The organism is Oceanobacillus arenosus (genome assembly GCF_003369575.1).
Classification (GTDB): Bacteria; Bacillota; Bacilli; order Bacillales; family Amphibacillaceae; genus Oceanobacillus; species Oceanobacillus arenosus.
Genome location: NZ_PIOC01000017.1, coordinates 345,556 through 460,898, shown reverse-complemented (window position 1 = coordinate 460,898; position 115,343 = coordinate 345,556). Strand labels below are relative to the sequence as shown.

At 36.7% G+C, this 115,343-nt stretch carries 111 protein-coding genes, 2 pseudogenes and 1 riboswitch (2 of these 114 only partly in view); of the genes and pseudogenes, 35 read left to right on the top strand and 78 right to left on the bottom strand.

Annotation, left to right across the window (positions count from 1 at the left end; translation table 11 throughout):
• The 10 genes from mraY to CWR48_RS12935 form a co-directional block, all read right to left on the bottom strand.
• Positions 1-29, bottom strand: partial view of a phospho-N-acetylmuramoyl-pentapeptide-transferase gene (gene mraY, locus CWR48_RS12980; protein ID WP_115773646.1) — the 5' end (the start) only. It extends 958 nt beyond the left edge of the window; only the first 29 of its 987 coding nucleotides appear in the window; the start codon lies at positions 27-29; its stop codon lies beyond the left edge, outside the window.
• Between the two features lie 40 nt (positions 30-69).
• On the bottom strand, positions 70-1,431 hold the full coding sequence (locus tag CWR48_RS12975) for a UDP-N-acetylmuramoyl-tripeptide--D-alanyl-D-alanine ligase (protein ID WP_115773645.1): 1,362 nt from the start codon (positions 1,429-1,431) through the stop codon (positions 70-72).
• A 2-nt stretch (positions 1,432-1,433) separates the two neighbouring features.
• Positions 1,434-2,906 (bottom strand): UDP-N-acetylmuramoyl-L-alanyl-D-glutamate--2,6-diaminopimelate ligase, encoded by a 1,473-nt coding sequence (locus tag CWR48_RS12970; RefSeq protein WP_115773644.1) that lies wholly within the window; start codon positions 2,904-2,906, stop codon positions 1,434-1,436.
• Positions 2,907-2,968: 62 nt separating this feature from the next.
• Positions 2,969-4,912 carry a stage V sporulation protein D gene (locus tag CWR48_RS12965; protein ID WP_115773643.1) on the bottom strand — a complete coding sequence of 648 codons (1,944 nt, stop codon included), beginning with the start codon at positions 4,910-4,912 and terminating at the stop codon, positions 2,969-2,971.
• A 348-nt stretch (positions 4,913-5,260) separates the two neighbouring features.
• Positions 5,261-7,489 (bottom strand): penicillin-binding transpeptidase domain-containing protein, encoded by a 2,229-nt coding sequence (locus CWR48_RS12960; protein WP_115773642.1) that lies wholly within the window; start codon positions 7,487-7,489, stop codon positions 5,261-5,263.
• Positions 7,490-7,504: 15 nt separating this feature from the next.
• Positions 7,505-7,879 carry a cell division protein FtsL gene (gene ftsL / locus CWR48_RS12955; protein WP_115773641.1) on the bottom strand — a complete coding sequence of 125 codons (375 nt, stop codon included), beginning with the start codon at positions 7,877-7,879 and terminating at the stop codon, positions 7,505-7,507.
• Positions 7,879-8,856, bottom strand: coding sequence for a 16S rRNA (cytosine(1402)-N(4))-methyltransferase RsmH (gene rsmH, locus CWR48_RS12950; RefSeq protein WP_115773640.1), 978 nt, complete (start codon positions 8,854-8,856; stop codon positions 7,879-7,881). Before rsmH ends, ftsL begins: the two co-directional genes overlap by 1 nt.
• Positions 8,857-8,988: 132 nt before the next feature.
• Positions 8,989-9,420, bottom strand: coding sequence for a division/cell wall cluster transcriptional repressor MraZ (gene mraZ / locus CWR48_RS12945; protein ID WP_115773639.1), 432 nt, complete (start codon positions 9,418-9,420; stop codon positions 8,989-8,991).
• A gap of 313 nt (positions 9,421-9,733) precedes the next feature.
• Positions 9,734-11,353: a bacillithiol biosynthesis cysteine-adding enzyme BshC gene (bshC, locus tag CWR48_RS12940; protein ID WP_115773638.1), complete on the bottom strand. Its 1,620-nt coding sequence runs from the start codon at positions 11,351-11,353 to the stop codon at positions 9,734-9,736.
• A gap of 105 nt (positions 11,354-11,458) precedes the next feature.
• Positions 11,459-11,836 (bottom strand): DUF3397 family protein, encoded by a 378-nt coding sequence (locus CWR48_RS12935; protein WP_115773637.1) that lies wholly within the window; start codon positions 11,834-11,836, stop codon positions 11,459-11,461.
• A gap of 272 nt (positions 11,837-12,108) precedes the next feature.
• Here CWR48_RS12935 and CWR48_RS20840 point away from each other — a divergent pair, with 272 nt between their 5' ends.
• Positions 12,109-12,324 carry a GNAT family protein gene (locus CWR48_RS20840; RefSeq protein WP_425453893.1) on the top strand — a complete coding sequence of 72 codons (216 nt, stop codon included), beginning with the start codon at positions 12,109-12,111 and terminating at the stop codon, positions 12,322-12,324.
• Here CWR48_RS20840 and CWR48_RS12925 read toward each other — a convergent pair.
• The 3 genes from CWR48_RS12925 to CWR48_RS12915 all read right to left on the bottom strand — a co-directional run bounded on the left by CWR48_RS12925 (position 12,321) and on the right by CWR48_RS12915 (position 14,066).
• Positions 12,321-12,800, bottom strand: a complete 480-nt coding sequence (locus CWR48_RS12925; RefSeq protein ID WP_115773636.1) for an RsfA family transcriptional regulator — start codon at positions 12,798-12,800, stop codon at positions 12,321-12,323. The genes CWR48_RS20840 and CWR48_RS12925 overlap by 4 nt on opposite strands.
• A 516-nt stretch (positions 12,801-13,316) precedes the next feature.
• Positions 13,317-13,490: a 50S ribosomal protein L32 gene (rpmF, locus tag CWR48_RS12920; protein ID WP_114916279.1), complete on the bottom strand. Its 174-nt coding sequence runs from the start codon at positions 13,488-13,490 to the stop codon at positions 13,317-13,319.
• A gap of 45 nt (positions 13,491-13,535) precedes the next feature.
• On the bottom strand, positions 13,536-14,066 hold the full coding sequence (locus CWR48_RS12915) for a YceD family protein (RefSeq protein WP_115773635.1): 531 nt from the start codon (positions 14,064-14,066) through the stop codon (positions 13,536-13,538).
• 178 nt (positions 14,067-14,244) lie between these two features.
• Here CWR48_RS12915 and CWR48_RS12910 point away from each other — a divergent pair, with 178 nt between their 5' ends.
• Positions 14,245-15,456: a nucleotidyltransferase gene (locus CWR48_RS12910; protein ID WP_115773634.1), complete on the top strand. Its 1,212-nt coding sequence runs from the start codon at positions 14,245-14,247 to the stop codon at positions 15,454-15,456.
• Between the two features lie 103 nt (positions 15,457-15,559).
• Here CWR48_RS12910 and CWR48_RS12905 read toward each other — a convergent pair whose 3' ends face one another.
• The gene (locus CWR48_RS12905) at positions 15,560-16,573 is read right to left on the bottom strand and encodes a SepM family pheromone-processing serine protease (protein ID WP_115773633.1); all 1,014 of its coding nucleotides are present in this window, start codon (positions 16,571-16,573) and stop codon (positions 15,560-15,562) included.
• Positions 16,574-16,931: 358 nt separating this feature from the next.
• Between CWR48_RS12905 and ylbJ the strand changes: the two genes are divergently transcribed.
• The gene (gene ylbJ / locus CWR48_RS12900) at positions 16,932-18,140 is read left to right on the top strand and encodes a sporulation integral membrane protein YlbJ (protein WP_211316738.1); all 1,209 of its coding nucleotides are present in this window, start codon (positions 16,932-16,934) and stop codon (positions 18,138-18,140) included.
• Between the two features lie 432 nt (positions 18,141-18,572).
• On the opposite strand, the gene CWR48_RS12895 is transcribed toward ylbJ, so the two are convergent.
• From CWR48_RS12895 to CWR48_RS12855, 9 genes are all read right to left on the bottom strand, one after another.
• Positions 18,573-19,532: a 3-hydroxyacyl-CoA dehydrogenase family protein gene (locus tag CWR48_RS12895; RefSeq protein ID WP_115773632.1), complete on the bottom strand. Its 960-nt coding sequence runs from the start codon at positions 19,530-19,532 to the stop codon at positions 18,573-18,575.
• A 37-nt stretch (positions 19,533-19,569) separates the two neighbouring features.
• Positions 19,570-20,910, bottom strand: a complete 1,341-nt coding sequence (locus tag CWR48_RS12890; RefSeq protein WP_115773631.1) for an MFS transporter — start codon at positions 20,908-20,910, stop codon at positions 19,570-19,572.
• A 550-nt stretch (positions 20,911-21,460) separates the two neighbouring features.
• The gene (gene coaD, locus CWR48_RS12885) at positions 21,461-21,946 is read right to left on the bottom strand and encodes a pantetheine-phosphate adenylyltransferase (RefSeq protein WP_115773630.1); all 486 of its coding nucleotides are present in this window, start codon (positions 21,944-21,946) and stop codon (positions 21,461-21,463) included.
• Positions 21,947-21,961: 15 nt separating this feature from the next.
• Positions 21,962-22,516, bottom strand: coding sequence for a 16S rRNA (guanine(966)-N(2))-methyltransferase RsmD (rsmD, locus tag CWR48_RS12880; protein ID WP_115773629.1), 555 nt, complete (start codon positions 22,514-22,516; stop codon positions 21,962-21,964).
• A gap of 341 nt (positions 22,517-22,857) precedes the next feature.
• Entirely contained in the window at positions 22,858-23,133 is a 276-nt protein-coding gene (locus tag CWR48_RS12875) for a YlbG family protein (RefSeq protein ID WP_115773628.1), read from the bottom strand.
• 276 nt (positions 23,134-23,409) lie between these two features.
• Positions 23,410-23,841, bottom strand: a complete 432-nt coding sequence (locus CWR48_RS12870) for a YlbF/YmcA family competence regulator (protein WP_115773627.1) — start codon at positions 23,839-23,841, stop codon at positions 23,410-23,412.
• Positions 23,842-23,902: 61 nt separating this feature from the next.
• Entirely contained in the window at positions 23,903-24,136 is a 234-nt protein-coding gene (locus tag CWR48_RS12865; RefSeq protein ID WP_115773626.1) for a YlbE-like family protein, read from the bottom strand.
• A gap of 11 nt (positions 24,137-24,147) precedes the next feature.
• The gene (ylbD, locus tag CWR48_RS12860) at positions 24,148-24,537 is read right to left on the bottom strand and encodes a YlbD family protein (protein ID WP_115773625.1); all 390 of its coding nucleotides are present in this window, start codon (positions 24,535-24,537) and stop codon (positions 24,148-24,150) included.
• Between the two features lie 80 nt (positions 24,538-24,617).
• Positions 24,618-25,688 (bottom strand): CAP domain-containing protein, encoded by a 1,071-nt coding sequence (locus CWR48_RS12855; RefSeq protein ID WP_115773624.1) that lies wholly within the window; start codon positions 25,686-25,688, stop codon positions 24,618-24,620.
• Between the two features lie 584 nt (positions 25,689-26,272).
• Between CWR48_RS12855 and CWR48_RS12850 the strand changes: the two genes are divergently transcribed.
• Positions 26,273-26,656, top strand: a complete 384-nt coding sequence (locus CWR48_RS12850) for a YugN family protein (RefSeq protein WP_115773623.1) — start codon at positions 26,273-26,275, stop codon at positions 26,654-26,656.
• Between the two features lie 132 nt (positions 26,657-26,788).
• Here CWR48_RS12850 and CWR48_RS12845 read toward each other — a convergent pair whose 3' ends face one another.
• From CWR48_RS12845 to cyoE, 7 genes are all read right to left on the bottom strand, one after another.
• The gene (locus CWR48_RS12845) at positions 26,789-27,244 is read right to left on the bottom strand and encodes a DUF420 domain-containing protein (RefSeq protein ID WP_115773622.1); all 456 of its coding nucleotides are present in this window, start codon (positions 27,242-27,244) and stop codon (positions 26,789-26,791) included.
• Between the two features lie 120 nt (positions 27,245-27,364).
• The gene (gene ctaG, locus CWR48_RS12840) at positions 27,365-28,258 is read right to left on the bottom strand and encodes a cytochrome c oxidase assembly factor CtaG (RefSeq protein ID WP_115773621.1); all 894 of its coding nucleotides are present in this window, start codon (positions 28,256-28,258) and stop codon (positions 27,365-27,367) included.
• A gap of 142 nt (positions 28,259-28,400) precedes the next feature.
• Positions 28,401-28,724, bottom strand: a complete 324-nt coding sequence (ctaF, locus tag CWR48_RS12835; protein WP_115773620.1) for a cytochrome c oxidase subunit IVB — start codon at positions 28,722-28,724, stop codon at positions 28,401-28,403.
• A 3-nt stretch (positions 28,725-28,727) separates the two neighbouring features.
• Positions 28,728-29,351, bottom strand: a complete 624-nt coding sequence (locus CWR48_RS12830) for a cytochrome (ubi)quinol oxidase subunit III (RefSeq protein WP_115773619.1) — start codon at positions 29,349-29,351, stop codon at positions 28,728-28,730.
• A gap of 1 nt (position 29,352) precedes the next feature.
• Positions 29,353-31,206: a cytochrome c oxidase subunit I gene (ctaD, locus tag CWR48_RS12825; protein WP_115773618.1), complete on the bottom strand. Its 1,854-nt coding sequence runs from the start codon at positions 31,204-31,206 to the stop codon at positions 29,353-29,355.
• A gap of 56 nt (positions 31,207-31,262) precedes the next feature.
• On the bottom strand, positions 31,263-32,321 hold the full coding sequence (gene coxB, locus CWR48_RS12820; protein ID WP_115773617.1) for a cytochrome c oxidase subunit II: 1,059 nt from the start codon (positions 32,319-32,321) through the stop codon (positions 31,263-31,265).
• A gap of 64 nt (positions 32,322-32,385) precedes the next feature.
• Complete coding sequence (cyoE, locus tag CWR48_RS12815) at positions 32,386-33,327, bottom strand: heme o synthase (RefSeq protein WP_115773616.1); 942 nt, start codon at positions 33,325-33,327, stop codon at positions 32,386-32,388.
• 502 nt (positions 33,328-33,829) lie between these two features.
• Here cyoE and CWR48_RS12810 point away from each other — a divergent pair.
• Positions 33,830-34,777 carry a COX15/CtaA family protein gene (locus tag CWR48_RS12810; RefSeq protein ID WP_115773615.1) on the top strand — a complete coding sequence of 316 codons (948 nt, stop codon included), beginning with the start codon at positions 33,830-33,832 and terminating at the stop codon, positions 34,775-34,777.
• A 61-nt stretch (positions 34,778-34,838) separates the two neighbouring features.
• Here CWR48_RS12810 and pyc read toward each other — a convergent pair whose 3' ends face one another.
• From pyc to CWR48_RS12795, 3 genes are all read right to left on the bottom strand, one after another.
• Positions 34,839-38,282 carry a pyruvate carboxylase gene (gene pyc / locus CWR48_RS12805; protein ID WP_115773614.1) on the bottom strand — a complete coding sequence of 1,148 codons (3,444 nt, stop codon included), beginning with the start codon at positions 38,280-38,282 and terminating at the stop codon, positions 34,839-34,841.
• A 46-nt stretch (positions 38,283-38,328) separates the two neighbouring features.
• Complete coding sequence (gene ftsW / locus CWR48_RS12800) at positions 38,329-39,447, bottom strand: putative lipid II flippase FtsW (protein ID WP_115773613.1); 1,119 nt, start codon at positions 39,445-39,447, stop codon at positions 38,329-38,331.
• A gap of 579 nt (positions 39,448-40,026) precedes the next feature.
• Positions 40,027-40,308, bottom strand: a complete 282-nt coding sequence (locus CWR48_RS12795; protein ID WP_115773705.1) for an Fpa/YlaN family protein — start codon at positions 40,306-40,308, stop codon at positions 40,027-40,029.
• A gap of 143 nt (positions 40,309-40,451) precedes the next feature.
• Between CWR48_RS12795 and CWR48_RS12790 the strand changes: the two genes are divergently transcribed.
• Both CWR48_RS12790 and CWR48_RS12785 read left to right on the top strand, forming a co-directional pair.
• Complete coding sequence (locus tag CWR48_RS12790; protein WP_115773612.1) at positions 40,452-40,934, top strand: hypothetical protein; 483 nt, start codon at positions 40,452-40,454, stop codon at positions 40,932-40,934.
• Between the two features lie 197 nt (positions 40,935-41,131).
• A complete protein-coding gene (locus tag CWR48_RS12785) occupies positions 41,132-41,722 on the top strand; it encodes a YhcN/YlaJ family sporulation lipoprotein (RefSeq protein ID WP_115773611.1) in 591 nt (196 codons plus the stop codon).
• Between the two features lie 61 nt (positions 41,723-41,783).
• On the opposite strand, the gene CWR48_RS12780 is transcribed toward CWR48_RS12785, so the two are convergent.
• Entirely contained in the window at positions 41,784-42,083 is a 300-nt protein-coding gene (locus CWR48_RS12780) for a hypothetical protein (protein WP_115773704.1), read from the bottom strand.
• 158 nt (positions 42,084-42,241) lie between these two features.
• Here CWR48_RS12780 and CWR48_RS12775 point away from each other — a divergent pair, with 158 nt between their 5' ends.
• The gene (locus tag CWR48_RS12775) at positions 42,242-42,445 is read left to right on the top strand and encodes a YlaI family protein (protein ID WP_115773610.1); all 204 of its coding nucleotides are present in this window, start codon (positions 42,242-42,244) and stop codon (positions 42,443-42,445) included.
• 187 nt (positions 42,446-42,632) lie between these two features.
• Here CWR48_RS12775 and CWR48_RS12770 read toward each other — a convergent pair whose 3' ends face one another.
• Positions 42,633-42,932 carry a YlaH-like family protein gene (locus tag CWR48_RS12770; RefSeq protein ID WP_115773703.1) on the bottom strand — a complete coding sequence of 100 codons (300 nt, stop codon included), beginning with the start codon at positions 42,930-42,932 and terminating at the stop codon, positions 42,633-42,635.
• A gap of 315 nt (positions 42,933-43,247) precedes the next feature.
• Here CWR48_RS12770 and CWR48_RS20445 point away from each other — a divergent pair, with 315 nt between their 5' ends.
• Positions 43,248-43,418 carry a DUF5325 family protein gene (locus tag CWR48_RS20445; protein WP_170140757.1) on the top strand — a complete coding sequence of 57 codons (171 nt, stop codon included), beginning with the start codon at positions 43,248-43,250 and terminating at the stop codon, positions 43,416-43,418.
• 7 nt (positions 43,419-43,425) lie between these two features.
• Here CWR48_RS20445 and CWR48_RS12765 read toward each other — a convergent pair whose 3' ends face one another.
• Together CWR48_RS12765 and CWR48_RS12760 are read right to left on the bottom strand one after the other, a co-directional pair.
• Positions 43,426-44,232: an inositol monophosphatase family protein gene (locus CWR48_RS12765; RefSeq protein WP_115773609.1), complete on the bottom strand. Its 807-nt coding sequence runs from the start codon at positions 44,230-44,232 to the stop codon at positions 43,426-43,428.
• A gap of 81 nt (positions 44,233-44,313) precedes the next feature.
• Complete coding sequence (locus tag CWR48_RS12760; protein ID WP_115773608.1) at positions 44,314-44,508, bottom strand: hypothetical protein; 195 nt, start codon at positions 44,506-44,508, stop codon at positions 44,314-44,316.
• A 248-nt stretch (positions 44,509-44,756) separates the two neighbouring features.
• On the opposite strand from CWR48_RS12760, the gene CWR48_RS12755 reads away from it, so the two are divergent.
• A complete protein-coding gene (locus CWR48_RS12755) occupies positions 44,757-45,383 on the top strand; it encodes a YktB family protein (protein WP_115773607.1) in 627 nt (208 codons plus the stop codon).
• 53 nt (positions 45,384-45,436) lie between these two features.
• Here the strand turns inward: CWR48_RS12755 and CWR48_RS12750 are convergent, their stop codons facing one another.
• From CWR48_RS12750 to CWR48_RS12715, 8 genes are all read right to left on the bottom strand, one after another.
• On the bottom strand, positions 45,437-46,393 hold the full coding sequence (locus CWR48_RS12750; protein ID WP_115773606.1) for an NAD(P)H-dependent flavin oxidoreductase: 957 nt from the start codon (positions 46,391-46,393) through the stop codon (positions 45,437-45,439).
• 223 nt (positions 46,394-46,616) lie between these two features.
• Positions 46,617-46,718, bottom strand: a complete 102-nt coding sequence (locus CWR48_RS12745; protein ID WP_115773605.1) for a GapA-binding peptide SR1P — start codon at positions 46,716-46,718, stop codon at positions 46,617-46,619.
• Positions 46,719-46,962: 244 nt separating this feature from the next.
• Positions 46,963-47,829, bottom strand: coding sequence for a polysaccharide deacetylase family protein (locus CWR48_RS12740; protein WP_245976798.1), 867 nt, complete (start codon positions 47,827-47,829; stop codon positions 46,963-46,965).
• A gap of 176 nt (positions 47,830-48,005) precedes the next feature.
• Positions 48,006-49,412, bottom strand: a complete 1,407-nt coding sequence (gene lpdA / locus CWR48_RS12735) for a dihydrolipoyl dehydrogenase (RefSeq protein WP_115773604.1) — start codon at positions 49,410-49,412, stop codon at positions 48,006-48,008.
• A 4-nt stretch (positions 49,413-49,416) separates the two neighbouring features.
• Positions 49,417-50,685: a dihydrolipoamide acetyltransferase family protein gene (locus CWR48_RS12730; RefSeq protein WP_115773603.1), complete on the bottom strand. Its 1,269-nt coding sequence runs from the start codon at positions 50,683-50,685 to the stop codon at positions 49,417-49,419.
• 22 nt (positions 50,686-50,707) lie between these two features.
• The gene (locus CWR48_RS12725) at positions 50,708-51,685 is read right to left on the bottom strand and encodes an alpha-ketoacid dehydrogenase subunit beta (RefSeq protein ID WP_115773602.1); all 978 of its coding nucleotides are present in this window, start codon (positions 51,683-51,685) and stop codon (positions 50,708-50,710) included.
• Positions 51,686-51,688: 3 nt separating this feature from the next.
• Positions 51,689-52,771, bottom strand: a complete 1,083-nt coding sequence (gene pdhA / locus CWR48_RS12720; protein WP_115773601.1) for a pyruvate dehydrogenase (acetyl-transferring) E1 component subunit alpha — start codon at positions 52,769-52,771, stop codon at positions 51,689-51,691.
• A 388-nt stretch (positions 52,772-53,159) separates the two neighbouring features.
• Positions 53,160-53,825, bottom strand: a complete 666-nt coding sequence (locus CWR48_RS12715; protein WP_245976797.1) for a YkyA family protein — start codon at positions 53,823-53,825, stop codon at positions 53,160-53,162.
• 189 nt (positions 53,826-54,014) lie between these two features.
• Between CWR48_RS12715 and def the strand changes: the two genes are divergently transcribed.
• The 3 genes from def (at position 54,015) to rnjA (ending at position 57,434) form a co-directional block, all read left to right on the top strand.
• On the top strand, positions 54,015-54,566 hold the full coding sequence (def, locus tag CWR48_RS12710) for a peptide deformylase (RefSeq protein ID WP_115773600.1): 552 nt from the start codon (positions 54,015-54,017) through the stop codon (positions 54,564-54,566).
• Positions 54,567-55,554: 988 nt separating this feature from the next.
• Positions 55,555-55,764 (top strand): DNA-dependent RNA polymerase subunit epsilon, encoded by a 210-nt coding sequence (locus CWR48_RS12705; RefSeq protein WP_115773599.1) that lies wholly within the window; start codon positions 55,555-55,557, stop codon positions 55,762-55,764.
• Positions 55,765-55,766: 2 nt separating this feature from the next.
• Entirely contained in the window at positions 55,767-57,434 is a 1,668-nt protein-coding gene (gene rnjA / locus CWR48_RS12700; RefSeq protein ID WP_115773598.1) for a ribonuclease J1, read from the top strand.
• Between the two features lie 136 nt (positions 57,435-57,570).
• Here rnjA and CWR48_RS12695 read toward each other — a convergent pair whose 3' ends face one another.
• The 6 genes from CWR48_RS12695 to cbpB form a co-directional block, all read right to left on the bottom strand.
• A complete protein-coding gene (locus CWR48_RS12695) occupies positions 57,571-58,236 on the bottom strand; it encodes a potassium channel family protein (protein WP_115773597.1) in 666 nt (221 codons plus the stop codon).
• Positions 58,237-58,484: 248 nt separating this feature from the next.
• Positions 58,485-60,314: an ABC transporter ATP-binding protein gene (locus CWR48_RS12690; RefSeq protein ID WP_115773596.1), complete on the bottom strand. Its 1,830-nt coding sequence runs from the start codon at positions 60,312-60,314 to the stop codon at positions 58,485-58,487.
• 19 nt (positions 60,315-60,333) lie between these two features.
• Positions 60,334-62,082: an ABC transporter ATP-binding protein gene (locus CWR48_RS12685; RefSeq protein WP_115773595.1), complete on the bottom strand. Its 1,749-nt coding sequence runs from the start codon at positions 62,080-62,082 to the stop codon at positions 60,334-60,336.
• Between the two features lie 200 nt (positions 62,083-62,282).
• Positions 62,283-62,723, bottom strand: a complete 441-nt coding sequence (locus CWR48_RS12680; RefSeq protein WP_115773594.1) for a TlpA family protein disulfide reductase — start codon at positions 62,721-62,723, stop codon at positions 62,283-62,285.
• 207 nt (positions 62,724-62,930) lie between these two features.
• Positions 62,931-63,173 (bottom strand): YkuS family protein, encoded by a 243-nt coding sequence (locus CWR48_RS12675; RefSeq protein WP_115773593.1) that lies wholly within the window; start codon positions 63,171-63,173, stop codon positions 62,931-62,933.
• A 97-nt stretch (positions 63,174-63,270) separates the two neighbouring features.
• Positions 63,271-63,723 carry a cyclic-di-AMP-binding protein CbpB gene (gene cbpB, locus CWR48_RS12670; RefSeq protein WP_115773592.1) on the bottom strand — a complete coding sequence of 151 codons (453 nt, stop codon included), beginning with the start codon at positions 63,721-63,723 and terminating at the stop codon, positions 63,271-63,273.
• Positions 63,724-64,040: 317 nt separating this feature from the next.
• Here cbpB and CWR48_RS12665 point away from each other — a divergent pair, with 317 nt between their 5' ends.
• The 5 genes from CWR48_RS12665 (at position 64,041) to CWR48_RS12645 (ending at position 68,103) form a co-directional block, all read left to right on the top strand.
• Positions 64,041-64,343 carry an ArsR/SmtB family transcription factor gene (locus CWR48_RS12665; RefSeq protein ID WP_115773591.1) on the top strand — a complete coding sequence of 101 codons (303 nt, stop codon included), beginning with the start codon at positions 64,041-64,043 and terminating at the stop codon, positions 64,341-64,343.
• 11 nt (positions 64,344-64,354) lie between these two features.
• Positions 64,355-65,272, top strand: coding sequence for a cation diffusion facilitator family transporter (locus CWR48_RS12660; protein ID WP_147294885.1), 918 nt, complete (start codon positions 64,355-64,357; stop codon positions 65,270-65,272).
• Positions 65,273-65,605: 333 nt separating this feature from the next.
• Positions 65,606-66,460: a metallophosphoesterase gene (locus CWR48_RS12655; RefSeq protein WP_115773589.1), complete on the top strand. Its 855-nt coding sequence runs from the start codon at positions 65,606-65,608 to the stop codon at positions 66,458-66,460.
• 368 nt (positions 66,461-66,828) lie between these two features.
• Positions 66,829-67,404 carry an SCO family protein gene (locus CWR48_RS12650; protein WP_115773588.1) on the top strand — a complete coding sequence of 192 codons (576 nt, stop codon included), beginning with the start codon at positions 66,829-66,831 and terminating at the stop codon, positions 67,402-67,404.
• A gap of 228 nt (positions 67,405-67,632) precedes the next feature.
• The gene (locus CWR48_RS12645; protein ID WP_115773587.1) at positions 67,633-68,103 is read left to right on the top strand and encodes a YkyB family protein; all 471 of its coding nucleotides are present in this window, start codon (positions 67,633-67,635) and stop codon (positions 68,101-68,103) included.
• A gap of 167 nt (positions 68,104-68,270) precedes the next feature.
• Here the strand turns inward: CWR48_RS12645 and CWR48_RS12640 are convergent, their stop codons facing one another.
• The 3 genes from CWR48_RS12640 to CWR48_RS12630 form a co-directional block, all read right to left on the bottom strand.
• On the bottom strand, positions 68,271-68,603 hold the full coding sequence (locus tag CWR48_RS12640) for a hypothetical protein (protein WP_115773586.1): 333 nt from the start codon (positions 68,601-68,603) through the stop codon (positions 68,271-68,273).
• Between the two features lie 324 nt (positions 68,604-68,927).
• The gene (locus CWR48_RS12635; RefSeq protein WP_115773585.1) at positions 68,928-69,077 is read right to left on the bottom strand and encodes an FbpB family small basic protein; all 150 of its coding nucleotides are present in this window, start codon (positions 69,075-69,077) and stop codon (positions 68,928-68,930) included.
• Between the two features lie 310 nt (positions 69,078-69,387).
• Entirely contained in the window at positions 69,388-69,564 is a 177-nt protein-coding gene (locus tag CWR48_RS12630) for an aspartyl-phosphate phosphatase Spo0E family protein (RefSeq protein WP_115773584.1), read from the bottom strand.
• Between the two features lie 237 nt (positions 69,565-69,801).
• On the opposite strand from CWR48_RS12630, the gene lepB reads away from it, so the two are divergent.
• Together lepB and CWR48_RS20835 are read left to right on the top strand one after the other, a co-directional pair.
• Entirely contained in the window at positions 69,802-70,326 is a 525-nt protein-coding gene (gene lepB / locus CWR48_RS12625; protein ID WP_115773583.1) for a signal peptidase I, read from the top strand.
• Positions 70,327-70,858: 532 nt separating this feature from the next.
• Positions 70,859-70,939 (top strand): annotated as a pseudogene (locus CWR48_RS20835) (YjcZ family sporulation protein); the annotation flags it as partial.
• 45 nt (positions 70,940-70,984) lie between these two features.
• Here CWR48_RS20835 and CWR48_RS12615 read toward each other — a convergent pair.
• Both CWR48_RS12615 and CWR48_RS12610 read right to left on the bottom strand, forming a co-directional pair.
• Positions 70,985-72,349, bottom strand: a complete 1,365-nt coding sequence (locus CWR48_RS12615) for a TrkH family potassium uptake protein (protein WP_115773581.1) — start codon at positions 72,347-72,349, stop codon at positions 70,985-70,987.
• A gap of 104 nt (positions 72,350-72,453) precedes the next feature.
• Positions 72,454-72,834, bottom strand: a complete 381-nt coding sequence (locus tag CWR48_RS12610) for a YwpF family protein (protein ID WP_115773580.1) — start codon at positions 72,832-72,834, stop codon at positions 72,454-72,456.
• Between the two features lie 204 nt (positions 72,835-73,038).
• Here CWR48_RS12610 and nfsA point away from each other — a divergent pair, with 204 nt between their 5' ends.
• From nfsA to spoVAE, 6 genes are all read left to right on the top strand, one after another.
• Positions 73,039-73,785, top strand: a complete 747-nt coding sequence (gene nfsA, locus CWR48_RS12605; RefSeq protein ID WP_115773579.1) for an oxygen-insensitive NADPH nitroreductase — start codon at positions 73,039-73,041, stop codon at positions 73,783-73,785.
• A gap of 218 nt (positions 73,786-74,003) precedes the next feature.
• Complete coding sequence (locus CWR48_RS12600; RefSeq protein ID WP_115773578.1) at positions 74,004-74,207, top strand: DUF1657 domain-containing protein; 204 nt, start codon at positions 74,004-74,006, stop codon at positions 74,205-74,207.
• Between the two features lie 104 nt (positions 74,208-74,311).
• Entirely contained in the window at positions 74,312-74,761 is a 450-nt protein-coding gene (locus CWR48_RS12595) for a hypothetical protein (protein ID WP_115773577.1), read from the top strand.
• 80 nt (positions 74,762-74,841) lie between these two features.
• Positions 74,842-75,321, top strand: coding sequence for a stage V sporulation protein AC (gene spoVAC / locus CWR48_RS12590; RefSeq protein WP_115773576.1), 480 nt, complete (start codon positions 74,842-74,844; stop codon positions 75,319-75,321).
• On the top strand, positions 75,321-76,337 hold the full coding sequence (spoVAD, locus tag CWR48_RS12585) for a stage V sporulation protein AD (RefSeq protein WP_115773575.1): 1,017 nt from the start codon (positions 75,321-75,323) through the stop codon (positions 76,335-76,337). The genes spoVAC and spoVAD overlap by 1 nt, the downstream gene beginning before the upstream one ends.
• Positions 76,334-76,684 carry a stage V sporulation protein AE gene (gene spoVAE / locus CWR48_RS12580; RefSeq protein ID WP_115773574.1) on the top strand — a complete coding sequence of 117 codons (351 nt, stop codon included), beginning with the start codon at positions 76,334-76,336 and terminating at the stop codon, positions 76,682-76,684. Before spoVAD ends, spoVAE begins: the two co-directional genes overlap by 4 nt.
• A 227-nt stretch (positions 76,685-76,911) precedes the next feature.
• On the opposite strand, the gene CWR48_RS12575 is transcribed toward spoVAE, so the two are convergent.
• On the bottom strand, positions 76,912-77,895 hold the full coding sequence (locus tag CWR48_RS12575) for a zinc-binding dehydrogenase (RefSeq protein WP_115773573.1): 984 nt from the start codon (positions 77,893-77,895) through the stop codon (positions 76,912-76,914).
• Between the two features lie 140 nt (positions 77,896-78,035).
• On the bottom strand, positions 78,036-79,451 hold the full coding sequence (locus CWR48_RS12570; protein WP_115773572.1) for a hypothetical protein: 1,416 nt from the start codon (positions 79,449-79,451) through the stop codon (positions 78,036-78,038).
• A 433-nt stretch (positions 79,452-79,884) separates the two neighbouring features.
• Here CWR48_RS12570 and CWR48_RS12565 point away from each other — a divergent pair, with 433 nt between their 5' ends.
• The gene (locus CWR48_RS12565; RefSeq protein ID WP_115773571.1) at positions 79,885-80,421 is read left to right on the top strand and encodes a YceI family protein; all 537 of its coding nucleotides are present in this window, start codon (positions 79,885-79,887) and stop codon (positions 80,419-80,421) included.
• Positions 80,422-80,482: 61 nt separating this feature from the next.
• Here the strand turns inward: CWR48_RS12565 and CWR48_RS12560 are convergent, their stop codons facing one another.
• From CWR48_RS12560 to CWR48_RS12535, 6 genes are all read right to left on the bottom strand, one after another.
• On the bottom strand, positions 80,483-81,346 hold the full coding sequence (locus CWR48_RS12560) for a VanW family protein (RefSeq protein ID WP_245976796.1): 864 nt from the start codon (positions 81,344-81,346) through the stop codon (positions 80,483-80,485).
• 346 nt (positions 81,347-81,692) lie between these two features.
• Entirely contained in the window at positions 81,693-82,901 is a 1,209-nt protein-coding gene (locus CWR48_RS12555) for an NAD(P)/FAD-dependent oxidoreductase (RefSeq protein ID WP_115773570.1), read from the bottom strand.
• Positions 82,902-83,203: 302 nt separating this feature from the next.
• Positions 83,204-84,625 (bottom strand): vWA domain-containing protein, encoded by a 1,422-nt coding sequence (locus CWR48_RS12550; protein ID WP_115773569.1) that lies wholly within the window; start codon positions 84,623-84,625, stop codon positions 83,204-83,206.
• 142 nt (positions 84,626-84,767) lie between these two features.
• Positions 84,768-85,223 (bottom strand): hypothetical protein, encoded by a 456-nt coding sequence (locus tag CWR48_RS12545; RefSeq protein ID WP_115773568.1) that lies wholly within the window; start codon positions 85,221-85,223, stop codon positions 84,768-84,770.
• Between the two features lie 168 nt (positions 85,224-85,391).
• Positions 85,392-87,548, bottom strand: coding sequence for a type IA DNA topoisomerase (locus CWR48_RS12540; protein ID WP_115773567.1), 2,157 nt, complete (start codon positions 87,546-87,548; stop codon positions 85,392-85,394).
• Positions 87,549-87,811: 263 nt separating this feature from the next.
• On the bottom strand, positions 87,812-89,158 hold the full coding sequence (locus CWR48_RS12535; protein WP_115773566.1) for an MFS transporter: 1,347 nt from the start codon (positions 89,156-89,158) through the stop codon (positions 87,812-87,814).
• Between the two features lie 383 nt (positions 89,159-89,541).
• Positions 89,542-89,649: riboswitch (SAM riboswitch) on the top strand.
• 153 nt (positions 89,650-89,802) lie between these two features.
• On the opposite strand from CWR48_RS12535, the pseudogene CWR48_RS12530 reads away from it, so the two are divergent.
• Positions 89,803-90,927, top strand: a pseudogene (locus CWR48_RS12530) (methionine biosynthesis PLP-dependent protein).
• Positions 90,924-92,132 carry a cystathionine beta-lyase gene (gene metC / locus CWR48_RS12525; RefSeq protein ID WP_115773565.1) on the top strand — a complete coding sequence of 403 codons (1,209 nt, stop codon included), beginning with the start codon at positions 90,924-90,926 and terminating at the stop codon, positions 92,130-92,132. The pseudogene CWR48_RS12530 and the gene metC overlap by 4 nt, the downstream one beginning before the upstream one ends.
• A 165-nt stretch (positions 92,133-92,297) precedes the next feature.
• On the opposite strand, the gene CWR48_RS12520 is transcribed toward metC, so the two are convergent.
• Both CWR48_RS12520 and dacB read right to left on the bottom strand, forming a co-directional pair.
• Complete coding sequence (locus CWR48_RS12520) at positions 92,298-93,113, bottom strand: ZIP family metal transporter (RefSeq protein ID WP_115773564.1); 816 nt, start codon at positions 93,111-93,113, stop codon at positions 92,298-92,300.
• Between the two features lie 289 nt (positions 93,114-93,402).
• Complete coding sequence (dacB, locus tag CWR48_RS12515) at positions 93,403-94,764, bottom strand: D-alanyl-D-alanine carboxypeptidase/D-alanyl-D-alanine endopeptidase (RefSeq protein WP_115773563.1); 1,362 nt, start codon at positions 94,762-94,764, stop codon at positions 93,403-93,405.
• Positions 94,765-94,972: 208 nt separating this feature from the next.
• Here dacB and CWR48_RS12510 point away from each other — a divergent pair, with 208 nt between their 5' ends.
• Positions 94,973-95,074 carry a YjcZ family sporulation protein gene (locus CWR48_RS12510; RefSeq protein WP_115773562.1) on the top strand — a complete coding sequence of 34 codons (102 nt, stop codon included), beginning with the start codon at positions 94,973-94,975 and terminating at the stop codon, positions 95,072-95,074.
• Positions 95,075-95,333: 259 nt separating this feature from the next.
• Here CWR48_RS12510 and CWR48_RS12505 read toward each other — a convergent pair whose 3' ends face one another.
• Together CWR48_RS12505 and CWR48_RS12500 are read right to left on the bottom strand one after the other, a co-directional pair.
• Positions 95,334-96,686 (bottom strand): gluconate:H+ symporter, encoded by a 1,353-nt coding sequence (locus CWR48_RS12505; protein ID WP_115773561.1) that lies wholly within the window; start codon positions 96,684-96,686, stop codon positions 95,334-95,336.
• 272 nt (positions 96,687-96,958) lie between these two features.
• Positions 96,959-97,978, bottom strand: a complete 1,020-nt coding sequence (locus tag CWR48_RS12500) for a zinc-binding alcohol dehydrogenase family protein (protein ID WP_115773560.1) — start codon at positions 97,976-97,978, stop codon at positions 96,959-96,961.
• Positions 97,979-98,340: 362 nt separating this feature from the next.
• Between CWR48_RS12500 and CWR48_RS12495 the strand changes: the two genes are divergently transcribed.
• On the top strand, positions 98,341-99,006 hold the full coding sequence (locus tag CWR48_RS12495) for a GntR family transcriptional regulator (protein WP_115773559.1): 666 nt from the start codon (positions 98,341-98,343) through the stop codon (positions 99,004-99,006).
• Positions 99,007-99,603: 597 nt separating this feature from the next.
• On the opposite strand, the gene CWR48_RS12490 is transcribed toward CWR48_RS12495, so the two are convergent.
• The 7 genes from CWR48_RS12490 to CWR48_RS12460 all read right to left on the bottom strand — a co-directional run bounded on the left by CWR48_RS12490 (position 99,604) and on the right by CWR48_RS12460 (position 108,227).
• Entirely contained in the window at positions 99,604-100,827 is a 1,224-nt protein-coding gene (locus CWR48_RS12490; RefSeq protein ID WP_115773558.1) for a multidrug effflux MFS transporter, read from the bottom strand.
• A gap of 170 nt (positions 100,828-100,997) precedes the next feature.
• Positions 100,998-101,675: a FadR/GntR family transcriptional regulator gene (locus CWR48_RS12485; RefSeq protein WP_425453896.1), complete on the bottom strand. Its 678-nt coding sequence runs from the start codon at positions 101,673-101,675 to the stop codon at positions 100,998-101,000.
• A 123-nt stretch (positions 101,676-101,798) separates the two neighbouring features.
• On the bottom strand, positions 101,799-103,124 hold the full coding sequence (gudD, locus tag CWR48_RS12480) for a glucarate dehydratase (RefSeq protein ID WP_115773699.1): 1,326 nt from the start codon (positions 103,122-103,124) through the stop codon (positions 101,799-101,801).
• Positions 103,125-103,227: 103 nt separating this feature from the next.
• Positions 103,228-104,694, bottom strand: coding sequence for an alpha-ketoglutaric semialdehyde dehydrogenase GucD (gene gucD / locus CWR48_RS12475; protein WP_115773556.1), 1,467 nt, complete (start codon positions 104,692-104,694; stop codon positions 103,228-103,230).
• A 15-nt stretch (positions 104,695-104,709) separates the two neighbouring features.
• Positions 104,710-105,630 (bottom strand): 5-dehydro-4-deoxyglucarate dehydratase, encoded by a 921-nt coding sequence (kdgD, locus tag CWR48_RS12470; RefSeq protein WP_425453895.1) that lies wholly within the window; start codon positions 105,628-105,630, stop codon positions 104,710-104,712.
• A gap of 213 nt (positions 105,631-105,843) precedes the next feature.
• Positions 105,844-106,815: a 2-hydroxyacid dehydrogenase gene (locus CWR48_RS12465; protein WP_115773555.1), complete on the bottom strand. Its 972-nt coding sequence runs from the start codon at positions 106,813-106,815 to the stop codon at positions 105,844-105,846.
• A 95-nt stretch (positions 106,816-106,910) separates the two neighbouring features.
• On the bottom strand, positions 106,911-108,227 hold the full coding sequence (locus tag CWR48_RS12460; RefSeq protein WP_211316737.1) for an Nramp family divalent metal transporter: 1,317 nt from the start codon (positions 108,225-108,227) through the stop codon (positions 106,911-106,913).
• A gap of 460 nt (positions 108,228-108,687) precedes the next feature.
• Between CWR48_RS12460 and CWR48_RS12455 the strand changes: the two genes are divergently transcribed.
• Positions 108,688-109,506 carry a class I SAM-dependent methyltransferase gene (locus tag CWR48_RS12455; protein ID WP_115773553.1) on the top strand — a complete coding sequence of 273 codons (819 nt, stop codon included), beginning with the start codon at positions 108,688-108,690 and terminating at the stop codon, positions 109,504-109,506.
• A gap of 56 nt (positions 109,507-109,562) precedes the next feature.
• Here the strand turns inward: CWR48_RS12455 and CWR48_RS12450 are convergent, their stop codons facing one another.
• Complete coding sequence (locus tag CWR48_RS12450) at positions 109,563-110,165, bottom strand: TetR/AcrR family transcriptional regulator (protein WP_115773552.1); 603 nt, start codon at positions 110,163-110,165, stop codon at positions 109,563-109,565.
• Positions 110,166-110,334: 169 nt separating this feature from the next.
• On the opposite strand from CWR48_RS12450, the gene CWR48_RS12445 reads away from it, so the two are divergent.
• Both CWR48_RS12445 and CWR48_RS12440 read left to right on the top strand, forming a co-directional pair.
• Entirely contained in the window at positions 110,335-111,831 is a 1,497-nt protein-coding gene (locus CWR48_RS12445) for an aldehyde dehydrogenase family protein (protein WP_115773551.1), read from the top strand.
• 246 nt (positions 111,832-112,077) lie between these two features.
• Positions 112,078-112,272 (top strand): hypothetical protein, encoded by a 195-nt coding sequence (locus CWR48_RS12440; RefSeq protein WP_115773550.1) that lies wholly within the window; start codon positions 112,078-112,080, stop codon positions 112,270-112,272.
• A gap of 312 nt (positions 112,273-112,584) precedes the next feature.
• Here CWR48_RS12440 and CWR48_RS12435 read toward each other — a convergent pair whose 3' ends face one another.
• The gene (locus tag CWR48_RS12435) at positions 112,585-113,427 is read right to left on the bottom strand and encodes an aldo/keto reductase (RefSeq protein ID WP_115773549.1); all 843 of its coding nucleotides are present in this window, start codon (positions 113,425-113,427) and stop codon (positions 112,585-112,587) included.
• A gap of 232 nt (positions 113,428-113,659) precedes the next feature.
• On the opposite strand from CWR48_RS12435, the gene CWR48_RS12430 reads away from it, so the two are divergent.
• On the top strand, positions 113,660-114,904 hold the full coding sequence (locus CWR48_RS12430) for an aminopeptidase (RefSeq protein WP_115773548.1): 1,245 nt from the start codon (positions 113,660-113,662) through the stop codon (positions 114,902-114,904).
• Positions 114,905-114,977: 73 nt separating this feature from the next.
• Here the strand turns inward: CWR48_RS12430 and CWR48_RS12425 are convergent, their stop codons facing one another.
• Positions 114,978-115,343, bottom strand: partial view of a glycerophosphodiester phosphodiesterase gene (locus tag CWR48_RS12425; protein ID WP_170140755.1) — the end only. 468 nt of this gene lie beyond the right edge of the window; the window shows 366 of its 834 coding nt (coding positions 469-834); its start codon lies beyond the right edge, outside the window; it ends in the stop codon at positions 114,978-114,980.

Sequence of the window (115,343 nt, the reverse complement as noted above, 5' to 3'; positions counted from 1 at the left end):
ATTGTAATAATTAAAGCAGTTATATTCATTGTTATTCCTCCTCTTACCTTTACCGTCCGTTATAATGAGTTAATTCAGAATTTCCTTTATTAATGTTTCAAAATGTAAGCCCCTGGATGCCTTAAATAAAACAATGGATTCTTTTTCTAAGTATGGTTCAAGCGCCTTAAGTAATGAAGCTTTTTCTGTAAAATGTTTACACCTGATTTCCCCGCCTTTTTCCATTACGGCATTCGAGATAACTTCCGAATGATCACCATATGTAAATACTGCATTGATTGACGAATCAATTACTTCGGCAATCGAACGATGCAATTGTTCTGAATGCTCCCCTAATTCTAGAACATCACCGAGCACCAACACCTTGCTCTTAAATCCTTTCATCTGTTTCACCACTTCAATCGCAGCCTTCATCGAAGTAGGTGAAGCATTGTATGCATCATTGATAATGGATGCACCACCTCTACCCTCCATCAGTTCAAATCGCATGGAGGTCTGCTCTAGGCTAAGCAATGCAGACTTTCTTGTACTTAGATTGATTCCCAAACGTTCCCCTAATATAATAGCATAGGTTGCGTTTTTTGCGTGGTGTTTTCCTAATAATGGAACAACATAATTTGTCTCATCTGATAATTTAAAACTTGTAGCTTGTAATGAAAGATTGACATTGCTAATGATCACATCATTATCATTATTAAAACCACATGATACCGTATTTGAATACGTATTTAATTGGTTTAATAAAGGCTCATCCCCATCGATGATTAGAAGAGCCTTTTCTTTTAGCCCATTAATGATTTCTAATTTCGCTTTAGCAATTCCTTCTCTAGATCCAAGGAATTCAATATGCGATTCACCGATATTCGTAATAATCGCATAATCTGGTTTAGCAATTTTTGATAATAAATCAATTTCACCAAATCCGCTCATTCCCATTTCAAGTACAAGCACTTCTGTGTTTTTTTTCATCGACAAAATCGTCAGTGGTAAACCAATATGATTATTAAAATTACCATTTGTATAATGGGTAATATATGTAGATTTCATCATTGCGGCAACTAAGTCCTTTGTTGTCGTCTTTCCGTTCGAACCAGTGATTCCAATCACGATTGGATTCACATCATCAAGATAATTGGTTGCGAGCTGCTGCAATCCAGTAGTTGTATCCTCTACGAAAAATACCGGAAAATCAGTTGGAATTAATGTTGGTAGGCTTCTTCCTTTCTCCCATAATACTGCAACAGCCCCATTATTAATGGCCTGCTTCACATAATGATGCCCATCAAAATTATCACCGACAATCGGTACAAATAAAGATTTCTTTATTTGTACACGACTGTCTGTATTAACCGCATCAATTTGAATTAAGTTTTTTGCATCACCTTGAAAGTCCGTAAATCGTTCCGATAACCAATTTGTAGTAAATAACATGTTCATTTCTCCTTAGCATTTATTGCGTCCCTTGCTATTTTACGATCATCAAAGTCATATTTTACATGACCAATCTGTTGGTAGGTTTCATGACCTTTCCCCGCAATTAATACAATATCATCTTTTCTAGCATATTGAATAGCTTTATTTATTGCTTTTTTCCGGTCAACAATAACTTCGAATTTTTCTGTATCATTTAGTCCGTTGATCATATCCTCTAGAATCACATTTGGATCCTCTGTTCTCGGATTATCTGATGTAAAAATTGCATAATCTGCATATTTCAATGCGATGGCCGCCATTAGTGGACGCTTAGAGCGATCACGATCTCCACCGCAACCGACGACAACATATACTTTTCGCTTTGCTATTTCCTTGCTCGTTTGCAGGACATTTTCTAACGAGTCTGGTGTATGTGCATAATCGACGATGACACCATATAATTGTCCTAGCGAGACCGATTCAAATCGCCCATCCACACCTTGAATATGCTCTATCGCGATTTTAATGGTGGATAAGGGAATATTTGCAGCAATTCCGGCGGCAGTCGCAGCGAGTATATTATATACATTAAACATACCAATTAACTTACTATTAACAGTAATATTGCCAATGGGTGTTAATAACTGAAATTTGCTCCCCGCAGCGGTTAATATTATATCTGTAGCCATAACATCTGCTTGCTTTTGACGTCCATAAGTGATAATTTGCTGTGCTGTACTTCGCTTTAATATCCTACTTACAGGATCATCCTCATTAATAACCGCAAACTTTTTTGTGTTGTTATGATAGCTATTCCCCAATTGGGCAAATAGCAGACTTTTAGCATGTAAATAATCATCTAAATTTTTATGATAATCCAAATGATCCTGCGACAGGTTTGTAAAGATTGCGATGTCAAATTCACAACCATACACCCTTCCTAAATCAAGTGCATGTGAGGATACTTCCATGATTACTTGTTCCACATCAGCATGAATCATCTCATAAAATGTCCGTTGCAAAATTAAGGCATTTGGGGTTGTATTTTCAACGGGATAGGTTTGATTGCCTATTTTCGTCTGGATTGTTCCGATAACACCTGTTTTGGTATTATTCGCATTAAAGATACTTTCCAGTAAATAGGTGATGGTTGTTTTGCCATTTGTTCCTGTCACACCAATTAGTGGCAGCTGATGTGTTGGATAATGATAGAATTTTGCTGCAAGCATTGCTAAAGCCCGCTGTGTTTCTTTTACATAAATGACTGGAACAGACGAGGTTATCTCCTGTTCAGCAATTATTGCAACAGCTCCATTATCCACTGCTTCTTTAACATATTGATGACCATCCGTTGTAAATCCAGTAATACATATAAACAAGCTTCCTTGCTGCACCTTACGTGAATCAATCGCAATATCCGTTATTTCTACATCCTCAATTAATGAATTTCTGTTATAAAAAGATAGACTCAAGAGCAATTCTTTTAATTTCATAACAAACATCCTTTATTCATTGATGACCAACACTTCTACAGCGCAATTCATGTTAACACAAATTACTCATCTGCTCGACTGTTTTTATCACCTAAATAAATTCTCACCTTAGCGCCTTCCTCCAGTTTAGAGCCTGCAGCAGGTGCTTGATCAATAATGTAATTTCCTGTTCCACTTGTTTCAACAGATAAATTAATCAGCATTTCTGCTAATTCACTCTTTGTAGAGCCGATTAAATCCGGGACTTCCACTTTTGGTTGTTCAGGCCAAAGATATTCTTTTTCCAATCCGTCTGTTCTAGGTTCCACACCCATTGCCCTAAGACTATCACCAATAATTGCACCAACTATCGGTGCTGCTACTGTTCCACCAAATTGAACCGTGTTTTTTGGATTATCGATTGCAACATAAACAACAATTTCTGGATCATCTGCAGGTGCGAAGCCGATAAAGGAAACGATATGATTATTTTGCATATACCTTCCATTTGGTCCTACTTTTTGCGCGGTTCCGGTTTTTCCGCCTACCCGGTACCCTTCAACATATGCTGGTCTACCTGTCCCTTGTGCAACAACACTTTCCAGGGCATAACGAATTTCTTCTGATGTTGCTTCAGAGATCACCTTTTCCTTTAAAACTGGTTGAATCGTTTCTACCGTCTGACCGGTTTTCGCATCAATCCATTCTTTCGCAATATGTGGTTCATATAAATGTCCCCCATTGACTGCTGCTGCTACTGCCATTACTTGCTGGATTGGGGTTACGGATACACCTTGACCGAATGCTGTCGTTGCAAGCTCAACCGGCCCAACATTATCAAGTTTGAACAGGATTCCAGACCCTTCCCCTTGCAAGTCAATCCCTGTTTTTCTACCAAATCCAAATTTATCAATATATGAAAACAGCTTCTCCTTACCAAGCATTAACCCTAAATTTACAAATCCAGGATTACAAGAGTTCTGGACAACTTCAAGATACGTTTGATCCCCATGGCCTCCACGTTTCCAACAATGAAGATGTGCACCTCCAACCGTAATCTCTCCATCATCAAAATAATGGTCATTTTCTAGATCCACAATATCTTCCTCTAACGCTGCAGCTAGCGTAATAATCTTGAAGGTTGAACCCGGTTCATATGAACTCCAAATCGGTAAATTACGGTCAAATACAGCTGCATCTACTTCTTGGTAATTTTCCGGATTGAAATTAGGGCGGCTTGACATGCCAAGTACACCACCTGTTTTGGGATTGACAGCAATCGCAATCGCACCATCTGGATTATATTTCGATTCGGCTAGATCAAGTTCCCTTTCCATAATAGTCTGTACTTTCGAATTAATCGTCGTCTTCAAATTCAATCCATCTTTTGGGGCGCTGTAAATATCTGCAAAATCATCTAATCTTTGTCCTTTTGCATCGGAGTAGAAGGATAGACTACCTTTATCTCCACTTAATTGCTCATCATAATAAAGTTCAAGCCCCATCAGCCCTTGGTTATCGATTCCAGCGAAGCCCAAAACATGAGATAAATAATCCCCATATGGATAATGCCGTTTCGAATCCTTTGCAAGATATACCCCGTCCATATTTAACGTACGGATTGCTAATTCCTGTTCCTCTGATATTTTAATACCTTCTGGGCGAATATTTACACTTGAACTCGCCTTTGTGATTTGTTTATAAATTTTATCAACGGATACATCTAATACGGTTGCCAGTTTTTGTGCAGTGTCTTCGGGATTTTTGATTTGTCTTGGGACAACCACAAGGGATGGTGCCGTTACATTCTCCGCTAATATTTCCCCTTCTTCATCAAGAATATGGCCACGTTCAGGCTCGAATACAATATCCCTTGTCCATAATTCATTCGCTTCTGCCATCAATCGATCACCAATGACAAACTGTACATAGCCTAAACGCACGCAAATAATAGCAAGTACGAGCAATCCAAAAAGAAAAACAGTGACTATCCTTTTTCTAACGACTACAGTAGATACACGTTTCATTTTCCATCCTCATTTCATAGGTAGGCTTGTATCCACTATATGAATGTCAAAAATCGAATAGAACACTGTTTCACGAACAAAAGTGGAAGCGGCCGTTTAGCGACGTACTACCAAGCCTTTAGCAGTAAGAGATAAAGGAAACATGCCCCCGCACTTTTGGAGTATGCCGACGTTGGCAAAGCCTGGTTTTAGTCGGCCTCCCTAAATCACTGGAATCGATGTTAACTTATCGTACGGAGGTGATGGAAATCTCACTACAGCTTTAGCGCTGGAGCTAGACGTGGTTTCAGCTGTCATCGAAAGTAAACAAGGAAATTTTTATACTTTCATATTTATTAAGTGCAAATATTACTCATTTCCAGTATCATCTTCCGGGGTTTCTGCTGTATCAACCGGCTCTTCTTCTATCTTACTAGGAACCTCGAACTCTACACCTAAATAATCTTTTTCCTTTATAGTGGTACCTTCTTTAATATTCTGTGTCACCGCAAAACCATTTCCTAGTATTTCAACCTTTAATTTTAGTAGATCTGCGATTTCCAGCGTATCACGAACAGACCAACCAATAATATTCGGCATTGTTGGCTCATCCGTAACCAACATTATCCGCTCTTGAGGTAGGACAGTGTCTCCCTCATTAACATTTGCCGAAACAATCCTACTGCCGTTACCAATCGTTGTGACGTTTGCACCTTGATCTGTCAGGTTTCTTACAATATCTGCTGAATTCCCTTTTATTATGTTGGGAATTTCGATTAACTTAATGGGATCTCCCCCATCTTTATCTGGGTCGATATTAAGATAATGCAAACCATTTTCCATAACATTTGTAAAAATAAAGGATACTGGCATCGCTCCGGTTTGGGTTTCATCTAACTCTGGTTGTTGAACAGAAACATACATCATCAGTTGTGGATCATCAATTGGCGCCATACCTAGAAATGAAAATACATAATTTTCCTTCCCAGTTAAATAGCCACCATTAGGATTCGGGATTTGTGCAGTACCCGATTTCCCACCAACGGAGTAATCTTGTAATTCGTATCTTCCAGATGTTCCTCCCTCAGCGGTCACAGTAGATTCAAGCAATGTGAGTACTTGCTTTGCTGTCTCTTCTGAAATTGGTTCCCCAACAACATTCGGTGCCTTTTCCTCAATTATGTCCCCTGTTGTTGAATCAACAATTTTTTGAATAACATATGGCTGAAGCATTTTTCCATTATTTGCAATTGCAGTTGCTGCCTTCATTTGTTGAATAGGGGTCAATGTCGAACCTTGCCCAAATGATGTTGTAATCTTTTCAAGTGGCCAGTTATAAAGAATATGTCCTGCCACTTCACCCGGTAGATCAATCCCTGTATTTTTATCCAAATCAAATGCTTGGAGGTATTCCAAGTATTTCTCGGTTCCTAACTTTTCCCAAACTAGTTTTGCTGCCGCAACATTGGATGAACGCTCAAATCCTTCATCAAAAGATATGGTACCCCAGCCTTTTCCATTATTATGATCATGGATGGCTGCAATTTTTTCGTTCACTCGATAGCTCCCAGATTGATAGCCCTCACTACCATTATAAACACCTTCTTCAATTGCCGCTGCCCAGGTAAATATCTTCATCGTTGATCCTGGCTCAAATGGTGTTGAAACCGCATCATTATACCAATTTTCTACGTTTGCAGGATTGTTTGGATTATAACTTGGTCGACTACTCATTGCGAGTACTTCACCTGTCTTCGGATCCATGACAACCGCAGTTATTCGCTTTGGATTATACTCCTTAACAACCTCTGTTAACACATCTTCAACAAGGGTTTGAATCTTTTGATCAATTGTTAAATAAACATCATTTCCGTTCTCTGGTTCCTGAATGATTTCATTTGGATTCAGCAACCGTTTATTATATTTATCCCGTTGATAAGAAATATAACCGTTCTTTCCACCTAGAATATCATTCATCTGATTCTCAATGCCTGCAATACCATTAATTTGATTCTTAATTTCACCGTCTTCTTGTACTTCTGTTTCTCTTGCAAACCCAATAATGTGAGATGCAAACATACCGTTTGGATAATATCTGATGGAGTCTTTGTCAAAATTAATACCTGGTAGTTTTAATTCGAGGATTTCGTCTCGTTGTTGTTGCGAAAGTTCATTCGCTATCTTACCAAATTCAACTTGGAATCGATCATTTTCAATACCGTTCAACAATGGCTGTAAAATTGCATCCGCTTCTACCCCTAACAATGGTGCTATTAGTTCCGCAGTTTTCTCTGGATCTTCTACATGTCTAGGTTTCTCTGAATTCTCCGAGTACTTATCATCAAGAATTGCGTACATTCGAAAAATCGGTCGATCATACGCTAAGGTCATCCCATTATTATCATAAATTTTCCCGCGCTCTGCATGCAACGTGTAAGATGATGTACGCTTTTGCTTCGCCCATTCTTCCAATGAAACACCATCAACAACACCTGTTGCTTGGATATACATGAATCTTCCGGTTAAAACAATGAAGGCTATAGTAAATAATGGGATTAGGATTCCTGCAATAACATGTGTTGTTTTATTTTTCCTCATTATGATTGCCCCTTGTTAATTGTTGAATACTTGTGCCTGTTTCACTTCCGCATCCTGGATTTTCAACCCATTCCTCTTGGCTATCTCAATGATCCGTTCTGGTCTGCTAAGTTCTTTCTTTTCAAACTGGAGTGCTTCATTTTTCAGTTCTAGGCTTTGCGCTGTTTGTTCCAACGTTTGTAATTCCCGATTTAAAGCATCTGTAGATGATGAATAAGAAACAATGAAAATGGATATTGCGATTAAGGCAGCAGAAAAAATGGTATAAATTACTTTTTCACCCTTAGTGACCCATCCCTGTTTTTTTACTTTTACGGATACTTTTTGTTCTTTTTTTGGGGCTTGCTGCGGACTTGATTGTTGCCAGCTTCGAGCATTATTAGTATTCATTATTTTTTCCACCCTTCCTCATAAGCAAATTCATTTTGCCAGTTATTTACTTTTTCAATTATTCGTAACTTTGCAGATCTAGATCTGCGGTTGTATTCTAACTCGTTATCTCCTGCGATAATTGGCTTTTTAGTAATTAATTTAAATGGTGCTTCATGATCTTTTGGCAGAATAGGAAGGTTTCTAGGCGTTTCTTTCGCCGTACTCCACTTTTTAAATGCCTGTTTACAAAGTCTATCTTCTAATGAATGAAAGGTAATAACAACAATTCTCCCCTCCAAGCTGATTACCCTTGCTGCTTGATGTAGTGCATCATTGAAAGCTTCAAGCTCATCATTTACCGCAATTCGTAAAGCCTGGAATATTCGTTTTGCTGGATGTCCACCCGTTCTTCTAGCTGCTGCTGGAATCCCATCTTTAATAATTTCAACTAATTCATGCGTCGTATTAATTGGCGCTATTTCTCGATACGCTTCAATCTTACGCGCCACTTGCTTGGAAAATTTTTCTTCTCCATATTTGAAGAAAATTGAAACCAATTGATTATATGACCATGTGTTAACAATTTCAAATGCTGTCAATTCCTGATCTTGATTCATCCTCATATCAAGCTGTGCATCGTGGTGATAGCTAAAGCCTCTCTCACCTCGATCAAGCTGTGGTGAAGATACACCTAAATCAAATAGGATTCCATCAACATGCGTAATATTATGTTCAGTCAATTGCTGTTCTAATCCACGGAAATTGGAATGGATAAAAAGAATATTTTCTTGATATTTTTTTAATCTTTCCTTTGCTGCTGCTAATGCATCTAAATCTTGGTCAAATGCAATTAATAAGCCATCTCCATTTAATCTTGATGCAATTTCTTCTGAATGACCGCCACCACCGACTGTGCAATCGACATATGTACCATTAGGATTAATAGCAAGTCCGTTAATTGTTTCTTTTTTCAGTACACTATAATGTTCAAACATTTAAATAATCCACCCACTTCTCTTTATCAAGCTTCCGCATTTAACTTTAGAAAACTTGGTTGTCACCAAGCCCTTCCGTGACAGCCTTAGTTGCACTTATTCGTTAAGAAAGTCGTTATACTTTCTTAACTACTAAATATCAAAATCCATTAGATTCTCAGCAATCTCAGCAAATGATTCCTCAGATGTTGAAACATATTCCTGCCAATTATCATTCGACCAAATTTCGATTCGATTTGATACTCCAATTACCGCACATTCCTTTTCAAGAACGGCATAACTTCTAAGTGTCTGCGGAATGTTTATTCTTCCCTGTTTATCGATTTCGCATTCAACTGCTCCAGAAAAGAAAAACCGGGTGAATGCTCTAGCATCTTTTTTTGTTAATGGGAGTTTCTTTAACTTGTCCTCGAGGATTTTCCATTCATCCATCGGATAAGCAAATAAACATTTATCAAGTCCACGGGTCACCACAAAAGATTCACCAAGCTCCTCACGAAACTTGGATGGGACGATAATTCGGCCTTTTAAATCGATGTTATGTTGGTATTCGCCCATGAACATATAGTACGCCCCACTTTCTATTTTTTATATTACCACATCCCCCCACTCTGCACCACCCATTTCTCAAAAAGATTCAGTTTACTTTTGAAAACAATTGAATTCGCCTAAATCGTTTCCATATAAAAAGCTGTCAAACCTTAGTTTGACAGCTTTTTATTAAACTTATATTACAAAGTGGGGACAGGTGGGGGATATTTCCCAAAAACGATACTCTTTACAAAAACCAATTTTGCAACTTTATTTTCCGGTTCCAGACAGCCGAGCTAGTAAACAAACAATACGAAAAGAATTTACCAATCGTTGGCATCATTGATTATAAATAAATGATATAATGGTCCACTTTAAACGAATACGATTGCTTCAATACTTCCTTTACCCACTCTTTCCCATAAACATTTAAAAATGGTAATGGATTCCACATTCTCTCCTGAAGCCCACCATCTGGATGTATCGCTAAATTGATTCGATCTAAATCCATTATCTCTAGTTCATATTTTTCTTCGATGGTTCGAACGATCCGCTTCTCCAGTAACTCCACATCCCGATATATGTGAAGTAAATTATTCTCTGCTAATGCATCAATATCTGCTCGTAGTTCTCTAGCAATATTTCTCAATGGCTCATGTGCTTGATTAATTACTGCCTTCAATTCATTCGCTAATGTATGTACCGGTGGATCTACCTTTGCTACCAGCCAATTATCTTTAAACTCATTTAGCCCTTGATTAATAACAGTTTCGATTTCAAGATTATATTTTGCTAACTTTTTTTCAATTCCTCGCTCTACATAGGTTAATGACAATCTAGGGACAACTGGAGGCATTTTTATTCCAAGCGCATGGAACGCTGGTTTCAATAATGCCCAATAGCTGATTTCTCCCGGTCCACCGATAAATGCAAGTGTAGGAAATAATAGTTCTTGCATTAATGGTCGGGTAACGACATTATTACTTAATAATCCAGGAGTATTTTTGGCAATTCTCATTATTTCCTCGGTAGATAAGCGTACTTCCCCATTCTTCCCAACCCAATCCTGATTCTGATTGCGCATTAATAAAATTCGCTCATTATTTTTATGATAAAAAAGATTTCCATCATCTGGTGTAACATCCAAACCTAGAGGATATTGTTCCTGCTTTAATTGCGCTGCCACTCGTGATACACCAGTGCTTATATCAGGCTGGGATTCAATCATATGCACAAAATGTTCACGCTCTAAATTACGAACCAGCGGATGAGCAGAATCAATCAGCACGACCCCTTCTTCTGAGAATAATTGAAAAATGACACGCGCGAAGAAATCCGTATACGAAGTAGATTTTGTTAGACAGGCATTTATTGCTTCATACAAATCCTTTGTATATTCGGTTTCCTTTAATTGAGTAAATAATTTATCAAGCCAAACCTTTATGTCTGCTTCATCAATTGGAATATGAGAAACAGAGCGTTTCTCGAGATTTTGTTGTCTTAATTTATGTTTTTTTAATCGATTGGTTTCTGGCATGTAGATATGATTCATTTCCTCAAAATCATGATCCTCACCAGCAATCCAAAAAACAGGGATAATCGGAATTCGCAATTCCTCTTCCTGCTGTTTTGCAAACTGCAGGATCGAAATGATCTTATTAATGGTATACAATGGTCCCGTTAATAATCCTGCTTGCTGTCCACCGATAACGACCAAACTATTATCCATCATCATCCTGTCAATGTTAGCCAAAGTTGCAGAAGGCGCTCCCCATTCGGTATTGATTTTTAATAAAACCTCTGTTAACTTACTACGATTAAACGAACGTTCCTTTAAATCCTTTATTCTTTGCTCATATTCTTCAAATGGATGATAATCAAAGAATTTTATTATTGTTTCTTTATTTTCTCGATAATCATTTATTAATCTTGCTTGTTTCGTTAACTTAATCGTGTCAATCCGCATAAATCCCTTTCTCCTTCTGTAACGTAATCTCCAGCATGTATTGTATCGCTTTTTCAATTTGATTTCAGTAATTCAGTTCAATTCTAACCCAAACATCGCGATGTATTATATCATTTCCAAAATAATCCCAGTGATAATAAGACATAAATAAAGGCATAAAAATAGTAAAAAGCATATACGCCAAGCTAGTTTGAATGCCTTTGTAACCTTAATATCTGTATGGAAGCGCCACTGCATATAAGTAAACATTCCTAATAAAAAAAGAAAGAAAACTGAGACATACCCGGTAACCGTTATATCGAATATTATTTTTACTAATAAGCAGACCGCAATCATATAAAAAATCGTCGTCCAATTTACCGCAGTATGGATTGCCTTCCAAACTGGTCGATGGGATTTAATCGAAATGTAATAAATAAATGCGGTAAGAACGACAGGGGCTGTTGTTAAGAATGCAAATATATTGATGATAACATCGACCATTATTTATCTATAACTCCTTTATCCCTTTACTTCTTTTATTAGAAAACTTCCTGTTGGCCCCACTTATGTAGCAAGAAAAGCCCTTCTATATTCTTAATTTCTTTTAATGCTTCTAATAATTCTTATATATTGTACCAAATAGATTTATCTTTAGGGTAAAATATCGAACTAATTTTTACAATAGACTTTAATATTTAGATGATTTTATTATTTTGTCAGAAATAGAGAACACACTTAACTAATACTCACTAGAATAGGATAGGAAATAAATCATGTTGGAGTTAAAGAAACCAATTATAACGAATCCACGAATTCATTCTCATAGATTCTGGGAGAAAACAGGGTTTTACGAAGCACAATATGAGATTGAAGGAGATTTAGATGAGAATCCACATATCTGGTTACCAGTAATACTCATTTCATTATTCCGAATCCTATTAATAAAAGACATGAATCTTGTTGCACATTCATGTCTTTTAACGGTTTAATCAACTTGTTTATGCTTTACCCAGCTCCAAAGCTTCCCCATTTCCTCCCATGCGTGATCATATCTTAATAGCGCTTCCTTCAATTGCTTATTTTCCACTTCTAATGTAACAACCTTTTCTTGCTCCTTTTGTAGTATGTGATGTTCATCGGGGGATTTGTTTTTCATCTTTTCTAGTAATAGAATTGCAGAATCTATCGTATCGAGTTCTGGAGTATCTGGTTTCATAAATTTCCATACATCCTTCCTGCCACCATGTTTCCTTTCTTCTTTCGCTAATTGAATCGCATCCTGATATTGTTTACGGATCGTTGCGTTCCACCTAAACCCACATGCTGCAGAGGTACGCGACAACTGTTCCGCCACTTCTTTAAACGCCTCTAGCTGCGTTTTTCCCTCTCTAATATAGCGCAATACCGTTTCTGCCAGCATAATATCTTCATCCTTCGTCCAAGCATCCTGACGTGTCTCGTTCATTACACCCCTCCTTATCACTTTGGTATCAATGTATGCAAAAAGTAGGCGTACTAGAATACATGTTTACTTTTTTTATGATTAAATATAGGCAGTATCCTAAAAGAATATTGCCATTTATAGGGAAACTGAATCATCACCATTACTTAAAATGACAGCCCAATCTTTCCATATAAAGTGAGACAATAATTTAAGCTAGCCTATCTGGTAATTGACGGAAGGTAGTTCAGAATTGATATAAAGTTCGGACTAGTTTAATGTGCTAAAGACTCTTCGGCCAGTCGCTCCAGAAATACACTACGCTTTCTGCGGGAAAAGCAAAGATGTTGAGACCATAGCATTCTTTGCTAGGGGCTCAGCTCGAGCCCTCCGGATGCGAGACTGTCCGTAGCGAAAATCAACTTTGCGCCTAACTCAGTCCACACTTTATCTAAAAAACAACATGCAAAGTGAATGAGTTAAGAATAAAAAAGACAGACCACAAAAGTGATCTGTCTTTTTTATTCTAAATTTAGAAGATTAGTTAGCAACTACTTCTTTACCATCGTAATGTCCGCAAGATTTGCAAACGTGATGTGATTTTGTTAATTCTCCACAATTTGAACATTCTACCATGCCAGGTACAAGTAGTTTTTTGTGAGTACGGCGTTGATTTTTAACTTTTTTAGACGTTCTTTGTTTAGGTACTGCCACGACAAACACCTCCTTCAAATGAAAGCAAAGTTTGAATATTGATTCTTATTTGTCTTTCTGTTTATTTTCAAGTAATGACGCCAATTTTTGAAAACGTGGATCTATCGTTTTTTCTTTCTTTTCTTCTGCAACAAATTCCCAGTCCATCCCTTTAACCGGGGCAGCGTCCACAGGATTTGCTTCATCAGAAAATACACGAAAAGGAATTTCTAATAAAATATTTTCCTTTATATATGGAGTTAAGTCAAGTACCTCTCCATTTACTGGATGAATTTCATCTTCCTCTTCTTCTGTACTATGATAAGATGACGTTGTGAAAACCTCTGTCGTTTTAATTTTAAACGGATAAGGCACATCCACTAATGTACGTGCACAAGGTAAAATCATTTCTCCCTCGATTTCTAAAGAACATAGAATTTGTTCACCTTGTTCGCTACAATACCCGTGTACTCTTACGGGTTGTATTTTACGTATATCATTATTCATCATTTCCAGTTCAGAAACATCCACATAATCATCAAATTTGAAAGGTTCATTATAAGCACTTTTTTTAATTTGGCTTAATGGAAATTTCATTATTTTCACCTCAAGGCAACAAGAGTAATTTTAAAAGAAAAATGTACTTTTGTCAACATATTTTCTTTACAGATACATTATCACACTTCTATTTTAATAAAAGGCTAATTACTGTGAAAGATGTTATTCGATTATTTTTTTGATACAATGATTTCATTATACTATAGGAGCTGAAAGTATGGAAGCCACTGGCTTAATTGTTGAATATAATCCATTTCATAACGGGCATGTTTATCATATAAAAGAAGCAAAAAAGGCCACGAACGCTAATTGTACCATCGCCGTCATGAGCGGTTCTTTCCTACAACGTGGGGAACCAGCAATTATCGATAAATATCATCGAACGAAAGCAGCTCTTAAGTCAGGAATCGATATTGTACTTGAGCTTCCTTATGCATTTGCCGTACAAAACAGCGATATCTTTGCACATGGTGCGGTCCTAACCCTTCATGAAATTGGTGTATCAAGCATTTGTTTTGGCAGTGAATCGGGAAGAATCTCCCCTTTTCTAAATAGCTACAAGACCTATATAGATAAGAATGATCTTTTTAATACTGCATTGAAAATGGGACTTGCAGAAGGAAAATCATTTCCCGAAGCAAGTAGAGATGCATATCAAAAAATTGAACTAACTTCGGGCGAGATTGACTTATCAAAACCGAACAATATCCTCGGTTTCAGCTATGTGAAAGCTATTTTAAACAATGGACTGCCAATTGAACCAATTACGATTAAACGGACAAATAATAACTTTCACGATCAAACAATTTCAAGCGATATCGCTAGTGCAACAAGTATTCGAAAACGGCTAATCGAGCATGATGTACTAGAGGCGAAGACTGAGCAAACCATGCCAAAGGAAACAGCGGTTCAACTACAAGCATACAAAAATACGGCATCCTTCTGGCATCACTGGGAACTATATTTTCCAATCCTGCATTATCGTGTCATGACAATGTCAACGGAAGAACTGGCCATGATTCATGGTGTTGATGAAGGCTTGGAACATCGCATCAAGAAAACAGCAATAGAGGCAACGTCGTTTAATCAATGGGTAACAATGATCAAAACGAAACGTTACACATGGACAAGGATTCAGCGGTTGTTCGTCCATCTACTAACCAATACGACGAAGGCAGAGATAGCAACTTTTATCAAGCTTCCCTCTGTTCCATATGTTCGTGTACTTGGATTAAATCAAACAGGTCAGCACTACTTGAATAAACGGAAAAAGGAAATGGAAATCCCAATCCTGTCAAATATCAAACGTAATGCACCACCATTATTAAAACTAGAAGAAAGGGCTAGCAATGCTTATTATAGTGTTCTTTCACCAGAAGCAAGAATACAGGCAATCAAGCAAGAATTTAAAGGCCCAGTAATCAATTAAGAATCGCCATAGAAAATCGACCTCTCCAAATTAGAAAAGGTCGATTTTTATTATGCCCTTAGGTCCTTTATATATTGATTAATGCCATTAGAAAACCATGCAATTACAGATTTTCTAAGTATGCAAGAGCTTCTGCAAAGGTATCAACTGGTATTATCTTCATATCTGTTCCGATTTCTTCTGCAGTTTGTTTGGCAATTTGATAATTGGAATTGTCCGCGCCATGTTCATTTGGTGAAAAGAAAATATCGATTCCTTCTTTGTCTGCTGCAACAATTTTCTTATCGATACCACCTATTCTTAGCACATTTCCATCATAATCAATTTCACCCGTCCCAGCGATCTGATAGCCCTTCGTTAAATCTTCCTCTGTTAGTTGATCATATATTTCAAGTGAAAACATCAGCCCCGCACTAGGTCCGCCAATATTACCACTGGAAAATTCAATTTCCGGTTCAACTGCAACACTCCGATCTGTCACTAAACTTATGCCAATTCCAACTTTATTATCGATTGCTTCAAAAGCTTCTAATTTTAGATCCGTTGACAGTGCTTGTTCATCTCTTTTAAAGTCTATTGTAATCGTATCACCCGCTTCTTTACCTTCTACATAACTTATCAATTGTTCAGCCTCTTGTATTTCCATCCCATTAATCCCTGTAATCCGGTCGCCAATTTGTAGTTTTCCCTCTGCCGGCATTCCTTTAACAACAGAAGCAACGTAGACGCCATTATACGAAATTTCAATATCCTGCCCTGCTGCTTGATACGCAACGACGGTTGCAGCTTCTTGGGAGCTCTCCATAACATGAAGTTGTGCCTTCATGTATTCATCTTGTGAAGTACCTTCTGGAAACACCTCTTCAATTGGTAATATGTCATTGTGTGGAGCAAGCTTTGCCCATACATATTGTAACGGTGTTGCTTGTAGTCCACTAACGGTAACTAAATGCATATCCCCTTCACTCTCGTATCCATTCTCTACATGTATGATGGGATTTAAAGCATCTGCCCCTCCTGGCTTTTGGATATAGTATGGTAATTGGTATCCCGCAATAAAATAAGCAACGGCGATAATAAGAATAAAGTAAATAATATTTTTCTTCGATAATTTCATTGATTACTAATGCTCCTTCCAAGTTAAACGAACAAATAGTCGTTCACGCATTCCAAAATATATTTCGACTATTTTTAATATCTATGCATGCCAATTCAGTTACCATCCGTAAAAATGAAGGACATGTATCGATTTTTCTTGCTTGCAAAAAAGTGTATGTCATAAACAAGTGATCTATGTGCGTATATTAGTAGAAGACTTGTACAACACATAATCCATTTTATCACGAAGCTAGCATTATTTTACTATTAAGCGATTTAGATGTACAGAACTTGTGTCTGCAGCAAGATGAAAGAATCGTTTTCAGGTTACATATACCATTACCATCTTTATTTATTCGACGTAGGGGGATTCCCAATTGAAACAAATAATAAAAACATTACTCTTTTCAGGTATGACCATTTTCATTACCATTTCACTAATTCAATTTCCTGACCAGGCATTAGAGGCTAGTATTCGTGGATTAAATTTATGGTGGGAAGTAGTTTTTCCATCATTATTACCGTTTTTTATTACGGCTGAGCTATTATTAGCATTCGGTGTTGTAAACTTCATTGGGGTACTATTTGAGCCAATTATGCGCCCATTATTTAATATCCCTGGGGTTGGCAGCTTTGGCTGGATGATGGGAATGGCAAGCGGATATCCAACAGGTGCGAAGATTGCTGCTCGACTACGTGAAGAAAAACAACTTACACGAATTGAGGCAGAGAGACTTGTGGCCTTTACAAATAATTCAAGTCCTCTATTTATTTTTGGTGCGATTTCTGTTGGTTTTTTTCATGATGCTACATTAGGAGTATTAATTGCTATCTGCCATTATTCAAGTAATGCATTCGTTGGTATCGCAATGCGATTTCATGGGAGAAATGAGAAAAAGAAACTGCAAGAGCGGCGAAAGAAAGTATCCATAACCATGGCATTTAAAGCAATGCACCGGACAAGATTAAAAGATAAACGACCTTTTGGGGAGATTCTTGGTGATGCCGTATTAAATTCAATCAAAACATTAATCATGGTTGGTGGATTTATTACGCTATTCTCTGTTCTAATCAAGCTTCTCTTCCTTGTTGGTGTTACACCGGCAATTGCATCTGTCATTCAGGGTATCTTGTCATTGTTCAGTCTGCCAATCGAATTTGCACTACCTTTTTTATCTGGTTTATTCGAAATAACGATCGGAGCAAATATGATCACCCAAATTACGACCGATTCCTTACTACCGAAAGTAATACTCGTTAGTTTTATTCTTGGCTTCAATGGTTTTTCTGTCCAAGCCCAGGTTGCCAGTATTTTAGCAAAAACAGATATTCGCTTTTTACCATATTTCTTCGCGCGTTTCCTACATGGAACCATCGCAAGTATATTAACAATTATCTTGTTCAAACCACTATATCTTGATAAACAAGCAAGCGAGACGATCGATATACCTGTGTCGCAAACATTGGATGATAATATATGGACCAAAATTGTTGATCTACTAACACAGAACGGGGCATTATTCACCTTCTTCTTTCTTGGGCTTGCATGTATCATCCTTTACAGGAAAACCGTGAAAAAACAGTAGTAGCACATATTAGAAAAACCGGGCAAAGATCGGCCCTGTCCTTTCTGTTTGCCATACCTAGAGAACATCCGATAATCTATATTCACGGCCATGTATTCCTTTATAATACTCTGGATACATTTGCTTATCCGGAATATGACGAATTATACGGGTGAAAAACGCTCCTCCCCGTAAACGTTTCACGCTTCTCTTGCTTATCTTTCTTATCGATATATTGAATGTAACATATTGTCTACCATATGACTCAATACGATTAATTCCAATAAAATATTTTTCTCCATCTATTAAAAGTACCACAGTGAACGATACCGTGGTAGGGGAAAAATTATATCCATATCTTTTAAATAATAGTGGCAGTTCTTTTATTAGTAACACCTTTTCCATGCCATTTTAAGTCTATTCCAGCAAAGTCAAGTGCAGTCGTCACACTCATTATTTTGAAGTTGAAACAGTATCCTTATTCTTTTTGCTATATTGTAACCTAAGGAGATCTAAGAAATGATCGTCTCGTGTATGGATGGCTTGTTCACCATGATCATCATACTTGTAAAAACCTTGATTTGTTCGAATGCCAAGCTGGTCCTTTTCCACCATTTCCGATAAGAACGAAGGAACTTCTCTTGTATTTGATAGATCTTCCATAATGTTGCCAACCATTGCTTTAGTTGTTTGCAGGCCCGCTAAATCCTGACTTTCCATTGGACCACAAAATGCCCATTTAAAGCCCATGCTTCCTTTCATAGCAATATCGATATCTTCTGCAGTAGCTACTCCCGACTCTATTAAGTGGAATGCCTCGCGAAGCATTGCTACTTGAACACGGTTGACGATAAAACCTGTAATCTCCTTTTTTAAAACTACTGGTGATTTTCCTATTTCCTTCATTAAGTCATAAGTGGTGTTTACGATATTCTCATCTGTCTTCTCGAATTTAACTATTTCCACAATTGGTACGAGTTGTGGCGGGTTAAAGAAATGAGTGACGATAAACCTTTCCGGATGCTTTGCTCTCCCCGTCAACTCTTTTATTGTAAAAGTAGAAGTATTAGATGAAATAATCGTTTTTTCAGGGACAACGCTTTCAATAATGTCATAAGTATCCAGTTTTTGTTCAAGAACTTCTGGAATCGATTCAAGAATGAAATCGGCATCCTGAATAGCTTCATACAAATCTGTCGTATATGTGATACGGGCTAATATCTGCTCCATTTCATTTTCAATCAGCATTTCTTTTTCGACCATAATTTTCAAGCTGTTTGTAATGAGGTCTCGGGCTTTTTCCAATGATGTCTCACGCCTTGCTCGAATACGTACATTCTTTCCTGCTTGGGCAAATAATTGAGCAGCACCATGCCCCATGATGCCTGCTCCAAGTATTGTGATATTTTCCATTTTAATACCCCTTTTCGTATGATTGGATTATAAAGCTTCATGTAGCAATTTTTTTAAGTTTCTGGTCAGTAGACATTACTTTTCGACCTTGTTGATTGGCTAAGAATACAGCAAATGCCGCAACGATTCCCGGGATGGCAAATATAAAAAAGTTTAACTGTAACGTTAAATTGGAAGCAAGTAAAATACCGCCGATTGTTGGTCCAAGTATTCCGCCAATCCGTCCAACTGCTAATGCCCAACCTAATGCTGTAGATCTTATTGTGATTGGATAAAATTGGGAGGTATAGGAATGTGTTAGGTTTTGAGTTCCTACTGTTGCTGCTCCTGCAATCGCTACCATTACATACAATAATATCATATTTGTCGCATATCCTAAGCTGGTAATCGAAACAGTTGCAACCAGAAAGAACAAAATGAGCGCTTTTCCGACACCCCAACGGTCCGCTATCCACCCCATTAGAATTGCACCAATTGTTGCCCCCACATTTAATGCTAGAAGGAAGCTTATACTTGAACCAAGTGGGAATCCAGCTTCGGTCATGAATTTAGGCAGCCATGTATTCAGACCATAGATCATCAGTAGTGACATAAAGTATGTTAACCAGATCATCACTGTTAAAAATCCTCTTTTATCAGTAAAAAGATTTTTAACTGGTGATGAAGTTTCTTTTGGCTTGTTTAAAACAAAAGTTTCATTTTCAGTAGGTGTATACGTTGGATTAGCCTTTACAAGAATCTTTTGTATCCCTTTATGATCATTTTTATCAATCAACGATCCAACTGAGTCTGGCAATAATTTTATTAAGAAAGGCAAGAACAATAATGGAATGGCACCAAAGAAAAATACGGACTTCCACCCATAATTAGTGATAAGAATCATACTTAGAAAAGCAGCGATAACACCACCGATGGAATAACCGGCCATAATCGTAGCAATCATACGGCTGCGCATTCCTTTTGGAGAATATTCGCTAATAAGCCCAATAACATTTGGCATCATGCCGCCTAATCCTAAACCAGTAATAAATCGAAACAGTCCAAACACCTCTGGAGTTGGAGAGAGTCCAGCAAGAAGCATAAATACACTGAAGATAGTAACACAAATCAAGATAATCTTTTTTCTGCCCAATTTATCTGCCAATGTTCCAAATATTAATGCACCAAACATCATGCCAAATAGAGCATAACTTCCATACCTCCCTGCCTGAACAGCAGAAATTCCCCATTCATCCATTAGAGTAGGAACCACTGCGCCGTAAATGGTTAAATCAAAACCATCAAATAGCATTAATATCCCGCCCCAAAAAAGTAATATCCAATGAAATTTCGTTAATTTTGTTTTCTCCACTAATTCCTCTGCATTGGTTACTTTCATATAATAATCCTCCTAAATTAATGGTATGGTCTGAAAATTCCATTCAAATTTAAAAATCAATTAATATGCTTACAAAGTATTAAATGACCTTCGACTCTTAAGAAGGACACATTATCCGACATTGTATCACGTACAATTCATTGCTCTACTGCTCTTCTTTCTTGCATCGTAAATACCTCCTCCCATCTTTGAAAGCGTAATCATTAAAAAGTGTTATATTATAATTTCGACAGTAAAGCCATTCTCGGAAATGAAAAAAGTATTGCTTACTAACAGAGATTAACTGGCTGTTAAGCAAATCAGCGAATGACCTTAGGAACTTACCCCTATTATATGAAGAAGATTGACAAGAAAATAGAGCATTGTTCCTCTAGACGGAACGGCAAATAAATAATATAGAATTTTTAAAATATACAAGAAAATAAAAGTGCAAACGCCTGTTTGAGCTGGACTTGGCTGATAATGAGTAATAGCTTATCCACAGTAAATATTTTTATAAGAATCAAAAAAACAACACTTCATAAAAAATACGGAGTGTTGTTTTTCTCTTTTAACGATGTCCAAATTTCACTTTTAATGCATCCAAAACGACATCTGGCACTAATCCTGAAATATCTCCATCATATTTAGCAATTTCTTTCACAATACTTGAGCTTAGGAAAGAATATTGATTGTTCGTCATAATAAAAAACGTTTCAACATCTTGATTAAGCTTCCGATTCATCGATGTTACTTGCATTTCATATTCGAAGTCACTTACTGCCCTCAATCCACGAACAACTGCATCCGCTTGTTTTTCACGAGCATAATCCATCAATAAGTGGTCCGAGGAATCAACGGATACGTTGGGCAAATGTTTTGTTGATTCTCGTAATAAATGAATCCTTTCCTCAACCGTAAACAACGGTGATTTCGACTGATTATTAAATACGGTCACGATAACATTTTCAAAGATTTTTGCTCCCCTTGTAATAATATCTAAATGTCCATTTGTAATTGGATCAAAGCTACCTGGACAAATCGCCAATTTTCCCATGATGACAACTCCTTTTTATTTCCTTCGATAAATTGAAATTCCAATTGTTCCTCCATAGTTTTCATGTCTAATGAGGGTTAACGGGCCATAACTTTCCGCTAATACATCTTCTCCATCATGTTCACAATAAATAATCCCATTTTCTTTGATTAAGTTAGATTCTACAATTTGTGTTAACACCTTATCATATTCAACCTTTTTATATGGCGGATCGAGTAAAATCAAATCAAATTGCAATGCACGCTTCGCTATCGCTTTTAATGCACGAACAGCGTCAATTCGAAATAATTCTATCTTGTCTTCTATTTTCACCATTTTTATATTCTCTGAAATAGTATGTATCGCTTTCGGGCTTTTATCAACAAACACACCCGAATCCATTCCCCTACTAATCGCTTCAATCCCTAACGAGCCGCTTCCTGCAAAGAGGTCAAGTACAACACCACCATCAAAAAACGGTCCCATCATTTGAAATACTGCTTCTTTCACCTTATCTGTTGTCGGTCTTGTTGCTGTACCAGGGACAGCCTTTAATTGTCTTCCTTTAAATTCACCTGCAATAACCCGCATACTATCACCTCATTATCCAACTAATCAAAACTAATTCTATCATAAACGAGAATTGTGTTCAGTGGAAGGACTTCCTAACTTACACTTTACATGGGAAAAGTATCCTATTTAGGTATATTATTTTTCCCTTTGTACATAATAACATAATGATTCAACTAACAGTTAGCTTGGTTGTTTCAATACGGAGAGGGACTTATACTTCCCCATAAGTCTTTCTCCGGTTTCTCCTCTCCCTTTACCTATTTGTTTTTATTCTAAAAACAAAAGGACCTGCAGAGATTATCTCTGCAGGATTTTTCTTTATTTGGAGAACTAATTTATCATTATTCTACAAAATAGTTTCATATCCCCATCTTATAATCATACTGTTTAGCATCATCTGGTTTCGCATTTTCATAATCGGTTTTAATGAATGGTTTATATGATTTATCTACCTTGGATACAAACGGTAATTTTAATAATTTATATTCGACTTTTTCAATCTCAGCTTGATCAACATAAATAACTGCATATTTCAACTTCCTTGACACATAAATCAAGTTTCCAAAACGCTTGAGCTGTTTAATATTTTTCGTATGCTGAAACCATACGATAATCCCTTGTCTTTCAGTTCTCATCCGATGCCCTCCCTATTTATTGTTTTACCAAATAGGATATTTAAGTATGATTTCTATGTATGATTATAAAGTGAAACTTCATTAAGTGGTGGGGTTCTTCATCCCCCACTTAATGTTAGTTGAACAGAATCGGGACTTTGACTTTCTGTTGATCCCCCACTTACTATTCTTGATTTTTCTCGAATTCTTGAAATGGGGGTCTTACAGCCAGTTAATTCGGGATAAAAAGGAATCCAATCAACTACCTTCATTCTATTTTGGTAGTTGATTGAATTGTTAATGTGAACAACCGCATGCGCCACCATGACCACAGCCACTGTCGGTTAGGGCTGCTCCGTCCTTCGGCGCTTTTATTTGATCACTTACACTTAGTGCAACAAAGCTACTGATTTCATCTAGCAAATTTTGCAAATTACGCTCAGCAACCTTAAACATTGCAACTTTATCGTTCATATCCATTTCCCTTTTGGTAGAACGAACTTTCTTCATTATTTCATTATAATCCGGATGATATCTGCCAAATCGCTGAATATCATCATAATGTTGTTTCATATCTGTAAAAGCACGAATAAGTTCTTGTGCTTCATTATCTTCATTTAGTGCAACTTGTCTATTCTTATACTCATCCATTACATCTGAATCCATAATCATTTTACCAAGTTGCTCTGACTGATCAAGAATTTCAACATATTCTAATGTTGCAATCAAGATTAACACCCCCAACTATTATATTATCATTTATAGTTGCGAATGAAAATAACTTGGCTCATTAATCTTTCATTGCATCTGCAAATTGCATCAGCATTCCAACCATTTGGATGTTCGAACTAATTTTTTCTATTCGTTGTGGAAAGGTCTTTCCGTAAAATTTCTTTGCTTCCTTCTCCATTTCCATCAAACGATGCGGGTCCCGAGATAAGTAGCGATACCAGATGGGATTATATCGAATAAAATTGGCTAATTGCGGATTTGCACTTATATATTGATAACTATATGGATCCATCATACCTCTCCTCAATCACGAAACCAATTAAAGGGATCCTTTACTGGTTCACTCGGTTTCTTGGTTTGTTGATACTGACTAATTACCTCTTGAATGGTAGATATTGTGTTACTAAATTGCTGCACTTGTCCTTGCACTTTATTAATATCAAAGTTTTCGGTTAGCTTCATCAATTGACTCATCAATTCAAAATTTTTCTCTTCTCCTTTATCTTCCTTCACTTTCGATGATTCCTCTTTATATTGTGCCCAGTGCGAATCATCTTCACCAAGTAGCACCCATTTTTCATAATACTCCTGCCATGATTTTCCACTTTTCCTTATTTCTTTAAGTAATTTTGGATGTCCATTAATAAATTCCTTAAATGCTGTCACCGTCGGATCTAGATGTTGAACGTCCATTTTATTCACCCCATATCAATCATTCTCTTATACTAAATAATTTATGCGGGCTGAAATCATACGTGCAAGAAAAAAAGAACTTACAGCGGTTTAGCTAGAAAGTTCTGAGTGTAATATAATTTATAGACACCTACACCTAAATGCGTATAGGCCTCATTAAATAATGCCTCACGATGCCCTTCACTATTTAGCCATCCTTCCATCGCTGCTGGCGCATCGGTATACCCTGCAGCAATATTCTCACCTGCTGCAATATAAAATACATCTTCAACTGCTAATCTTTCTTTTAGCCCATTTCCATTTAAGCTATTATGGGAAAAATAGTTATTTTCCTCCATATCCTTACTATGCATAAATGCTACTTCAGCAACAGGATCTTCCCATTGTAAAGCTTGTAAACCCTTTTGATTACGAAATACATTCGTAATATCAAATACTTGCTGCTCCATCCCTGCTTCAACTTGAACCCATTCCTCTGTTGATAGATTTTGTTCTGTGGGTAGATCACCACGATACAGTATTTCATATGGACGATGCTTTAGTAGTGTATCCATCGTTAATACCCGAACAGACGATAATGTATCCGTAAATGTATCAAAATAAAACTGGGCAAACGTATCATCCGCTAACTTCACTAGCGGGCGCATTTTTCGTTCATCTTCTGTTAGTTTGAACGTATACGATGAAAGGCCATCATTAAACACTACTTCATTTTCAAACGAATACTGTTCATTTAGTGCTGCAAAAGTTTGATCAATGGAAACCGATTCTACTTCTAAATTAGTACCAGTCATATAAATTGTTACAATCTTATTATTTAACACGCCGAATTGAATGTATTCTGTTTGCTTATCGGTATATACCCACCATTCATAGCCATACGCACTCGCATCCTTCCGAATTGGTTCACCGTAAGTATCAATAAGCTGCTCCTCCGTTTTGCCAATCCACCCAAATAAATCGTCCTCTACCGGTAGTGTTTCTAGATTTTCCTCTGGAGCAACTTTTGTCTCTAAATTGTTGGTCTTTTCTTTGACAACATTTACGATGTTATCAATTGCTTCATCTGGGGACATATTCTTTTCCTCAAGAATGTAAAAGGCAATAAAGGCAATTATCGTAATAAATATTAAACTTCGAATGAATTTCATGCGTTAATTCTCCTCTGAAATCGACGTGATAATTCGAATAGCAAAACCGAATACTCTTATCATCTATCGTAATTATGAATGGATATAAGTAGTTTTTTTCAATGATGCACAGAACATCAATATACTACTTATTCAACTTTTGATGTAAATTGTGAACTAGTTTAATGTGCTAAGGGCTCTCGGACCACTCGCTCCAGAAAAACACTACACGCATATTAGGGGAGCTGGTGAACCTACTCACGCTTTCGCACTTCATAGTCTCACCTAGGGCTCTTCTTCCCGCAGAAAGCGACTGTCCGCAGCGGAAATCAACTTTGCGCCTAACTTTGTCCGCACTTTATACAATAGTTATAAACATTGCAATTTGAAAAGATTCTACTTTAAGATTTAGCAATACTAGAGTTTATGTTTAACGATGACGTTTATTCTCTCTATTGCCTATAATATTATAGAATAAAATTATTCATTTCAATGTATAGCCAGTAACTATACTTGGAAAAGTCAAAATAGAATGTTTTTCATTGCAACTTAAGCGTTTTCGTACTATGATAAATAGAAGATGATTAACATAAGAGGTGTATAAAATGAGATTAGAAAACACAGGTATTGAAGATATTGTCGTTGATTTAAAACCTTTGGATCACATTATTGGAAAACACGCCTTCATCCGTGCAGGACAGTGGGATTACGAGCGAGTAACTTACGATTATAAGATTGGTTCCAAAGAAAAAAACATTACATATTATATTCGTATCCAAGGCTATGCACTTGAAGGTGATGTTGATCGCCGGAATGCCGTAATCAAATTACTACCACCCCTACTTGGGAAGCATTACTACCCACATGGAATCGAATATGGTGAAGAAGAGAATTTCCCTGAAAGTCTTGTTGAACGTGCACAGACATTAACAACAAAAGTAGCAGAAGATCTTGCAAGCTTTAATAAGGCAGTAATAGAAAGCAACTGATTAATAGAGCAAAGGCGCTCTTCTAGCGACAGTCTTAGTTGCACTTAATCGCTAAGAAAGTCATTAAACTATCTTACTTACTAAAAAAGATGGAAACAGTTAAAAAACTGCTCCCATCTTTTTTATACTTCATTAGAACCCCCAGATTGCCCGGAAGAGATTGGTTGTTTCGCCCACATCCCAGAATACGTATAAAAATAAATATACCATTACCCCAGTTATCGCGACAAAGAACCAGATAATAGCAGTCACCGGACCAACCTTTCGATGTATCCTAATCTTACGTTTAAATGCCAATATCAATGTCACAACCACAAAAACAGCACCACTAGTTGCTAAAATAATATGGAAAATTAAAAAGATTGTATAATAGATTTCTAAATCTGCTGGACCACCGAAGCTTGTATTTCCAATAAAGATTGTTCGTGACATATAAATAATTAAGAAGAGCAATGCACTAATAGCCGATGAAATCATCGTTATTTTATGCGCCTTCACCTTCCCTTTAATTATTAAATTCCAGCCAATTGCCATTAAAACGGCACTTAAAATGATAAAAAGTGTACTAATTGTTGGTAAAAAAGGCATGTTCTACACTATTCCTTTCAAAGATTAATTGTCAAAAAACAAACACATTACAATGGCTTAAGCTAGTTTCATGCCTACTTCATCCTTACAGAAACTAAAGGTAAGGACCCCCGTTTCATTCTAAGAATCAGATGGCAGTGGATCTATCTTCAAGCTTTCCTTTGAAAACCATTTGAAGAAGATATTAGCCAGGATAAAACCATACGTAATTTCCTGGATTACTTTCATTACAATTCCACCCAGTTGCTGATCCTCCATAATATCCATCGAAGTAAATAAGCTTGGACCTGTTAATGTACCAGAAATACCCTGTAGCACGTCGCCAGGCACACATAGGCTTAATGCTGTAATCCATGCCCCGCCTCCTGAATACGAAGCATAGAGTGGCGCTGATGCAAAAATGATGACAACACAAGCAGGAGTCATTAACACCGCGCTAACGAATACATAAGCAATTTTAAGGAGTGGTTTTAGCTTATCTAACTCCTTCACAGGTGCTAGGATTGGTAACCACATGTTAAATGCTGCAATAAGTAAAATCAAATGGATTAACGTATGCGCAATAGGTGTTGACTTGGAAAAATCAAACACAAATGGAACATGATAAAAACTAAATAGACTATAAAATAATAATACAGAAATGATTGGATTTGCAAGCACTTTTAATGTCGGTCTAATAACTGGTGCATAAACAATCTTTTTCCAAATCCATTCTGGAAGCCCTTTAATAATTAAGATTGGGACAATTAATATATAGATTGCCATTTGTGTCATATGTGCGGTTAGTGTAATATGCGACATTAAATCAATTGGAGATCCTTTGACTGCATATGTAAGTACTAGTGCAAGATAAAACATAAATTGTTGTTTTGCACTTGGCTTGTCCTCTCCACCAAAGCGATGACGATATGGACCGGTAATTAATGCATATACAATTGCAATAACTAAAAGAAAAACAAAGAAATATGGACTCCATAAAGCGCGAAAACCAAAAATTTGTAAATTTAGCCACATGTTAGCTCACTCCAATTATTGACTTATCTTTCATTATACCGATTCAATTCGGCTATTACGAATAATATTGTGACAATTTAAGTAAAAAACTGATCGGAGCATGTATCTCCGATCAGTTATCAAATAATATTAAACTTACGAATTACCACCAGATGATAGTTGTCATTGTTAAAATTGTTAACACCGCAACCCAAATACCTCCAAAAATTAATGAAGATGGTACTTCATGTCCTTCATCCTTCATATGCATGAAATAATAGAATTGAAAGCCCACTTGTACAACAGCTAGAATTAATATTAATGGAACAGCATAGATTGCTTCCAAGCCACTTGCAACAACTGCAAAGGCGACAACTGTAAAGGCAATCATGAGAACAAAGGTAATAATTTGCTTCTTCATTTCTTCTTTATTTTGTTGCTTCTGGAACGAATTAATTTTATCAATATTCATATTATCGTTATTCATAAATTAACTCACCATCCCCATTAAATATACAACCGTAAAGATGAATACCCATACGACATCAATAAAATGCCAGTATAGACTAAATGTATTATACTTCGGTGCGTTATATAGGTTAAGTCCACGTTTAGCGTTTCGAACCATTAACGCAATTAACCAACTAAGTCCGAACACAACGTGTCCTCCATGAAAGCCTACTAACGTATAGAACGATGACCCAAATGCAGAGGAACGGAAAGTAAAGCCATATTCTGTAATGTAATGCGCAAACTCATATAACTCACAAGCTAAAAATCCGATTCCAAGCAATGCAGTTATTCCAAACCATAATTGCATCTTTTTAAAATCATTATTCTTCATATGATAGATTGCATACACACTTGTTAATGAACTAGTAAGCAAAAGTATTGTCATAAGAAACACTAATTCTAACCCAAATAATTCTTGAGAAGTTGGACCTCCTGCTGTTGAATTTCTAAGTGCAATAAATGTTCCAAAGAAACATGCAAATAGAACTGTTTCCCCTCCAAGGAAGAACCATAATCCAAAGAACTTATGTTTCCCCTCTGTCGTAGCCTTCGCTGGATCGTGTGGCATTGTTTCTGGATTCAAGGAATGATCTTGACTCATATCAGTCAGCCTCCCTTTCAAGTTCTTCTTTGTGTATGTGGTGACCATGGTCATCCTTCAGTGATCTTGCTAGCATTGTTCCTAGCGCAAGTGCCATTCCAAAGTAAACCGCCAGTAACCATAAATGATTGTCTACTTGGAAGATAAAACCAAGCGAAGCAATGAAGAATCCAATCGTCATAATAAACGGAAAAATGGATCCATTTGGCATATGAATGTCAACTGCCGGTTCTGCTGCCGTCATTTTTCCTTTTCCTTCTGTTTTTTCAATCCACAATGGATCTAAGCCCCGGACTAAAGGAAGCTTTTTAAAATTATATTCTGGTGGTGGTGAAGGTATAGACCATTCCAATGTGCGAGCATCCCATGGATCCGCTGGAGCCTTTTCACCTTTTACAGCAGTATAGATTACATTAATTAACACTACAATTGTACCTAGACCCATTAAGAATGCACCAAGTGTACTTATAAGGTTTCCTGTATCTAAACCTTGCCCTTCTAAGAATACCCAATACCGACGTGGCATTCCCATTAGACCTAAGAAATGCTGTATAAAGAAAGTTAAATGGAAGCCAATAAAGAATAACCAAAAAGCTAATTTACCCATACCTTCATTTAAAATTCGTCCAAATAATTTCGGATACCAATAATGGGTTGCTGCAAAAATACCAAACACTACCCCACCAACAATTACATAATGAAAATGAGCAACTACGAAATACGTATCATGGTATTGATAGTCAGCAGAAGCTGCTCCAAGCATAACACCTGTCATTCCTCCAATTGTAAAGGAAGGTATAAATGCTAATGCCCATAGCATCGCAGAGTTAATCGTTATGCTTCCACCCCACATTGTAGCTAACCAGTTAAATATCTTAATCCCTGTTGGCACTGCAATTGCCATTGTCGCAACCGCAAAGATTGCATTTGCTACCGGTCCAAGACCAACGGTAAACATATGATGTGCCCAAACCATGAATCCTAAGAAGGCAATTAAGAATGTTGCAAATACCATGGAAGTATATCCAAATAAACGCTTCTTAGAAAACGCTGGAATAATTTCACTAAAAATACCAAACGCAGGTAGAATCAAAATATACACTTCCGGATGGCCAAATATCCAGAATAAATGCTGCCAAATTATAGCATTACCACCTAGAGCAACATCAAAGAATGCCGATCCGAACATTCTATCAAACATTAATAAGAATAAACCTACTGTTAGTGCTGGAAAAGCAAATAAAATTAAAATACTTGTAACAAATGTTGTCCATGAGAATAATGGCATACGCATATAGGTCATACCAGGAGCACGCATCGTTACGATGGTCACGATGAAGTTAATACCCCCCATCAGTGTCCCTGCACCAGATAGCTGGAGCCCCATTACATAAAAATCCACACCATGTCCTGGTGATTGGAGCGATAAAGGTGCATAGGATGTCCATCCTGCATCAGGTGCTCCCCCAAAGATCCAACTTAAGTTTAAGAGAATCCCACCAAACAGGAATAACCAAAAGCCTAATGCGTTTAAGAATGGGAACGCGACATCTCGTGCCCCTATTTGCAATGGCATAATTGCATTCATAAACCCAATTAATATAGGCGTGGCCGCAAAGAATATCATTGTAGTTCCATGCATTGTAATCATTTCATTATATAAACCTGCTGTAATAAAATCGTTCTCAGGTTTAATCAATTGAATTCGAATTATAAGAGCTTCCAATCCCCCGATTAGGAAGAAGAAGGCACCAGCGGCAATATACATATTACCGATTTTCTTATGGTCTACTGTTGTTAAATAGTCCCATAAAGTAGCACCAAAGCCCCTATTTTGAGTAGCTGCTATACTCAAATCGTAAACCTCCCTTTTGTGTCTCTCATCCCATTTTAGTTAGCTAATATTGCTTTCTACTTAATTCCTCCTGCACTTTCAGGAGTAATCTCAGACGGCTTCAATTGCATTAAGTATGCTGCAATACTGCTCGCCTCGTCCTTTGTAAGATCTGGATACATCCCAGCCATCTTGTTACCAGGTTTAATCGAATCAGGATCCATGATCCAATCAACTATGTTCTCTTCTGTTGGTTCTAAGTAACCAGCAATCTTCGTACGGTCACCAAAGTTGGTTAAATTTGGGCCAACTGCTGAAGGAGATGATCCAATTGCATGACATCCCATACAGTTATTAGCTTCAAATAAGTCTTTACCTTCTTGTGCAACTGCATCCTGTGGTATTGCTGCTGGATCAACGTTTTGCATATCTCCAATCCACTGTTCAAACTCTTCTGGGCTTACAGCAATTACTTTAAAGTCCATTAGCGAATGGGATGGTCCACATAATTCAGCACATTTCCCCCAGTAAACGCCCTCTTCATATGCTTCAATATACATCGTATTTACGTTTTCAGGGTTAACATCCATTTTACCGGAAATACTCGGAACCCAGAACGAGTGAATAACATCAGAGGATTGCATATTCAGGTAAACCTTTTCACCAGTTGGAATGTATAAATCCTGACTAGTAACTACTTCTTCACCAGCATAATTGAAGTGCCACCAGTATTGATTACCAGTTACTTCAATATTTAGGCTATCACTCGCCTCTGATTCATCTGCTAAATTAAAAACAGTCATGACAGCTGGAATTCCCATAATAAGAACTAATAATATTGGAATTGCTGTCCACACCATTTCAAGGGTGTGATTTCCTTCAACTTGTTTGGGTATGTAATCTTCTTGCCCTTTTTTACGACGGAACCGAATTAATACGATTGAATAAATAATGATTACCACTATAAATACTACAACCATGATTAATGTTGTCAGTATTATCATGTCCATTGATGTATCCGCACCGTACCCCTTCGGATCAAGTGCCGTTAAGTTTTCTTTTCCACAAGCTGCTAACACTATGGATAGAATACCTAACAACAGAACTGTTCTAATTTTCCCCATCCAACCATTCATGAATTATACCTCTCTTTCTCCTTGTTGATTCCTTATATATTAAATAATAAATTAAGGACAATGATCAGTTGAAAATTGGTAATGTGACAATTACCATCATTGCAAACATCACGGTTAAATAGTTTAGAGAAAAAAAGAAAATCATATTTGCCCATTTCAGATTATCTTTTGCAAAAAATCCCCTAAAACCAATGATTAACCAAGCGATATTAAGAATTGTAGCGATTACAACAAATGTTGTTCCTAATGATGTTAAGAGTACAGGTAATGGTAGCAAGCATGCAATGTAAATAACAATTTGCCGCTTTGTAAACTCAAAACCATATACCACCGGAAGCATTGGCACATTTGCTGCATTATAGTCCTCTGTTTTCTTCATTGCCAATGAAAGAAAATGTGGTGTTTGCCAAATAAACATAATTAAAAATAATGCTAATGGAATCATGCTGAATTCCGGACTAATCGCTGTCCAACCAATTAATGGTGGCATTGCCCCAGAAAAGCTTCCCACTATTGTATTTAATGTATACCTTCGTTTAGACCACATCGTATACAATACGACATAAATAAACCATCCAATAAATCCAAATATTACTGCTACTATAGTTGTAAATAATAATAGAATGAATCCGATTGCACTGATGACAAGACCCATGATCAAGACATTTCTAAGAGAAAAGTAACCTGTTACTGTTGGTCTGTACTTTGTTCTTGTCATTTTAGGATCAATATCTACATCATACCAATTATTAAGAATGCAGCCACCAGCGATTACTAACGCGCTTCCAATCATTGTTAAGAAAAAAGTACCCCAATGTAAAAAAATGGAAGAATTAGAAAAATAAATTGCTAACCAAAATCCCGTAAACGTCGTTATTAAATTTGAATTTATGATGCCTATTTTAATAAGTGCCTTTAGCTCTGCAAATAGTACCTTAAGCTTTTGACTAGTTGAAACAGCAGGATCTTGATTCATTTCAGAATAAGCTGTATCCACTTTACTCATCCTTGTCCCCCTTTCCAATAACACCGTAGTGATTAATATCCCATGAAGTAATGGAAATTGCGACATGCCTTTAAATTAGAAATGAATCCGTTTTATAAATCTTCAATGACTCAATTGTACCATGGAACTGTTTTACATTCTAGATAACTATGTCATATTATTTGCAAATGATAGATTTCTTGCTCGTATAATTGTGACAAAAGAATGAATTTACTCTTTATTATCCATTTACAAACTTGTACTCAATGAAACAGAGACTTAACTGTTACTTTCCCAACATATGTAAGTTTAACTGCATTATAATAATCATTCTATATACTATTTCTAGCAAACTATTTTCAATAATGCAAGAAATTTCTATTATGTAGCACATGAGAATTTAAATAATTATGATAGAATAGTAATTAAATCCAAGTTAGTTATCATGTATCTGAATTGTACATTACATTAAATATACTTTGGATTTACGTTTCTATAAAGATAGCAAAGTGAGGACTTAATAATGATTAAAAATTTAAAATGGTTATCAGTAGTCGCCACTATCGGCATGCTGTTTATCCTCTTAGGAGGGGCACTAGTAACAAAAACGGGTTCTGAGGATGGCTGCGGGGATAGTTGGCCACTATGTAAGGCTGAATTCTCCTTTGAAATGGTTGTAGAAGTAAGTCACCGTTTGGTTACCGGTGGCGTCGGAATTGTAGTTCTAGCCCTATCGATTCTTTCATGGAGAAATATTGGACATATACGCGAAGTAAAACTACTTTCATTTCTTTCGGTTTTCTTTATCGTCTTACAATCATTGATTGGTGCAGCAGCTGTCATGTGGGGGCAATCTGATTTTGTTCTTGCATCACATTTTGGTATTTCACTACTTTCATTCGCTTCTGTTTTTCTACTAGCACTGCTCATCTTTGAGATAGATAAAAAGTTTGATGCAGATTCACTCTTTATCGAGAAGCGACATCGAATAGAAATATATGCACTTTCGATTTATACGCTTATCGTTGTATATACCGGCGCATTAGTACGTCACACAAATTCAAATATGATTTGTGGAGATTGGCCATTTTGTAATAATGCCTCTCCACTCGGGTTTACAGATTATAATTTCCAGGAATGGGTACAAATGGGGCATCGTTTGCTAGCAGGTCTCTTATTCACTTGGACCATCACGTTAGCAATAAGAATGATTAGGCATTATCATAACAGTAGAGTAATGAAATGGGGTTGGAGCATTACACTTACACTTATTACATTACAAGTATTCTTTGGAGCAATGATCATCTTTACAATGTTAAATCTTGGTATAGCCTTAATGCATGCACTTATTATTTCTTGTTACTTCGGAATGCTAAGCTACTTTATTCTCTTATCTACAAGAAGCGAGAGACAGGAAAAAATGATGGCCAATTCGAATCAATGGAATGAAAATTACAAACAAATAAACTAAACGCCATAGAACAATAAAACAGGAAGGAGAATCAGCTATTTCTCCTTCCTGTTTTTGATTTCTATTCTAATTCAACTAGTAAGTCTCCAACTTCAATCGCATCTCCACTCGTTACATGGATTGCTTTTATAACACCAGTGAATGGAGCTTGGATCGTTGTCTCCATCTTCATTGCCTCGGTCGTCATAATATGATCACCTTTTGTAACTTGGTCTCCCGGTGCACAATTGACTGCTAAGACAGTACCAGGCATCGTACCACCAATATGCTTATTATTTCCTTTTTCTGCTTTTTGCCTAGTTATTAATTTCGATTCTACACTGTCATCCTTAATAGTAACTTCTCTTGATTGACCATTCAATTCAAAATAAACAACACGTGTGCCATCTGGTTTTGGTTCAGAAATTGAATTTAATTTTACAAATAATGTTTTTCCTTTTTCAATTTCTACTTCGATGACTTCTTCTAAATTCATGCCATAGAAGAATGTAGGCGTATCAAGTACTGACACATCTCCATAAGTCTCCGTGAATTTATTGTAATCCATAAATACTTTTGGATATAGTGCATACGCAATAACATCGAAGCTTGAAACAGGTCGATTTAGCTCTCTAAACAAATAATCTCTTGTCTGTTTAAAGTCTACTGGCTCTAATAATTCACCAGGTCGTACTGTGATGGCTTCTTTTTCCTTTAGGATAACTTTTTGTAATTTCTCTGGGAAGCCTTGATATGGTTGTCCAATATATCCTTGCGCAAATTCGATAACAGAATCTGGGAAATCAATCGTCTCACCACGTTCATAAACCTCTTCCTCCATAAGGTTATTCTGTACCATGAAGAGTGTCATATCACCAATAACTTTTGATGATGGTGTTACTTTAATAATATCACCAAACATTTCATTCACTTGATGATACGTCTTTTTCACTTCTTCCCAGCGATCTTCCAACCCAACAGCTTTGGCTTGTTGTTTTAAATTACTATATTGGCCACCAGGCATTTCATGGAAGTATATTTCGGTATGTGGTGCTTTCATCCCACTTTCAAAATCCTGATAATATTCCCGAACACCTTCCCAGTAATTTGATAATTTTTCATAATTAGCTACATTCACTTTTGGTTGGCGAGTTGTTCCTTCAAGTGCATGGTATAACGATTGTGCACTTGGCTGTGACGTAAGTCCTGACATCGCACCTGCAGCAACATCCACTACATCTACACCAGCATCGATTGCACGAGCGTAAGTGATAATTCCGTTTCCACTTGTATCATGCATGTGCAGATGAATTGGAATATTAAGTGTATCTTTCAAGCTAGAAATTAATTGATATGCAGCTTCAGGCTTGAGTAATCCAGCCATATCTTTAATTCCTAAGATATGAGCTCCTGCCTCTTCAAGCTCCTTCGCTAAATTAAGATAATAATTAAGGTCATATTTCTTACGTCCAACATCTAAAATATTCCCTGTATAACACATTGTTGCTTCAGCAATTTTATTATTTTCTCTTACAGAATCAATTGCAAGTCTCATACCTTCAACCCAGTTTAAACTATCAAAAATACGATAAACATCAATACCAGCACTGGCACTCTTTTCAACAAATTCCTGAATTAAGTTATCTGGATAATTCTTATAGCCAACCGCATTGCTTGAACGAAGTAGCATTTGGAATAGAATATTCGGCATTTTCTCCCGAAGTCTAATTAGTCTTGTCCATGGGTCTTCTTTTAAGAAACGATAGGCAACATCAAAGGTCGCTCCTCCCCACATTTCAACCGAAAATAGATTTGGCAACAAGCGTGCGGTTGGTTCTGCTATCTGTAGAATATCCTTTGTTCTAACTCTAGTTGCTAACAGCGATTGATGTGCATCGCGGAAGGTCGTATCAGTTAAAAGTACTTCCTGTTGCTCCATCAACCACTTTGCTAAAGCTTCTGGACCTTGTTCATCTAAAATTTGCTTTGTGCCACGTGGCATTTCTTCAAACGGATCTACAAATGGGATACTCAATTTTGTAAAATGCGGTTTGTCCTTCTTAATCGTACCTTCTACACCATTTATCGTCGTATTGCCGATATATGTAAGCATTTTCGTCCCGCGGTCTTTACGCGTAGGAAAAATGAATAATTCAGGCGTCTTATCAATAAAAGTTGTATCACATTCTCCAGTTAAAAATTGCTCATGCTGAATCACATTTTCTAAAAATGGAATATTCGTTTTAATACCGCGAATTCGGAACTCTTTTAGATTCCGAATCATTTTGCTTGCAGCCTGTTCGAAACTCTGTGCCCATGTCGATACTTTTACTAATAATGAGTCATAATGAGGAGAAATGATTGCACCTTGGAAGCCATTTCCTGCATCTAAACGGACACCAAAGCCCCCACCAGACCGATATGCAACAATTTTCCCTGTATCAGGCATGAAATTATTTAACGGATCTTCTGTAGTAATCCGTGACTGAATTGCATATCCATCAATTCTAATGTTTTCTTGCTCCGGAATATTAATGGATTTATCATGTAGGCTTCTGCCTTCTGCTACTTTAATTTGGGTTTGGACAATATCGATACCAGTAATCATTTCCGTAATTGTATGCTCTACTTGAACACGTGGATTCACTTCTATAAAGTAAAACGCATTATCTGTTACAAGAAATTCAACGGTTCCAGCATTCAAATACTTCACTTTTGACATCAATTGAACTGCAGCTTCACAAATCTCCTCACGTAGCTTATCTGTTAATGATAAACTAGGAGCAATTTCGATAACTTTCTGATGACGACGTTGAATCGAACAGTCTCGATCATATAAATGAACGATATTTCCATTATTATCACCAATAATTTGTACTTCAATATGCTTTGGATTTTTAATTAATTTTTCTAAGTATACTTCATCATTACCAAATGCTGCTTTTGCTTCCGATTTTGCACGATCATATGCCTCTGATACACTATGTTCATCTTCAACAATTCGCATTCCGCGACCGCCTCCACCTAGGGATGCTTTAATGATAATTGGATAGCCATATTTGCTACCGAACGCTTTTACATCTTCAATTGAATCAATTGGCCCATCACTACCAGGAATGATTGGAATACCTGCATTCGCTGCTTGTTCCCTTGCCTTTACCTTGTCACCAAACATATTTAAATGCTCACTTGTTGGCCCAATAAAGATAATTCCTTCTTCTTCACATCGCTTCGCAAATTGAATATTTTCAGATAAAAATCCATAACCTGGATGAATTGCATCCACATTCAAGCTTTTTGCTAATCGAATGATTCCTTCAATATCTAGATATGCATCAATAGGCTTCAATCCTTGACCAATTAAATAAGCTTCATCCGCTTTAAAACGATGGAATGATGAAGAATCTTCGGCTGAATAAATAGCAACAGTACGAATATTAAGCTCTGTACATGCTCGGAAAACGCGAATAGCAATCTCACCGCGATTTGCGACTAAAACTTTTTTAATCTCTTTCACTTCTGTCATAATGATCCACCCCTATTTTTGTAGTAAAAATTACTTTTAATAAAATTTAACTCTGTTCACGTTCTCTTCTTTTAACATTCATTGCTACATTATTTAAGATCCCCATAGAAATAAGTAAAACAAATAATGATGACCCACCATTACTTATAAATGGTAGTGGAACACCTGTAATCGGGAGCAGACCGCTTATTGCACCTAAATTGATACATGCTTGAATTCCTACCATCGAGGATATCCCTATCGCTAGTAATGCCCCAAAACTTTCGTCGCTTTTCCTAGCAATAAATATACCTCTCAATACGATAATTGCAATTAACCCAATAACGACGATAACGCCGATAAATCCTAATTCTTCAGCAATTGTTGCCATGATGAAATCCGATTCAGCTTGAGTTAAGTATCCAAGTTTCTGTACACCTTGTCCAAGTCCTACGCCGGTAATACCACCAGTGCCTATGGCTAAATAAGATTGTATTAATTGATATCCATCAGAATCAGGCGTTTCAAAAGGCTGGTATGCACCTGTAAACCTTGAGAGCCGTTCATCTGTAACCATATATGGTATTGCTAGAATAACAAGCCCAATACCGACAGCAATCAAGATTGATAAATGCTTAAATCTTATACCCGAACTAAAAATAATCGAGCATGCAATTAAGAAAATTATGGAAGCCGTCCCGATATCAGGTTGTAATACAATGAGACCTAAGACTATCCCCGTCATGATTAGCGGTGGCAATACCCCCTTAGATAAGTTATCAAGATAGGATTGTTTTTTAGAATACACTGAGGCTAGATACATGATTAATGCTAACTTGGCGAATTCTGCTGGTTGGAGACTAAATGGTCCTAACCTAAACCAAGACTTAGCATTATTTACTACTGAACCAAAGATCAAAACACCAAGCAATAACAAAATAATGCCAAATACAATTGGCTTGATTATCTTCTGATAGTGTTTATAGGGAAAAATACTACAAACAATAAATCCAATGAATCCAATAGCAAACCACATTGCTTGCCGTTTAAGATAGTAAGTACTTTCCATCCCTTCGACAACCGCCGATACCATGCTAGCACTGTAAATCATTACAAGTCCGAAAGCAGTTAAAAGTAATGGTGTAATTATTAATGTAAAATCATAATCTCTTAATTTCTGAATCATCTTACTTCTCCCCACTTAATATGTATTTACAAGAGGAAGTTCCAATCTTTCACGTACAGATAGCGATAAATCACTCGTCCAATTGATGTATGTACAATTTAAGATCCGGTATCATAAAAGGCACAGTGCTCTGAACTTCCCTTATACTCAAAATAGTTCGATAAGTTTAAATGAATTAGAAATTTTAATTAGTATAACACATTAATGCAAATAGTGTAAAATTTATAATTTATTAATCTAATTCCATCTTTCGAAAACTTAAGAACACCCTAAACTTTAATGTGTAGGGCTGTTATTATCGCGTTCCAACAGACTGCAAAATCCTCTCTTAATCTACTAAAAAATCTATGCTTTCTCAGAGTACAAAAGCTCAAAGCACGCGTTCGAACTGTGTAGTGGCTGCGCCTTACAGGATATGTGGCGAATTTGACCAAACATTTCTTAGTAGCAGATAAAGAAACATGACCCTTTACTTTAGTTTTCAAACTTTCTTATCTACCAAAAAAACCTTGCCATGTTTCATTATGGGCAAAGTTTTTACTAGTAGTTCTAAAACGCCGAAATGCACGAGTCTAAGCCCTACAAAGATGTTTGTGATGCTTCATGCAATATATTAAGCCTCTTCTCCAAGTTATCAAGAAGAGCTTTACCTTCATTCTCACTAATTAATTGCAAGCGAACTGCAAAATCTATCTCTCTAGAAAGTCCAAACATTTGCGTATCCAACACATCTTCATAAACAGGACATTGCGGCATCGTTAAGTTTTGAATTTGAACTTCTATAAGTCGTAAAATTTTGTCTGCATCAGCCTTAAGAAGAGCGTAGGCATTTTCACGATGATTTATAGTTACCTCCGGCATCAATTTGGATCATCCCCTCCGTTAAAACACTCTCTTTTATATTATATTATCGTTAGATATCAGAAAATGCAAATGAAATAAAGTGTAATATTTAATAAGGTCTGTTATTCTTGAGAAAGATACATACATTAGGGGGAAGTAAAATGATCATACCAATTATTGGAAACGTTATTTTTCCTATCACACTTGATCCAACCGTTTGGATTTTTGATGATCGTAAAATTAAAATTGAAGAGGCTTTCAGCAACTCAACAAAGCTTCCAGATACAAATGATGAGCTTGAAAAAGCCTCGCAAAGATGGGAACGGGCGATTAATCCACCAGTAAACCAAGGAATTTCTAGAGTAGAAGGTGAAGAAATCTTAAAGCACTCTTATGTTATGCCGATAGAGGACTTTATTAGAAATGCCGAAATAAAATTAGATGCCATAAATGCCACACTCGTAATTGGAGAAAATGTTCAGGATAATATTACAATCTCGCTAGAAGATTTAGAGAACTGCTATTTGCAATTCGCAATGAATGGTAAACCACTTAAAGATGATGGACCAGTTTATTTCTATTATCATGACGGATCCAATAAAGATAATCCAATTAAAAACGTGAAGAAAATCATTGTTAATTAATCGTACTTTTTAGCATAGGAAATATAATAATATTGATTGTGGGTAATCTATTACTCATTTTCAGCCACGTCCAGCTCAAACAGACGCTTGCGCTTCTGTTAAAATGTTAGGAGAAATTTCTCTACTTCCATTTTCGTATAATTTTCCCTTTTTCAACCAAAATAACACTATTGAATGTTATTAGGAGGGAAAATGTTGTGAAATTCTACTTAGGTGTTTTTCTTATCATAACCGCATTGCTTGTCAGTGGTTGTGCAAATAAAGATGAAAATTCGCTTGCACCGGAGGCACGTAATGATAATCAACTGATGCGAGTAAAGAATTCGTCTCCTACAGAACACAAGGAACTAACGAACAACGAAATTGCTACCCATCTGGCAAATATTGCTTCTGACGTGCCGGATGTAAATGGAGCTTCAGCGGTCGTCGCCGGACCATATGCTGTAGTGGGAATAGATGTCAATAAGGACCTCGATCGCACACGTGTTGGCACAATAAAATATTCAGTATCTGAAGCACTCTATCATGATCCATATGGGAAAACCGCTGTTGTTATAGCGGACGCAGATGCGATGGAAAGAATTCGTGGCATGGCAGATAGAATGAGGCAAGGATATCCTGTTCAAGGAATTGTAGACGAGCTAGCAGCAATTGTCGGAAGGTTCATGCCGGAGTTTCCAGTTACTGAAAATCAACCGCCCGAACCTGACCAAAATAAACAATCCATTCCACAAGAGGATAAGAGTAAAATAAAAGAAGTAGAAAAAGAACAATCCAACCACCATTAATAAAATAGCAATAATGCTTAGCGGCTAGGAATAAACTATTCCTAGCCGCTAAGCATTTCCATTAATTTATATTGTTCTCATGCTTTTTCTCATTATAATATTGCACACCGAACTGTGATCCTTCTGACACCATTTTAGCATTTTCTAATTGCTCATGATCGAGATTTGGCGCCTCATCTGGAATCCCAGCATTTTCAAAAGTCGAGTTTCGATCTTCTTTTCCCAATAGCTTGCTTTTTAGACCTTGGAGATTTCGCTTTAACTTCTCCCTATTTCCCTTCTCTTTTAGATAATACCCTGCAACTGAAGCGCCAATTGCACTCACAGCACCAATACTTGGAAATAAATAACGTTTTTTCATTAAACTCATCCCTTCTTTAAAAAGAGCCTTTGTATTCATCTTCCCCAATAATTCTTTTTTAAAACTCACTTGTAAGATAGAAAAGAGCATTCCACTAATAGATGCCCTTACTTTATGCTATACTTACTTACATACTTTTCTAGTTAGAGGTGACAGTCATGCAAGTAAAATGTTCGCTTTGTGATCATGTAGAAGTAATTGATGATAATGCCCCTAAGGCTAAACGGTTAAGAAATCGTCGTATTTATATGTATTTATGTGAAACATGTTATGAAAGAATCGAATATAAAACAGTGCAACGACATGAAACAGGTAATTTTCATCTATATCGTGAAAAAAAGAAAAAAGATGATTTCTTTTAATGGCTGATTGTGCGATTTGAACAAAATCTTAAAGCTAGTTTGAGCTGTGTACGGACTGCGCCTCACGGACGTGAGGTGATTCGACGTTGCCACAGGACGTGGCTATTCTCAGTAATTAAGTTATCCACAGCACCAATTATATAGTTTCCTAAGCAATAAAAAAAACTGCCAAGGATGGCAGTTTTTTTTATAGATTATTGTTATTAGCCTTACGTTGAAAATGAAGTCTTGTACGATAGATTGCAAGCACGATAATGATAATAATCAAGCTCTCCGTCATTGGCATTCTTAACACACTGAAAATTGTAATAATATATGTACCAACAAATAGCATAAAGTAAACAAAAATATTTTTTAGTAGTGAAAGCTTCCTAGCAAACCCTAATTTAAAGGCGATTGCAGCAAAGATAAGATTCATAACATAAAATATCCAAAAAATATTTTCTGTGCCATTGTTTTCAATAATGAAATCAAAAAATAGACTCAATCGTTTTTCCTCCATCCCTTTCCAAGTGCCACTTAGACCCATTTTATTCTCTCTTTATGGATCAAAATGATAAGCCGAAAACAAATCATTTGAAGCATTCTTATAACTTGTAACAATTCAAACTCTTTGTATATCATACTAAATCTTCTCTTTTCGCGCCAGCCAAAACCGATGATATAAAGTGAAACTTCATCCTCTACGAAATGTTAACTGAACAGAATTGGGATTTTACTTGCTGATTTTTGAATCCCTTTTCATTTTGCGTTATACTAAAATTATGATAATAAAATGGAATAAATAATGAGGTGTATATTCATGAAAAACATTAATGTTCCAATGTTACTACTTTCTATCCTCGTCATAGCGATGTTTGTCGGAGTTGGACTAGCAATTGCATTACGTAGTATATGGCTTGTGCTATTATTCTTGTTCTTAGGCTCAGTACTTATGTCCTTTGGAATTTCCAGAAAAAAGAAAGTGACATGAACCGCCGTCACTTTCTCCCCTTTTCTATGAATTGAATAATTTCATGCTGTAAGCTGGCGTTGCATGTAAAGACTGAATTTTTCTCCAACATACTGAGCGTTACGCCGGCAATATCTGTTGTCACGCCACCGACTTCATTTACAATTACGATTCCCGCTGCAATATCCCATGGTGCTAGGTTCATTGTTAAATATCCATCAACAATCCCCTCTGCCACGTATGCAAACTCGAGTGCTGCAGATCCATATGTTCTCGTACCTCTGATTTTACGAACGAATTGTTGCATTACCTTCTCATCTACTAAACGATTTTCACATAACCAAAAATGATTCATACCAATAATTGCTTCTTCAAATTTAACATCCTGCTTTAATGGAGCCAATTTTGCTTCGTTTTTATATGCTCCTTCATTTCTTTTTGCATGATACAAGATATCGTTCATAACATCATAGATTAACCCGATTTCACCAATTCCTTCATGGTAAATCCCAACCGAGATTGCAAAGTTCCGTTTTTGATGAACAAAATTCATGGTCCCATCTATCGGATCAATAATCCAAACCGTACCAGCTAATGTTGTAAGCTTATCACCATATCCTTCCTCACCGATAATATGGTGCTCTGGATATTCTTGATTTATCTTCTCAACAAAATACGCTTCAGTTTCTTTGTCCATCGTTGTTACAAGATCATTAGGATTCGATTTTGTATCAATAACTAAGGGATCATCAATTTTTGCTCGAATATTTTTTCCGGCGGTGAATACCCACTCTTTTGCTTGATTATATATTGCATTTCGTTCATCTATATTCATCAATATACCTCCATTTAGCTGATACCTAATATTGTACCAAATAGAATGGGGCACGTCATATTTATTCATCCAGGAGGAAACTTATACTTCATTTTCTATTTCAAGCATTTGAATTCTTAACGCTTCTAATCGATCCTTTGTTTTTATTATTTGTAATTTGTCTTTTTCCTGCATTGCATCATAAAGTGTAACCAATTCATAATCAATTTCCATTCGGATAACTGGCAGCTTTTCTTCCGCTTCTTTACGTTTTAATGCTTCCATTACATATTTCAAATTGTCCACAACCTTTCGCCTAAGTCTATTCCATCTATTTATCTTTCTTATATTTTATGAATTTCATTGTGATTCGTTCATTTAATTTTCAGAAATCAATTATTTATTTTATAACTCTTCCCATTTTAAGCTGATTTTAAACATCGATACGATTTATATTCAGGTTAAACTGTTGGTATCGCTTGACTTTATTCTATCAATACCTAATAATTATTATTACATTTTTAAATAATCGGAAGGTGAATAATTTGGCTTTTACAGGCTTTTCAAAACAGGATTTTGACACATTTCAAATTAATGGACTAGACGAAAGAATGGAAGCAATCCAAACGAGAATTCAGCCGAAGTTCCAAAAAATTGGCAATGAATTAGTAGATTATCTTTCAGCAAAATTAGGAAATGAAGTATATTTACATATTGCTAGACATGCAAGAAGAACCGTTAACCCACCTAATGATACTTGGTTAGCTATAGCGGATAATAAACGCGGCTATAAACAGCACCCCCACTTTCAGGTTGGCTTATTCGATGACCATGTATTTGTCTGGCTCGCACTTATTTATGAATTGCCACATAAGCAGGAAATAGCAAAATCACTAATCAACCATTTCGATGAAATCAAACAACTCCCAAATGACTTTGTCATTTCAATGGATCATATGAAAAGGGATTCTATTAAACTAGAAGAATTACAATTGAAAGAGTTGGAGCGTTTTCGTGATGTGAAGAAGGCAGAATTTCTGATTGGTCTGCAACTCCCTCAAGAAGATGTCCGTATTGCTGATGGAGATACGTTTATAGAAACTGTCAAGGATGTGTATGATAGGTTAATTCCCCTTTATCATATTTCACTACAGTCAAGAATACCAAGGTGAGGCACCAGTTATGGCTGCCTCACTTTTCCTTTGCTATGATTGATTTTTTATTACTATATCCAAGCCTTTCTAATTTCCTCTGCTTCTATTACAATGGATTGAATTAGCTCCTCAACGGATGGTATATCATGGATTCTAATGGAGGATTGACCTGCCCAACCGAATCCGTTCTTCGCATTTCCATCATAAATATAGCGTTTATTCGCTTCACCACTAATATGGTCTTTCAAGGATTCATAGCCTTGTTCTAATTTTTCAATTGCTAAAATTTCCTCTGTCCAAGCATTTCTTAATGCTCTTGCAGGTGCACCAATTGAACGCTTGATCACAACTGTAGAATTCTCATCTGCATCAACAATTGCCTGCTTATATGCAGCATGTGCTGCAACACATTCCTTCGTTGCGATAAACCTTGTACCCAACTCTATTCCTTCTGCACCTAAACTAAGTGCAGCCATTAATCCTCGACCATCAACAATTCCGCCTGAGGCAATAACAGGTATCGATACATGATCCACAACTTCAGGTGTTAATACAAAGGTTCCAGTATCACTTCGACCAAGATGTCCTCCCCCCTCTTGACCAACAACCATTACCGCGTCTGCACCTATTTCCTCCGCCTTTTTTGCTTGTCGTTTTGCGGCTACAAGAACTAAGATTTTAACATTATGACCACGCGTCATATCTATTACGCCTTTAGGATTTCCACCCGTGATAGAGATAACCGGAACTTCACCTTCAATTGCCACTTCAACCATTTCTGCAAATGGCCGCCCATGTTGACCAATGGCAAAATTTACACCAAATGGTTTATTTGTTAAGCTTCTCACACGTTTAATTTCATTTTTTAACTCATCAGGACCCGGCAGGCTCATCGCCGTAATTTGCCCCAGCCCACCAGCATTGGAAACTGCTGCAGCTAAATCTGAATAAGCCAAATAAGCAAGTCCCCCTTGGATAATTGGATACTGAATGTCTAATAATGATGTGATTCTCGTATTAAAGTTCACAAATGATTCCCCTTTATTTTAAATATTTAATTTAATAGTAACATGCCATTAATGCAAAATCTAAAATTACTTTAATACCTACAAGCGAGTATTAAATAGAAAAAACAGCTACATTGATATATGTAACTGTTGGAATTATGATTTATTCTATTTTTATCTTCGTCGATTGCATCATTCAGTTAATGAGATAGACTGAATGTACTATTAAGCTGTGTACGAATGATTATTTTTTACAGTTAGGACATGTACTGTAAAGAGTTGTAACTTTTTCCTCGTCATAATTTTCAATAACCTTTTGACAATCTTGACAAATAATCGTTCCCATTAGCCCAACCCCTTTGCAATCTATTTGATAACGTATTCATATTATAATATAGCATATTTAATAAATCAACCCTAAATAGTATGACATATTAAATTATTTTTTATTATTAATGATGACTATATAAATATATTACATGTCACAATGGAAAATATGCGCCTAAGATGATCTTCTATTGATTTGTATGAGAATTCAATGTAAATTTATCCCGAATTAACTTGCTGTAAGCTCCCCACTTAATGAAGTTTCACTTTATTTGAATTAGGTTAGGATCTACCATTTCATATCCACTTTCACGCAATCCCTTGATAATATCTGCAAGTGCAGCTGAAGTCCATTCCCTATCATGCATCAATAAATTCGCTCCGGGTTTTAGAAGCGAATAAGGCACATCAGCCTCTGGACCTTCACCAGTAATCATTGCGGTTGTTAGCTTACCTTTATTCATATATGGCTCAAAATAATCATAACCATAAGTCCAGTTCATTAACACCATACCTTCATCCTGTACAACCTGTTTTGAATAATCTGTATTAACCCCATTTGGTGCACGGAAAAACTTCGGTCGTTCACCAATTATTTCTTCTATACGATTATTCAACGAAACAATTTCTTCTTTTTGTTCCTCCTCAGAAATCGTCGATAATAATGGATGGTTATATGTATGATTACCAATCAAAAAACCCATATCATGGATTTTTCTCAATTTATCTTCTCCCTCTGGAGTACTAATGAAATGCCCATTCACAAAGAATATTGCATTTGCATCCAAGGATCTCAGCGTTTCAGCAATGTCCAATGAATATCTATCAGGAGCATCATCAAAGGTTAGTAATACAACATTTTCATCAATATCTTCTGCTAGTGGGATAACGGTTGATTTATCAGAAACTTGGTATACCGCACGTACTTCTTCTTCCTGATTATCCTCTTCTTTCCCTAGTTCCTCTCTAACAGCTTCATCTGTTTTATTATTCGGCTCTTCTTCATTGCTGGTTGGCTCTTCCTTCACTTCCTCATTCAATGAAACGGATTGGGATGTAGATTCCGTATTACATGCCGATAAAAATAGCATTAACATAACGATTAACATGGTGATTACGTTTTGTTTCACAGCCAACGTCCTCCTCTTTTTTAAAAATATGTAGCTTCTTTAAAGAGAATCATAGCATACTCGGGAGTGCAATATCTAGATGCGCTAATATTTTACACATACCCTATTCTGGGTTTAAAAAAACAAAAGGGATAGCCGGTAATTCAGCTATCCCTTAAAAATTTATAATGTCGTGCTTACATAATATGGATTGGTTTACCAATAGCTACTTCTGCAGCTTCCATTGTAATTTCACCCAATGTTGGATGTGCATGGACTGTTAATGCAATATCTTCCGCAGTCATGCCTGATTCAACAGCTAAGCTAAGCTCAGAAATCATATCACTTGCATTTGGTCCAGCAATTTGACCACCAAGAACTAATCCGTCCTCTTTACGAGTGATAAGTTTCAAGAAACCATCGCTATTGTTTAATGATAATGCACGGCCATTTGCAGCAAATGGGAATTTGCCAACCTTAACATCATATCCAGCATCTTTTGCTTGTTGCTCTGTTAAACCAACTTGTGCAAGTTCAGGTTCTGTAAAGGCAACAGCAGGCATACCGATATAATCCACTTCAGATTTTTCACCGCTAATTGCTTCAGCTGCAATTTTACCTTCATATGATGCTTTATGTGCGAGTGGAAGTCCTGGTACAATATCACCAATTGCATAGATGTTGCTAATATTCGTACGAGATTGCTTATCTACTTTGATAAGACCTTTCTCATCCATTTCAATTCCAACTTGTTCAAGTCCAAGCTCTGAAGTATTTGGACGACGACCAACTGTTACTAGTACATAATCAGCTTCTACAGTCTCTTCTTTACCTTTAACTTCATAAGTAACTTTAACACCATCAGCAGTTTCTTCTACACCTTTAGCCATTGCTTCTGTTACAATTGTTGCACCTTTAGCTTTAAGGCCTTTTTTAACTAGTGCAGTCATTTGTTTCTCGAATCCACCTAAGATATCTTTAGCACCTTCAAGGAAAGTTACTTCTGTACCAAAGTTAGCGTATGCAGATCCTAATTCACTACCAACATATCCAGCACCAATTACTACCAATTTCTTCGGTACTTCTTTCAAGTTTAGAGCACCAGTTGAATCTAATACTCGATCAGAGAACTTGAAAGTAGGAATTTCAATTGGATGTGAGCCAGTTGCAATAATACAGTTATTAAATTTATATGTTTGAGAAGTATTCTCATCCATTACTTTTACTGTATTTGCATCATGAAAATAAACTTCGCCTCTTACGATATCAACTTTATTCCCTTTTAGTAAGCTTTCAACACCAGAAGTAAGTTTATTAACAACGCTACCTTTCCACTCTTGAACCTTCGCGAAATCAATGGTAACATTTTCAGTTTTAATTCCTAATGCTTCATTTCCAGTAGCACTTTCAAATGAATGTCCTGCTGAAATTAATGCTTTAGAAGGGATACAACCTACATTTAAGCAAACCCCACCAATTGCATTTTTTTCAACGATTGTTACTTTTTGGCCTAACTGTGCTGCACGGATGGCAGCAACATAGCCACCAGGTCCTGCTCCAACAACTAACGTATCTACTTCGATTGGAAAATCTCCTACTACCATTGTCTTACGCCTCCATCATAATTAATTGTGGATCATTTAGTAATCGTTTGATTTGATTCAAAGCGTTTTGTGCCGTTGCACCATCAACGATACGGTGATCGAAGCTAAGTGATAATGCAAGAACTGGAGCGATTACGATTTCGCCATCTTTTACGATTGGCTTCTCAGCAATTCGTCCGATACCAAGGATACATGCTTCTGGGTAGTTAAGTACAGGTGTAAACCATTGACCACCAGCAGAACCAATATTTGAAATGGTATTTGATGCGCCTTTCATCTCGTCTGGTGTAAGTTTACCATCACGAGCTTTAACTGCCAATTCATTTATCTCCGCGGAAATCTCAAAGATAGATTTGCGGTCTGCATTTTTAACAACTGGTACAAGTAATCCACGATCTGTATCAGCAGCAATACCAACGTTATAATAATGTTTTTCAACGATTTCGTCTGTTGCTTCATCAATATAAGAATTTAGAATTGGATATTTCTTAGATGCTGAAACCAATGCTTTTACAACATACGGCAAGAAGGTTAATTTAATGCCTTGGTCAGCTGCAACAGCTTTGAATTTCTTACGATGTGTAACTAGTGCTGATACTTCTACATCATCCATTAATGTAACATGTGGTGCTTTTGATTTCGAGTTAACCATTGCTTTAGCAATAGCTTTACGGATACTTGTCATCTTCTCGCGTGATTCAGGATATTGTCCTTCTGACACAACTGGAGCTTGTTTAGTTTCTGTGCTCTTATCAGTAGATTCTTCTGCTTGTGCAGCTTCTGAAGTTTGACCACCATTTAGATAGTTATCAATATCTTCTTTTAGAATACGACCGTTTTTACCAGTACCTGACACCGCTTGAATGTTCACATCGTTTTCACGAGCATATTTTCTAACAGAAGGCATTGCGATAACGCGTTTGCCATCAGATTCTTCTGCTTGTGCTGACTCTGCTGCTGGTTTTTCTTCTGATTTTGCTTCTGCTTTTGGTGCTTCTTCCTTAGCTTCTTCTGCTGGTTCTTCGGACTCATATCCTTCAGCATCTAAAGTAATAAATACATTACCAACGTTTGCAACTTCACCTTCTGCAACGTGGATCTTCTTAACTGTACCATCTACAGGTGAAGGAATTTCAACGACAGCTTTATCGTTCTGAACCTCACATAGTGTATCGTCTTCTTTTACTTCATCGCCTTCATTAACGAACCACTTTACGATTTCACCCTCTGTGATTCCTTCACCAATATCTGGGAATTTAAATTCAAATGCCATTAATACTACCTCCTATCTCAAATTAAAAGTTTACGACAGCTTTAATCTTCTCTACGATATCTTGATGACTTGGTAACCATACATCTTCCGCTTCAGAGAATGGATAAACAGTATCTGCTGCTGTAACTCGAAGTACTGGAGCTTCTAAATGTAAAATCGCTCTCTCTTGAATCTCAGCTACGATATTTGCCGCAATACCTGCTTGACGTTGTGCTTCTTGAACAACAACTGCATGTCCTGTTTTATTAACAGATTCAATTACTGTGTCATAATCAACAGGTGATACAGTTCGAAGGTCGATAACTTCAACATCAATACCTTCTTTTTCTAGTTCTTCGGCAGCTTTTAATGAAGAATGAACCATTGCGCCATAAGCAACAACTGTAACATCTTTCCCTTCACGTTTAACTGCTGCTTTACCAAGTTCAATTGTATATTCCTCTTCTGGAACTTCTTCACGGAATGAACGATATAGTTTCATATGCTCTAAGAATACTACTGGATCATTATCGCGAATAGATGAAATTAATAAACCTTTTGCTTCATATGGAGTTGAAGGGATTACCACTTTAATTCCAGGTGTTTGTGCAATTAATCCTTCTAATGAGTCAGAATGCATTTCTGGAGTATGAACCCCACCACCAAATGGTGCACGTACTGTAATTGGCGCATTTTTTGTTCCACCAGTACGGAAACGCAGACGATTCATTTGTCCTGCTACAGAATCCATTACTTCAAATACAAAGCCGAAGAATTGAATTTCTGGTACTGGACGGTATCCTTCTAGTGCTAATCCAATTGCAAGACCACCAATTCCAGATTCAGCAAGTGGAGTATCAAATACGCGATCTTCGCCGAATTCTTTTTGTAATCCTTCTGTCGCACGGAACACACCGCCGTTTTGACCAACGTCTTCACCGAAAACTAGCACGTTTTCATCATTTTTTAGTTCATTGCGCATTGCATCAGTTATTGCTTGAATCATTGTCATTTGTGCCATGAGTTATTTCGACTCCTTTGCTTGGTACTCTTCCAATTGTGTTTGCAAGTTCACTGGAAGTTCTTCGTACATGAATCCGATCAAATCGGTTACTTTTTGTTTTGGAGCTTGGTCAGCTTTTTTAATTGCTTCTTTAATATCGCTCTTCGCTTCTTCAATTACTTTTGTTTCTTCTTCTTCAGACCATAACTTCTTACCTTCAAGGAATTTACGGAAACGAATAAGTGGATCTTTCTTTTCCCATTCTGAATTTAGTTCATCAGAGCGATAACGCGTTGGGTCATCACCTGACATTGTATGTGGACCATAACGATATGTTAATGTTTCGATTAATGTTGGGCCTTCGCCATTGATTGCACGAACGCGGGCATGCTTTGTTGCTGCATAAACAGCTAACACGTCCATTCCATCAACTTGAATTCCTTCAATACCTGCTGCAATCGCTTTTTGTGCTAATGTTTTTGCAGATGTTTGTTTTTCTCTTGGCACAGAAATAGCAAAGCCATTATTTTGCGCAATAAAAATTGCTGGAGCTTTAAATGCACCTGCAAAGTTCATACCTTCATAGAAATCACCTTGTGATGTACCACCATCACCAGTCCATGTAACTGCAACAGCTTGTTTACCACGTTTTTTAATTCCTAACGCAACACCAGCTGCTTGTACAAATTGTGCACCAATAATAATTTGTGGGAATAATGCTCTTACATCTTCTGGAAATTGTCCCCCAGCATAATGTCCTCTTGACCATAAGAATGCTTGATGTAATGGAAGTCCTTGCCAAATTAATTGTGGAACATCCCGATAACCTGGTAATAAGAAATCTTCTTTTTCTAATGCAAAATGACTACCAAGTTGTGAAGCTTCTTGTCCTGCTGTTGGTGCATAGAATCCTAAACGTCCTTGGCGGTTAAGTGCGATTGAACGTTGATCTAGTACACGTGTATATACCATACGACGCATTAATTCCTTTAAATCCTCATCTGAAAGATCAGGCATATCTGCTTTATTAACAACTTTCCCATTTTCATCAAGAATCTGGAATGTTTCGAACTGATTTTCAACACTTTCTAATACGTGTTTCAAAATAGTCACCAATCCTTTCTATACCCAAATAATATTTTCTTTGATAGCTTTCCCAACTAACAAAAACTAAAACTCATAAAATCTCTATATTGGTTGTACCCTATTAAACCTTTTTTAACACTTATTCAATTTCCTTAAACTGTTACATTTTAAAGCATTAGTTTTAGTGGTACAATCATGAATACAAATTCATGATAGACTATTTTCCTTATATCGTCAATAATAATCTTGTGTCTACTTTACTACAATGAAAGGTGTTACATAAATTGTTTATACTAGTCATTTTTACAGATGTATTTTGTTATATTACAACACGAAGCCTGTTATAATACATCTGATCCATCCAATAAAAAAAGAGCTGAATTGAGTTTCAGCCCTTCTACTATTACTATTCCACATAAGTTACATTAAGATCCGCTAATGTATAAAATTCTTTCTTCATTGTATTATATTCTGTTGTATACTCATTGAATTTCTTATTCTCATCTAATATCTTTTGATAACTTTCATTTATTAGATTAATTTGTTCTGTTAATTCCTCTTGCTCTAAATCTTCTTTTTGCAGCATTGAATATAGTTCTTTCTCTTGTGCTAATGACTGTACGTATGCCTCATGCAACTTATCATATGATTTATACCGATTTTCCATCATATCATACATTTTATTTGCTTCTTGCTTTACTTCTCCCTCTTCAAGTTCATCAATCAATGAACGGACTTTATTAAATTCTTCTCTCGATGCATCAATACTTTCTTTTTCTAACTCAATTTCCTCTGATCTTTCGTCAATAATGCCAGTAGCCTTCTTCGCAAGTTCTACAATTTGATCAAATTCATCCATGCCTATATCGATAATTTGACTATATATTTCTTGCTCTTGCCTTTCCAAATCAGTAATATTTCCTTGTTGTGCTTCAAAACCTTCCTCTAAATGAACCGCTTCTTCTAAATGATTATGTATTTGTGCCTCTGTTGATTCACCACTACATGCTGTTAAAAATACAATAATTAGCATCATAGCAAACCCCATAAGCTTTGATCCTTTCCATCCCATTCAAGCATCCTCCTACCATCTAGTTGCTTCAATAATATGTTCTACATTATACCATAAAACATTCAAAAACGATTTTCAATTTATTACTTAACATGTTAGCATATTAAATTAATGATTAAACCCTATAACCTATGTTAAAATAATATGATATAAATTGTAACTTTATGTAATGTAAAAGGAGTATGAACAATGATAACTATGAAAGATATCGTACGTGAAGGACATCCTTCACTAGTAAATGTAGCAAAGGATGTAGAGCTTCCTATTCGTGATGATGATAAACAACTTCTACTTGACATGCTCGAGTTTTTGAAAAATAGTCAGGATGAAGAAATTGCAACTAAATATGACTTACGAGCTGGCGTTGGTCTAGCAGCACCACAGCTCGGTATTGAAAAACGGTTAATCGCAGTTTTTTTTGAAGATGCGGATGGAAAAGTATACAATTACGGATTAGTAAATCCAAAGATTGTTAGTCATTCTGTTGAGCAATCTTATATGGCTGCTGGTGAAGGTTGTCTCTCTGTCGATCGTCCTGTTGAGGGATATGTTCCCCGTCACGCACGAGTAACGATTAAAGCAACAGACCTTAATGGCAATCCAGTAAAACTTCGATTAAAAGGCTATCCAGCTATCGTCTTCCAACATGAAATTGACCATTTAAATGGTATCATGTTTTATGATCATATTAATAAAGAATTCCCTTATGCAGTTCCTGACAACTCAACTGTCATCGAATAAGGAATACGTTACTAATACCGGTTTTATATAAACTGCTGATTAGTTTAGTGCTTAAGGTTCCCAGGCTGTTCGCTACAGAAATACAGTACGCTTTCCGCGGGGAGCTGGTGAGCCTCTTCTTCCAGCAGGAGTCTTCGTGTATTCTTACGCTGGGATTGTAAAAAATCATATATAAAAGCGCGGCTTACCTCTTACAAACGACGTTAATTGAAGTAAACCAATGTAACCTTTTGAGCGATTTCAACTTCTCTAAAGATCTGAAACCAAAATTATCACTAGTCCACTGTTTATATCGAATTTTAATTATTTAATATTTGTTAAGTGGCAAAAATACTTACACGCTGTATAAATACAAAAAGTGCCCATCATTGGGCACTTTTTGTATTTTAGGGGTATCATTCCTGAAAATGAATAATTATTATTTCTCTGCAAAACATACTCATATCAACAAATTCCCTAGAAATTAATACGATTTTTAAGATAAATCATGGATTTGTATTTCATATTTCCTCAAATCGTACTATACTGTAGTTAAGAGGGATTGGATCGGTAGATGTTTATGTTGCTTTTCTTAAATATTTGGAAGGAGACGTGCATGATTATGCTGAAGCGCCTAAAAGAAAAGCTAAAGAAACGCTGGAAGGAATTTTTAGGCAAAGAAGGACGTGTACCTACAACTTTTGAAAAAGACTATCATTGATATCACCAATCACAACGAATTAAGTATTGCAAGTTAAACTGGTTATGTTTCGGAAGCATAATAGGCTTATTTTAATACGGCTACGGAAAATAAATAACATCTAATTTATTAAGACACTTTAGTTATCACTTGAATAATAGTCGATAGCTTTATTAAACAATTTAGTAAACTTGGATGTCACCAAGCATTTTGGTGACAGCCTTAGTTGCACTTATGTAGTAAGAATGGATTTATACTTTCTTAACTACCAAAAATAAAAAGAATCAGATTTAGGTCAGGAGAGATAGAATGATTTATAAAGTATTGTATCAAGAATCTTTAAATGAAACACCCGTCCGTGAAAAAACAAAAAGTTTGTACTTGGAAGCAAATTCAGTACGCGAAGTTCGCCAAAAATTAAACGATCGCGACTATAATATCGAGTTAATCCAAGTGCTAGATGCTGCACATCTAGAATATGAACAGAAATCCGGAAATTTTGAATTGGAGAATATTTAATTATGAAATTTGTAAAAAATGATCAGACAGCTGTATTCGCGCTTGGTGGACTAGGTGAAATAGGAAAAAATACGTATGGCGTTCAATTCCAGGATGAAATTATTTTAATTGATGCTGGAGTTAAGTTCCCTGAAGATGAACTTCTTGGAATTGACTACGTAATACCAGATTATACCTATATCGTACAAAACCAAGATAAAATTAAAGGATTATTCATAACTCATGGACATGAGGATCACATTGGCGGTATCCCATTCCTATTACGTGAAGTAAATATTCCAATTTATGCAGGAAAACTTGCAATCGGATTAATTAGAAATAAATTAGATGAACATGGTTTATTAAGAACTGCAAAATTAAACATTATACAAGAAGATGATGTTATTAAATTCCGTAAAACTTCCGTAAGCTTTTTCCGTACTACACACAGTATTCCAGATGCATATGGTGTCGTCGTTAAAACACCACCTGGAAATATTGTTCATACTGGAGATTTCAAATTTGACTTTACTCCAGTTGGCGAACCAGCTAATCTTGCAAAAATGGCTGAGATTGGTAAAGAAGGCGTTCTTTGCTTACTTTCAGACAGTACAAATAGTGAAGTCCCTGGTTATACGATGTCAGAAAGCGTTGTAGGTCAAAGTATTAACGATATTTTCAATCGTGCAGATGGTAGATTGATTTTTGCCACCTTCGCCTCTAATATTTACAGACTGCAACAAGTCATCGAATCTGCTATGAAATATAATCGTAAGGTTGCAGTATTTGGTAGAAGTATGGAATCAGCTATCAACCTTGGTCTTGAGCTAGGATATATTCAAGCACCAAAAGAAACCTTTATTGATGCACATCAGCTTAACCGACTACCTGCGAATGAAGTAACGATCCTTTGTACTGGTTCACAAGGTGAGTCGATGGCAGCATTATCAAGAATTGCAAATGGAACACATCGACAAATCCAATTAATACCTGGTGACACTGTCGTATTCTCATCTTCACCAATCCCTGGTAATACGGTCAGTGTATCAAGAATCATCAATAAATTATACCGTGCTGGTGCTGAAGTAATCCACGGAAAATTGAACAATGTTCATACTTCAGGGCATGGTGCACAAGAAGATCAGAAATTAATGTTACGACTTATCCAACCTAAGTTCTTCCTACCGATTCATGGAGAATACCGGATGTTTAAAGAGCATGAGAAACTCGCAATAGCTTGCGGTGTTGATCCAAGTAATATCTTCATCATGGATAATGGTGATGTATTAGCTCTAGGAAAAGAACAAGGTGAAATTGCTGGTAAAATCCCTTCTGGCTCCATTTATGTTGATGGAAGTGGGATTGGCGACATTGGTAATATTGTTTTACGCGACCGCCGAATCCTATCCGAGGAAGGTTTAGTAATCGTCGTAGTCAGCATTAATATGAAAGAATTCAGAATTGCGGCAGGCCCAGATATTATTTCCCGTGGATTTGTTTATATGAGGGAATCTGAGGACCTAATTAATGAGGCACAGAAACTTGTTTCAAGTCATCTATCTAAGGTAATGGAAAGAAAAACAACCCAATGGTCGGAAATTAAAAATGAAATCACCGATACCATTGCACCATTCCTATATGAAAAAACAAAACGCCGTCCAATGGTATTACCAATTATCATGGAAGTGTAAATATTAGAAAACTATGTAGTAAGAAATATTTTATATTTTCTTAACTACCAAACAAGACCTGAATTTAATAATTCAGGTCTTGTTTTATAACTATTAATTACTTTCCGACAGAATTAAGCCCCTTTCAATTTGCTTCTTAATCATCAATAACTAAATTCTTTTCGAATCTTGATATATCAATATCCGCACCGATTACGATTAATACTTCATCCTCTTTAAGTACTTCATCCGCCATTGGCGAAACATTGATCGACTTTCCTTGTTTGATAGCAACAACATTACATCCATAATTTGCACGGATGTCTAGGTCAATTAATGTTTTCCCTTTCATCTTCCGCCCTACCTTAACCTCGACAATACTGTGCTCATCCGATAATTCGAGATAGTCAAGAATATTACTAGAGATCAGATTATGGGCAATTCGTCTCCCCATGTCACGTTCAGGATGCACAATTTGATGGGCGCCAATTTTATTTAGTATTTTTTCATGATAATCATTTTGCGCCTTAACTGTAATTCGATTTACGCCTAATTCAGATAAAATGACTGTCGTTAAAATGCTTGCCTGTATATTTTCACCAATTGCGACGATAACATGTTCAAAATTACTTATTCCAATTTCTCTTAAAGAATCCTCATCCGTTGAGTCTAATATAACCGCATGGGAGGCAATATTTTTAAATTCATTTACCTTTTCTTCATCTTTATCAATTGCCAGTACTTGCATTCCTTCTAAACTCAATTCCCTACAAATACTTCCGCCAAAGCGGCCTAATCCAATAACTGCAAATTCCTTTTTCATCTTGTACCCCCATGTCTACCTAACTTTATCATTATCATACCATATTTTTTATTAGAAAACTTGGTTGTCACTAAGCCTTTCGGTGACAGCCTTTAGGGCAAGTTCGGTTAAAAATGCGACGTCCTGTCGCAACACCGAACTGACCTAAATCCTGTAGGCCTCACTTATGCGTTCAGATAGTCGTTATACTTTCTTAACTACCTAGAAAAGGTGCATACCCATTTCGATATGCACTCTTCCAACTCATTTTATATCGCATCTAACATTTGAAACTGTGATTGAACCAAATCATAATACTTACCTTGATGGTTCATTAATTGCTCATGATCCCCTTGCTCGATGATATTCCCCTGTTCTAAGACGAAAATCGTATCCGACTCTCGAATCGTTGATAACCGATGTGCAATAATAATAGATGTTCTTCCCTTTAACAAGGTACGCATTGCTTCTTGAATCTTTACCTCTGTTTCCGTATCAATACTTGCAGTAGCCTCATCCAAAATAATAATTCTTGGATTGGCTAACAATGCTCTTGCAAAGGAAAGCAATTGGCGTTCCCCAGCTGATAAAATATTTCCTCTCTCTTCAACCTCTGTATAATATCCATTCGATAGACGCTGAATGAAATCATCCGCTCCAACTACTTCAGCTGCCTTCATTACCTCTTCATCGGTTGCATTTGGCCTGCCAAAGCGAATATTTTCAATAATGGTTCCAGAGAAAATAAATGTATCCTGTAGAACCACACTTATTTGACTTCGCAAGCTATCTAACGTGACATCCTTTAAATCGATACCATCAATTTTTACTGACCCTTTTGTAGGATCATAGAAACGGCTGATTAAGTTAGCGATTGTCGACTTTCCACTACCGGTATGACCAACAAGTGCAACCGTCTCTCCTTCCTTCATATCCAGTGAGATTTCATGCAATGCAATCCTGTCTTCCTCATATGAAAATTCGACATGATCAAACTCAATATGTCCTTTCATATCAGTAAACACATATGCATTTTGTTTCTCTTCTACATTCGATTCTTCATCTAGAAATTCAAATATACGCTCAGAAGACGCCATTGCCATTAGCAGCTGGTTATACATTTGTCCTAATCTTGAAATTGGTCCCCAGAACATACCTAAGAAAAAGGCAAACGATACAAACGTACCTACCTGAATTGTACCATTTAAGATTAAATAAGAACCGAACGCAATTAAGATAATCGTTCCAACTGCATCACATATATCAACTAACGGACGGAACATGGCACTTCGCTTCGAAGCAATTCGAAAGCTATTAAAATACCCTTGATTTACACCATTAAAAAACTCTGCATTTTCATTTTCCTGTGTAAACGATTGGGTAATTCTCATGCCCTGAAGTCCTTCGTTTAAATGAGAATTTAGTCGTGATTGATGCATACGTACATCCTGCCAGGTTCTCCGAATCATCTTCCTTAATCTTGTTGAAATTAGGAACATTAGTGGAATCACAATAATTACTGCGAGTGCAAGTTGTGGGCTTAATGCAAATAGAATCACAACAATTGCAATTAATGTGACGAAATCCATCAATAAATTGATAATCCCATTCGTAAATAGCTCCTGCAACGAGTTTACATCATTTAAGATTCTGACTAAAATAGATCCTGCTGACCTGCTATCAAAGAATCGATGTGACAGGCGCTCAACATGGGAGAATAAATGCTGCCTTAAATCAAAAATGACATTTTGACCCAGTTGATTCACCCATTTAATCCGGAATACGTTCGCAACATAATTCAATAAGTATAGAACCCCTATCCCAATTACAAGATAATTTAACATCGTAATATCTTGATTCATGATTGCAACATCAACTGCCACTTTACCAATAAGTATTGGTACGGTTAAACGAATAATGGTGGAAAGTAACATTGCAATCAAAGCCGCAGGGAGGTATGTCTTCCCATATGGTTTAACATATTGCAGTAAACGTAGCATTTGCTTCCAGTTAAATGGTTTATCGATTGCTTGATCTACGGTATAATAAAATCGTTTTAAATGCCTGTTTTCTTTTTTCCTATCTGTTGCTTCTGCCATTGTACCAGTCACCTCCTAATTAATTTGCTGTATTCATAACCGCTTCTTTGTCTTGATATTGGATATTATAAATCCGTTCATATGGACCGTTATTTTGCAGCAAATAATCATGTGTTCCACGCTCAACAATTTTCCCATCATCCAGCACTAAGATTTCATCTGCATGCTTAAGTGAAGAAATTCGATGAGCGATAATAAAGGATGTTCTCCCCTGCATCACTTCTCGAAGTGCATGCTGGATTTTAAATTCTGTTTCCATATCAACTGCGGATGTTGCATCATCTAGAATTAGGATACTTGGATTAATACAGATAGCCCGTGCAATTGCTATCCGCTGCTTTTGTCCGCCAGAGAGTCCCATTCCACGTTCTCCTAGCATTGTATCGTATCCTTTTGGCATCTCCATGATAAAGTCATGTGCTTGCGCTCTTTTTGCTGCATCAATGATTTGTTCATTCGTTACATTCGGATTACCGTAAGCAATATTTTCTCTTATTGTTGTTGAAAATAAAAACGGTTCTTGCAGGACAAAACCAATATGCTTACGTAGAGTTTTAAGCCTATAATCGGAAACAGGGCGACCATCAACATAGACCTCTCCATCTTCCGGCTCATAAAATCGTGTGATTAATTGCGTTATACTCGTCTTTCCTGATCCAGTGGCCCCTATTAAGCCGATAATTTTCCCTGGCGGTGCATCGAAACTAATGTTTTTCAGTGCGGAATCATCATCTTTAACATAGGTTAAGGTTACATCCTTAAATGTAATATGACCTTTTATCGGTACATCTACTGCATCTTCTTTTTCTACAATATCTTCTTTTGCATCAAGTATTTCGATTAATCGTTCACCAGATGCCTTTGCCTGTGAAAACTGATTAATGATGAACCCTAGATTCATTAATGGATCAAGGATATACCATACTAGACTAAAGAAAGCTACTAATTCTCCTAGTGCAAGCCCACCATCGATTACTAAATAACCACCATAACCGAGTAATGCAATAACACAAATATTGCCGATAAATTCCATAAGCGGGAAGTACTTCGCCCATAGCTTTGATGTATCGATATAGTTATTGCGATATTCGTCATTGCTTGTGGAAAATCTCTCTACCTCGAAATCTTCTCTGGACAAAGATTTAACCGTATTGATTCCACTAATATTTTCTTGGATTCTTGTATTTAATACACCCATTGACTTTCTTATTTTTCGAAACGCTGGATGTACACGCTTATCAAATCGGTAAACGACAACAATTAGAAAAGGCATTGCAGCCATCGTGACAATCGCTAATGGGACTGAATAGTAAAACATAACACCAAGACTAATTACAATTAATAAGATTGTTCGAATTAATTCCGCAATCCCAGCAGATAAGAAGAAACGAAACCCTTCTACATCTGCTGTTAGGCGCGACATAATATCCCCTGTTTTTGCATTATCATAATACCGGAATGATAACGCTTGAAGTTTATCATAAATCGATCCACGTAATTTATAAACAGAGGTCATCCCAAATAAATCACCTAGATATTGAAAAGCAAAGGTAGATAAGCCTTTCATAATCATTAGTATAAAGAATATGCTACAAATATAAGGAATTAAAGAATACCTGTCTTTCGCCACAACTTCGTCAATCGTTATCTGCAATATAATGGGATACACTATCGTAATTGTCGTTACAAATAATAAGAAGAATAAAGACCAAAGTAAATATTTCTTGTATGGCCAGTAAAAACCTTGTAACCGTTTAAACGTTTTCAAATTGTTCCCCCCCCTTAGATGTTAATTCCCGTAATTACTAATATAACGGTTTCCGAAATAAATTTCCATATATTTCGCATAATTTTTCAAATTATCTTTTCGACATGAATATTGAGACTAAGTGACATCCTAGTTTACTTAAAATACCGCACAGGAAAATACCCTTGCAATTAATTGCAAGGGTATTTTTTACCGATTGCTTACTTATCGAGGATCCGATTTATCCGATTTATTATCGTACTCATTTTTCCATCAGTTTGATAATGTCTAAGCTCGCCATTTCGATCAAATACATAATAGGTCGGCACAAAACGTGTTCGAAATTGAGTAGATAAGTATGAGTCATTATCAATAAAAATTGGCTGTGTCATATGATGTGCATGCGCAATTCTTGTAATCTCTTCTATATTCATATCTTGTTTAGACAGTGGCATGTGAACTGCAATTACATTTAAGTGGTCTTGATATGCATCCTTTAGCTCGTTCACATGTGGCATTGCTTTTTTACAGAGATGGCAGCTAATCGACCAGAAATGTACGAGTAAAGGCTTTTCGCCAATTAATTCTTGCCTATTTAATGCATAACTATTAAGCCAAGTTGTAGCCCCAGTCAGTTCAGGTAATGGTTCTCTTAATTTGATAGGAAGCCCCCCTTAATTACAACATCATGTTTCTTGCCCACTCACAATATATGTTCTAATCTTACTCCTGTTACATTAGAAAACTTGGTTGCAATTATGTAGTAAGAAATATTTTATAGTTTCTTAACTTCCAACACAAAAAAGCAAACAGATTTTCGAACAAAGTCTGTTTGCTTTTTAGAAAACATGAACATTTAAAGTAATTCCTTAGCTTAATCGTTGATTTACCATTTCACATACATCTAACGCATTATAGCCATGTGCATTTATTACTGGTCCTTCTATAACTACATTAGATATTCCCATTACATCCTTATCTTGCCCAGAGATAACGCAACAATCACAGCCTGCTACATCTGCTTCAGACCGCAAATCCACAACCTCATGACCAAGTTCGACTAATGCTGCTTTTACATCTGAAAGTGTTTCTTCAACTCCAATACGTGCCATAAGCATTTCCTCCTCTACATTAGAAAACATTCACATGTAGTTTCACCGAACGCACCGAATTTATACGGAAGAATCTAGGAAGAAACCCAATCTGATTTTATTTTAAATATTGTTTAGATGAATATATTTCCTTCTTTAATTGTTTTAAGATTGCTCTTCTTGTTAGAATACCATCGAAATACCCTTCATCATCGACAACACAAATAAAATTATTATCAATAATCGCATTTAGACCATCTAATAAGTTATTCTCCTTCGATAATGTTGTTACATCATGGTCCATGATTTCCTCTACACGCATTTCCGAAAGTTTTTCTATTTCAAAACGTTCTAGACCAAGTATTTGATTTAAGATTACCGTTTTGCCAATTACACCCGCTAATTTATAGGAAGCATCTAATACTGGAACAGCTGAATATCCAGACTTAACTAATACTAATAATGCATGTTCTAACGGATTATTTAACTGTACATGGGCAACTTTCTCGGAGGATATCATTAATTCAGCAACCGCTATATCAACTAGTTGCCTGTCTTGTGTCATACTCATAACTAACGCCCCTTTTTTATTGAATAAGAAAGTACAAAATTTGTCTATTTACAATTCCTGTGTTTAGAAAACAGGGTTACACTCATGAAGATACGTATCACGGCCAGCCCTAATGATAAAGCTGTAGCTAGACGGACGCCAACGCTTTCATTCTCACTTTTCTACTCTCGCTCCATGAGATTATTACTTTATAAGTTTATCATAGATAATTCGAAGTAACATCTTAGATGGACTTCTTTCGTAAACAAATTCTTGCTATTTCCTGTCACATATTTTACAATATGAGCATATGATCATATTGTATTGGAGTGTACACCTTGCCCTATCATTCAATTGAAAATGAGTTAATTGAGCAGTCTTCCCAAGTATTTAAGGCATTGTCAGATCCAACAAGGATTAAGATTTTACATTTGTTATTTTACAAGGAATGCTCGGTAAATGAAATTGCAAATCAACTTGAAATGAATCAGTCAACCATTTCCCATCAATTAAAATATTTAAAACAGTTACGTTTGGTGAAAAACAGAAAAGAAAAGACAACGAATTATTATTCGCTCGATGACGATCATGTTATGAACTTATTAGATCAAACCATTGAACATATTAAACATACGAATTAGGAGGGTTGCAAATGGGAAACCATCACGATGATCATAGCATTGGACACCATCATCACCACACAAGTAATATAAGAGTCCTTTTCTTTAGCTTTATCATTATCTTCTTATTTATGATAATCGAAGCGATTGGCGGTATCGTAACGAATAGCCTAGCATTGATTTCAGATGCTGGCCATATGTTAAGTGATGCCGCTGCAATGGGACTTAGCCTTGTGGCATTTAAAATTGGTGAGAGAAAAGCGACAATGGATAAAACCTATGGATACAGACGATTTGAAATTATCGCCGCCTTTATAAATGGGGCAGCGCTCATTCTAATCGCAATCTTTATATTCTTTGAAGCAATCCAACGATTTGTAGAACCTCCTACCGTAAATGGAAGTATGATGATTATCGCTATCATCGGTCTTATTATTAATATCGTCGTTGCTTGGTTACTAATGCGCGGGAATTCTAAAGAAAACTTAAATCTAAGAAGCGCATTACTGCATGTATTCGGTGATTTATTAGGATCGGTTGGCGCAATTATTGCTGGTAGTCTAATCTTGTTATTTGGTTGGAATATTGCCGATCCAATTGCAAGTGTGGTTGTAGCGATACTTATCATATTCTCAGGTTTTAGAATTACGAAAGATTCGCTGAACATCTTGATGGAGGGAAAACCAGAGAATATTAATGTCACAGCCATTAAAGAATCACTTTCTAAAATGGATGGTATTGAGGATGTACATGACCTGCATGTATGGTCAATTACCTCTGAATTCCCAACATTGAGCTGCCATTTAATCGTAAATGAGTCAATTAATCGTGATGATTTACTCCAGCAAGCGAATGAACTGATTCATCATCATTTCAACATCTCACATTGCACGATCCAAATGGAAGGAATCCATTCAACGATTCATAAAAACTGCGATTCTTGCGATTAAATTACATTTGCACCAAGATCGTCTACTTTATTTATATGTTTGAATCATTGATAAGTCCATGAAAAGCTTGCATATTGTAATACATTTCATTAAACATTTCATCAGGATTAAATTCCTGATGTTTTTCTTTTTATTGCTCACTTTCGCTTCAACATGGATGATTACCGCTATTTTATTTACATTACTTTAATATTAATCTTAGTTTTATGCAAAGTCAACGAATATACCGATAATTTAAATTACTATTTTCTTGATGATAATCACTATTTGCCCCGCTTCCATGCTATAATTTTGTTATGATATTTTTCTTATTAGAAAGGTTTGACATGCAATATGAATCGACGTACCTTTATAAAAAAGGGACTTGGAAGTATAGTTGGACTAGCTAGTCTCAGTAGTGGAACGTATTATTACGCTAGAGATATCGAACCTAGGATGCTGCATATACAAAAAGAGACCATTTATTCAAATAAAATTGCCACAGCGTTTAATAACTTTAGAATCGTTCAGTTTTCAGATACACATGCAGGTTTCCATTATTCAATGGAAGAAATAAATGCACTCATGAAAAAAATCAATACCCTCAAGCCTGATCTTGTCGTTTTTACTGGAGATCTTGTAGATGAACCAAATCAATACGATTGGTACCCAAATTTAATTGAGGCACTATCGACGATTACTGCTAGATACGGCAAATATTGGATTTACGGAAATCACGATCACGGTGGATATGGAACAGACATTATTAATGATGTAATGGAACGGGCTGGTTTTACACTATTGAAAAATAGTCATACAGCAATCAATAAGGATAATGATCGAATCATTATCGCTGGTATTGACGATGTAATGCTCGGAGACCCCAATTTACAACAAGCATTACAATCCGCTAATCCAGAATTATTCACAATTTTATTAGCACATGAACCGGATTATGCTGATACTACCGTTCAGTATCCAGTTGATATCCAATTATCTGGGCATAGTCATGGCGGACAGATCCGCTTCCCATTCATTGGACATCTGTATACACCTGCATACGCTGAGAAATTTGTCCGAGGAAAATATTCATTAAATAATGACAAGCTTACTGTTTATGTAAATAGCGGGATTGGCACAACACGTCTCCCATACCGGTTCTTTTGTAAGCCGGAACTCCATGTGTATACACTTCAGCAAAACGTCTAGAAAACCAAATGTAAGTTCCCTTTGCACATAGCAACTAATATAGACTCTTCCCCTTTCTAGGATATAGGCACAAATAAATGATATTCTAAAAAGGGGATTTATTATGAAATATGCCCACTTCCATATTACCTAAATGAATCGTTTCGAGCAGAGGAGACGTTGAACGACAATTGCCAGTGATTCCATAACTTAACTAGTATACATTCCGATAACATTTCGTACATATAATTAAGGATAGGATGATAATATAGACGCTTTTGTCATAAAGACTTCACATAATGGATTAGAAATATTAAATTAATATGCATTGCAATGATATAATGAATTCAAGCTTGCTTCTAATATACAATCGAGAAAGGAAGGTAAAGTTGAATTATTTGAAATTATTCATCTTATTTGTTTTTCTGTTTCTCGCTGCATGTGGTGGATATGCAATTGATACAAACATGTCCGAGGAAATCGATCATTTTGAATTTACTACACAAGACAATGAAACACTAGGTCTAAATGACCTTGAGGGAAATTGGTGGGTAGCAGATTTTATCTTCACAAACTGTACTAGCGTCTGTTTGCCAATGACCTACAATATGGCTACATTACAAGATAGACTTGCTGAAGAGGAAATTGATGCACAATTAGTATCGTTTAGCATTGATCCAGAAATAGATAGTCCTGAAGTGTTGAAAAATTATGGCCAAGGCTATGATGCTGATTTTTCAAATTGGTCCTTCCTCACGGGCTATGACTTCGAGACCATAAAGGAATTCTCCATTACATCATTCAAAAACATTGTTGCGCCACCACCAACGGGAGAGGACCAAGTAATCCATGGTACCCTGTTTTTCTTGGTTAGCCCTGAAGGGGAAGTTATTAAGAATTATAATGGTACTGATGCAGGATCCGTTGACTTAATTGTAGAGGACTTGAAGAAAGTAGTTCAATAATGCGCAATTGCAACGAACGGGAATCATCTTACCCGTTCGTTTTTTTCAAAGATAGGAGTATCAAAATTTTCCTGCCTTAATTCTCTTGACAATAGAATCCATGTCCAGCTCCAAATATCAGATTTGCACATTTATTAATGAATTGCTTCCGCTTTCTCTTGCGCTAGGACAAGCTTTGCGATACGATAGAGATAGTGATTATATTTAGATTGGAAGGAGGAATTCAGTTTGTCAGAAACGATTCCAATACATGATTTAGCTCAAGCATTGTTTACAATCAATCGTCACGCAAAAACGGCCCCAGAGCCAAAGCATTTATATTTCATTAAGAAAGAAACGATTAATAAATTAATTAAGGAAAAGCGTGCAAATAAGATAGGTCTTCATTTTTCAGATCATCCAAAGTTCAGTAATCAACACTCCACTCTTCTTGTTAAGGTAGCGGATTATTATTTTCATATCCCACCTACTAAACAGGACTTCAAAGAACTTGAACATCTAGGTTCCCTTGATCAAAATTATCGGAATCCACCTACGAAAATGTCGCTATCAAAAGCAAAAAGTATTGTCTATGAATACATTAATTGGAAGCCTGAAAAGAAGCAACGGATAAAGCAACAACGGTATACCTCTTCTTACTATACCCCTTCCTCTTTAGGAAAAATGGAATGGCCACCAACAAAATCCAAGCGATATTAAACTGAATATCATTCAAATATAAAACTTAGGCTAATCCAAATCTTTAGGTGATAGCCTAAGTTTTACTTTACTACAAAGATTAGCAATATTGATTTACATAATGAAATAATACTGTATTCATGATAAACCAATGGCTATATATGATGCGAAAGGCGCCTTTTTATTTACTACGCTTTTTTTATTACCGTCACGATGGTATAAAACAGTGCTAATACAATTCCAAAAGTCGAAATGGCCTGTAATAGCGTTTTGAACATAATTATATCAAATGGCTGTTCTACAAATAAAGACATAATAAATATACTTAGCATCACAACCAAACTACTCATTAAATACGTTAGAAGCTTCGTTGACTTGAATGAAACAATCCAAGTTATCACTGGTTTCATAATCATATAACTAGTTAATATTGCGATCAATACCAAGATGAAATAGAAATGACTTGTTTTTATTTCAAATATTTCAAGAAAACCATTGATCCAGTTAGAAATAGCCAGCACAGTCAACACCCTTCCCTTTTCATTATTCTCTCCTTAACTGCATTCTCAACGTTTCAAATGGAAAATATACACTGAACACTTTTTAATCAAAAAAAGAACAAAAGTGCAAGCGCCCGTTTGAGCTGTGTACGGAGGTTAGGGAAGTCTCGCTACAGCTTTAGCGCTGATGCTGAACGTGGCTGTTCTCGGTAATTAAGTTTTCCACAGCATCCAATTTTATAGTTTCCTAAGCAAACAAAAATTGGAAGCGACAGGGATGACCTGTAGCTTCCGCTTCTTATTGCTTTATCATATTTACAATCGGACGAACTGCTAATTATCCAATTATTTTAATTCCTTGGATCCAGAACTTACCAAATCTCTATGTTTCTTTTCTAAACGTAATTCTATTTGTGTTATTTTTTTTTCATCTTCTAAAAGTTCTTGTTTGTTTTGTTTTACAAGTTGATCAAAATTCAATGCTCTAGGTCTCATTTTGTATTTACACCCCTTATCATGTACTACTCTTAGTATACCCTATTTTCGGCATATTATATCTAAATTATTTGAACATTTTATTAAATTTTTGTCACAATTGATAGAAATATGTTTATTTTATCGAAATTCGGCATATTAGGCGACAAAACCCTACGTTGAGCAAGTAGAATATTCTGGAAATATATTAAGTAACTAAATTTGAAGGAAGTATTACATTAGAAAAGATTACTTTATCATAGTAAGTAAATGCAGGATAATAGCAATGGAAGCTTGGGAGTAAATGATGGAAGGTATACCGAAAAGAGGTTTACATATTATGATTATCATTTTGTCCCTTTACTTTTTCATAGTGATTTAATACATGATCTAATTCCTGACTGATTTTAACCGATTCAATATCCGTTAATCCTTTACTCGCTGCTATCTTTACCATTTTGTAGCGCAAGCATTCAATTCGTTGTTGAAGTTCCTTATTCATATTCATTTTATTTAATAAGACCTCCCGTCACAGTTGTATATACATTAACATAGGCAATTAGTCCTTGACAAGTTATAATAATGAAAATCTGTTATAATGGATAGTGAAAAGCAAAGGTTCATATTCGAATAGTAATGTACATTATGCTACTATATAATTGAAAGTTTTATGGTAGATAATAAAGTATAATGACTTTATTACTACATAAGTGCAACCAAGTTTTCTAAGGAAGGAATGTCCTCATTGACTAAATCGAAAGAAAAAAATGAATGGCTAGAGTGGGGAAAAGCAATTGTAATTGCAATCATTATAGCACTATTATTACGTACCTTTATTTTTGCTACTTCTATTGTTGAAGGTGAAAGTATGGATCCTACACTTGAAGATGGGGAACGAGTAATCTTTAATAAATTTGTCTATTTAATAAATGAACCTGATAGAGGTGACATTATTATCATACAAAGGCCAAATAAAAACTATGTAAAAAGAGTAATTGGATTACCAGGTGAACAGATAGAAATTATTGCCGGAGAACTTCTAATCGATGGGGATCCATATAAACAGACTTTCATCACAAATGATGCGATCATGCAAACTGGAAATTTTGGTCCAATTACGGTTCCAAAGGATAATTACTTTGTTATGGGAGATAATCGTGCGATTAGCATGGATAGCCGAAATGGTCTTGGTTTTATCGAGGAAGAAGAGATTATTGGTAAATCTGAAATTATTATTTATCCGTTTAGTGAATGGGAATTAACAAACTGAAAACGAAGGATTTGATGAAGGGGCAGCATATTGTTGCCCCTTCTCTTTGTAACTTAGGAAATCATAAAATTCCGCTTATTTTCAGCCAGCTCCAGCGCCCTTGCTCCTAGCGAGACTTCATTCGCCTTCGTACGTCGCTTAACGGGTGCTTGCGCTTTTGTTTCTATTCATTATCAAAAACAAAAAATCCGATGTTTAGTGCAAGAATTGCAAAGCAAACGATTCCAAAAGCGATTTCCATGAACAAGCACCCCTTTCATTCTATCAACAATTAACATTACATTTTTATACCACTTTTCCTTTCCATTTTAACATATTCTTAATCTTTTGTAAGTAAATCTCCATTTATGCAATTCCAATTGAATTCACTCCATTTTGTCGTTGCATTTCTTATTAACTAGTGCAAACGTCCATACACCTTGAGTGATTAAACATATAGTATAAAGTAACGTTCAGGAGGTGAAAGAGCATGGGTTTTGGCTATGGTGGATTCGGCTGCGGCGGATATCAAAGTCCCGCATATGAATGTGGTGGCGGATATGGAAACAATTTCGCGTTGATTGTGGTGCTTTTTATTCTTTTAATCATTGTAGGAGCAGCATTTTACTGCTAATGGAATAACCTGTGCTGCTATCTAAGAGCACAGGTTATCATTTTTTTAGCCGATAATGATTTTCTCTTTCGGATAATGGAATTCCCCGCCCTGTTTATTCTTTCTAAACATCAGAATGAAGGTGAAGAGGCCAAGCCTACCAATAAACATCAGTAACATAAGCAGTATTTTACTAGCATTACTTAAATCACTTGTAATGCCTAATGAAAGACCAACCGTACCAAAGGCAGACGTTACTTCAAATATCACCTGCATTAATGAGAACGGCTCTAGGGAAGAGATGAGTAGTACAGATACAAGTACCATTGCCGATGCAACAAGTGTTACCATAACAGCTTTTAACAAATCTTCTTCATATACTTCCCTTTTAAACAGGCGAATACTTCCTCCTCCACGAGCATAAGTAAAGATAAAAATAAGAACTAATGCAAATGTTGTGGTTCGAATTCCTCCCCCTGCACTGCTTGGCGATGCACCAATAAACATTAGGAATGAAATAAACAAATGATTTTCTTCCGATAGCAGGTTTATGTCCATTGTTGACATGCCCCCGCTTCTTGTTGTCACAGATTGGAATAACGCATAGAACAACGCCTCATGCCATGACTTACCAGCAAAGAAATCATTGCTATCAAGTAACCAAATGATACATGCACCTGCAAAAATTAAAATAAAAAAGGTAGTTGTCGTTACTTTGGTAAATAAACTAAAACGGAGTGCCCTCCTTTTTTCATACCTAGCAAATAAGTACTCCTTTACTTCAATCAATACAGGAAATCCAATTGCGCCAAAAATGATCAACAACATAATAATGAATTGGACAAAATAGTCATGGCTATACGGTAATAATGATGCGCCGGTTATATCAAATCCTGCATTTGATAATGCACTAATCGTTCCAAAAAATCCATGAAAATATGCTTCTTTTGCTGTCGGATAGTAGTTTAAAAGATATGTTCCTAAAATAAGAAAGGCAATAACTTCTATAACTAATAATATGAGCACAATCTGTTTCGTTAATCGGACCATTCCTTGAAAACTCGTTTGGTTTTGATCCGTCATAATTAAACGGCGTTCACGTAGTCCAATTTTCTTCCCGATTAATAACCAGATAAATGTACCTGAAGCCATAATTCCAATCGTTCCAAAATGCAAAATAATATCCAAAATAATGATACCAGTCGTACTCAAAGTATCGACAATGGAAATGGTACTAAGACCTGTTACACTAATTGCACTTACAGCAGTAAACAAGATATCAATAAATTCAACTTCAACTCCGTCTTGATATGCAATCGGTAATGAAAGCGCTGCTGTTGAAATAATTATTGATAATAAATAAAATAATAGTAATAATTGTGCTGGTGTTCGTTTATTTAACCATTGATGATGAAAGTGAATATATTTCATTAGTCTTACTCCTACGTATTTCGTTTTACTTTTCTAATTGACTTTCGTATCCAATGCTAACATTATTACAAATTTTTTATTACTATTTTATCAAATTCCTCTAATTAGTCCTTGTCACGATAACCCGCTTCTAATAAATCAGTTAATTCCTTTAATATCGATTCTTTACGTTCAACAATTGTTCCGGTAAATAGTACATTTATATTTTCCCCGATTTCATTTACACTAAGGATTGATGTAATAAATGTTGCTGGCTCATTGCTTTCCTTCGTAATTTTCACTTGTAGCATGATTTCTTTTTTGTCTTCTAGAAGCTGATTAAAATAGGCTTCGTTTGTTTTTTTTATATAGGCTTCGATTAACCAACGATTCGTATCATCTTCCCGATTAATAATGAGACCATTTAACAATGGTATATTATTTTGTACTATATTTCCATTTTCTTGGGTAATAATAGTTAGCATCTTAAGCTTAAATGTCTTCATAAAATCCTCCTATCATTTTTACTTTCCTATTTGCCAATGAAAGTGATGAATATATCTAGAGTGTATCAAAAAGAAATTGGAATTGATACGCATTACAACATTAACTTATTATACTCCTGTATAATTATTATTGTAGCTTTATTTTTTACTAAAATTAAATAGAATGAGGTATTTACATAACTGTTACAAGGAGGATTTATTGTAATGAATCATACCATTGAAACGATATTAAATCATCGTTCCATCCGTAAATTTACAGATGATAAATTAACTGAAGAACAAATACATACACTAATCCAAGCCGCACAACAAGCATCTTCATCTAGTAATGTGATGGCATATACAATTATTGGTGTGACAGATCCCTTTTTGAAGGAAGAACTAAGAAAAGTATCCGGTCAACCATATGTTGAAAATAATGGTCATTTATTCGTATTTTGCGGCGATCTACATCGCATCTCACAACTTGCTACACGCGAAGAGCAAGTTCAAATGCAGGAAACGTTGGAGAGCACGGAACAATTTATTGTTACAACTATCGACGCGGCACTTTCCGCACAAAATTTAGCAATTGCAGCAGAGTCAATGGGGCTCGGAATTTGCTTCCTTGGTAGTCTTAGAAATGATATTTACCATGTAAGTGAGTTATTAAGGCTCCCTAAATATGTCATACCACTTTTTGGGATGGCAGTAGGCACTCCTGCCCATCGACCAGAATTAAAACCACGTCTACCTTTCGAAGCTGTTTATCATGAAAACAAATATCAATCATTTGAATCGCAACAAACTGCAATTTCTGCTTATGATATAGAGCTTCAAAACTATTACCAACATCGCACGAGTAATACGAGAACAGATACATGGACTGAACAAATGATCCGCAAATACCAGAATACCGTTCGGATGGATGTAAGTAGCTATGTAAAGGACCAAAAATTAAATAAAAGATAATGCCCCAAAAAGCACATTCATTGAATGTGCTTTTTTACTACATAAGTACATCTATCCATCCACTCTGAATATACACTTTGCTTTCCACAATGGAGCGTATTATTGTTATTATGGCTTAATATATAACGAAAGGAAGATATAGGAAAAAAATTAACCGCATAACTTAGAGCGAAATATCAAACCTTAATAGTGACGTTAAAATTTAGGGAGGTTTTTTCATGACAGTAGCAACTCAGGTGAAGCAAACGATTGCCGGACTAAAAAGTGTCCAGGCAAGCTTTGAACAATTCGCACTAGAAACGGATAACAAACAAGCGAAACAAATGTATCAAGATGCAGCTCAACAAACAATGTCAGTTTTACAAACCGTTGAACCAAGAATACAGCAAATTGAACAAGAGGAACCACAATATAAACAATAATCATTGGAAGCTGGAACTTCAGCTTCCTACATAATACAAAGCATTACCTGCAACTTAATAAGATGACAACAAACCTACTCGGTTATTAGAAATGAGTGAACTTCATGAATCGAAAAAAAGCCATCATAACAGTGAGTCTATTCTTTCTATTATTCGGTTGCGGAACCGATTCTAATACAGATCAGAATAAACAAGATACTCCAATAACAGGAAGTAATAAGCTAATAGACCAACAACCTTCTGCTGATGCAAAGGAAATGATAAATAAACATGAAGAAATTTCAGCAATTAAAGCAGTTAATAATTCTGAGACCATTGTAGTTGCTGTTAAAGTTAACCACAGTGAACGATTCACACTAAAATCTTTAAGGAAAAAAATGGAGAAGGAATTGAAAGATTCATTTCCTAAACTGGATGTGGAATTTTCGACAGACTTAAAAATTTTCCTTGAGCTTGAAAAATTAGAAGAAGAGATCCAAGCAGACCATTTTACTGAGGATAAACTTGATAAAGGACTTAAAGAAATTATCAAGTTGTCGAAGGAACAGACATAAATGATTAAATACAATTACGAAACAAAAGTTTCTAGAGAATAAATTTCGATTCAGAAATAAATGAAAAGAGTGATGGAAATATGACAGATAAAAAGAAGAAAAAATTACCACCTGATGCACTGAAGTATCAAGCGTTTCAACAACAACGGGAAGTAAAGCGGCCACTGTTAAAAAACTGCTTGAAAGCATTCTTAGTAGGTGGATTCATTTGTCTTATTGGTCAGCTTATTTCCACCTTTTATATTTATTACTTTAATTTTACTGAACAAACGGCTGGAAATCCGACCACAGCTACATTGATCTTTTTAACGATGCTATTAACCGGATTCGGTGTTTATGATCGGATTGGCCAATTTGCTGGGGCAGGATCTGCTGTACCAGTAACCGGCTTCGGAAATGCTGTCATTTCTGCTGCAATTGAACATAAAACAGAAGGATTCATTTTGGGTGTCGGTGGAAATATCTTTAAAATCGCAGGACCTGTTATTGTCTATGGAGTGTTTTCTGCATTTATCGTCGCATTGATTAAAACAATTATACTTGAATGGGGTGGTTTCTAGTGCTAATTGGACATCAAACATGGGTCTTTGACAATAAACCAGTTATCCTAGCTACTGGTACTGTTGGTGGTCCTTTTGAGGCAAATGGAATGATCCCAAATGATTTTGATTTATTACATGATAACATTTGGTTAAAACAAGCATCCTTTGAAAAGGCACAGCAAGCATTAATGGAGGAAGCCTGCCAAATTGCAATTAAAAAAAGCAATATTGAAAAAGAACAGGTTCAGTTTTTTATCGGAGGTGATTTAATTAATCAAATTACCCCAACAAGCTTTGCAGCGAATACATTAGGTACACCCTATTTCGGATTATTTAGCGCATGCGCTACATCAATGGAAAGCTTAGCACTTTCTGCGGCCATCATTAATGCTGGTGGTGCAAATCATATTCTGAGTGGGGTATCGAGCCATAACGCATCAGCAGAAAGACAATTTCGTTACCCAACAGAATACGGTGGACAAAAGCCACCGACTGCACAATGGACTGTGACTGGAGCAGGTTGTGCACTCGTAGGTAAAGAAGGTGAAGGTCCAGTGATAACATCAGCAACAATTGGGAAAATAGTGGATATGGGCATGACAGATCCATTTAATATGGGTGGTGCGATGGCCCCTGCTGCTGTTGAAACCATAGAAGCCCATTTAAAGGAAAGAAATATAGACCATACGTATTATGATTTAATTATTACCGGAGATTTAGCACAAATTGGCAGAGAGGTTTCATTAGATCTATTGCATAAACATGGTATTGACATTCCCGAGGAAAAATATGTTGATTGTGGTTTGACAATTTACCGAGAGGATCAGGCCGTTCTTGCTGGTGCAAGTGGTCCGGCATGTTCTGCCGTTGTTACTTACGGTCATTTTTTAAATCGACTGAAGCAAGGTGAATTTGACCGGATACTCGTTGTTGCAACTGGTGCACTTCACTCTCCACTAAGCATTTATCAAAAAGATCCAATCCCATGTATTGCACATGCAGTTTCCATAGAATCAGGACGTGATAGAAAATGATTTTCTTTTGGGCGTTTGTAATCGGTGGCCTTATTTGTGTCATTGGGCAAATTATGTTCGACGTATTTAAACTCTCTCCTGCCCATACATTGACAACTTTAGTTGTTGCAGGAGCAATACTAGATGGACTTGGTCTTTATGAACCTTTAATTGATTTTGCTGGTGCTGGTGCGACTGTTCCAATTACAAGCTTCGGTAACTCATTGGTGCACGGCGCAATGGCTGAAGCAGAAAAACACGGAATTATCGGTGTAATCACGGGAATGTTTGAAGTAACAAGTTCAGGGATATCAGCAGCAATTATATTCGGTGTTATTGGTGCTTTGATTTTTAAGGCAAAAGGATGAAGACTGTAAAGCGAACATGACAGTTGGCTCACAAGTAAAAGGCTGTCTTGCTTCAGTTAGAAGTATTGAAGCAAGACTACAATTATTTGTAAATAAGACATTAGAAAACTTGGTTGCTCTTAAAAATATCCCTAACTGATTTCCTGTGAAATAAAAAGAGAATTGCATCGATTTGCTGCGATTTCCTAAACATGTACTTCATTCAACGACCGCTTCCCCCTTTATTCTTAGCTTTCGATCTGTATTGCAATCTTCCCAAATTGTTTTCCATCTATTAAAAAGTCAAAAGCCTGCTGCGCCTGTTCTAGCGTATATGTCCGATCAATTACGGGATGCAGATTATATTTTTCAATGTGAATTAGCAATGCACGAAGTTCATCCCTACTTCCCATAGTTGTTCCGAACAGTTGATATTGGCCATAAAAAAAGTGACGTAAATCAAAATCAATCGTATCTTCTGTCGTTGCACCAAATGCAACAATACGTCCACCTTTTTTCAATACTCCAAGCGATCGATTAAAGGTAGCACGTCCAACACTTTCAATCACCAAATCAATCATTTCATTTGCTAATTCCTTCTGCCAGTCACTATTCGTATCAAGTGTAACATCTGCACCTAACGCTTTCGCTAATTTCCGCTTTTCTTCGCTTCTCGAGGTAACAATTACCTTTGCACCTACATTCTTTGCAAATGCAATAAGGTATGTTGCAACACCGCTTCCTGCACCAGGAATAAAGACGGTATCCCCCTCTTTTAACTGACCCTTCGTAAATAATGCACGATAACCTGTTAAACCAGATAATGCTAGTACCCCTGCTTCCTCCCACGAAAGACTTGCTGGTTTTTTCTCTAGTTGTTCCTCTGATAAGGCAATTTTCTCAGCGAACGTTCCATGATCAGGCATTCCAAGTAAATCAAACGCTGCCGGTGGTGCATCACTATTATCAAACCAACGTAAGGAAGGATTTATTATTACTTCATCACCAATTTTAAAGCGTTTCAAACCTTCGCCAATGGCTTCTACTATCCCTGCACCATCTGAACCAAGGATTAATGCCTCTTTGTCACTCCCCATTCTATTCGGTATGTATAAATCGCGTCGATTCAGCCCAGCAACACGTAGTGCAACAACGACTTCCCCTTTTCCTGCTACAGGTGCTTCCATTTCTTTTATTTTTAATTCCCCATATTCTAGTACAAATGCCTTCACAATACCACCCTTTCCGTTAAAGTACATCCCCGTGTTAAGCTAACATTTCAGCGAGCAATCATTCCTCACTGAAATGCGCCAATTTACTCTTACTATTCAAATTATAACAAATGGCTCTTAGTTAAACTAAAATTCTGCTTTTACAATAAAAAGATAGCAACCAATGTTGAAACAAATAACCCAATAATTACCGGCCAAAAGTTTTTTCGGACGAGATCCATTACCGATATACCACAAAATCCCGCAATTGCAATTAATGATGACCAGGCAACAATGGTTCCACCACCCGTCCATACCGCACCCATTTGACCGATTGCTGCAAGGGTTTCCGTATCGATTGAGTTGTTTGTAAATGATGCAGCAAGTGCCCCTGTTAAAGGTAATCCAGAGAACCCTGAACCATCCAGACCCGTGATGATACCAATTACCAATATACTAACCCCTGCTAGCAGTGCACTCTGAGGTAGGAATGATTGGGTAGATTGGACAAGTTCAAATAATAATGCAGGACCCTGCTCTACACCCAATATTTTCCCAGAGAAATCGGGACTTCCCAGAAAGAAGAAACCTGCTATCAGAATGACTGGTCCCATCGCTTTAAAAGCAAATACAAACCCTTCCGTTATATGATTACTAATATAATCCAATGCGTAATGCTTTCCAAAGGCAACTGTCGAGAGTAATAATAGGATGACTGCAACGCCACCAACCAACGCTGCACCGTCTCCCCCAACTAAATCACTACTACCAGAAAATAATTTGCTATACATCATATAAATGACGACGATTAGAAGGGATAGGGGAACAAAAATCGCAAAAAGTTTACTCCACGTCGATAAATGTAATGTCTTCGCTTTATTGGTTGATTCATCCGCTGATTGTAATGTTTGCAGCTCCAATTCGTTACGTTTATCGTCTTTTGCACGGATCGACTTTCGGTAGAATATATACGCTAATGCAATCGCAACTCCTCCAGTGATAAGCGAAAGCACCATCGCTTTATCGGCAACAAGCGACGTTTCTATACCTGCAGCTGCAGCAGATAAACTTGGTGCAACCTGTACGATATAATCGGAAGAAAGTGCCATTCCTTGCCCAGCAATGGCAATGGCAACTGCTGCTGTCATCGTTGGGAGCCCAGAGCGAACAGCAGCGGGGACAAGTAGCGCACAGATTAATGGAACTGCTGGTGTTGGCCAGAAGAATAAAGAGATAACATAGGTCACTCCCACTAACACAAAATAGGAAACATGTCCATTCACCATCAGCTTTTGGATTGGTTGGATCATCCTTTTATCCGCTCCTAAATCACGTAATGAATGTAAGAGTGCCAACATAAAGGTGATGATAAGGAAAATACTGAAAAGCTCTTGTGCCGCTACTAGGTTCGCATTAAATATTGCAATAAATCCATCAATCATATTTCCTGAATAGACCCAGGCAATAATAAACGTACCAAGTAGTGTCGGTAACACTACCCCTTTCCGAAATATCATCGTAACAATAATAAGGAGGGTAAATAACCCATAAAGCCCATGGGTAATTGTTAATTCCATTTTTAGTCGCTTCCCTTCATCCAGTAGTGCTATAGCCTATGCTTGGATAGGAAAGTACGCTACATCCTCCTAGTAAATTTTCCAACAAAATCATACAGCAACTAGATATTCGACGACTACGGGAAATTGATAGATTCATGCTAATGGAGACGCTATCGTTCTAATAAGTGCTGTTTTCCATCCAAATTCCGTCTTCATTAACAAGTCAGAACGGAACAGAAAATTGTGAATAAATCTTAATATATTGTCCGTTTTAGATTTAGAATGTGGGGAATACTAAAGTTAAGTATGCAATGGAACTTTAATGAAAGTTTACAAACATTTAATTTAAATGTTTGTAATTAAATGTTGTTGACAACTTCAATTTATTATTCTATACTTAGTGACATAAAGTAACCAACGCATTTAAAATTATTTCTGGAGGGATTATATTATGACAAACGTAAAATGGACAGTAGATGCAGTGCACAGTGAAATTGGTTTTTCAGTAAAACATATGATGATTTCAAAAGTAAAAGGTGTATTTGAAAAATTCGATGTAAATATTGAAGCAGATGTTGAAGATTTGACAGATGCTAAAATTGAAGTAACAATTGATGCTTCAAGCATTAATACACGTAATAATGATCGTGATAACCACTTACGTTCAGCAGATTTCTTCGATATAGAAAATCAACCTAATTTAACATTTGTTGCTACAGATATCAAAAAGAAATCTGGTTCAGATTACGATGTAACTGGTGATTTAACAATTCATGGCGTAACAAAACCTGCAACTTTTGATATTACTTTCGAAGGACAAAGTAAAGACCCAATGGGCGGAGATACAGTTGCTGGATTCAGTGGAAAAACGAAAATCAGTCGTAAAGAATTTGGTTTAGTATGGAATGCTTCTGTTGAAACAGGTGGGGTTCTAGTTGGAGATGAAATTATAATCCACGTTGAATTAGAATTACACAAACAAAATTAATTTCAATTCATTGACTCACGCGCAGTTTTCAAACAACTGCGCGTTTTTATTTTCCTGTTAATTAACTGCCAGTAAAATACTCTGCTGTATCGGATGAATAAACGGATACCCACATTGTTCCTTCCGCTGAACCCGCTCGAATTAAAATAGGCTCATTATACATGTTCTTAAATACAAAATCTGGTCCCCACCAGCTTACTGTTGCATCTCTACCTGGTGGCACATATGGCACCTTCCTACTGTGGGCATAGCGTTCCACAATTTGGATTCCTTTCAAATCCACTGCATTATAAAGCGTGGATGATACTTGACATATCCCACCACCAATATCTTCTGATAATTCTCCTCGAACAATTACCGGTGCCCGTTTATACCCTCTTTCCCTAGTCCGCTCGCCAACAATCCGATTAAAGGAAAAGGTCTCCCCTGGAAAGAGCACATAGTTATTAATCGCTTCTGCCGCAAGCGCAATATTATGGGTACGTTCTACATTACTCTTTCGAAAAAAGGTGGTATATGTTCCAAGTCGCTTCACACTTATTTCCCCTAATAAACCACTGTCTACTTTCGGGTAAATAGATTTTTTAGGGACTTCAAAATTACGAATCGTGTTGCTATAAAAATGCTCTCGAAATAGTGATTGAAACTGATTACGATCTAATGTTACTCCAAGCTTCTCGGAAATGATTAGTCCATTAGTTGAAAAACGTGCATTTACTGGCTCTTGATAAATTGCTTCTTCCAGACGGTTCATTAATAATTTCATTTTATTATCATCCAAAAAAATCGGCTCAAGATATGGAAGTGCATATTGATCTACTTCAATATTTTGCAAAATAATATCATCGTTGCTTACACCCAACGTTTCTTCTTCAGAATGAACGGGAATCATAAATAAAAGAATAGAGAGACTTGATAGTAACATGAATTTCACCTCTATTTTAGTATGAGTAGAACTGGTGAAATCATGTAAAAAGAAAGTTGAACAGAATAAGATCGTTATATGCGGGAAAAATGTGGTTTATTCGAGCTTTTAGGTTACAGACTTGATCTCTAAACGTCAAAAGACCACCCAACTAAAGTGCTGGGTGGTCTTACTCCTCTAATTTTTAACGAAAATCTCTTGAGTCTTCTAAGCAATCACTTGCGATTCTATAGCCAATTACTGACGCAAGCACAAGTAACGCACCATATAAACATTTTCTCATCTAGAATGTACCTCCTCAATTTTTGTGACAAATTATTAGAGCTATTTTTATTTTGATTAAAGATTAGAAAGGACGGAATTTACCTTTTTTAAGCACTAATTTTGGTCCACCTACTAAGAATAGTGAACGGTCATCAACTACTTTTTTCATTGCTGCCGCTGCTTTCCCTTGTAATTTAGTACCTGAGAAGATACTGCCGATTCCATCGGAAAGACCTAACGATGCAACGGTACCTTTATCATCTAATGCAAATTCTTTTAATGGTTGATTCGTAAGCAATGCTTTAAGGTTATATGCCGCAACGTCTGCTTCTTGCATTGCTAATTGGCCTGTTGGCGCATATGGACGACCAGATTGCTTGTCCATTACCCATGAACAGTCACCAAGGACGAAGAGATTTTCTTCACCTGGTACACGAAGATCTGCATCAACATTTACTTTACCTTTTACTAATTCAAAGCCTGACTTACCAAGTACAGGGTTACCTGTAACTCCACCAGTCCATACAACTGTTCCACCTTTAATTAATTCGGCGTCGTCACCAACGATGAATCCTTCTTTAGTACATTCTTTAATTGCAGCACCCATTCTAAATTCAACGCCACGTGCTTCAAGTGCTTGGAGAGCGTAAGATACTAAATCACGATCAAACATTGGTAATACAGATGGCGCTGCTTCCACGTTAATAATACGTACTTTATTTCTAGCAATATCGTATTTTTTGCAAAGCTTAGGAACGATGTCAGCTAGCTCACCAACGAATTCAATACCAGTAAATCCGCCACCACCAACGATGATGTTTAAGCTTTCTTCGTCTGTATTTTCACCTGCACTATATTGTGCAAATTGGTATTCAATATGTTCGCTAATTAAACGTGCAGAATCAATATCTTGAATGAATAAAGCATGTTCGTTCATTCCTTTAATTCCAAATGTATTCGTAACAAAGCCAAGTGCAACAACTAAGTAATCATACGTTACTTCACTGTTTTCTAATACAACACGATTTTCGTCTTTTTTAATTTCAACTACTGAATCATAAATTAAACGTACTCGATTAGGATTAATAACATCACTAATCATGTAGCGTGCTTGATTCGGGCTAATTGTTCCTGCTGCTACTTCATGTAACCATGTACTTTCATAGTGATAGTTGTGTTTATTAATTAGTACAATCTCCGCTTGTTCTGGTGATAATTGTTTTGTTAGTCTTTTTGTTGTAGTAATCCCTGCATAACCAGCACCAAGGACAACAATTTTCGGTTTACTCATTTAAACCATCCACCTTTCATTTTATCTATACTACATAAAATTGCAAATTGAATAAGCGTTTGCATGTATTAACCTTCACAAAATAATATAATATATCCTTCCGCCTATATCAATATGTAACGTTTAGTTTACCTATTAATAATATCAAATATTTTACGTTTAGGCTAATTTTCTTCTCATTTTCTACAAAAAATACATAAGCACAAAATTCATTAAGCTTATTTACCTTAAAAAAACCAAAATTATGGATATTGTCTAACGATATCCGAGAGTAATTCCAATGGAATAAATTGACATTGGAATCATTCATTAGCCCGTTTAAGACGTTTCATTTCCTCAGTCCATGCGGTAACTTCATCACTAATCGCTTGTGCCCGGTCGTTTATCTCTTCTATCTTTTCGGAGCGAAAATCATTCATTAAATTATTCATGACTTGATTTTGCTCATTTATTGCGTATTGCAGATCCAGTGCAACATCATTTTCTACCAATTGCTCATCCTGTATAATTTGTAATGCTTGTCGATAGCGATTGTTTTCATTTTCAATCATTTTTTTTATTGGATTTAGTTCTTCATCAAAACGTTCGTATTCAGCAAGTGTTTTCCAGCCATCTGGTGCCTTTAGAAACGCCCAGGCTAAATCAATATCTGAAGGCAACCATTGTTTCTCAATCGTTGTTTTTAATTCATCTGCATTATTCGCAGCATAGTATTCACCATTCCCAGCGTCGGAAACCTGCTTCAACTGATTTTCTGCAGTTTGATCAACATTAAAGCCAATAATATTTACGGATCTCGTATCATTATCCTTTACAAAATCTGCGGCTACTTGAACCGGATCTCCATCACATGTTTCCACACCATCACTTACGATATAAACAGTGACAGATTCCGAGAAATCACGACTCATTTCCATCGCTTTCTCAATTGCCCCTGCGAGTGGTGTGTATCCTTTACTTTCGAAAGTTGTCAAAGATTGTTCAAATGCTGCCTCATCATATGCACCCATCGGATAGATCTCTTCTATTCCCGTGCATGATAGTTCCTTATCTTCAGCAGATTCAGATCCCTTATGTCCATATACAACTAAAGAAATATCACTATCTTGACCAATCGTTTCACCAAACCGGAGCACAGCTTCCTTTGCAACATCCATTTTCACTTGATTATCAACGGGAAGTAACATACTAGAACTTGCATCAAGTAAAATGATTGCCTTTCCACTCTGGGGCTCATTTGCTATTTCTTCTTCTGTTTTTCCCGGTTCGGGCAAATATGGTTCTGCAAATTCCGGCTCAAATGCCTCTGCTTTTTCAATCGCTTGCTTATAATTAGGTGATCCAAGTAAATAGACAAGCCCTTTATAAATTGTGGCTGGTTTATTGGTTTCCTTTGTTAAACGTTTTATTTCATCCATCAATTCCTCAACGGTTGTTTCGTCATATGTAGTCTCCGATGATTCCATTTGCTCCTCTTCCAGCCCAACATCTGCAACAAATATCCCGCCTTGCTGTTCCTTCATTGCATCTCTTGAATCAATCAGTTTGCCCGATTCTAATTGTTCTACTATGCTTTCTTCTCGCACTAATTCTTCTATCTCACCAGAACCCGCTTCTGCTATATTTTCCTCTTGCCCCTTGCTATCATCCTCTGCCTTATTATCACTACATGCAGAAAGGAAGAAAACAAGTATAGCTATCATTCCTATGCCCTGTTTAAACATAATCTCTCTCCTATCTATGTATCCTTATCTATAGTTTTGAAAAATTCCGGAGAAAGTCAATACTACAAAATAACTATTTCAGTCCAAAGCAAATAAAAAAAGCTTGTCCCTTTTAAAAAGGATACAAGCTTTTGTTACGTATTTACTTCTTAACTTTTTCCCTGTTTGCATGTTTCTTTTGAGCAAACAATCTTCCTTTTTCAAGCCATTTTTCTTTTGCCTCTTTTTTCCGTTGCACTTCTGTTTCCGCCAATTCTTGAAACGAGGTTTCTGCAAAGGTCATTACTTGTTCCCAACTCGGGAAAAAAACGACGCTAAAATCGTCTGTACCATTATTCTTTGTGTTTTTCTTTTTATCTACACATACACCAAAAACCCGGTCTGTTTTTTCAAGAATAAGATTTAGTACCGTTTTTTTATCCGTTTTGTTTAAATTAAGTGCTTCTACTTTTCCTAAAAAGTTAGAATCAAGATCATCAAACGATTTCACACGATCAACGCGCTTATTGCTGTGATATACCTTATGATTATTAGCATATACCCATATTAATGTACCATATCCCAATTCTTCCGTTACACTTACTGTTACCTTTTTCACTCAATCACCCTTCACCTTTTTTGAGGATTTTTAATTTATTTTCCCATCTAATAGATAATACCTCCAACTATATAATATTACCCTCTCCCTTTAGTATACACCTTATTCACAAAAAAGGCTTAAAAACACTTTTATTAGTAGATTCAATGGGCCAGAAAGGTCTCATATCTAATCTTTAAACTCCATTTTCCAGCTATAGTATGCATTATCAGGATTCTTCTCATAGCTTAAATATGCATTGAATTTCTTTCCCCTTTTACTCGTTAGTCCTTTAACATATGCCTTCTTATTCGATAGAAGCTGCTTTACCATCGTTTTCGTCGGTTTTTTCTTCATCATCGCTAAATACTTATCATTTTTCCAAATCGTAAACTTACAACCATTTTTCCAATTACTACAGCCAAATCCTTTATATCCTTCAATTATCTTCCCGCCACATTGTGGACATGTTCCAAGTACTTCCTTCGATATTTTTGGTGATGCGACCTCATTAATTATCCTTTCATCCGCATCCTTGATTGTAGCTACTGAGTTATTAGTGAAATTAAAGACGATGTTCAAAAATTCCTGTTTGCTTGCTTTTCCTTTTTGAATATCTGCCAAACCTTTCTCAAGACGTCCAGTAAATTCCAAATCAAATAGCTCTTGAACAGGAAAGGTTTCTACTAAATCCCTACCCAACTCCGTACAAAGTAGGTTTTTACTATCCGTTGTAATATAGCCGACATCCTTTAATTTCTTAATCGTCTCTGCCCTTGTCGCTGGTGTTCCAATACTAAATCCTGTTAAAATGCTGCCTAACAGTTCTTCACTATCCTCTTCCTTGTAGCTCCGTCCACAGGTTTCCATTACACGAAGCAACGTTTTTTCCGTATGCCGTTTCGGTGGCTTCGTGACATGTGATGTTACCTCAGAACCAACTAGACTTACCGGATCATTAATTTGTACAAAGGGTAAAATCGTATCCTTCGATTGGATTTTTTCTACCTTTTTCCATCCTTCTACAAGTTGCACCTTTCCCTTTGATACAAAGAGACCTTTAAGAACAGTATCCACTAATTTTGTCTTTAAACTTGTCTCCTCATACTCAGCAATTGGCATGAATTGCATAATAAATCGGTTTTTAATTGCTGTATACACAAGCTGCTCATCACTTGTTAGCCGCTTCGGTTTTAAATATGTAGGAATTATTGCGCTATGGCTCTCCACTTTTGCATTATTAAACACGCGTTTCGTTTTCATAAATTTAATCTCATCTTTATATGGCAAATCTTCTGTATGTGTCTTTAGTACATTCGCGGTTTTCGCTACTAGACTTTCCTCTAATGCTGTACTTGATGTTCTTGGATACGTTATGAACTTCTTCTCATATAATGATTGTGCCACTTTTAGTACTTTATCGGACGTAAATCCTTTAAATTTACTTGTAATATATCCTTGCAGGTTAGAAAGATTGAATAAAAATGGTGGAAATTCCTTCTTCTTTTCTACCTGCTTATCAAAAATCTGTGCTTGTTTCCCTTGTATTAATTGATGGATCTGCTCGAGATTTTCTTTGGATTTAAACTTTTCTTCTTTATTTTCTACATATGTGCCTTGATATTCCTTATCGTCCTTCGTTTCGAACGTTGCGACTAATTTAAAATAATCCTCAGGAACAAAATTCTCAATTTCCTTATCTCGATCATAAATAATCTTTAAGGTTGGCATAAGTACGCGGCCAATATTCAAGGCCTTGCCTTTGCCTTTTTGGTATTTCAAAGTTGCAACGGAAGTTAAGTTAATGCCAATCACCCAATCCGCCCATTGTCTGCTGATACCAGCATCACGTAATGGCTTCATCGTTTGATTGGACTGCATATTCTCAAGACCCCGGATTACCTCATTTGGTGTCCATTCATTCAATAGTAATCGATATACAGGTTTAGCTGGTGTTGTTCCACGATAAATAATGCTATCGCCAATTAATTGTCCTTCTCTATCAAAATCACAAGCGGAAACGATCGACTCTACATCCTGCCGCTTAATTAAAGATTGAACAATCTTTAATTGCTTAGCTGCTCCGCCATCTGTCTGTGCCCGATTTCTCGGATTGCTTTTCACTTTATATTTGAATGTTGATGGAATGAACGGGAAATTGTCCATTTTCCAGCTTTTCATCTTACTGTCATAGTCCTTCGCATCATATAATTCTACTAAATGACCGAAAGCCCATGTAATAAGATAATCATTCCCTTCAAAATAACCATCTTTTTTTGTTTTGATTTTTAGTGCATCGGCAATATTTTTTGCTACGGATGGTTTTTCCGCTAAAATTAATTTCATAGATTTCACCTATTTAATAGTTTTTCTATACTATAACATTCTTTAGCCATTTTAGGAACGAATGTTCCTTCAAATCAACTGCCTTATCACCTTTTCAATCGTATACTTAAGAATCTTTAATAAAGTGAAATTAACATTCAGTTGATCCCCATTTACAATTCTACGGTATATTTAGGGTTATTTGAATAATGATCTTACTGCAGTTATGCGGGATAAGGTTAATTAGAATTATATTTAGAGTTCAAGAAACAATAAATGAACATTTAAGCTGTCCTCTGCTCCTCTGGTTGTATCACTTGATCAAAACTAGCATATTTTTCTTGAACAATGATAAAAGCGATTGCTCCCAGAAGGCTAGGAATCGCAAATGCCATAAATGCATGCTGTGGTGTTAAATTCGTCGTAAGCAATAGGGCAATGGCCACTGGAGCCAATATTCCTCCAATTCTTCCAACTCCAACTGCTATACTTAGTCCTGTTGCTCGAATTTCTCTAGGATAAAATTCCGAAATGTATGGATTGACTAAATTCTGTGTGCCTACTGTACATGCACCGGTTAAAGCAATCAGTAGATATAATAATAGCGAATTGGAGGTCAAACTTAGGAAAATAAAACTAAGGGCCCCAATGAAGAACATGGATATTAATACTCTGCGATGTCCGATTCGTCCGACTAAGATACCTCCAAAAATAGATCCGGTAATTTGGCCAACAGATAGAACAAGATTAAAGGATAAGCTAGAAGCGATTCCATGTCCGGATTCTAACATGATTTTTGGAAGCCATGTTGTTAATCCAGTAATCACTAACATCGAACATCCGACTGCAACCCAGAAAGCGAGTGTACTAAGAATCCTCTTTTCCGAGAATACTTTCTTTATTGGATATTCCTTCGTGCTTTCTTTAAAACGCTCATATTCAAAATTGTCTGTTGCTTGATAATTACCATCAGGGTCAACTTTATTAAGAATACTTGCTATTTTATCTCCCTGTTTCCGTAGTAGATGATAGGAAACGGATTCCGGAAACTGTTTCAGGAAAAATGGCAAGGTTAGAAATGGGAGAATGCTAAGCCAATATAAAAATCTCCAGCCAAGACTTTCCATCAGGTACATCCCTATTAAAGAAGCACAAATTGCACCGATAGAATACCCGCAATACATAATCGCAACCGTTAATGCCCGTTTTTTCTTGGGCGAGTACTCAGCCATCACAGCTACAAGAATTGGCATTACTCCACCAAGTCCGAGAGCGGCAACAATGCGCAAAGTCAGGAAAATATCAGCATTTGGTGCAAAGCCAGATAAAAATGTAAACACACTGAATAAAAATAAACAAATAGCGATAGCCTTTTTCCTGCCGATGATATCAGATAAAGAACCAAACAAAAACGTGCCAGCCATTGTTCCAATAACAGAATAGCTGCTAATTGCTCCTGCTTCTACAATGGTAATATTATAATCCTCCATCATTAGTGGCAATCCGATGCCATATAAGGCAACATCAAAGCCGTCAAAGGCGATGGCATAAAAACACCAAAGAAATACGAGTAAGTGAAACTTGTTAAATTTACTATTTGCCAAAACTTGTGATGTTTGAATAGTTCGCATAATAGGTTTTCCATTCCTTTCCAGGTAGTTATAAATTTTATTTGTGGTTAAGAAAGTATTACCGTAAAAAGTAATTAAATAGAATCCTACCATGAGATGAATGTTATAAGGTAATTCATAAAATGTATCACCCGATATAGTTAAAAGCTATAACCAATAAAAGAACTCTAATGACAGGTTCACTTGCCAGAACAATTGCTTCGTTCCATTCACAATCATATAGAGCAAATCCTTTCACTTTGTAGAAAGTGAAGAAACAAGTATTACCTACTTTTTTTAGCATAATGATGGGGTTAATTTTTTCCAATTATTTACTTGCATTCTCATATAGATTCCTGTAATATAATTAATAATTAATTATACAGAAAATTTAATATTTTAATTTCTTATCCAGAGAGACGGAGGGACTGGCCCTAAGATGTCTCAGCAACCAACCATGAATGGTTACGGTGCTAATTCCAGTAGGTAGAGTATTGCCTAGAAGATAAGAAGAATGGCACAAAAAGAACATGGACCTTCTTCTTATTGATGAAGGTCCATGTTCTTTTTGTGAGAAAATATTAGTTCTCCGCATCTAAATGAATAACCCTATACCCTATTCATCACGGCATATTCCTAGCCTAAATTTTCTTAGGAGGAAAAAAATGACAACGAGCAAACAAATCGAAACCAAATTAGCACAATTGGGAAATAAGAGTGATCCAACAACCGGTGCAATCAACCCGCCGATTTATTTATCTACAGCATATCAGCATCAAGGACTGGGACAATCGACTGGCTATGACTATTCCCGAACAAAGAATCCGACACGGTCTATTCTCGAAGATGGAGTTGCAGATTTAGAAGCAGTAGATGCCGGTTTTGACTGTAGCTCAGGGATGGCTGCGATTCAATTGGTGCTGTCCCTTTTCAAATCAGGTGATCAATTACTTGTACCTGAAGATATTTATGGTGGAACGTTTCGATTACTCGATTACTATGCAAACACTAATGATATAAAAACAAACTATGCACCATTTGATCATGTTGAATCAACGGAACAATTCATTACCGCACAAACAAAGGCAATTTATATCGAGACACCAACAAATCCATTAATGCAGGAAATTGATATTAAACAATACGCAAATTTAGCTCATAAACATGATGTATTGCTAATAGTCGATAATACTTTTCTAACTCCATATCTTCAGCAACCACTGACATTGGGTGCGGATATCGTGCTGCATAGTGCATCTAAATATATCCGGGGTCACAATGACGTATTAGCTGGGTTAGTTGTTGCAAAGGGGGCTAATATTTGCGAGATACTTACTACCAATCATAATTCTGCTGGTGCAGTCCTGTCCCCATTCGATTCCTGGCTGCTGATTCGCGGATTAAAAACCCTTGCACTTCGAATGGATAAACATGAAGAAAACGCCAAGGAACTTGCAAGCTTTTAATCGGAGCAATACGCAGTATCGGAAGTATTCTATCCGAATAAAGGCGGAGTGTTATCCTTCCGTATGCAGGAAAGCGACTGGATTGATTCATTTTTATCAAACATGAAACTTATTGTTTTCGCAGAAAGCCTCGGTGGTGTGGAAAGCTTTATTACGTATCCAACAACACAAACACATGCAGATATACCACGAGAAGAAAGAATTCGGCGAGGAATCAGTGATGATCTACTCCGATTTTAAGTAGGGATTGAGCAAGTTGATGATTCGAAAGCAGATTTATTACAGGCATTTTCACAATTGCAGAAGGAGGATGAATATTCATGACTCAATCTATAAATCATCTTGAGACAAAATTAATTCATGCAGCGGGAAATGTTAAAGGAGACCCTGTAACAGGTGCGGTAAATACGCCAATCTATCTATCATCCACTTTTCATCAAAAAAGCTTTGATACATTTGGTGATTTTGATTACAGTAGATCAGGAAATCCAACAAAACAGATTGTCGAAGAAAAAATTGCCGAACTTGAAGGCGGTGCAAGGGGTCTTGCTTTCGCTTCAGGAATGGCTGCCATCTCTTCGGCATTTTTCTTACTATCTGCCGGTGACCATGTTGTTGTGACGAAAGACGTATATGGTGGAACCTATCGTTTTGTAACCGAGGTCCTGAATAAATATGCGATTGACTTTACATTTGTTGACATGACAGATTTGACTGAAACAGCACAGGCAATTCAATCGAATACGAAGGTAATATATATGGAAACACCGTCAAATCCTTGTTTGAATATTACTGACATATCTGCGTTAATCCGGATTGCCCATGCAAATAATTGTTTAGCTTTTGTTGATAATACATTTATGACCCCACTATATCAAAATCCAATTGCGCTAGGTGCAGACCTTGTGCTTCACAGCGCAACCAAATTTTTATCTGGTCATAGTGATATCATTGCCGGACTTGCAGTGACAAAGACTAAGGAGCTTGGCGAACAACTAGCCTTCATCCAAAATTCCTTTGGCTCCATTTTAGGTGCACAGGATGCCTACCAATTAATACAAGGAATCAAAACATTAGGAACGCGGATGAAACAGTCTACTAAATCCGCAGAAAAGATTGCGAACTATTTAGAGGAAAATCCTATAGTAGAAGCGGTCTATTATCCAGGGTTAGCTACACATCCTGGACATACGATTCATCGTTCCCAATCGACGGGTGATGGTGCTGTATTATCATTAAAGTTGCCAACAAAGGAAGCAACGAGAATATTTGTTGAAAATGTACGAATTCCAGTTTTTGCAGTTAGTCTTGGTGCTGTAGAATCAATTCTCTCCTACCCATCAACAATGTCACACGCTGCAATGCCAAAAGCAGAACGAGAAAAACGAGGGATTACAGATGGGTTACTAAGATTTTCAGTAGGACTTGAGTACGTTGATGATTTGATTGCTGATTTTGATCAAGCATTGACCACTGTAAAAAATTCCACGACAAATCAGGCGGAATTGCTTCATAATGCCTCTTTTTAAAAAATATGGAACAGGTTAAATTAAATATAAGTGTATGAGCAGGAAAATAGTTAAGAATTGTGAAGCGGGTGTCGAGCGAATTCCAGCAACCGTACCATTCCCAATTACTTATCCAAACTGAAACAGGCAGTCCCGTTAGTAATCACTATCGGGACTGCCTGTTAATTATCCAAGGGCAACATCTAATATCATCATGATTGTAAATCCAATCATTAAACTCATTGATGCTAGATCCTTATTTCCCTCTTCTTGAGAGCCTGGAATAACTTCCTCCGCAACAACAAATATCATTGCACCCGCCGCAAAGCTTAACGCATATGGCATAATCGGCTCCACTAATGTGACCGCAATAACACCGATTACTGCCGCAACCGGTTCAACCATTCCGGAAAATTGCCCATACAAAAAGCTCTTTCTTCTCGAATATCCATCTCTACGAAGTGGCATTGATACAGCCATTCCTTCTGGTAGATTTTGAATACCCATCCCGATTGCAAGTGCAATAGCGCCAGCGAATGAGGCCTGACTTGATCCACTTGCCACCGCACCGAATGCAACACCGACCGCTAAGCCTTCCGGGATATTATGCATAGTAATTGCCAGAACTAGCAATGTGCTTCGTTTTCTCTTTTTCGGTTGAAATCCTTCCGCTTCATTCATCGGTGCATTTGGATGTAAATGTGGAAGAATTTTATCAAGTCCCGATAGAAAAATCCCCCCAAGCATAAAACCGATTGCCGCGGGAAGCCATGCTGGAGTATTGCCACTAGCACCGATCTCAAGAGCAGGAGCTAATAGGGACCAGAAACTCGCTGCAATCATTACCCCACCAGCAAATCCTAGCATTGCATCCATGAATTTTTGATTCACTGTTTTCGTTGTAAATACAATTGCGGCACCGAGTGCAGTCATACCCCAAGTGAACAAACTTGCAATAATTGTCTGAGCAACTGGGCTAAGCTCTAGGAAATAATCTATCATATGAATGCACTCCTTTCTCTAAATTAAAGTGAAATTTTGCTGTACAATTTTTAACCCATCGTTCATTTGATACAGTTTTATCGCCCAATATTCGGAATAAATTCCAACAGTATGTAACTGCATTAATTTCTTTCCAATGGTAAACATTTTAACCCCGAGCAACAAAGAAAGTCAATGACGATTACCTTTTATAAAGAAACTTTACATAACGTCAATATTTATTAAGGAAAACTTGCCAGTAAAAGTAGTACGACAGAAGAAATCATTTGATTATCTTCCAATTTAACAATCAGCCAAAGCGGTCAATGATTTCGACAATCTCATCCTCGATTAATTTTCCATCCTCTTCGTTCAATAAATTATTTATCATTATAGAAAATATCAAGTCAGTCCCATTTTCTGTTTTCATATAACCCGAAAGCGTACTGACCCCTTCAATTGTGCCTGTTTTTGCTTTGACGGATTTACCCCGCATTCTTTCATGCAATGTTCCACCAATCATTCGCTCTTTTGCACCTGAAACAGGAAGCGCATCAAGAAACATATAATACCATGGCTTTTTCTGCACTTCAAATAATAGATGTGCAATCTCATTGGCCGGGATAAGATTACTATGGGAGATTCCAGATCCATCCTTAATTAAGATGGTTTCCATATTGATGCCAAATTTGACTAACTCCCGATTTATCACTGCTATCCCCTTTTCCCAGCTTCCTTCTCCATAAACTATTTTCCCCATTTCTTTAACCAATATTTCTGCATGTGCATTATTACTAAGCTTCATAAATGGAATTAGTAATTCGGATAATGGAATTGATTTACGAGAGAGGATTAACAAAGCATTTTCTGGGGCTTGTCCAAGTCTTAGTTCTCCATCACATACGACCCCTTCCTTTTCAAGTGCTTGTTTAAAAAGATCCAATGCGTACAATGATGGGGCTGGAACGGACATAAATTCCCTTTGGCTCTCTGATCCGAGCATAATATTTCCGAAGATACGAATTACGTTTGAACCGTAATCTCTTGTTATGATGAGCTCATCTTCAGAAGCTACTTCTACCGTCACTGCATTATTTTCAATCTTAACAATATCTGTTTTAGGAAAAATAGAATACACTGGTTTAGTACCAATCGTTTCTCCAGGTTTAACTTCTACAATAATTGAACTAGTATCATAATCATCGTTCGGTGATGCTGATAATGCAGATACTTGTGCACCATAATAATATTGTTCATCTGTCCAGACTAAATCAGGTGAAATCCGATTATCGTCATACCACGTGTCATCACCGAAAATATCTCCTTCAATTTTTTTTATTCCATTTTTAAGTAATTGTTTTGCAAGATTAGTAAATGCAGATGGTACTAATGTTGGGTCACCTTTTCCAATGAAGTATAAATTGCCCTTTAATGTTGCTCCATCAAGATAACCTATCATTTTTATCTCCGTTGAAAATGTATAATCCTCACCAAGAACAGCTAATGCCGCTGCACTGGTGAATAGCTTCATATTTGATGCTGGATGCAATCGAGTATCGCCTAAATGCTCATAATATTTTTCACCTGAAGATTGTGAATAAATACTAATACCAATTAACGCGCCACGTAATTTCACTTCGTTATTTATATAATTGTTAAGATGCTCTTTCATAGCCTACCTCCTTACAGATAGTTTTTAGTATCTGTTTAACTATTTCTATAATAAAACAGCAAATTCCTTCATTAAGAATTCCAGATAAGTTTATACAGCAATATCTCTTGCTTTTAATAAAAATAATATGAATATATGGTTTCCTTGCCCTTCCTAAGGTACATTTTCTTCATATACTGCTAAGGTAAACAGAAATGGGGGTGACAAAATGAGTGAACAATACGGAGGTCATGGTAACAGTGGATTTGCATTGATTGTTGTTCTATTTATCTTGTTAATTATTGTTGGAACTGCATTTGTTGGATATTAATTCATTTTAATGCCAGCACCATATCATCAGCTTATCTATATTTCCTCCTCGATCGGATAACGGATGATTAATATTCAGTACTTGGGATGCGTTTGCATCCTTTTTTTATTGCTAAGGAAATTATCAAATTTGGATGTTGTGGATAACTTAATTACCGAGAATATCCACGTCCTGTGCAAGTACCTTGTGCTGGAATAAGAAACTACCAAAAAATGACCCCATTTATCCCGAATGAAATGGAGGCCATTTTTTAAATACTTTAAACAAAAAAGCTTAAAATTAGCACAAACACAAGACCACATACAGAAATAAGTGTTTCCAATACAGTCCATGTCGAGAATGTTTCTTTCATCGTTAATCCAAAGGACTCTTTGACAATCCAGAATCCAGTGTCATTTACATGGGATGCAATAATACTTCCTGCACCCGTTGCAAGCACCATTAATTCTACGTTAACTCCTGTTCCAGCCATCATCGGGATGACCAGACCAGCTGTTGTTAACGCTGCAACAGTTGCAGACCCTTGCGCAAGTCTTAGTAATGCAGCAATCAACCACGCTAATATTAATGGCGAAATTGTACTACCTTCAAATATTTGCGCAACATAATCCCCAACACCACCATCAATTAACACTTGCTTCAGAGCACCCCCTGCACCCAGAATTAAAAGCATCATCCCAATAGCAGCAACCGCATTATCTGCTGATTGCATGATTTGTTTCATTGGAATTTTCCTTGCAACACCCATTGTATATAATGCAACTAGTACCGAAAGCAACATAACCGTTGTTGGTGCTCCAATCATTTCCACGATGTCGAAGAAAAGATTGTCCGATATGCCCATAGAATCTTGTATTAACGTTAAAATAGTAGAAGCACCCATCAAGATAACTGGGAATAATGCAGTAAATGCACTGATACCAAAGCTTGGTGTGTCTTCAAGTTTAAATTGTTTTGCTTTACCGATTGACGCCATACTTCCTGTTGGTTCTTTTTCGAAGGCTGACGGTACAAACTTTCTAGCAACTTTTGCGAATAACGGACCTGATATTATCAGAGTTGGAATTGCGATAATTAGCCCATAAACCAATACTACCCCAACGTTTGCACCATATTCCTGCGCGATAACAGTTGGTCCTGGATGTGGTGGCAGGAATGCATGTGTAACAGATAATGCGGTTGCCATCGGTAAACCTAACCATAGAAACTGGATCTTTAATTGTTTCGAAATTTGATAAATAATCGGAATCAATAATACGAGACCAACTTCAAAGAACAATGCAATCCCTAAAACGAACCCAACAACAACGACTGCCCACTGGATTCTTTTTTCACCGAATTTATCGATCAATGTCATGGCAATGCGCTGCGCTCCGCCAGCATCAGCAATTAGCTTACCAAGAATCGCACCGAGACCAAAGACTAGTGCAATCCCCCCGAGGGTACCTCCCATACCAGTTTCAATTGAACCAACAATTTCACCGATAGGCATACCTAAAGCTAAAGCAATAAGGAATGACACGACAACCAAAGAAATAAATGTATTAATATTAAAGTTCATTATCATGATTAGTAATACGACAACACCTAAAGCAACAATTAGTAATGGCATACTTTCTCTCTCCCCTTAGTAAACAATCAACTTACATTAGAAAACTTATTCTTTTAGTGGGTTTCTATCTTTCTTACCTACTAAAAACCACCCTTTAATAATAGCGGTTACAATTAGCCGCGAAATCGCTCTCAAAATAGGACGATAATACCCTAGTCTATCATCATACCTTCCCATTTCATCTAAGATACTAAATATATTTTTAATAGAAACCCCAGTACTGCCTTATTCGAGCTTCTATTAAAAATAATATTTCACTATTATTTTGCTAATTACTCAAATTCAATAACAGCTTTTCTTACTTTATCAGGATTTTTCTCAATAAATTCAAATGCTTCCTTCGCTTCACTTATATGGAAATGATGGGTTACAAGACCTGCATGGGTTAATTTTTTCGAATTAATTAATTCTACTACAGTTCCAAATTGATTTGTTTGGAGTCTTGAACCTGTAATGGTTAATTCTTTCTTCGTAATTGGCATAAGCGCAATAGATGATGGTGTTGCATTGAAACCTAATGTTACGACATTTCCTGCTGGTGATGCTACATCAACACTTAATTCAAAGGTTTGTGGCAAACCAACAGCATCAATGACAACATTGGCACCTTCATCATTCGTAATTTCATTAATTCTTTCCTTCACATCTACTTCAGAAGGATTAATAATATAGTCTGCACCGCTTTCTTTAGCAAATGCCAGTCTTTCGTTTGTTATATCAGAAATGATTACCGTCGCACCACGTAGCTTCGCCATCTTCAATACTGTAATTCCAATTGGTCCTGCACCTTGGATAAATACAGTTTGTCCCTCTTGAACATTACCTCTCCATGTTGCTTGGGCCCCGATGGTATATGGTTCTGCCATTACAGCTTCATCCCAATCAATCTCTGAATCTACTTTATGCACTTGTCTCTCTGGAAGAACTGCAAACTCTCTCATGCCACCATCTTCATGGACGCCAAACACGGAAACTTCCTTACATACATTCGGTCTTCCGCTTTTGCATGCATAACATTCACCACAGTAACTGATTGGTTCAACAACCACATGGTCCCCTACTGCCACTTTATTTACATTTGAACCGATTTCAATGATTTCACCTGTAACTTCATGACCAACAATTCTTGGATATGTAGCTAGTGGATTCGTACCATGATAAATATGCATATCTGAGCCACAGATACCTACTCGTTTTACTTTTATTTTAACATCGTTTGCGCGCTCTATCATTGGCTCTGCAACATCCAATGTTTCAATAATACTTGCCTCTGGAATTCTAATTGCTTTCATTTTCCTAATCCTCCCATATTTCCCCTTTATTCTGTAATCCCTTTCATCCATTAGTAAAGGTAAATTGAAAAATGATACCAATCTATTTTAGCTCTAAAACTTTTCAATTCATCTTCGTTTGATTACAACTTTCTGAACGGAATTACTTTATCAATATTTAACATGTAACATTTCACATGTTACAATAGAACCATACATTATTTATTAACCGCTGTCAAATACTTTAACACCTTCAATTACTAACTTAAATCAAGACTAGTTTTCTTTTTAACGAAAGCATTATATAATGATGGATATACATAGCTTGAAGAAAATATATCCACAATATATGATTGAATTCAATAACAAGGGGATTATAAATCATGTCTAAAATTGAAACTTCTCTCTTAGCGGACCAGGTATATAAAATCCTGCGAAGCAAAATAATTACTGTTGAATATAAGCCAGGCGATAAATTGGATATTCACAAATTAGCGGATGAATTCGGGGTAAGTCGCTCTCCTGTTAAGGATGCAATAAATCAACTTGTTTATGAAGGATTGATTGAAATTATCCCTCGTAAAGGTACCTATGTAACGGAATTAGATTTTTACGATTTTCTTGAGGTGCTGGACGCTCGATTAATGATTGAATTATGGGCTGCACATCAAATAATCCAGACTGTATCAATTGAAAAGATTGAAAAATGGGGACAGATTGTGAATAAAATGGATCTTTTACTTGAAAACACTTCCTTTAATTTTGAAAAATACAATAAATTAGATATGCAGTTCCATTCTAGTTTAATTGAGTGGACGGGTAACAAGAAAATACAGGAAATGTTTTCATCTCTAAATACACATGTATCTTTATCCCGTATCGTTCACTCGACATCTTTGGAGAGTACGATAAAACGGCATCGCGATCACTGGCTGCTATACGAAGCAATGAAATCCAGGGATTTCCCCACATTTTCTAATGCAATAACTGGGCATATTGGCAGTATAAAACAAGAAGCAAAATTACGATGGAATGAAGAGGAAAACTAGATTTTAAAGGTCGACTCCATTAAATGGAGTCGACCTTTATATATTGCTTATTCTAAATACAAAATTTCCAAGTATTGTTTACAATTCCAAGCCATCGATATTCTCTAATTCCTCCATTTCTACATCAGACTCATCTGAAGCAACCTCATCGAAAAACTGGATAGCATTTTTAAATAGACTTCCATCATCTTTCATTTCTTGTAATGCTTGGTTAACTTTTTCTCTTCTGTTGTATAAAAAACTGAAAAATTATAGTGACAGTTCTAAGTTCTACAATCAATAATACTAGATGTTAGCTTTCAAGACATAACCCAAGAAAAGGATAAAGTATAGAAAATGGAAATCTTACATTATTTCAAAGAAATGAGAGAGACTATTGAAAAAAGGAGGTAATTGCTGTGGCAAAAGGGAAAACAAAAACAAAAAACAAAAATAAAGAAGAGCTAAACGAGATGAAGAACAGTAATAAATTCAAAAGGAACCGTCCTCCTGGCAATTAATACGAAACAAATGAAATACCACTGGGGAAAATTTTATTCCCAGTGGTATGCTTGTTTTCGAAAGAAATTCAATTTTAACTTCCTGCAATATATTTCATTATAAAACTCTGTATTTCACCATTGTAAAATAAACTAACAATGCCATCATACTACAAACGATGATTACAATTCCCATTGGAAACGCAGAGTAATCTCCACCAAGTCCAACAAGCGGTGAGACAAGCGCACCACCACCAAATGGTAGGATACCTAGAAATGCAGAAGCACTTCCAGCTGCTTCCCCCTGCCTCTCCATGGCTAGTGAAAAACTCGCTGTTCCAACCATTCCTACACTTGAGACTAGAAAAAATAACGCAGGAATTAAGACCAATAATGGAAGCGTGAACAGTACTACAATAAGCAGTAGTATACTACCTATGACAGAGATAGTAATCCCTATTAATAAAAGGGTTACTTCATCCATTTTACTCGCTAATTTGCTCGTTAATTGGGCTGCAATAATAATCCCCACACCATTTGCTGCAAATATAAGCGAAAATTGCTGTGGCGTTACCCCGTAGATATTTTGTAAGACAAATGGTGATCCTGCTATGTACGCAAACATACTCATCGAAATAAAAGCTTGTGCAAGTGCTATCCCCATGAACACACGATCCTTCAATAGATCACGAAACGTTTTAAAAACTGCTAAAATGCTTGCCTCGGATCTCTTTTCGACTGGCAAGGTTTCCGGCAGTAAAAAGATTACCGATAGAAACATAATGAGTCCAATCACACTTAGTATAACGAATACCGCTGGCCATGATACCCAATTTAATACAGCACCACCGAATATCGGGGCGAGAATTGGTGCAGCACCATTTACAAGCGAGAGCAGTGCAATGAATTTTGTCAAATCTTTCCCATCGTACATATCCCGTGCAGACGCACGGGCAATCACAATCCCCGCTGCTCCAGAAACACCTTGGATAAAGCGTAAGCCAATAAACACCCAAATATTTGGTGTAAACGCACATAGGAGCGAGGCAACGGAATAAATTATCAATGTTGATACGAGTGGACGACGCCTTCCTTGAATATCACTTAATGGTCCAAAGATAAGTTGCCCAACAGCGAGTCCTAATAAACAAGCAGTTAAACTCAATTGTGCAAGCGATGCAGACGTTTGCAAGTCAACAGTTACAATTGGCAGTGCAGGCAAATACATATCCATTGATAATGGTCCAAAAGCAGTGAGCGATCCTAGCAGTAGTACAATCCAAATCTTACTGAATCGACTTGACTTCGGCTGACTTTCAAGTTTGTTTTCTCGTACATTCATGAATCGATTCTATCCTTTCAATAGGGAGGGAAAATTTAAAAAACTTTTATATTTTAAGTATAGCATTATTTCAGATAATTTAGATAGTAAATAATAAAAATGAATGATGACTTCATGAATTCTAGTCATCATTCAGGGATAACACAACTTATTAAATCAAAATATCATCCTCAATGCTGTTTTTCATAACCAGATAAAATCTTATCCCTTACATAAGTTAAATGTTTATACATCTGATTAAATGATTCGATTGGATCTCTCTTTTCCAACGCTTCATAGATTGCCTGATGGTGCTCAATCGTTATTTCAGGCTCTCGAAATAGGATTAGGCGATTCGTCTTCTCATGGGTGAGTAGGAGCGAACTGATCATCCCTTCAACAATCGGGTTATTTGCACAAAAAGCAATGATTCGATGAAATTCCTTATCATATCCCCCATAATCTCGGTCCTTATTTTCCTGAATACCGTGAATCGTCTCTTTTAATTTTTCAAGTTGAAGCTCTGTAATCTTTTCGGCTGCTAGTGTAATAAGCCCTGTTTCAAGTGCCATCCTCGCCTCAATAATCGCTGGAATATTGTTTATGGAGATTGCCAACATTGCTTGGAAAGGATCTGCTCCTACCTTATTATTAATGAACGTCCCCTCACGAGGCTTCCTAGTAATAATATCCATCGTTTCTAATGAACTTAATGCTTCCCGTAACACAGGTCTACTTACGTCAAACTGCTTCATTAACGTGAGCTCAGATTCCAATTTATCACCAGGCTTAAGGTCGCCGTTTATTAAAAGGGAAACAATATTATCTAATACCTGCTGTGATAACGAATTCCTACGCACGGACTCCATTTTAATTTGTTTCAATTGTATACCCACCTTCATAAAATATTCCATATTATCTGTAATTCACTAATTAACTCGATTATACACTAAAAGACCAACGAATTCGCTGGTCTTCGTGTCATTTAATGCTTATCTTACTAGACATGGACGTTTATTATCGAATTTCCATCCTGGAATCAAATATTGCATTCCAACAGCATCATCTCGTGCCCCAAGCTTTTGATTAATATAGAGTTGATTAGCCTCCTCAATCTTCTCCAAATCAACTTCTACACCTAGCCCTGGAACTTTAGGGACTTCAATTTTCCCTTCTTTAATCTGTAATGGTTCTTTTGTTAAGCGCTGACCATCCTGCCAGATCCAGTGTGTATCGATTGCGGTTATTTTTCCTGGTGCAGCTGCCGCAACATGGATAAACATCGCTAAAGAAATATCAAAATGATTATTCGAATGGGATCCCCATGTCAATCCCCATTCATGACATAATTGCGCAACCCGTACAGAACCCTGCATAGTCCAGAAATGAGGATCTGCTAATGGAATATCTACTGCATGTAATTGAATCGCATGCCCTATTTCCCGCCAATCTGTTGCAATCATATTGGTTGCAGTAGGAAGCCCTGTTGCCCGGCGGAATTCAGCCATTATTTCCCTTGAGGAGTAACCATCTTCGGCACCACATGGGTCCTCAGCATATGCAAGGATATCATTTCTTCCTTTACAAAGATCAATTGCTTCCGCTAATGACCATGCCCCATTAGGGTCCAATGTTATTCTAGCATCTGGAAATCGTTTGGCGAGTGCGGTGACTGCCTCCATTTCTTCTTCCCCACGAAGGACCCCACCCTTAAGTTTAAAATCTTGAAATCCATAACGCTCATACGCCGCTTCTGCAAGTGAAACGATTGCATCTGGTGTTAATGCTTCCTCATGCCTTAATCGAAACCAGCCATTACTTGAATCGATATCATTTAAATAAGGTAGATCTGTTTTCTTTCTATCTCCAATATAGAATAAATATCCAAGTACATCGACAGCATCACGTTGCTTCCCTTCGCCGAGTAATTCAGCGACAGGTACACCCAAATGTTTACCCAGCAAATCAAGTAATGCTGCTTCCAATGCTGTGGCCACGTGGATTGTTGTTCGTAAGTCAAATGTTTGCTTCCCGCGTCCTGCAACATCCTTAAAGGCAAATTTATTTCGAACATGATTTAATATGGAATGATACCTTCCAATTGATTCACCAATAATAAAAGGTTGCGATTCTTCCAGGGTTCGGCGGATTGCTTCACCGCCAGGAACTTCCCCCACGCCAATATTGCCACTATTATCTTCAAGAATTACAATATTTCTAGTGAAAAATGGGCTATGTGCACCACTTAAATTCAAAAGCATACTATCATATCCTGCAACAGGAATGACTTGCATCTTTGTAATTGTAGGAGTTGTCATCTTCTTACTTTCTATTTTTGAACCTATCACGTAATCACTCCTCAGCTTCTACTTATGATTTAGTGAGGAGCAATACTTTTTACAAGTATTGCTCCTGTTGTCACTATTTTACAAATACCGTTTTAATCGATGTAAAAAATTCGATTGCAGCCCTGCCTTGTTCACGCGAATGTGAACTTGATTGCTTCATTCCTCCAAAAGGAGCCTGTAATTCCACGCCAGCACTTTCGGCATTTATTCTGACAAGACCTGCGTCCATCTCATTAATAAATTCTAGCATATTGCTTATATTCGTTGTAAAAATCGAAGCACTAAGCCCATATTCCGAATCATTAGCCAGCTCCAATGCTTCTTCTACAGTTTCCACCTGCATAAGTGCAAGTACAGGTCCGAAGATTTCCTCTCTAGCAATTGTCATATCTCTTGTAACATTCTCAAATACGGTTGGTTCTACAAAGTAACCATTTAAATGCTCCAATTCAGGTACCTTGCCACCAATCAATAATGTAGCACCTTCTTCCTGACCTTTTTCAATATACGATAACACTGTATTTAGTTGACGCTCACTTATAGAAGGTCCCATCCAAGTACCTGCATCCATGCCATCGCCAACCGTTATTTTCGCTACCTCATCTAGAAGCTTCTCTTTAAATGCTTGATATATTCCCTTTTGGACAATAACCCGACTCGTCGCTGTGCACTTTTGCCCTGTTGATTTTAAAGCCCCATTAATCGTTTGCTCAACCGCAAGATCAAGATCAGCGTCATCTGTAACAATCACAGGATTTTTTCCTCCCATTTCCAGCTGATACTTGATGCCCCGGTCAAATGCGGCACGACCTAACTGTTTGCCGACAGCATTTGAACCAGTAAATGTGATACCATTAACTTCAGGATGTTCTGCTAGGCCCTGACCAATTACGGAGCCACTTCCTGATACCATGTTGACAACGCCCTCTGGAATTCCAGCTTTCTCAAAGCATTCGATAATTTTAGCACATGTTATTACCGTTTCACTCGCTGGCTTTATTACGACCGTATTTCCGTAAATAAGTGCTGGAGCAACTTTCCAAAGCGGAATTGCAACAGGAAAGTTCCATGGCGTAATTACGCCGACAACTCCTAATGGAACACGTGTCGTATACATTAAAGCTGCGCTATCGCTAGAAGGAATAACATCACCTACCGCCCGCAATCCTTCCCCAGCATAATATCGCAGAATTGCGACACCACGTGCTGTCTCGCCTTTTGCTTCTGCAAATGTTTTCCCCATTTCCTTTGTCATTGCAGTCGCTACATCGTCAAGATTTTCTTCTAAAATTGACGCAGCTTTAAATAGATATTCGCCTCTAGCGTTTCCAGAAAGCTTACGCCAAGACTTCTTGGCAGTACTAGCTGCTTGAACCGCTAGATTTAAATCCTCTATAGACGATACTTGATAATATCCAACAATTTCATCTTTCTGTGCCGGGTTTTTACTTTCGCCAACTTTCCCCGTATCCGATAAAGCCCATTCCCCATTGATAAAATTTAAGTATGTTTTTGCTTTCGTTTCCGTTTCTGTCACCATTAGTATCATAACCTCCTAATTTACAGTTGTTTTAACTGGGTATTTTTTGAAAGCCGTTTCAATAATACCTTCTAATGATTCGTAATGATTTGGTTCAACAGGCGCAATGGGAGCCCTTACATTCGTTTCAACCGGTAAGCCAACAATACGCATTCCTGCCTTAATTAGCGATACAGCGTATCCCTTCTTCTGTCTCCGAATGCGATGAATTGGTAAAATAACATCTTTGTGTAGTGCATAAACTTTTTCCATATTGCCATTTAATAATGCTTCAAAGAATTGTGCAGAAATATGTGGGATATAATTTGATATTGCCGATGAATATGTTTTATAGCCAATATTTAGATATGCTGGCATCGTTACTTCTGCAAGTGGCATCCCATTAATCCACTCAAGTCTATCACCAATTGCATTGGCAAATTCGATAACTTGTTCCATATTGCCAATCCCATCTTTAAAACCAACGAGTTGTTCATATTCACATAATTTCCTAAGCGTTTCCAAATCCATTACGCAATTATCACGCTGATATACAATTGCATTTAGGGATGTACTACGAATAATTGTACTCAGGTAATGATTTAGACCATCTTGTGAAGGATCGATTAAGTATGGTGGTAGAATCAAGTATCCTTCTGCCCCAAGTTCTGCTGATATTTCTGCTTGTTCGACCGCATGTTTAATATTTCCGCCAACTCCCGTGTAAAGTGGTACCTTACCATTTGTCTTTTCAACGCCAACCTTTACAATTGCTCGATATTCTTCTGTGCTAATTGCATGGAATTCACCTGCCCCACAAGCCACAAAAATTGCGGATAAGCCCTCTTTGATTAGAAATTCAATATTCTCCCCAAGTGCTTCTAGATCAATATTCCCCTCTGCATCCATTGGTGTGACTGGAAATCCCAATATCCCTTGTGGAGATGTTCTCTTCATCATATTCAACTAAACTACCACCCTTCTCACATCTTTCAATTGTTTATATATCATATTGTAAGACAAATAAAATTATCTGTCAATTGATTCTAGTTATTTATTATAAAATTATTTCTATTTTGCAAATAAGTGTAACTAAGGTTGCCACCTAAGCTTGGTGACAACCTTAATTTTCTAATTATACCTATCTTCTGCTACGAAAGATTTTCCATCTTATTTAACAACGCTATTTAAAAGCGTCGGTGGTGCTTCTCCTTGCAATGCAACGACAAGATTAGTAGCTGCTAACATTGCCATGTCAAATCTAGTTTCATATGTTGCTGAACCGATATGCGGTAAGGTGACAACATTTTTCATATTCAGCAATGGATTATCTAATTTGATTGGCTCATCAACATAAACATCCAGTCCTGCTGCAAGAATCTCGCCGGTTTGGAGCGCATCAATTAACGCTTCTTCGTCGACTGTTTTCCCCCTCGAACTATTGATAAAAATCGCTGTATCCTTCATGCGTGCAAATTCTCGTTTACCTATCATCTTCTCTGTTTGTGGTGTAAGTGGCGTCATTAAACAAACAAAGTCAGACTTAGCCAGTAGGTCATCTATAGAATAATAGGTTGCCCCGAATGCTTGTTCAGCTTCGATATTTATTGATCGATTATGATATATAATATCCATTCCAAATCCAAAATGCGCCCTCTTTGCTACTGCGGAACCAATTCCTCCCATTCCAATAATGCCTAATACTTTATGATGAACATCCACACCAAACCATTTCTCTTCCAGATTTGATTTCCAATGTCCAGACTTTACCCAGTGATCTAACTCCGGCATTCTTCTAGCAGTGGACAATATTAATCCCATAACAGTATCTGCAACTGTCTCATTTAATACTTTCGGTGTGTTGGTTGCCATAATTCCGCGCTCTGTTAATGCTTGTACATCCAAATTGTCATAACCAACAGAGGCATTGCAGACAATTTTCAAGTTTGGCGCTTGTTCTAATAAATCCTGATCAATTTTCAATCCAGACCCCATAATCCCATCTGCATCTCTTAATTCAGATAAGAATTGGGAATAGTTCCCTGAATCAAGTCCTTCAAAATAAACAATTTCACAGTTTTCTCCAATAAAATCCAGTACTTTCTTATCTACCTTTTTATAAACAATTACTTTCGGATTCATCATATACCCCTCTTCTTATCATTTATTACAACTTATTTTAATCATAGCATGATCGAACAATGATTCTATCCTTCATTACCAATTATTTTAAACTACTATAATATATAACTGATTGCTAATTCGTAAGCTGACCAAATCGCCAATACAGTTGCCAAAACAAGGCAGACATTCTCAAACCAGCTATTTCTATATTTACCCATCAAGTCTTTACGGTTAGAAATGATTAATAAACCAATCGCAATAACAGGGAATCCGATAATATTTAGAGCATTTACGCCGATTGTCAAACTAATAAAGCCAGGCATACCGGGTATCGACCAAACGATTGGCATAAATAATACAAAGATCATTACCCATTTTGACATCGGGTCCTTATTATAATCTCCATCATATTTATCACGGCGTTTTTTATTTATAACATAGAATGCATCTGTAACTAACCGAGGGTAGCCTGTCGATTTCCCAACAATACTCGCGAATAATATCGCAAACGTACCAAGATAAAAGATCAGCCAACCAGTTCTTCCTAATGTCAGTTGTAATGCTTGCGCCAAATCGTCAATAGATTCTATCCGAATTCCATTTGGTCTTAGTATTTCCGCACCAACGATCCAAATAGCTAGATTAATAACGATACAGACTATGATCGAAAACAGAAGATCATTTCGTTGTAGTTTTAAATGACCTGGGGTTGTCCAGCCTTTTTCTTTTAGGAAATATGGATGTACAAAGTTAGAGATGGATCCGGCAACAGCGCCAATAATTGAGACTGCAACTAATAGGGCACCATATCCTCCCTCATCAGCGGGAATTTTGAAGCCAATTGTTCCACTGATAATTTGCCCGTAGTCGGGTGATGTACTCAAGGCAAGAAACACAAATGCTAGCGTAAGTAATGCTAGAAAAATCTTCATAACCCCTTCAATGGTATTATAAATATTTCTACCTACTAGTAAGAATACTAATCCTACAACAATCATTGAACCAATAAATGGTTGATTAATCCCGAGTAACGTCGAAATTATTTCCCCTGCTCCACTTATCATGTAGGAATTAAATAAATGCCCCATAATTAATGCATAAATAAATAGGAAGTAACCAAATATTGGATGGATGCGGCCATACCCTTCAAGAATCGTTAATCCTTTTGTATTTGCTAACTGGAATCTTGACATTACATTCACAATCAGAAACCGAAGCAATAATGACATGGCAAGAATCCACATTAAGCCGTAACCATAATCAGCTCCTGCAACAGCAGAAGTTACCAAGTCTCCTGCCCCCAACCAAGTTAAAATTGCTAGAATTCCCGGTCCTAAGGCATATTTAATTTTCCCGATAAAAGTTTGCCCAGCCTGTCCAGATTCATAATTTGCATCTGTAGTTTCAATAACTTTAGATTTATTTTCCAAAAATCTCCCTCCGCCCATTTATTTGTATCCGCTTTCATAAAGCTGTAATAAAAATCTGCTTTTCCTCTGCAGCAATTTGATACGAATGTTTAAGAAGATCGAGCATCTAAGTTGTTTAAACTAGTTGGTACTTTACACAGTATGAATTAGAACAAATTCTCTTTGTAGGAAAACGCCTGTTGTAAAAAAATTCAATCTCCCTCCATTTTTTATAAATATGGATCAGCAATCCATCATTTATTTTATTGTAAGACAAATATAATAGTATGTCAATTGAAAATTTAGATTTTTTTAAATAATACTGTTATTAAGATTACATGTGGTGAAAGAAATATCGTAAAAAGGAAATGATAGTGAAGTCTATTTCGTACAAAATATAAGAATAATCAATGATCATTTCAACTAAAAATCTGTGCTATACTATTCTTGAAAAATGAGACGGACTAGGAGTGAATCCCATATGAATCAGCACACAGAAGCAAATAATATCAATCGGTTCCTCGGATACAGCAATCTTTATGATCAAAATCGACCAATCCCCCCGAGTGACATAGTAAAAATTTTGACTAACTATTTGCAAGCTGCTCCTCAAAGGGTTGCTGATGTTGGCTGTGGGACTGGTCTCTCTTCATTCATTTGGTTAAATAATGCCAATGAGATTATTGGAGTAGAGCCGAACGATGATATGTTGGAAGTAGCGATTGCTAATTGGAATGCCCAGGAGAAACCGGCTAGCATCCAGTTTGTCAAAGCACTATCCACTAAACTACCTTTTACATCAGAATCCATTGACATTATCACTTGTTCCCAGTCCTTTCACTGGATGGAACCGCAAGCAACCCTTCGTGAGTTCGCTCGTGTACTAAATAAAGGTGGCGTGTTTGCTGCGTATGACTGTGACTGGCCACCATCTTTTAATAAGGAGGTCGAAGAAAGCTATAAACGATTAATTTCTCAAGCAGAAGTTCTTGTTGAGCAGCTTTCCACTAAGGAAGACCAAACATACAAATGGAATAAAGAAGAACATCTTTTGCAAATTCGAAAATCAGGTTTATTTTCTTTTGCAAAAGAAATTGTGTTTCATAACTGGGAAACATGTGATGCGGATCGTTATGGCAATATCGCTTTAAGTCAAGGTTCACTACAAACTGCCTTGAAGTTAGGTGCTAATGATTTAAAAGATTCAATTACTAAATTCAGAAATCAAGTTGAGCGCGTATTTGCTGGTAAGGAACATGATATTCTATTTTATTACCGTATGCGGATAGCGGTAAAGTAAAATGTTAAGCAAGAGCTGTAATCTTTTTCTAGGTGATAGCCCTTACTAGAAAAATACTATGTTTCACCTTTAATTCTCTCAAGTGATTGGTGTCCTGGCAATTTCACAATCTCCATTAATTGTTGAGCCATATAGCTAGGTGTGAAGCGATAGCCACTTCTCACCCACTCAATGATCATTCCAGTGATTACAAATGCTTGATAACCCGCATATAATTCACTGTTGATTTTCCTATTTCGGATGATATAATCCTGTAATGCAATTTTATTTAGCACATCTATCAATCTAGCCTGAAAATGTGGCGATATATCAGAATTTATTATAGTAGTATAAAAGTTTGAATGCTTATAAACATGATCAAATATTTCCACGGATGATGGAAGCACATCATTTAACGTGAATCTTCTATATTTCTTGTAGGGCTGCTGATATGCTTGCACCAAATCTAGAACAACATCATCAAGTAATTCGAGCAGTAGCTCCTCTTTACTACGATAGTGATTATAGAAAGTCCCACGGCTAATTTTTGCCATAGCAATAACATCTGAGATTGTAATATCTTTATATTTTTTCTGTTGCATTAGCGTGATAATCGCCACTTTAAGCTCTTGTTTCGTCTTCATGACTCTTTTATCGAGATACATATATTTATCAGTCATCCAACCCCTCCAAATTTTATTATACAAGTTCTTCCCTTTCGTCTAATTACTATTATTATAATATTGCGTAAATACATTATCATCTATTATACTATAGTCGAATACTATTTCACCTCAATTATGACCAACTATTGAAAACGTATTCATTAAAATGTAGGGAGGAATTATCATGGCTACAACATTAATAGAGTTAAACCGGAAAGCTGTTGAATTTATTTCCAAACCTAAGAAAATGTATATCAACGGGCAATGGGTGGACGCAGTTTCAGGGAAAACAATCGAAACAAGAAATCCCGCAACAGGTGAGATTCTTACTACTGTTCCAGACGGTGGCGTAGAAGATATTAATCGTGCTGTTGCAGCAGCCAGGAAAGCATTTGAAGAAGGTCCATGGCCGAAAATGAAGCCTACAGAAAGAGCGAACCTGCTCTTAAAGTTCGCCGACTTAGTTGAAGAAAATGCGGAAGAACTTGCACACCTTGAGACGCTTGATAATGGTGCACCAGTTAGTTCAACTATCCATTATTCAGCAAGTGTTGCAGAGGATTTCCGATATTATGCTGGATGGGCAACTAAAATTACCGGGCAAACGGTACCTGTCTCTGTACCTGGTAATTTCTTTAATTATACTAGAAAAGAACCTGTTGGTGTTTGTGGACAAATCGTACCATGGAATGCTCCGATTATGATGGCTTCCTGGAAACTATCTGCCCCACTTGCAACAGGTAATACCGTAATCTTGAAACCAGCATCATTAACACCATTAACGGCATTACGTCTTGGTGAACTAATCCAAGAAGCAGGATTCCCAGATGGTGTTGTAAATATTGTAACAGGCTCTGGTTCTGTCGCAGGTACTGCTTTAACGGAACATCCAGATGTAGATAAGATTGCATTTACCGGATCAACAGAAGTTGGAAAACAAATCATGAGATCTGGTGCAGGAAATATTAAAAAGGTGTCATTAGAATTAGGTGGTAAATCAGCACACATCGTGTTTGCAGATGCCGACTATGATTTAGCAATTGCCAATGCGGCAAACGCGATTTATACGAATTCTGGTCAAGCCTGTGTAGCAGGTTCAAGACTCTTTGTTGAAAAGAAAATATATGATAATTTCATGAGTGACCTAGCAGAATATACGAAAAGCTTGCGGGTTGGTAATGGCTTTGATCAATCAACCAATTTAGGACCACTTATTTCTGCACAGCAGAAAGAAACTGTCTTAAATTATTTAGATATTGGACAAGAAGAAGGTGCCGAGGTATTAATTGGCGGAAATGTAACAGACAATGATTTAGCTGGTGGATATTATGTTAAACCAACCGTTGTCGCAAATGTGAATAATAGCATGCGAATTGCGCAGGAGGAAATATTTGGTCCGGTAGTATCAGGCATACCTTTTGAAGATATCGATGAAGCCATTAAATTAGCTAATCAATCCGAATATGGCTTAGGTGGCGGTGTCAATACAACAGATCTTAGAAAGGCACACAAAGTGGCACATGGACTGAGAACTGGAAATGTATGGGTAAATACGTATAACATTATGGACCCTGCATCTCCATTTGGCGGATACAAGCAAAGCGGTCTAGGTAGAGAGCACGGTTCTGAATCTGTTGACATGTATACAGAAACGAAGAGTATATGGATTAATCTAGACTAAATTTTTATCAATATCCACCTTACAGCAAAGAAGCTTAAGGTGGATATTTTACATTAGTTTAATCACCTAAAAATCATTATTTCAATCATCCTTTTAATTGAAAAGAGGATTTCATTCGTTTTTTCTACCATACTTAACGAATTACATCTTATTCTTCACCGCAATAACTTAATTTTCAACATCCCTCATCCTCTTTCCTATTACTAGAATATACGATATACTATTAGAAAATGGACGTGAAGAAATATGGAACAAGTTACAATCTTGAAGGAAGTATTAAATGCATTTAAACTTCATGCTGTGCATATCGATGAGAAGATGGATAAAATAAAAATAGAACTTGAATCTAAGATGGATAATGGCTTTGTTCAGGTTGGACAACAATTTGATAGATTAGGAAAAAAGGTTGTTGGAGTGCGTGTCGAGTTAACAGAAACGTAGGAATCGATGAATTATTTATTAAATAAAAATGTACAACATGAGAAAAAAATCGTGCATTACAAGAGCAATAATCATCGGTAATAGCAGAGAATACCAAGCTAATTTCAGGAAACCTATAACCTCCAATACTTCAATTCCTTATTGACAAATAAAATAGACAACTTTTCATTTATTTTCCACACCATTTTATTCCATAATTAAGAGATCTTGTGCTTTAAGACAAGATCTCTTCTTATACGTTTAGTTGTTGAAATCAACATCATAGACTATCATAACTAGCAAACTTGGTTGACAGCCTTAGATCAGTTCTATTTAAAACTCTTCATATTCAGCTGGATCTTGATTCTTATTACGCCCATCTGGACGAGTAAGTTCCGCTATTAAGTTCATTTCCCTATCACTTAGCGAAAAATCAAAAATCGATATATTCTCTAACTGACGCTCAGGCGATGCGGACTTAGGAATAGGTATTGATCCTAGCTGATGATGCCAACGTAAAATAACTTGTGAAATTGTTTTATTATGGACATTCGCAATTTGTTGTAGCGTTTCATTTTGTAACACAGCATTTGCTCGAGCAAGTGGACTCCAAGACTCTGTTTTTACATTATGTTCTTCATGCCATTTTCTTTGATCTTCTTGATTGAAAAATGGATGTAACTCAATTTGATTAATGCTCGGCAATACGCCTGTTTCCTTTTCTAATCGCTCCAAATGTTCTGGTAGGAAATTACAAACCCCGATTGAACGAACGAGTCCCCATCTTTTTGCATCAATCAATGCTTGCCATGCTTCCACATAATGATCCTGCTTCGGATTTGGCCAATGAATTAGATACAAATCATAGTAATCTAGATTTGCACGATATAATGATTCCTGAATCCTGGTCACCGCATTATCATACTCATGATAGCGACCAGGTAATTTCGATGTGATGCGCAATTCCTCTCTTGAAACAGTACTGCGGCGAATTGCTTCCCCTACCGTTCCTTCATTTTCGTAATTATATGCGGTATCAATTAGTCGATAGCCGATATCAATTGCGCTCGTTATTGCACTTGCACCTGCATTCCCGTTAAGACCATATGTACCAAGACCAATAACTGGCAGTGATGTTCCATCATTTAATGTAATTTCTTCAACCGATTTACTCATAAATAACATCCCCTTTGTTCATTATTTATCCTATCGTCAATAAATTTAGCGTACCATTAATAGGATTAGGAATTCAAATGATTTGGCTCGTATGGGGGTGCCTGTCACTCCTCGAATTTCGCCGAATAATGTCGAATTCTATAACCATGAAGTTCCTAAAGTGTTTACATATTGGAATTTCTGGTAAACTATACTAGAACATATTCGAATATAAACTATTGGGGGTAAAATTATGGCACTACCAAACTTTGAAGAAAATTTACAAAAATATGCGAAATTATTAGTTTCAAAAGGAATTAACGTTCAACCCGGTGATTGGGTAAAAATGACGATAAACGTTGACCAAGCACCGTTAGCACGACTAATTACAAAAGAAGCATATGCACTAAAAGCGGAGAAGGTTATCGTGAAATGGTCTGACGATGAAATCGGTAGAGAACATTACTTAAATCAGTCTACAGAGATATTAACTGATATTCCTAAATATGAAATAGAGGAATCTGAAGACCATGTATTGAATCATCGCGTAAGTCGCCTTTCGATTATTTCTAGTGACCCAGGTCTACTCGATGGTGTGGATCCAACAAAGATTGCGACATATCAAAATGTAGCTGGTAAAGCTTTTGAAGCAACAAGAATTGCAACTCAAAACGATGATTTAAAATGGACCGTTGCTGCTGCAGCTGGTGCAGGATGGGCCGCAACAGTTTTCCCTGACTTAGAAACAAGTGAGGAACAAGTGGATGCATTATGGGATCAGATTTTTAAAACAAGCCGCGTATATGCTAATGACCCAATTGCAACATGGGATGAGCATAAGAAATTATTAAATGAAAAAGCAGCAACATTAAACGAAATCCAATTCGATGCCTTACACTATAAAGCACCCGGAACAGATTTAACATTAGGACTTCCGAAAAACCATATCTGGGCTAGTGCTGAAAGCTATAATCCAAAAGGAGAAGAATTTATTGCTAATATGCCGACGGAAGAAGTATTCACCGCACCAGATACACGTCGGATGGATGGTGTTGTAAAAAGCACGAAGCCACTTAGCTATGCTGGTACACTTATTGAAGGCATCGAAGTTCACTTTAAAGATGGAAAAATTGTTGATATTTCCGCTGAAAAAGGCGATGAAACCATTAAAAAATTAGTTCATGATAATGAGGGTGCAACAGGTTTAGGTGAGGTTGCGCTTGTGCCAGACCCATCACCAATTTCACAATCTGGGATTACTTTCTTTAACACATTATTTGATGAAAATGCATCAAACCATTTAGCAATTGGTGCTGCCTATCCAACAACAATTAAAGGCGGTACGAAAATGAGTCAAGAAGAATTAAAGGAGCATGGAATGAATACTTCCACTGTTCACGTTGACTTTATGATTGGCTCAGACAAAATGGATATTGATGGAATTAGGCAAGACGGAACTATCATGCCACTCTTCCGTAATGGGGACTGGGCATTTTAATTTTTCTTGAGTAGCCATATGTAAAAAGAACCTACATCTATTTATAATGTAGGTTCTCAATTATATAATCAATCTATTCTTCCCATAGTAATTGCTTCGTAAACCGAATATCATTCGTGAAATATCCGTCCACATGAAGCAATTTAACCCTTTCTTGCTCTGCTTTCTCTGACTTCATATCATTAAAGAACACATGGACTTCTTTTCCTTGACGATGCAATTCATTTACATTCTTTAATGTTACATCCGATGCTTCCATCCCAATGAACGGATAGTCTACCGATTTCGCTACCTTCAAACTGAACTTGCCTTTCCCAAATAATAAGGTTAATGGGACTTCAGGTGCCAGTTCATGAATCTTTTCCAGACTTTCCTCTGAAAAGGACTGAATCGTAACGAGGTCTTTTGCAATTAAATCATATTTATTTAGTAGTTCAAC

What these genes read in the sequence shown, in the direction of transcription:
- CWR48_RS12780 (WP_115773704.1), bottom strand. Translation starts at nt 42,083, where the DNA reads ATGAAAAAACGTTATTTATTTCCAAGTATTGGTGCTGTGAGTGCAATT.
- CWR48_RS12965 (WP_115773643.1), bottom strand. Translation starts at nt 4,912, where the DNA reads ATGAAACGTGTATCTACTGTAGTCGTTAGAAAAAGGATAGTCACTGTT.
- ylbD (WP_115773625.1), bottom strand. Translation starts at nt 24,537, where the DNA reads ATGGACGTTCAACATCTAGATCCGACGGTGACAGCATTTAAGGAATTT.
- CWR48_RS12565 (WP_115773571.1), top strand. Translation starts at nt 79,885, where the DNA reads ATGACAAACGTAAAATGGACAGTAGATGCAGTGCACAGTGAAATTGGT.
- CWR48_RS12695 (WP_115773597.1), bottom strand. Translation starts at nt 58,236, where the DNA reads ATGAAAAAGGAATTTGCAGTTATTGGATTAGGCCGCTTTGGCGGAAGT.
- CWR48_RS20840 (WP_425453893.1), top strand. Translation starts at nt 12,109, where the DNA reads ATGTTGGAGTTAAAGAAACCAATTATAACGAATCCACGAATTCATTCT.
- CWR48_RS12690 (WP_115773596.1), bottom strand. Translation starts at nt 60,314, where the DNA reads ATGGCAGAAGCAACAGATAGGAAAAAAGAAAACAGGCATTTAAAACGA.
- CWR48_RS12505 (WP_115773561.1), bottom strand. Translation starts at nt 96,686, where the DNA reads ATGCCATTACTAATTGTTGCTTTAGGTGTTGTCGTATTACTAATCATG.
- CWR48_RS12595 (WP_115773577.1), top strand. Translation starts at nt 74,312, where the DNA reads ATGAATCGAAAAAAAGCCATCATAACAGTGAGTCTATTCTTTCTATTA.
- cyoE (WP_115773616.1), bottom strand. Translation starts at nt 33,327, where the DNA reads ATGAGTAAAGTGGATACAGCTTATTCTGAAATGAATCAAGATCCTGCT.
- CWR48_RS12660 (WP_147294885.1), top strand. Translation starts at nt 64,355, where the DNA reads ATGGGAAACCATCACGATGATCATAGCATTGGACACCATCATCACCAC.
- CWR48_RS12635 (WP_115773585.1), bottom strand. Translation starts at nt 69,077, where the DNA reads ATGAGACCTAGAGCATTGAATTTTGATCAACTTGTAAAACAAAACAAA.
- ctaG (WP_115773621.1), bottom strand. Translation starts at nt 28,258, where the DNA reads ATGTGGCTAAATTTACAAATTTTTGGTTTTCGCGCTTTATGGAGTCCA.
- CWR48_RS12570 (WP_115773572.1), bottom strand. Translation starts at nt 79,451, where the DNA reads ATGGAATTAACAATTACCCATGGGCTTTATGGGTTATTTACCCTCCTT.
- CWR48_RS12630 (WP_115773584.1), bottom strand. Translation starts at nt 69,564, where the DNA reads ATGAATATGAATAAGGAACTTCAACAACGAATTGAATGCTTGCGCTAC.
- CWR48_RS12535 (WP_115773566.1), bottom strand. Translation starts at nt 89,158, where the DNA reads ATGCGAACTATTCAAACATCACAAGTTTTGGCAAATAGTAAATTTAAC.
- CWR48_RS12615 (WP_115773581.1), bottom strand. Translation starts at nt 72,349, where the DNA reads ATGAAATATATTCACTTTCATCATCAATGGTTAAATAAACGAACACCA.
- cbpB (WP_115773592.1), bottom strand. Translation starts at nt 63,723, where the DNA reads ATGAGTATGACACAAGACAGGCAACTAGTTGATATAGCGGTTGCTGAA.
- CWR48_RS12730 (WP_115773603.1), bottom strand. Translation starts at nt 50,685, where the DNA reads ATGGCATTTGAATTTAAATTCCCAGATATTGGTGAAGGAATCACAGAG.
- CWR48_RS12970 (WP_115773644.1), bottom strand. Translation starts at nt 2,906, where the DNA reads ATGAAATTAAAAGAATTGCTCTTGAGTCTATCTTTTTATAACAGAAAT.
- CWR48_RS20445 (WP_170140757.1), top strand. Translation starts at nt 43,248, where the DNA reads ATGAAAAACATTAATGTTCCAATGTTACTACTTTCTATCCTCGTCATA.
- rnjA (WP_115773598.1), top strand. Translation starts at nt 55,767, where the DNA reads ATGAAATTTGTAAAAAATGATCAGACAGCTGTATTCGCGCTTGGTGGA.
- CWR48_RS12705 (WP_115773599.1), top strand. Translation starts at nt 55,555, where the DNA reads ATGATTTATAAAGTATTGTATCAAGAATCTTTAAATGAAACACCCGTC.
- pyc (WP_115773614.1), bottom strand. Translation starts at nt 38,282, where the DNA reads ATGACAGAAGTGAAAGAGATTAAAAAAGTTTTAGTCGCAAATCGCGGT.
- CWR48_RS12875 (WP_115773628.1), bottom strand. Translation starts at nt 23,133, where the DNA reads ATGAGAACTGAAAGACAAGGGATTATCGTATGGTTTCAGCATACGAAA.
- CWR48_RS12485 (WP_425453896.1), bottom strand. Translation starts at nt 101,675, where the DNA reads ATGGAGTCCGTGCGTAGGAATTCGTTATCACAGCAGGTATTAGATAAT.
- CWR48_RS12655 (WP_115773589.1), top strand. Translation starts at nt 65,606, where the DNA reads ATGAATCGACGTACCTTTATAAAAAAGGGACTTGGAAGTATAGTTGGA.
- CWR48_RS12830 (WP_115773619.1), bottom strand. Translation starts at nt 29,351, where the DNA reads ATGAGTCAAGATCATTCCTTGAATCCAGAAACAATGCCACACGATCCA.
- spoVAC (WP_115773576.1), top strand. Translation starts at nt 74,842, where the DNA reads ATGACAGATAAAAAGAAGAAAAAATTACCACCTGATGCACTGAAGTAT.
- gucD (WP_115773556.1), bottom strand. Translation starts at nt 104,694, where the DNA reads ATGGTGACAGAAACGGAAACGAAAGCAAAAACATACTTAAATTTTATC.
- CWR48_RS12555 (WP_115773570.1), bottom strand. Translation starts at nt 82,901, where the DNA reads ATGAGTAAACCGAAAATTGTTGTCCTTGGTGCTGGTTATGCAGGGATT.
- CWR48_RS12610 (WP_115773580.1), bottom strand. Translation starts at nt 72,834, where the DNA reads ATGAAGACATTTAAGCTTAAGATGCTAACTATTATTACCCAAGAAAAT.
- ftsW (WP_115773613.1), bottom strand. Translation starts at nt 39,447, where the DNA reads ATGATTCAGAAATTAAGAGATTATGATTTTACATTAATAATTACACCA.
- CWR48_RS12490 (WP_115773558.1), bottom strand. Translation starts at nt 100,827, where the DNA reads ATGAATGTACGAGAAAACAAACTTGAAAGTCAGCCGAAGTCAAGTCGA.
- gudD (WP_115773699.1), bottom strand. Translation starts at nt 103,124, where the DNA reads ATGACAACTCCTACAATTACAAAGATGCAAGTCATTCCTGTTGCAGGA.
- lpdA (WP_115773604.1), bottom strand. Translation starts at nt 49,412, where the DNA reads ATGGTAGTAGGAGATTTTCCAATCGAAGTAGATACGTTAGTTGTTGGA.
- CWR48_RS12905 (WP_115773633.1), bottom strand. Translation starts at nt 16,573, where the DNA reads ATGAAATTATCGAAGAAAAATATTATTTACTTTATTCTTATTATCGCC.
- CWR48_RS12510 (WP_115773562.1), top strand. Translation starts at nt 94,973, where the DNA reads ATGAGTGAACAATACGGAGGTCATGGTAACAGTGGATTTGCATTGATT.
- CWR48_RS12540 (WP_115773567.1), bottom strand. Translation starts at nt 87,548, where the DNA reads ATGAAATTAATTTTAGCGGAAAAACCATCCGTAGCAAAAAATATTGCC.
- rsmD (WP_115773629.1), bottom strand. Translation starts at nt 22,516, where the DNA reads ATGCGGGTTATTGCAGGTGAATTTAAAGGAAGACAATTAAAGGCTGTC.
- CWR48_RS12790 (WP_115773612.1), top strand. Translation starts at nt 40,452, where the DNA reads ATGATCATACCAATTATTGGAAACGTTATTTTTCCTATCACACTTGAT.
- CWR48_RS12715 (WP_245976797.1), bottom strand. Translation starts at nt 53,825, where the DNA reads ATGGGATGGAAAGGATCAAAGCTTATGGGGTTTGCTATGATGCTAATT.
- CWR48_RS12865 (WP_115773626.1), bottom strand. Translation starts at nt 24,136, where the DNA reads ATGGATCCATATAGTTATCAATATATAAGTGCAAATCCGCAATTAGCC.
- CWR48_RS12520 (WP_115773564.1), bottom strand. Translation starts at nt 93,113, where the DNA reads ATGATAGATTATTTCCTAGAGCTTAGCCCAGTTGCTCAGACAATTATT.
- nfsA (WP_115773579.1), top strand. Translation starts at nt 73,039, where the DNA reads ATGAATCATACCATTGAAACGATATTAAATCATCGTTCCATCCGTAAA.
- kdgD (WP_425453895.1), bottom strand. Translation starts at nt 105,630, where the DNA reads ATGAAGAGAACATCTCCACAAGGGATATTGGGATTTCCAGTCACACCA.
- spoVAE (WP_115773574.1), top strand. Translation starts at nt 76,334, where the DNA reads ATGATTTTCTTTTGGGCGTTTGTAATCGGTGGCCTTATTTGTGTCATT.
- CWR48_RS12810 (WP_115773615.1), top strand. Translation starts at nt 33,830, where the DNA reads ATGATTAAAAATTTAAAATGGTTATCAGTAGTCGCCACTATCGGCATG.
- CWR48_RS12775 (WP_115773610.1), top strand. Translation starts at nt 42,242, where the DNA reads ATGCAAGTAAAATGTTCGCTTTGTGATCATGTAGAAGTAATTGATGAT.
- CWR48_RS12560 (WP_245976796.1), bottom strand. Translation starts at nt 81,346, where the DNA reads ATGTTACTATCAAGTCTCTCTATTCTTTTATTTATGATTCCCGTTCAT.
- CWR48_RS12495 (WP_115773559.1), top strand. Translation starts at nt 98,341, where the DNA reads ATGTCTAAAATTGAAACTTCTCTCTTAGCGGACCAGGTATATAAAATC.
- coaD (WP_115773630.1), bottom strand. Translation starts at nt 21,946, where the DNA reads ATGGGAAAATTGGCGATTTGTCCAGGTAGCTTTGATCCAATTACAAAT.
- CWR48_RS12465 (WP_115773555.1), bottom strand. Translation starts at nt 106,815, where the DNA reads ATGAATCCGAAAGTAATTGTTTATAAAAAGGTAGATAAGAAAGTACTG.
- bshC (WP_115773638.1), bottom strand. Translation starts at nt 11,353, where the DNA reads ATGCGGATTGACACGATTAAGTTAACGAAACAAGCAAGATTAATAAAT.
- CWR48_RS12975 (WP_115773645.1), bottom strand. Translation starts at nt 1,431, where the DNA reads ATGTTATTTACTACAAATTGGTTATCGGAACGATTTACGGACTTTCAA.
- CWR48_RS12890 (WP_115773631.1), bottom strand. Translation starts at nt 20,910, where the DNA reads ATGAAAGTAACCAATGCAGAGGAATTAGTGGAGAAAACAAAATTAACG.
- CWR48_RS12855 (WP_115773624.1), bottom strand. Translation starts at nt 25,688, where the DNA reads ATGAAATTCATTCGAAGTTTAATATTTATTACGATAATTGCCTTTATT.
- CWR48_RS12600 (WP_115773578.1), top strand. Translation starts at nt 74,004, where the DNA reads ATGACAGTAGCAACTCAGGTGAAGCAAACGATTGCCGGACTAAAAAGT.
- CWR48_RS12455 (WP_115773553.1), top strand. Translation starts at nt 108,688, where the DNA reads ATGAATCAGCACACAGAAGCAAATAATATCAATCGGTTCCTCGGATAC.
- CWR48_RS12450 (WP_115773552.1), bottom strand. Translation starts at nt 110,165, where the DNA reads ATGACTGATAAATATATGTATCTCGATAAAAGAGTCATGAAGACGAAA.
- dacB (WP_115773563.1), bottom strand. Translation starts at nt 94,764, where the DNA reads ATGAAAGAGCATCTTAACAATTATATAAATAACGAAGTGAAATTACGT.
- CWR48_RS12500 (WP_115773560.1), bottom strand. Translation starts at nt 97,978, where the DNA reads ATGAAAGCAATTAGAATTCCAGAGGCAAGTATTATTGAAACATTGGAT.
- rsmH (WP_115773640.1), bottom strand. Translation starts at nt 8,856, where the DNA reads ATGTTTGAACATTATAGTGTACTGAAAAAAGAAACAATTAACGGACTT.
- CWR48_RS12725 (WP_115773602.1), bottom strand. Translation starts at nt 51,685, where the DNA reads ATGGCACAAATGACAATGATTCAAGCAATAACTGATGCAATGCGCAAT.
- CWR48_RS12675 (WP_115773593.1), bottom strand. Translation starts at nt 63,173, where the DNA reads ATGGCACGTATTGGAGTTGAAGAAACACTTTCAGATGTAAAAGCAGCA.
- CWR48_RS12440 (WP_115773550.1), top strand. Translation starts at nt 112,078, where the DNA reads ATGGAACAAGTTACAATCTTGAAGGAAGTATTAAATGCATTTAAACTT.
- CWR48_RS12960 (WP_115773642.1), bottom strand. Translation starts at nt 7,489, where the DNA reads ATGAGGAAAAATAAAACAACACATGTTATTGCAGGAATCCTAATCCCA.
- CWR48_RS12795 (WP_115773705.1), bottom strand. Translation starts at nt 40,308, where the DNA reads ATGCCGGAGGTAACTATAAATCATCGTGAAAATGCCTACGCTCTTCTT.
- CWR48_RS12435 (WP_115773549.1), bottom strand. Translation starts at nt 113,427, where the DNA reads ATGAGTAAATCGGTTGAAGAAATTACATTAAATGATGGAACATCACTG.
- ftsL (WP_115773641.1), bottom strand. Translation starts at nt 7,879, where the DNA reads ATGAATACTAATAATGCTCGAAGCTGGCAACAATCAAGTCCGCAGCAA.
- CWR48_RS12895 (WP_115773632.1), bottom strand. Translation starts at nt 19,532, where the DNA reads ATGGAAAATATCACAATACTTGGAGCAGGCATCATGGGGCATGGTGCT.
- CWR48_RS12765 (WP_115773609.1), bottom strand. Translation starts at nt 44,232, where the DNA reads ATGAATATAGATGAACGAAATGCAATATATAATCAAGCAAAAGAGTGG.
- CWR48_RS12550 (WP_115773569.1), bottom strand. Translation starts at nt 84,625, where the DNA reads ATGTTTAAACAGGGCATAGGAATGATAGCTATACTTGTTTTCTTCCTT.
- CWR48_RS12910 (WP_115773634.1), top strand. Translation starts at nt 14,245, where the DNA reads ATGGAAGCCACTGGCTTAATTGTTGAATATAATCCATTTCATAACGGG.
- mraZ (WP_115773639.1), bottom strand. Translation starts at nt 9,420, where the DNA reads ATGTTCATGGGCGAATACCAACATAACATCGATTTAAAAGGCCGAATT.
- CWR48_RS12745 (WP_115773605.1), bottom strand. Translation starts at nt 46,718, where the DNA reads ATGGGAACGATTATTTGTCAAGATTGTCAAAAGGTTATTGAAAATTAT.
- CWR48_RS12430 (WP_115773548.1), top strand. Translation starts at nt 113,660, where the DNA reads ATGGCACTACCAAACTTTGAAGAAAATTTACAAAAATATGCGAAATTA.
- CWR48_RS12925 (WP_115773636.1), bottom strand. Translation starts at nt 12,800, where the DNA reads ATGAACGAGACACGTCAGGATGCTTGGACGAAGGATGAAGATATTATG.
- CWR48_RS12845 (WP_115773622.1), bottom strand. Translation starts at nt 27,244, where the DNA reads ATGCCTTTTTTACCAACAATTAGTACACTTTTTATCATTTTAAGTGCC.
- coxB (WP_115773617.1), bottom strand. Translation starts at nt 32,321, where the DNA reads ATGAATGGTTGGATGGGGAAAATTAGAACAGTTCTGTTGTTAGGTATT.
- CWR48_RS12850 (WP_115773623.1), top strand. Translation starts at nt 26,273, where the DNA reads ATGAGATTAGAAAACACAGGTATTGAAGATATTGTCGTTGATTTAAAA.
- CWR48_RS12935 (WP_115773637.1), bottom strand. Translation starts at nt 11,836, where the DNA reads ATGGTCGATGTTATCATCAATATATTTGCATTCTTAACAACAGCCCCT.
- CWR48_RS12915 (WP_115773635.1), bottom strand. Translation starts at nt 14,066, where the DNA reads ATGAAATTTCCATTAAGCCAAATTAAAAAAAGTGCTTATAATGAACCT.
- CWR48_RS12445 (WP_115773551.1), top strand. Translation starts at nt 110,335, where the DNA reads ATGGCTACAACATTAATAGAGTTAAACCGGAAAGCTGTTGAATTTATT.
- ctaF (WP_115773620.1), bottom strand. Translation starts at nt 28,724, where the DNA reads ATGAATAACGATAATATGAATATTGATAAAATTAATTCGTTCCAGAAG.
- metC (WP_115773565.1), top strand. Translation starts at nt 90,924, where the DNA reads ATGACTCAATCTATAAATCATCTTGAGACAAAATTAATTCATGCAGCG.
- def (WP_115773600.1), top strand. Translation starts at nt 54,015, where the DNA reads ATGATAACTATGAAAGATATCGTACGTGAAGGACATCCTTCACTAGTA.